This window comes from Streptomyces sennicomposti, assembly GCF_019890635.1.
Classification (GTDB): Bacteria; Actinomycetota; Actinomycetes; order Streptomycetales; family Streptomycetaceae; genus Streptomyces; species Streptomyces sennicomposti.
This window is the reverse complement of the sequence record NZ_JAIOAB010000020.1, coordinates 1-105,685: the sequence shown is the minus strand read 5'-3', so window position 1 is coordinate 105,685 and position 105,685 is coordinate 1. Positions and strand designations below refer to the sequence as shown.

Genomic DNA, 105,685 nt, shown 5'->3' with positions numbered 1-105,685 from the left:
GGGGGGGGAGGGGGGGGGGGGAGGCCGAGGGGGACCGGTGCCGGTTGCCACAGCCCCCCCCCCCCGCCCCCCCGCCGCACCGCCCTCTCACCACGGCCCCGCCCCACCGCCGCGCCGCGCCGCGGGCCCCGCCCGGTCCGCCCCGCTGCGATGCGCCGCGGCTCCCGCCGGGGTCGTGCGCCGTGACCTGGTGCCCGCCCGGCTGCCTGCCGTGACCCGCCACGGCTCCCGCCCGGCCGCCCGCCGCGCCGCGGCTCCCGTCGCGGTCGTGCGCCGTGACCTGGTGCCCGCCCGGCGGCCTGCCGCGACCCGCCACGGCTCCCGCCCGGCCGCCCGCCGCGATGCGCCGCGGCTCCCGCCGGGGTCGTGCGCCGCGATGCGCCGCGGCTCCCGCCGGGGTCGTGCGCCGTGACCTGGTGCTCGCCCGGCTGCCAGCCGTGACCCGCCACGGCTCCCGCCCGGCCGCCCGTCGCGCCGCGCCGCGGCGCGGGTCCCGTTCAGGTCCCCGCCGCGATGCGGCGCAGCACGTCCGGGCGCAGGATCACCAGTGCCCGGCGGCCGGTGACGACCACGTCCCGTTCGCGCAGTTCCTTCAGCAGCCGCTGCACCGCTTCGCGGGAGGCGCCCACTGATCCGGCCAGCTCCTGCTTGCTCAGCGGCACGGACAGCTCGACGCCCTGCGCGGTGCGCCGGCCGTGGATGCGGGCCAGGTCGAGCAGGAGGGTGGCGAACCGTTCCTTGACGGTCATGGAGGCGAACTGCAGCCGGCGCCGGTCGGCCGCGCGGGTGCGGTCGGAGGCGAGGCCGAGCAGGGCGAAGGAGACGGCCGGGGAGCGGGCCAGGAACTCGGTGAAGCGCTCGCGCTGCACGGCGACGGTGCGCACCCGCTCCAGCGCGGTGACCGTCGCCGACCGGGGCCGGCCGGTCAGCGCGGCCGACTCGCCGACGATGTCGCCGGGGCCGCGCAGCGCGAGCAGCGCCTCGTAGCCGCTGGCCGCGGCGGCCGTGACCTTGGTCCAGCCGGCCACGATGAACAGCACGTGCGAGGAGGGCTCGCTCTGGTGGATCAGCACGACACGCGGGGCGTAGGACAGCTCGCGGCCGAGCGCGAGCAGCGCGGCCCGGTCCGGCTGCTCCAGCCGGGCCAGGAAGGGCACCCCGTCGTCCAGGCCCTCGTCACCCGGCACGGCTCCCGAGCCGCCGTGCGGCCTGGTCTCGGACATCTCCCCTGGCGTCCTCTCCGGTGTGCCCGGTAAGCGGCCGGCCGTCATCTCAACTCGTCCCCCCGTCGGCGTGGCGATCGCTCAACGTACTGAAACGCGGGGCCCGGCGCGGGGGAACCGGCGGGATTCCCCGGCACCCGGCACGGATCCCCGCAGGGACGACACGCCGGGGAAACTCGAACCCGGACAAGTCCGGCGTGTCAGGGTGGGCTGCATTTGTTTTGACCGAAGACCGTGCGGTAGGTACGCTCAGACCTTGTGCCTGGGGTGTGCCCTGGCCCTCGTGCGTGCCTTCAGACCGCATCGGGAGCCGCTATCGGCCACCGCAATCTGCGCCTCTTTCTGCACTTGCGGCGGGAGTCCGCGGGATTCGACACACCCGACCGCGTGGGTCGGCGATGTTCCAGGTTAGCTGTACCCATCGGCACACAGAAACCGGAGAAGTAGTGCCTACGATCCAGCAGCTGGTCCGCAAGGGCCGGCAGGACAAGGTCGAGAAGAACAAGACGCCCGCACTCGAGGGTTCGCCCCAGCGTCGTGGCGTCTGCACGCGTGTGTTCACGACTACCCCGAAGAAGCCGAACTCGGCCCTCCGCAAGGTCGCGCGTGTGCGTCTGACCAGCGGCATCGAGGTCACCGCTTACATTCCGGGTGAGGGACACAACCTGCAGGAGCACTCGATCGTGCTCGTGCGCGGCGGCCGTGTGAAGGACCTGCCGGGTGTTCGCTACAAGATCATCCGCGGCTCGCTCGACACCCAGGGTGTCAAGAACCGCAAGCAGGCTCGCAGCCGTTACGGCGCCAAGAAGGAGAAGTAAGAATGCCTCGTAAGGGCCCCGCCCCGAAGCGCCCGGTCATCATCGACCCGGTCTACGGCTCTCCTCTGGTGACCTCCCTGATCAACAAGGTGCTGCTGAACGGCAAGCGCTCCACCGCCGAGCGCATCGTCTACGGCGCCATGGAGGGCCTGCGCGAGAAGACCGGCAACGACCCGGTCATCACGCTCAAGCGCGCTCTGGAGAACATCAAGCCGACCCTCGAGGTCAAGTCCCGCCGTGTCGGTGGCGCCACCTACCAGGTGCCGGTCGAGGTCAAGCCCGGCCGCGCCAACACCCTGGCGCTGCGCTGGCTGGTCGGTTACTCCCGCGCCCGTCGCGAGAAGACCATGACCGAGCGTCTGCTCAACGAGCTCCTCGACGCCTCCAACGGCCTCGGCGCCGCTGTGAAGAAGCGCGAGGACACGCACAAGATGGCCGAGTCCAACAAGGCCTTCGCGCACTACCGCTGGTAGTCGCTACCCACATCGAGACCGAGAGAAGACTGAAGCCTTATGGCTACCACTTCACTTGACCTGGCCAGGGTCCGCAACATCGGGATCATGGCCCACATCGACGCGGGCAAGACGACCACCACCGAGCGGATCCTGTTCTACACCGGTGTCTCGTACAAGATCGGTGAGGTCCACGACGGCGCTGCCACCATGGACTGGATGGAGCAGGAGCAGGAGCGTGGCATCACGATCACCTCTGCTGCCACCACCTGTCACTGGTCGCTGAACGACGTCGACCACACCATCAACATCATCGACACGCCGGGCCACGTCGACTTCACCGTCGAGGTGGAGCGTTCGCTGCGCGTGCTCGACGGTGCCGTGACGGTGTTCGACGGCGTCGCCGGCGTCGAGCCCCAGTCCGAGACGGTGTGGCGTCAGGCGGACCGCTACGGCGTTCCGCGCATCTGCTTCGTCAACAAGCTCGACCGTACGGGCGCCGAGTTCCACCGCTGCGTGGACATGATCTCGGACCGCCTGGGCGCGCAGCCGCTCGTCATGCAGCTGCCGATCGGCGCCGAGGCCGACTTCAAGGGCGTCGTGGACCTGGTCCGCATGAAGGCGCTCGTGTGGTCCGCCGAGGCGGCCAAGGGCGAGATGTACGACGTCATCGACATCCCCGACACGCACACCGAGGCCGCCGAGGAGTGGCACGGCAAGCTGATCGAGGCCGTCGCGGAGAACGACGAAGAGATCATGGAGCTGTACCTGGAGGGCGAGGAGCCCACCGAGGAGCAGCTGTACGCCGCGATCCGTCGCATCACCATCGCGTCCGGCAAGTCCAGCGACACCACGGTCACCCCGGTGTTCTGCGGTACCGCGTTCAAGAACAAGGGCGTCCAGCCCCTGCTCGACGCGGTCGTGCGCTACCTGCCGACCCCGCTCGACGTCGAGGCCATCGAGGGCCACGCGGTCAACAACCCCGAAGAGGTCGTTCGCCGCAAGCCGTCGGAGGAGGAGCCCCTCTCCGCCCTCGCGTTCAAGATCATGAGCGACCCGCACCTCGGCAAGCTCACCTTCGTCCGGGTCTACTCGGGCCGCCTGGAGTCCGGCACCGCCGTGCTGAACTCCGTCAAGGGCAAGAAGGAGCGCATCGGCAAGATCTACCGCATGCACGCCAACAAGCGTGAGGAGATCGAGTCGGTGGGCGCCGGCGACATCGTCGCGGTCATGGGTCTGAAGCAGACCACGACCGGCGAGACGCTGTGCGACGACAAGCAGCCGGTGATCCTGGAGTCCATGGACTTCCCGGCGCCGGTCATCCAGGTCGCCATCGAGCCCAAGTCGAAGGGCGACCAGGAGAAGCTGGGCGTCGCGATCCAGCGGCTCGCGGAGGAGGACCCCTCCTTCCAGGTGCACACCAACGAGGAGACCGGCCAGACCATCATCGGCGGCATGGGCGAGCTGCACCTCGAGGTGCTGGTCGACCGTATGCGCCGTGAGTTCAAGGTCGAGGCCAACGTCGGCAAGCCGCAGGTCGCGTACCGCGAGACCATCCGCAAGGCGGTCGAGCGGGTCGACTACACGCACAAGAAGCAGACCGGTGGCACCGGCCAGTTCGCCAAGGTGCAGATCGCGATCGAGCCGCTCGAGGGTGGCGACACCTCGTACGAGTTCGTGAACAAGGTCACCGGTGGCCGTATCCCGAAGGAGTACATCCCTTCGGTGGACGCCGGCTGCCAGGAGGCCATGCAGTTCGGCATCCTCGCGGGCTACGAGATGACGGGCGTCCGCGTCACGCTTCTCGACGGTGGCTACCACGAGGTCGACTCCTCCGAGCTCGCGTTCAAGATCGCCGGTTCGCAGGCCTTCAAGGAGGCCGCGCGCAAGGCCGGTCCCGTGCTTCTCGAGCCGATGATGGCCGTCGAGGTCACCACGCCCGAGGACTACATGGGCGATGTCATCGGCGACATCAACTCCCGCCGTGGCCAGATCCAGGCCATGGAGGAGCGGGCGGGTGCCCGCGTCGTGAAGGGCCTCGTGCCCCTCTCGGAGATGTTCGGCTACGTCGGAGACCTCCGCAGCAAGACGTCGGGTCGCGCCAGCTACTCGATGCAGTTCGACTCCTACGCCGAGGTTCCGCGGAACGTCGCCGAGGAGATCATCGCGAAGGCCAAGGGCGAGTAACTCAGCCGAGTTCCAGCCCTTAGGCTTGACTCCGGAGCCTCAAGGGGCATTCCACCGCGAACACGGCCGGAATGCCCCGGGAGCTCCGGGCCATCCAGCAAAGATCACCTGGCGCCGATGAAGTAAGGCGTACAGAACCACTCCACAGGAGGACCCCAGTGGCGAAGGCGAAGTTCGAGCGGACTAAGCCGCACGTCAACATCGGCACCATCGGTCACATCGACCACGGTAAGACGACCCTCACGGCCGCCATTACCAAGGTGCTGCACGACGCGTACCCGGAGCTGAACGAGGCCACCCCGTTCGACAACATCGACAAGGCGCCCGAGGAGCGTCAGCGCGGTATCACCATCTCCATCGCGCACGTCGAGTACCAGACCGAGGCGCGTCACTACGCCCACGTCGACTGCCCGGGTCACGCGGACTACATCAAGAACATGATCACCGGTGCCGCGCAGATGGACGGCGCGATCCTGGTGGTCGCCGCCACCGACGGCCCGATGCCGCAGACCAAGGAGCACGTGCTCCTGGCCCGCCAGGTCGGCGTTCCGTACATCGTGGTCGCCCTGAACAAGGCCGACATGGTGGACGACGAGGAGATCATGGAGCTCGTCGAGCTCGAGGTCCGTGAGCTGCTCTCCGAGTACGAGTTCCCGGGCGACGACCTGCCGGTCGTCCGTGTCTCCGCTCTCAAGGCCCTCGAGGGCGACGAGAAGTGGACCCAGTCGGTCCTGGAGCTCATGAACGCCGTCGACACCGCGATCCCGGAGCCGGAGCGCGACGTCGACAAGCCGTTCCTGATGCCGATCGAGGACGTCTTCACCATCACCGGTCGCGGTACGGTCGTCACCGGCCGCATCGAGCGTGGTGTCCTCAAGGTCAACGAGACCGTCGACATCATCGGCATCAAGCAGGAGAAGACCACCACCACGGTCACCGGCATCGAGATGTTCCGCAAGCTGCTCGACGAGGGCCAGGCCGGTGAGAACGTCGGTCTGCTGCTCCGCGGCATCAAGCGCGAGGACGTCGAGCGCGGCCAGGTCATCATCAAGCCGGGCTCGGTCACCCCGCACACCGAGTTCGAGGCGCAGGCCTACATCCTGTCCAAGGACGAGGGTGGCCGCCACACGCCGTTCTTCAACAACTACCGCCCGCAGTTCTACTTCCGCACGACGGATGTGACCGGCGTGGTGACCCTCCCCGAGGGCACCGAGATGGTCATGCCGGGTGACAACACCGAGATGAAGGTGGAGCTCATCCAGCCCGTCGCCATGGAAGAGGGCCTGAAGTTCGCCATCCGTGAGGGTGGTCGCACCGTGGGCGCCGGCCAGGTCACCAAGATCAACAAGTGATCTCGGCCCGGTAGCCGCAGCGTGAGCTGAGCACCGGGGAGGGCCCGTACGACTTCGGTCGTACGGGCCCTTTCGCATGCCCGGAACTTCGGCCGTCGGCGGCGGGCGGTGCCGCGGTGATCATCGGTGTACCGGTTCGGTCACGGTCGGTCGGTGTGTCTGTCCGGTGGCGGAGACGTCCGGAAAGCTGAGTCGGTTGTCATCTCAGCGTCTCCTGTGAAGAGAGTGGGTTCGTGGGTACCGTTCCGCCGCCTGAGCAGCCCGACGAGCGGTCCGGCGAGGAGCCGGTCATATCCGACGAGCAGTGGGAGGCGTTCCTGCGTGAGTCGGTGGAGGGCGGCGGCGCACCACCGCCCAAGGAGCCGTCCGCACGGGCCCGGATGGTGGCCCGCCGGCTCCGGGAGGAGGAGGAACGGGCCGCACAGAACGCGCGCGGCGGCCGACGGGGCCGGTGGCGTCGCCGCACCGCGGCGGCCCCGGCGCACGGCCCGCGGCCATGGACCCCGGCCGGCTGGCACACCGGCCCCGCCTGGCGGGAGCGGAACGGCCGCGCTCGGCGCAACCGCCGGCTGTGGTCCGCGCTCGGCCTCGTCCTCGCGGTCGCGGTCGCCCTCGTCGCCGTACGGCCGTCCCTGCTGACCGACCGGCTGCCCGGACACGAGGCGCCGGCCGATGCCGCGCCCTCGCCGCTGCCCGCCGAGACGGCGCTGCCGAGCAGCGCGCCCGGCGCGGCCGGGAGCGGGACGCCGACCCTCGCCCACCCCTTCCGCGGTTCGCCCGCGCTGGCCTGGGGCGACGGTGCGGACGCCATCGAACTGCCGCGCGCCGAGGCCGTCGGCGGACTCGGCGCGGACGACGTGGCGCTCGCGCTGCGCCGCACCAAGGACTTCCTGATCGCCACGAACCTGGACCCGGCCGTGCTCCAGGGCGCGCAGCCGACCGCGGCGATGGCGCTGCTGGACCCGAAGCAGCCGGGGACCCTGCCGAGGCTGCGGCGCTCGCTGAGCGACCCCGACCGCGACCACGACCCGCTGAACCTCGTCACCCGCTTCGACCCGGCCGAGGTGCGCCCCGCCGGCGACACGGTGAAGGTGCGCGGCCATATGACCTTCGCCGCCGGGCAGCCCGGCCAGGTGCGGGTGCACGCCGACTACACCTTCGTCTACCCGCTGGTGCGGGCGGGCGCGGGCGCGGACGACGACGCCCCGGTGGCCCGCACCGTCGTCCGCCGCGAACTGACCATGAACCTGGTCGATCCGGCCCGGTGGAAGGCCACGCCCGGCAAGCTGACGATCGAGCGGTACAGCTCGGACACCTACAACAACGAGTGCGACGTCCACGACGGCTACGCCCACCCCGTCTTCCCCGGCACCGGCCCGACCGGCGCCCCGGCCACCGGCGCAGCCGTCGACCCGTACGACCGCAGCCGGTCCCTGGAGGGGCGGAAGCCGGACGGGTGCGGGGTGGTCACCCGCACCTGAGCCCGGCGGCACCCGAGGCGCTGCGGCACCTGAGCCCGGTGGCCCCAGGGCTTGGTGGCCGGGGGCGGTCGGCGTGGCTGGGTGCGGGGTGAGGCGCAGGGGCGCGGGGAGGCGTACCGGAGTCGGCGCGGTCGGACGAACGCCGGGCCCGGGCGCCCCCCTCGGTGCGCCCGGGCCCGGCCCACCCCCATGGTGGTCGGCGGATCAGCGGTCCGGCCGGTGGCTCAGACTCGCTGCCACAGCGCGGGCACGTTCGGCGGCTCCCAGCCCGGCTGCGCCTGGTGGCCCTGGAGGCAGCGGTAGGAGGCGCCGCCGTAGGTGACCGTGTCGCCGGCCTGGTAGACGGTGCCGGCCGCCCAGGTGCCGCCGGGGTTCCCGGGGCCCGGGTCGCCGGGGCCGGGGTCGTCCGTGGTGGTCTTCAGGGTCAGCCCGTAGGCGGACAGGATCGGGTTGATCGGCTGGAAGAAGGTCGTCCCGCCGCTCGTGCAGTCGCCCGAGCCGCCCGAGGTGACGCCCTGCGCCTGGCTGCCCGAGATGAAGGACCCGCCCGAGTCGCCGGGCTCCGCGCACACCGAGGTGCGGGTCACCCCGGAGACGGTGCCCTCCTGGTAGGTGACGCTGGTGTTGAGCTGCTGGACGGTGCCGCAGTGCCAGCCGGTCGTCGAGCCGGAACGGCACACCGACGCGCCCACGGTCGCCACCGTGGACCCGGTCACCTGGAGGTTCTGGCCGTTCTGGCTGACGTAAGGAGTCGCGGTCCAGCTGGAGTTGGCCGCCACCCAGGCCATGTCGTTGCCCGGGAAGACGGATGCCTGGAAGGTGCCCTGGGACACCTGGTTGGCGCCGGTGGTGGGGTAGCCGGCCCGGCCGCAGTGACCGGCCGTGGCGAAGCCCTGCTGGGTGCCGCGGGTGATGGGGAAGCCGATCGAGCAGCGGGTGTTGCCGTTGATGTAGTAGGCGTCGCCGCCCCGCAGGTCGTAGAGCGGGCGGGGCCGCTCGGCGGACTTCACGACCTTGGCGAGCGAGGCGTCGACTCCGGCCGCCGCCAGCAGGGAACGCGCCGCGGCGGGCCGTACCGCCTCGAGAACCAGCGTGTTGGTGCGGACGTCGACGTACCAGACCGGGGTGTCGGCGGTGTCCCGGTGCGCGGCGGCCCGGTCCAGACGGGCCTTCGCCGCGTCCAGCGCGGCCAGGGAGTGCGGTACGACGGCCGGTTCCGCGCCCCGCGCCCGGATCGCCGCCGCGTCGGCGGGGTCCGTCGTCGCCACGGTCAGCGTGGCCGAGTCGGCGCCGTGCACCCAGGCGCCCGCGAAGTCGGCGCCCAGGGCGGCCCGCAGCCGGCCCGCGGTGGCGCCGGCCGCCGCCTCGTTCGCCAGCCGCCGCTCGGCCTGGCGCCGGTCGATGCCCAGGTCGCGCTGCATGGCCCGCAGGACGGCGGCGGAGGTGTCGGCGGTGCGCAGCGTCTCGGCGGCCGTCGGCGCCGCCGCCCGCGACTGCGCGGGGGCGGTGGCGGTGGCGGCTGCGGCGCCGGGGGCCGTACCGGCGTTCGCCGTGCCGCTCAGCCCCGTCAGGACCAGGGCGCCGGTCGCCACGGCGGCGGCCAGGGCGGCTCTGGAGTGTCGCTGGAGCATGGGGGTCTCCTCGGTCTCGGTGGGGAGGGGTGGGGCGGTGTGGGAGGTGCCGAAACCGTAGGGAGGCCCAACCGGGCGGCATAAGCCTCCGGTTGACCCCCTGGGGCGGTGTTATGGAAGGGGGCGGGGTGGGGGAGGGGGCGAGGTGCGGACGGGTCCTGGTCCGTGCTGGGGGTGTGGGTGAGGGTTGGGCGGGGTCTGGTCCGTGCCGGGGGTGCGGGTGAGGGTCGGGCAGGGTCTGGACCGTGCCGGGGCAGGGGCGAGGGTCGGGCGTTCCTAGTCCGTGCCGGTGAGCCCCGGCGTCCCGCTGCCGCCGCCCGCGAGCCAGTCGGCGTAGCTCTCGCTGCGTGCCGCCGCGTCGGTGTGGGCGGTGCGCGCCTGTGCGAGGACGGTCGCCGCGGTCTCGGCGCGCTGGGTCGCCGGGTGCCAGCCCAGCAGGTGCCGCCAGCGCAGCGGGGTGCCGGCCAGCGGCCGGGTGGCGATGCCGGGCGTGGTCGGGAAGGTGGCCCGGCACAGCCCGACCGCCCGCCCCACCTGGACCAGGTGCGCGCAGGAGACGACGTCCGTCTCGTACATCCGGCCGGGTGCGAAGCCCGCGCGGGCGCAGGCGGCGGTGAAGCAGTCGCCGAAGCAGCCGTCGCCGGGCACGCACGCCCACTCCTCGTCCGCCAGCTCGGCCAGCTCCACCTCGGGCGCGCGGGCGAGCGGATGGGCCTCGGGGAGCATGACGAAGACCGGGTCGACGGCGAACTCCTGCCAGACCAGGTGTTCGGCGTCCGGCGGCGCGGCGGTGCCGCAGACCCCGGCGACGGCGAAGTCGAGGCGCCCCTCGGTGAGCAGCGCGGCGAGTTCCCGTTCCGACCAGGAGGCGTGGGTGGTCACCTCGGCGTCGGGCGCGGCGGCGGCCAGCAGGTCCACCAGGGCGCCCAGCAGCGGCCCGTGGGTGCCGCCGAGCCGCAGCCGCCGCCCCTTCCGCCCGGCGCGGTCGCGGGCGAACCGGACGGCCTCCTGCTGGAGTTCGCTCACCGCGGGCAGCACGATACGGGCGCGTTCCAGCACCAGTTCGCCGAGCGCGGTGGCGCGCACTCCGTGCCGTCCGCGCTCGAACAGCTCGCCGCCGAGGGTGCGTTCGATGCGTCTGAGCTGAGCGCTCAGCGCGGGCTGCGCGAGCCCCAGGACCGTCGCCGCCCGGGTGAGACTCCCGGCTTCGGCGATCGTCCGGACCGTCTTGAGATGCCGCAACTCAAGCTCCATGCAGGGAGCTTGCGACGCCCGCGGCACCGGGGCAAGGGGTTGGTCCGGACCACTGGAGGCACGGCGGTGCACGCCGCACGCGGACCGCCGCCGCTCCGAAACTATTCGGCGCGTACGACCCCTGGCCCCCACGGACCACTCGCCCCACCATTTGTCATGCCGCTGACCAAATTCGAGTGGGAGGGGTGCGCCATGTCCGCGCACGTCAGTCGCAGGGCCGTCCTCGGGGCAGGGCTTGCCGCCGTACCCGTGCTGTCGTCGTCGGGGGCGGTGTGGGCGGCGGGGAACCCGGCCGGAAGCGGGACCGGTCGAGGCTCCGCCTCCGCCCCCGCCTCCGGCCCGGGCGGGCTGCGGGTCACGGACCCGGGCGCGTACGTCTCCTTCGCCCCCACCGCCCCCGCCCCCGGCGCCTTCCCGCTGATCGGCGCACCGGTCCTGACCGGCGACGGCGACCACCCCGGCGTCGTGAGGGTCGCCGCCGATCTGCGCTCCGACATCGCCCGGGTCACGGGCGTACGGCCCGGGTCCACCGTCGCCCGGCGCGCCGTGCTCGTCGGCACCATCGGCCGCAGCCCGCTGATCGACGGCTTGGTGAGGTCCGGCAAACTGGACGTCACGGGGGTGCGCGGCCGGTGGGAGACCTCGCTCCAGACGGTCGTGGACCATCCGATGCCGGGCGTCGAGCAGGCCCTCGTCATCGCGGGCAGCGACCCGCGCGGCACGATCTTCGGCGCGTACGACCTCTCGTACGGCATCGGCGTCTCGCCCTGGTACTGGTGGGACGACGTGCCGCCGGTGCGCCGCGGCCACGTGTGGGTGCTGCCGGGCCGGCACACCCAGGGCACCCCGGTCGTCCGCTACCGGGGGATCTTCATCAACGACGAGAACCCGGCCCTCGGCACCTGGGCCCCGGCCCACTTCGGCCCCGGCAAGGCGGACGGCTACCCGGGCGGCTTCACCGCCGACTTCTACGCCAAGGTCTTCGAGCTGCTGCTGCGCCTGAAGGCCAACTACCTCTGGCCGGCGGTGTGGGGCCGGGCGTTCGCCGAGGACGCCCCGGACAACCACCGGCGCGCCGCCGAGTACGGCATCGTCATGGGCACCTCCCACGAGGCCCCGATGATGCGCGGCATCGAGGAGTGGAACCGCCACGCGGTCCCCGCGGTGCGCGCCGCGGACGGCACGATCACCACCCCCGGCCACGACCCCTACGGCGGCACCGGCGAGTGGTCGTACCGGCGCAACGCCGAGGCGCTGAAGGCGTATTGGCGGGCGGGTGTGCGGCGCATGGTGGACGAGGGGTTCGAGGGCGTGGTCACCGTCGGCATGCGCGGCAACGGCGACACCAGCCTCCCCGACGGCGACGGCATCGAGCTGATGCGGGAGATCATCGCCGAGCAGCGCCGCATCATCGAGGAGGTCACGGGGAGGCCGGCCGCCGAGACCCCGCAGGTGTGGACGCTCTACAAGGAGGTCCAGCACTACTGGGACCGGGGCCTGCGTGTGCCCGACGACGTCACGGTCGTCCTCACCGACGACAACTGGGGCAACATCCGCAAGCACCCCGACCCGGCGGAGCCCGCCCGCACCGGCGGCTACGGCCTCTACTACCACTTCGACTACGTAGGCGTCGGCCGCAACTACAAGTGGGTCGACACCGCCAACCTCACCAACCTGTGGGACCAGCTCCACCAGGCCCACGCCTACGGCAACCACGGCCTGTGGGTGACCAACGTCGGCGACCTCAAGGGCAACGAACTGCCCACCGAGTTCTTCCTCAACTACGCCTGGAACCCGGAGAGCTGGCCGCAGGAACGCCTCGCCGCGTGGGAACGCCGCTACGCCCGCCAGAACTTCGGCGAGGACCAGGCCACCGCCGTCGCCGCCGTCCTCTCCGACTACGGCCGCCTCCAGGCCCGCCGCAAACCGGAGTTGCTGAACCGCCGCATCACCGTCGAGGACGGCCAGGTGGTCTACGACGACCAACAGAGCCCGTACTACTTCGCCCACGGCGAGCTGGACCGGGTGACCGAGGAGTGGCGGGCCCTGGCGAAACGGGCGGACAAGGTGGCGGGCAGGCTCCCGCGCGACCGCCAGGACGCCTGGTACGAGCTGGTCGGCTACGAGGTGCGGGCGACGGCCAACCTCTACGAGCTGCGCCGCGCCGAGTTCACCAACCTCCTCTACGCCGCCCAGGGCCGGGCCGCGGCCAACGCGCTGGCCGACCGTGCGGAAGCCGGCCTGGAACGCGACCTCGCCCTGGCCGACCGCTTCAACTCCCAGGTCGCCGACGGGAAATGGAAGGGCTTCCAGACCCAGCCGCACATCGACTACGGCGACGTGGACCGCTACGGCCCCAACGCCCCCTGGCAGCAGCCCGAGAAGGACAACGTGGCCCTCCCGGACGTCCTGTTCCCGGCGGTACGGCGGATCGAGGTGCCGACCGCCGCCGCCCTGGGTGTGTCGGTGGACGGCGCGGAGGACACGGGCAGGTGGTGGCCGGGAGACGCGGGAAGCGAGCCGCCGGAGCCGCCGCAGCTTCCGGAGTTCAGCCCGTACCAGACGCGCCCGCAGCAGTACCTGGAGATCTTCAACCGGGGCCGGACGCCGTTCGGTTACGAGGTGCGGGCCTCGGCGCCCTGGCTGAAGGCGGACCGCCCGAGGGGCCGGGTGGAGCAGCAGGTGCGGGTGGAGGTGCGCGTCGACTGGTCGAAGGTCCCGGCCGGCGGCGCGGAGGGCGCCCTCACGGTGACGGGCGCGGGCAGCACGGTGACCGTCCGCTGCACGGCCCGCAAGCCGTCCCCGCGGGGCCTGCGCGGCTTCGTCGAGGCGTGCGGCTACGTCGCGATCGACGCCGAGCACCATGACCGGGCCGTGGGGCGGTGGCGCCGCCTGGACGGCATCGGCCGCACGACCTCGGGCATGACCCCGTGGCCGGTCACCTCCGCGCCCCGCACCCCGGGCGGCGCGGACGCGGCCCGCCTGGAGTACGAGGTCACGCTGCTGAGCGCGCCGGGCGAGGTCACGGTGTGGGCGGAACTCTCCCCGCGCAACGCCGCCGTACCGGCGAGCGGCGGCGCCCTGCGCTACGCGCTCTCCTTCGACGACGACGCGCCCCGGACGGTGGACGTCATCGCGGCCACGGGATCGGACGACGGCACGATGAACACCGCGTGGGCGCGCAACACCTCCGACAACGTCAACCGCACGGCCACGACGCACACGATCACGCGCGCGGGCGTGCACCGGCTGAAGTTCTGGGCGGTGGACCCGACGGTGGTGGTGCAGCGGCTGCTGATCGACACGGGGGGTCTGCCGCGGATGTATCTGGGGCCGGCGGAGAGCCTGCGGGTGTGAGGGGTGCGGCCTCGGAGCGAGGGGGGCTCCGCCCCTGGGTGCGGGGGAGTCGACTTCTGGGCGAGGGGGGGGGTGAACGGGTCGTAACCGCGACGAAGTGCGCCGCCGGCCGGTTGAGGTGCTGAGCCGCCGGCCGGTTGAGGTGCTGAAGAGTGCCGACGCGGCACTCGGCGCGGTGAAGGACGGTGGACGGCGGCAGTCGGCTCCGGACCGAAGGACCTGGCCTCCACGCCCGCGGAGAAGCGGGCCGCGGCCCACGCGATCGCGAAGGACATCGAGCCCGGCACCCGCGGGGCGGGGCGGTGACCGGACGAGGAGACCGGGTCCGCCGTCCGGTCCCTCCGCGCGCGCGACGGCGACGGCTGGCTCACCGCGGCAGCCCTGCACAGGGCACGACGCCGGGGGTGGGGGTGGGGGGTGCCGGACGTGGTTGTGTCTGGAGCAGGTGCGGGTGTGGGCGCGGGGGTGCGGCGGAGCCGTCTGGGCCGTCCGGGCCGACGGTGCCGCGGCCCGCGTCCGCGCTGGATGGGTACTGACGGGTGCTGACGAGGCCGCACGTACCGACGCAGCGGACGCCGACAGCGGACAGCGGACAGCGGACAGTGGGCAGCAGGCAGCGGGCTTGGGAACAGGGAACAGGGGAACGAGCGACGCTGCCGACGTACCACGAGATCATGACCGCCGACCTGGCCGCGCTGACCGCGGCGGCCGACCGGTGGGACGGCATGGCGGGGGAGTTCGGGAAGCAGGAGACGCTCTACCGGGGCCGTGTGCACGGCATCGTGACGGGCGACTCGTGGCGGGGCCTGAGGCCGTCACAGCTCCCTGCCTGGTCTATTCGGGGAGCGAAGTCGTCCTCAGCCTCCGCTTCTCCTGGCGACCGGTGGCGACGGACCTCATGTATCTGCCGCAGAGCACCGGAACGGTCTCGGGCGTCACAGACCCCCGCCCCCTCACCTCCCCCTATCCCACCGCCAGGACACCGAGAAGTTCATGCGGGCCTGCTTCCCGGCCACGCTCGACACCCTGGGCTGCCGGACCACGGCCCCTACCGCCGCCGGCCCCGACCGGACTCCGTGAGGGACGGCGGGGTATGAGTACCAGCACTCATGCGCCGCTCACGGCACGCCCGTTTGAATGGGCGCCGGTGACCGATGCGTACCGGTGAGTGGACAGCTGGAGTCCACACTGTCACCGCCCATAGCTACAGTTGTCACCAAGCTTGCACCGATGAACACACGGGGGAGGGTGTCGAGTTGTCGAGCGATGCTGGAACCGACGCGCCGCTGTCACCGCTGGTGCCGGTGCTGACCGGCCTGGGTGCCCTGGGCGGGTTGCCGGGCCTGGCCGGTGGAGCCGCGGCGGATCTGTACACGGAACTGTCGTCGTTCACGGAGTTCCGCAAGAAGGTGGACGACCTGATCCGCGACCTGAAGGGTTCGCAGGCGGGCCCGGGGAAGGTGGGCCGGGACCAGCTCACCCGCCACGAGTTCGGCGGTGGCGGCGGCGCGTGGGCCGAGGCGGCCGGTCTGTACTCGGCGTACGAGACGGTGATCACCGAGCTGGAGACGCTGTCGAAGCTGCTGTCCGACTCCATGGAGGGCATGGGGATCGCCGTCCTGGCCTCGCACAAGGGCTATCAGAACATCGACGCGGACGTCCGCAACCGGATGGCGGCGATCAGCGCGGAGACGACCAAGCACTACGGCGGCAGCTACGACCCCTCGCGGCACAACGGCGCCGGCGGTCACGGTCACGGCGGCGCGACGGAGCCGGAGCAGCCCGCACAGCCGTCGACGGGCGACACGGGCGGCGCGATCTGATGGTTTTCCAGGCGACGGGGGATGAGTGATGGCCGGCGGCGGTACATCTTTCGAGAGCATGAGCCACGAGCAGATGCTGGCGTGGCTCGACCAGGCGAACTCGGGCGAGGTGCAGGCCGCCGCGAGCCGTCTGGCGACGGCTGCGACGGAGATCCAGAAGATCGGCGAGCAGCTGAAGGTCCGTCCGCAGGTGGTGGAGTGGAAGGGCGAGGGCGCGGAGGCGTTCCGCTCCTGGGCCAACGAACTGGCCAACTCCACACTGCGCCTGGCCGACTTCAGCAAGGCGGCGGGTGAGCAGCTGGGGCACGTGTCGACGGCGATCGCGACGGCTCAGGCGTCGATCCCGCGGGACACGAAGGGCGCGCAGGCGAACCTGGACGCGGCGACGGCCGCGCACAACGACCCGGACGCGGCGGCGATCCGCGCGAAGTCCGCGAGCGAACTGGCGGCGCTGAAGGCGAACCAGGAGAAGGTCCGCCAGGAAGCGGCGGACCAGATGCGCAAACTGGCCCAGTCCTACCAGGCGTCCTCCACCCACATGAACACCCTGGAACGCCCGAAGTTCCCACCACCGCCGCAGGACCTCGTGCCCGGTCGCCGTGAGACGTCCGAGGATCTGGCACGTCCGGGGAGTGGTGCGGAGGGTACGCCGAAGGGTGTGTACGGCGGTGGTGGCTCCCTTCCGGCGGCCGCCGGCGGCTCGGGGACGACGAGTCCCCAGCACCACAGTGTCGTTGCGCCCTCAGCGCACCACTCGGAGCCGTCGAAAAGCGTCCCGTCGCTGCCGGACAGCGGCTCGTCCGATCATGTGCGTCCGCCTGCACCCGCGCCTTCCCCGCACGTCGCCGTGGACTCGGTGGGTACGCTGCCGGACACCCACCAGCAGGCGTCCACAGGCCCGACGGGCGTCCCTCCCACGACCACCCGTCCTGACCCTGGACTTGTGCTGCCGACGACCACGTCGATCCCGCCGATGGCAGGGGGCACGGCGCGTCTGCCTTCGGCTTCGGGCCCGGTGGGGAGGCAGTTCGGCGGAGGGCGTGTCCCCGGGCAGGCCGGTTCAGGCCCCGTCAGTTCGGTTTCCAGCCGCGGGGTCACTGGGGCGGGTGCCGGTTCGGGACGCGCTCTGCCCTTCGCCGACGAAGCGACCGGTCGACCCGTGTCAGGGGCTCAGCAACCGGCCTCCGGCCGGGGTGTCTCCTCCGGGGCGTCCGGTTCCGGCATCACCGGGGGGCGTCCGTCGACGACCAGCGGTGCCGGAAGGCCGACGGGGCGCGTTCCCGGCGGGGCGCTCGGCGGGGAGCCGGCCGGCGGGCGAGGCTCCAGCGGCCGTGCGCCGATCGCGGGCCGGCAGGTTCAGCCGGGTCAGTCCGCCGCTCGCGGGACCGGTCCGGCCGGGGGACGTGCCATGCCGTCGGCTCGCGACGGCATCGTCGGCGGCACCCAGCAGCGGCCGGGCCGTACGCCGGCGCGCCCCGGTGCACCGCTGCCGTCGGCGCCGACCCGGGGAGGCATCTCCGGTGGCGTGCCCAGCGAGCGTGACAGCAGGGGAAGGCTCCGCAACACTGCGGGCGGCTCCACCGCGGGCGCTCGCAAGCGCCGGGACAAGCGGGACGACGAGCGCCGTGACGAACGGCCGACCACCGACTGAGACCAGGGGATACGACGATGCACATGCCCACCGGCGGAGCGTGGCGCAGAGGGCTTCGGGCCGCGGCTTCGGCGGCCGTCGGCCTGCTGCTGGTGGGCGGTACGGCCACACAGGCTCATGCCGACTCGACACGCTCGCAGCAGTGGTTCCTGGACGCCATGCACGCCGAGGAGATGTGGCGGACGAGCACGGGCGAGGGCATCACGGTCGCGGTCGTCGACCGCGGAGTCGATCCCCAGAACCCCGACCTCAAGGGACGCGTCCTCGACGGGTTGGACCTGGCGACCAGCCGCCCCGGCGACGAGCACACGGACATCGACGGTCACGGTACGGGAATGGCCGGGCTCATCGCCGGTACAGGTGCGTACGGAGGGGGAAAGGGGGCCTTCGGCCTGGCACCGGGCGCGAAAATCCTCCCCATCCGGATGCCGGGCACCGATGACGACAACCCGTTCGCAGGCCCCGCCTACCTCAGCAAGGCGATTCGGTACGCGGCCGACAAGGGCGCTCAGGTCATCAATATCTCCCTGGGGTCGACCGCGCACTCGCCGGAGCTGGATGCCGCGGTGAAGTACGCCCTCGGCCACGGCTCGCTCATCTTCGCCGCGACAGGCAACTCCGGGAACAAGGGCAACCCGGTCGAATACCCGGCCGCCACACCCGGCGTCGTGGGTGTGGGAGCCGTCGGCGAGAACCTCCGGCGGACGCCGTGGTCGACGTACGGCACCCAAGTCGACGTCTCCGCCCCCGGCGAGGACATGGTCCACGCCTGCGGCGGCAAGACGGGCCTCTGCAAGACGGAGGGCACCAGTGACGCCACCGCCCTCGCTTCCGCCAGCGCGGCCCTGATCTGGTCCCAGCATCCGACCTGGACCAACAATCAGGTCCTGCGGGTCATGCTGAACACGATCGGTGGTCCGACCGACGGTGCCAAGCGCAACGACTCCATCGGGTACGGGATCGTCCGTCCGCGTATCGCGTTGAAGACCCCGGGCGACCCGGGCCCGGCGGACGTGTACCCGCTCCCGGACCTGGCGGCCGCGGCGACACCCTCTTCGTCCCCGTCCGCGAAGAGCCCCGCGCCCAAGGGCGAGAGCGGCTCCACGCCGGACAGCGACACGGCCCCCGCTGCCGCCCCCTCCGCAGAGAAGGAGGGAGACGGTGACACCACGCTCTGGATCGCCCTGGGCGTCGGAGCGGTCGTCGTCCTCGGCGGCGGCGCGGTGGCCTTTGTGCTGGCCAGGCGCCGCCGCTCCGCGGCCAAACTGGGCAGGGAACACGCCGCAGCCGCGGCGACCCAGTATCTGAACGCGGTCGCCTACCCGGACCGCGCCGGCACCGTCACCGTCCTTCCCGCCACGGGAACGGACTACGCCTACGGCTGGACGTTCCAGTTCGACTTCGCGCAGCACGCGCAAAGCGCCGCCCCGACGAACACGTCCTCCCCCTACGTCATCGTCGTACCGCACTCCGGCGCGACCCCGCACTTCCCACCGGCCCACCTCCCCACGGCCCAGTACATGGCGATGTGCGCCGCCGGCGACGGGGCTGTGCCTCAAGTGCGTTAAAGGGAGAAGGTGATGAGCCGACGGCTGGTGGTGTGAGCTGGTGGTCCAGACGGCGGGGGATGAATGACGGTCGGCTGGCGATGACTCAGGCGTCGACCTCACAGGACATCAAGGGTGCGCAGGCGAACCTGGGCGTGGCGACGGCCGCGCACAACGACCCGGACGCGGCGGCGATCCGCGTGAAGTCTGCGAGCGAACTGGCGGCGCTGAAGGCGAACCAGAAGAAGGCCCGCTAGGAAGCGGCGCCGCACTGGCCCGATGCCGGAGTGCGTCGTCGCAGCAGGCCTCCGACCACCGACTGACGGCCTCAGGAAGGGCGAGAGGAAACCATGGCCAGCAGGTATACCCGACGTGTGCTGCGAAGCGCTTTGGCATCGGCGGTGCTCAGCCTGCTGTCGGTGGTGCTCGTCGAGTCCCCGGCACACGCGGAGTCGACTCGGGAACAGCAGTGGTTTCTCGATGCCATGCAGGCCGAGCAGATGTGGCAGACCAGCACGGGTAAGGGCATCACGGTCGCCGTGATCGACTCGGGAGTCGATCCGGGCAACCCCGACCTGAAGGGCCGAGTTCTGCCGGGCAAGGATCTCGCACCGGACGAGGCGGGTGACGAACACACCGACTACGAGGGCCACGGCACCGGTATGGCCGGCCTGATCGCCGGGACCGGTGCCTACGGCGGGGGAAAGGGCGCTCTCGGGCTCGCGCCGGGTGTGAAGATCCTCCCGGTGCGCGTTCCCAAGGCGAGTTCCGCTGCCAGTCAGGCGGAATCCAGCACGGAGTTCAACGCGGCGGTCTCTCAGGCGATTCGTTATGCGGCGGACTCCGGTGCTCAGGTGATCAACATCTCGCTCGGGGACACGCAAGGCTCGCCTCAGCTGACCTCGGCCGTCGGGTACGCCTTGGCGAAGGGGTCCTTGATCTTCGCCTCGGTCGGCAACAGCGGAAATACGACGAACCAGGTCGAGTACCCCGCGGCGACGCCCGGTGTGGTCGGCGTCGCCGCTGTGGGGAAGGACCTGCGCCGCACCGCAGAATCCGAATTCGGCCCTCAGGTCGACATGTCAGCTCCCGGCGAGCAGATGCTCCATGCCTGTGGCGGCGGATCCGGCCTCTGCCGCTCCCACGGCACCAGTGACGCCACCGCCCTCGCCTCCGCCAGCGCGGCCCTGATTTGGTCCAAGCATCCGACCTGGACCAACAATCAGGTTCTGCGGGTCATGCTGAACACGATCGGTGGTCCGACCGATGGTGCCAAGCGCAACGACTCCATCGGGTACGGGATCGTCCGTCCGCGTATCGCGTTGAAGACCCCGGGTGATCCGGGCCCGGCGGACGTCTATCCGCTCCCGGACCTGGCGGCCGCGGCGACACCCTCTTCGTCCCCGTCCGCGAAGAGCCCCGCGCCCAAGGGCGACAGCGGCTCCGAGCCGAACAGAAACACCCCCACTGCCGCCTCCTCCGCCGAGAAGGAGGGAGACGGTGACGCCATGCTCTGGATCGCCCTGGGTGCCGGAGCGGTTGTCGTCCTCGGCGGCGGCGCGGCGGCCGTCGTGCTCGCCAGGCGCCGCCGCTCCGCGCCCGAACTGAGCAGGGAACACGCCGCAGCGGCGGCCTCCCACTGCCTGAACACCGCCGTCTATCCGGAGCGGGCCGGCTCAGTGGTCGTCTTCCCGGAGTCAGGGATCCACTTCCCCTACGGCTGGACGTTCCGCTACGACTTCAGGGAACACATGCTGACGGGTGATCCCGCCCAGGCTCCATTCAGCGCGGTCGTCGTCGTCCCGCACTCAGGGGCACAGCCCCATCTCCCCCCGACCCACCTGCCAGTCGCGCAGTACATGGAGATGTGCGCCGCGGGCGACTGGCCTCCAGCGCACGTACGCTGAGAGACCGGCCGGTCTCACGCCCTCAGCGTTCCCGTTCCCAGGTCTGGAGGACGGCCAGCGCGTACGCGACCCTGACGTCCAGATGCCGGGGAGTGAAGCGGTACGTCTTGCTGATGCCCCGGCGGTCCAGAACCGTGCCCGCGCCGGGTGCGCGCCAGCGGGTTCGGCTCGGGCGCCGGAACGTGTAGTCGTCCGCGGTGCCGTCGAAGAACGAGTACGCCATCCCGCACAGCGCGAAGAGAATCCAGACGGGGGCGGTGACCGCATAGGCGAACCACGCGTACCCGGTGCCCACTCTCCCCGTGACCGTCCGGGACGGCTCGGTGAGCTGTGCCGACCACCGGACGCGCCGCGGCCAGGGCAGGAGACGCCCGGTTCGGCGGGTGATACGGGCCAGGTGGGCGCCGTCGGACGCGTGGACGTCGTAGACGTCCGGAGTGGCAGGACGGACGGAACACCATGAGCCGCCGTCCGGTCCGAACTGGATCCAGGCGGGCGAAGGCGTCCGGCGGCCGTAGGGCTCAGTGGTGCGCGGGGCGTACACATGCGCCAGCGGAGCATCCTCGGGTCGGCGCGCAGTCGACAGCCGGATCGTCGAAGCCATTTCGGCGTCGGACGGCAAGTGGTCCGGTGGTGGGTCCGGGGACGGCAGGGGGTTGTTCACGGAGACCACGAACGTATAGGCGGTGTTGTCCACGGGGTCATCCAAACGGATTGGCGTCGGACAGCCGGCCCACGAGGTGGCCCACTGTCTCGCGGGCGTGGTCCACCTGCTCGTGGATCTTCTCGGATCCGTACTGGACCGGATCGGTGGCGATGCGCACGCCCTCCTTGTACAGGTTCTTCGCACCCGAGACGGCCTCATAGCCACGCGCCGTCCAGGACCGGGGATCGATGTAGCGGCCGACGGTTTCGCCTGTGTCGTCGATGATCGGGCGGACGGAGTCCGCGAGCGCGGGGATACGGCCCAGCGGAGTGCTCTCGATCAGCCGGGGCATCACCTTTTGGAAGGCGACGTCCGTCAGACCCGCACCGGCGCGGTAGAGGTTCCGGTCCCCGAACTCCTTCGCCACGGCGACCTTGAACCGGTCCGTCAGGGTGTCCGCCGTGATGTGGATCGCGTGCGCCTTGCTGCCGAGCGCGCCCACGTTCCGCATGACCCATTCCTCGGCGTCGTCGCCCAGTCTCGCGGTACCTCCGACATGGTCGATGATGTCGTCGGCCCGCTTCCAGGAGTCGGCTGCCTTCGCTCCGAAGTCCAGCACGTTCATCGGGATCTTGGCACCCTTGAAGGCTCCCCTGGCGACCTTCCCCGTTCGCAGAAGATCTCCGAACGGGATGAACCCGACGAGATCGAGGCCGATGTCCATCGCGTTGCCCTTCTTCGCGCCGGCCGCCCAGCCGACGCCGTGGAAGGTGAGGGCACCGGCGTTGAGCGCCATGCCGATGCCCTCGAAGACGACGGCACCGATGATCGTTTCGGAGAAGACGACGGCGAGGACGTCACACGCGGCGCTGGCGTAGCCGAGCCAGTCCCCGATCTTGTAGATCGTGTCCGCGTGTTTCTGGATCCAGTGCCAAAGGTCGTCGGCCAAGTCCGCGATCTTGTCCTTCAGCCCCGTGAGGAGGTCGCCGAGTTTGTCGAGCAGAGACTGGTCGGGTGCGACCTCGGCGGCCTTGCGGATCGCCGCGGCGGCGGCGCGAGCCGCCTCGTCGTGGTGGTCCAGCAGCTCCTGCGCCTTCTTGATGATGGCGTTCAGCTCTTCGGTGGCATCGTTGACCCGCTTCGTCGCGTGGTCCAGACGCTGCTGCGCGTCGTGCAGCGCCGCTTCCGTGTCGAACGTCCGGCCCGCGAGTTTCAGATCCGGGTTGTTCTGCGCCGCCTTCAGCGCCTTGCGGGCCGCCTCGGCCCTCTCCTCGTAGCTGCGCGCCAGTGTCTGCGCGTCGCGCAGGTAGGACTCCCAGGAGCTCAGTGCGTGCGCGGCGTCGATCAGTGAACTGTGTCCGTCGGCCAGGTATTTCGGCAGGGAACCGGTCTTCTCGGCGAAGGCGGACGCCGCGTCGCCGATCCAGGAACCGTTCGTCTTGCCCAGCCGGGTCAGGGTGGCGTGAGCGTCGTGAAGCTGTTTGCTCACGCTGTCGAGCGCGGTGACCAGCGCATGCACCGAGGAGGGGGAGCCGGGTGCGGGGTCGAATCCGAGCGCGTCGTACGTCTGCGTGCTCATGCGGGTCGGTCTCCTCGACGCGGTCAGTAGGAGCTGAAGGGGGAGGCGGGGCCGGTCGCGTCGGCGGATGCCGGAGCCTCGGCCTCGCCGAACGCCACGGTGTCGGTGATGTCCGCGAGGACGGCCTGGTAGTGGTAGAGGTCCTGGACGTCGGCCGTGCTCAGGCAGAGCAGGAGCAGCCGGTCCTCATCGGGAAACGGCAGCCAGACCTCGATCCGGACGAAGAAGCGTTCTTGCTCTCCCTCTGGCAGCTCCCACACGGCGCGGGACCCGGCGATGCGAAGGACCGCGGGGCCCGCAGGCAGGGTGATCGGCTGGACCTCGTCCGTCCCACCGCCTTCGGCAGCCTTGTCCAATACCTCCGCGATGCCCGCCGCCGTGAGGTGCGGGTCGGGGTTGTCCACGTCGCGGACGCTGACGGTGAGCGTGGCGCGGCTGATGCGCTCGGGGAGCTCGGAGCCGTCCGCGCTGCCGCCGATGGGGAAGATGCCGAGCGCGTTGTAGACGGCGCCGCCCTCGACGAGTATCTCGGCGTTCGCCGCGTACATGGTCGCAGTCAGGTCGCGCAGGGGCTCGAGGTCCTCCCGTTCACCCCAGTAGTCGCGGGCGAACTGCCGGAACCGCTCGTCGACGGCGTCCTCGTCCGCCCCGATGCCCAGCGGAACGGCATGGAACTCGGGCTGGACCTGGAAGCGGACAGCCGGGGGCGGCTGCGTCGCTGTGCCGCCGTCGGGATCAGCCGTCCAAGAATCGTGGCCGGCTGTCACCGGTCATCGGCCTTCGCCGCCTCGCCGAGCTTCACGGAGCGCGTCATCGCCGCGACTTGATCCTCCAGATGCTGGAAGAGCCGGCCCGACTCCGCGACCTTCTCGGTGATGCCCTCCGCGGCCTCGGCGATCAGCTTGATGCCGTACCCCCACTTGTCCTGGAAGTCGTCGCAGGCGCTTTCCACCTCGTCGGAGCCGGATCCTTTAGGGCCGATGTCCTTCAGTTGCTTCATCGCGGACCGCATTCCGCCCGCGCATCCGCCGAGATCCCTGATGAGGGTGGAGAGTGCCTGGAACTCCGCCTTGCAGTAACTGGTCAACGCCGTCGTTCCCCCTCCAGTCCGAACGAGATCGATTTTGGCACAGGGGGCTGTCGGACAGGGCAGGGGTGGGTGGTCCGTGGGGCCGGCCGTGGGTCCGGTCGTGGGTCCGGTCACCGGCGGCGGGTCGTCAGGTGGGGGTTGATCTCAGATTCCGGACAGTCACTGCGTCCATGCTGGCCTCGGGGTTTACACAGGGGTAACACTGAAGGGCCGGTCGTTTCCCGGGTGGCGGTGCGGTGCGCCGGAGAGTGGGCCCGGGGCGACGGCCTCGTCCTGCGCGCGGCAACGGCGCCGAGCGCCCACCACCGGTCTCGTACCGGTAGCAGCCGTGCCAGAAAGGGACCCAGTGACGACCCGAGACGACACCAAGACCCGGCTCGACGCCCTGCGCGTCGAGATCGAGCGGCGCAACCCCGCCCAGCCCGAGTTCCACCAGGCCGTGCACGAAGTGCTGGACACGCTCGCGCCGGTGCTGGCGGCGCGGCCCGAGTACGCCGAGCCGGGACTCATCGAGCGGCTGTGCGAGCCCGAGCGGCAGGTCATCTTCCGGGTGCCGTGGCAGGACGACCAGGGACGCGTGCACGTCAACCGCGGGTTCCGGGTCGAGTTCAACAGCGCGCTCGGCCCGTACAAGGGCGGCCTGCGCTTCCACCCCTCCGTCAACCTCGGCATCATCAAGTTCCTCGGTTTCGAGCAGATCTTCAAGAACGCGCTGACCGGCCTCGGTATCGGCGGCGGCAAGGGCGGCAGCGACTTCGACCCGCACGGCCGCAGCGACGCGGAGATCATGCGGTTCTGCCAGTCGTTCATGACCGAGCTGTACCGCCACATCGGCGAGCACACCGACGTGCCGGCCGGTGACATCGGCGTCGGCGGGCGCGAGATCGGCTACCTGTTCGGGCAGTACCGGCGCATCACCAACCGCTGGGAGGCCGGCGTCCTCACCGGCAAGGGCGCCGGCTGGGGCGGCTCGGCGATCCGGCCCGAGGCGACCGGCTACGGCAGCGTGCTGTTCGCCGCGGCGATGCTGCGCGAGCGCGGCGAGGACCTGGAGGGGCAGACGGCGGTCGTCTCCGGCTCCGGCAACGTCGCCATCTACACCGTCGAGAAGCTGCTCGCCCTCGGCGCCAACCCGCTGACCTGCTCGGACTCCAGCGGCTACGTCGTCGACGACAAGGGCATCGACGTCGAGCTGCTCAAGCAGATCAAGGAGGTCGAGCGCGGGCGGATCAGCGAGTACGCCGAGCGGCGCGGGGCCTCGGCCCGGTTCGTGCCCGGCGGACGCGTCTGGGAGGTGCCCGCCGACGTCGCGCTGCCGTCCGCCACGCAGAACGAGCTGGACGAGAACGACGCCGCCGCTCTCGTCCGCAACGGCGTGAAGGCGGTCGCGGAGGGCGCGAACATGCCCACCACGCCCGAGGCCGTGCACCTGTTCCAGCGCGCGGGCGTCGCCTTCGGCCCCGGCAAGGCCGCCAACGCGGGCGGCGTCGCGGTGAGCGCCCTGGAGATGGCCCAGAACCACGCCCGTACGGCGTGGTCGCCGGCCAAGGTGGAGGAGGAACTCGCGCACATCATGAGCGCCATCCACACCACCTGCCACGAGACCGCCGAGCGCTACGGCGCCCCCGGCGACTACGTCACCGGCGCCAACATCGCCGGCTTCGAACGGGTCGCCGACGCGATGCTCGCCCAGGGCGTCATCTGACACACGTGTGACCGCGCGGGGGAGTGCGTCGTACACCCCCGCGCCCCGCCCCGGCGCACCCCCGGCAGACCCTCGCGCCCCGCCCGGCACACCCCCAGCACACCCCCGCGCCCCGCCCCGGCAGAACCGGGACGGGGCGCGGGCGTGGTGAGCCGAGTCGGCGCCGCCGGCTCGGTGTGAGCCGAGCCGGAGCCGTCGGCTCAGTGTGAGCCGAGTCGGCCTCGCCGGCTCAGTGCGCGGCAGCCGCCCCCGCCGGGGCGCCCCCGCGGCCGGTCGGCCGGGCGATGACCAGTACGCCGGAGGCCACCGCGGCGAGCAGCATCGCGGCCACGCCCCACCAGATGGCGTGCGTGTAGCCGTGCACGATGCCCTCGCGCAGCACCTGCGCCTTCTGCGCGGGGTTCTTCAGGTGCTGGCCGACGTACGTGCTCGTCGCCGAGGTGGCGATCGTGTTCAGCAGCGCCGTGCCGAGCGAACCGCCCACCTGCTGCGAGGTGTTGACCATCGCGGAGGTCACACCGGCGTCCTGCGGCCGCACCCCGTGGGTCGCGGTGGAGAAGACCGGCATGAAGGTCAGGCCCATGCCGAGGCCGAGCAGCAGCTCGGCGGGCAGGACGTGGGTGGCGTACGCGGAGTCCACGCCGAGCTGGGTGAGGACGGCGAGGCCCGCCGCGGCGAGCAGCATGCCGGGCACCATCAGCAGGCGCGGGGGCGTACGGGGCAGCAGCCGGGCGGAGATCTGCGTGGAGCCCAGGATGATCATCGCGGACATGGGCAGGAACGCTAGGCCGCTGCGGACCGGGGTGTAGCCGAGGATGCCCTGGAAGTAGTAGGTCATGAACAGGAACAGACCGAACATGCCGATCGTGGCCAGGCCCATGGTCAGGAAGCAGCCCGCGCGGTTGCGGTCGGCGAGGATGCGCAGCGGCAGCAGCGGGTGCTTGGCGTAGTTCTGCCAGACGACGAACGCGGCCAGCAGCACCACGCCGCCGATCAGCAGGGTGACCACCAGGCTGTCGCTCCAGCCGCGCGGCTCGGCCTCCGAGAAGCCGTAGACCACGGCGACCAGGCCGCCGCAGCCGAGGATGACGCCGGGGATGTCCAGGCGGGCCTCGCGGTGGCCGGGACGGTCGTGCAGCAGCATGAGCGCGCCGACGACCGCGATGGCGGCGATCGGGATGTTCACGTACAGGCACCAGCGCCAGTTCGCGTACGAGGTCAGGATGCCGCCGAGCAGCAGGCCGATCGCGGCGCCCGCGCCGGCGATGGCGCCGTAGATGCCGAACGCCTTCCCGCGCTCGCGCGGGTCGGTGAACGTGGTCGTCATCAAGGAGAGCGCGGAGGGCGCGAGGACGGCGCCGAACACGCCCTGCAGCGCGCGGGCGGCGAACAGCATGCCCGGGGTCTCGGAGGCGCCGCCGATCGCGGAGGCGACCGCGAAGCCGATGAGGCCGATGATGAAGGTGCGCTTGCGGCCGACCAGGTCGGCGATGCGGCCGCCGAGCAGCAGCAGACCGCCGAAGGCGAGGGTGTAGGCGGTGATGACCCACTGGCGGTTGCCGTCGGACATGCCGAGGGCCTTCTGCGCGGAGGGCAGCGCGATGTTCACGATGGTCGCGTCGAGGACCACCATCAACTGCGCCAGCGCGATGACCACCAGACCCCACCAGCGGCGGGGGTCGGGGGCGTCGGCGGTGCCGTGCGCGGTGGGGGCCGGAGCCGTGCGTATGGCCTCGGCCGGGGGAGAGTCGTTCATGACGAGAACGTCACTTCCTTGCTCGTGATGGTGGCGTGCGTGGTCCGCGGGCGTGTGTGGGGGTGCGGGGCGGTGGGGCGCCACGGCTGGCTGCGGGCGCCACGGCGGTGGGGCGCCACGGCGGTGGGGCGCCACGGCGGTGGGGCGCCCGCCCCTGAGGGCCGGTCCCGCGGAGAACGGGGACTGCGCGGACCTCGGTGGTACCGGGTGTCCCGTTCCGCGGTGACCCGAACGGACCAATGATCGGTCATGGGAGCCGATCGTCAGTATGGCTGATGGTCAGTGAAGTGTACGCTGCCCGCATGAAGGATGAGGGTCCCCCTGATGTACTTTCCCGTCGGCTGGGATATCTCCTGAAGCACGCCTATCTGGCGATGGCCGCCGAGATGGAGGCCGCGCTCGCGCCGTTCCGCCTGCTCCCGCGCGAGCTGGGCGTCATGGCGGTGATCGCCGCCTCGCCGGAACAGCCGTCCCAGCTGGAGATCGCCGCCCGGCTCGAGGTCGACCGCACGACGATGGTCGGCGTCATCGACTCGCTGGAGAGCAAGGGGTACGTGGAGCGCCACCGCAGCGACCGCGACCGGCGCCGCAACGTGGTGACGCTCACCCCGGCCGGCCGGGTGTGCCTCACGGAGGCGGACGAGGCCCGCGAACGCGTGGAGCGCGACTTCGTCGCCCCGCTGGACGAGGAGTCCGCCGCCGCGCTGTCCGAGGCGCTGCTCACCCTGCACCTGTTCCGCACCGGCGCGGCCCGAGCCCGCCTCGCGGCCACCGCCCCCTGTACGGGCCCCGCGCCCGACGCCCCCGCGCCGCGCCCGACGCCCGAACACCCGCCGCGCCCCCCGGAACACTCCACCTGACACCACACCCCCACCCGGCACCACACCCCCACCCGGCGCGCCCCGCACTCCCACCCGGTGCCGCGCCCCCGCCTGCCACCCATCCCGGCGTGCTCGGCACCCATCCCGGCGTGCTCGGCACCCACCCCGGCGTGCTCGGCACCCACCCCGGCGCGCTCGGCGCCCCGCGCCCGGCGCCCACGCCGGCGCACTGCCCCGCCCCGCCCCGTGCCCGGCGGAGCGGGGCAGGACGCACGACACCCCTCCGCCGCGCGGGCGAACTCCCGTACGATGCGTCACCGTGGCGATACAGAACCCGCCCCCGTGGGGGCCCTACGGCGGCCCGCCGCCCCCTGCCCCGAACATCCCGGCGAAGGACCTGCGCCCGCGCCGCCTCTGGTACGTGGTGGGCGCGCTGCTGGGCGTCGTCCTGGCCGTCGCCGGCGCCGTCCTCCTCGCGGTGACGGTGAAGGACACGGTGGACTCGGTCGACACGGCCCGCAGCTTCACCGGCGGCCAGGCGCGGACGTTCCGCTTCGTCGCGGGGGAGACCAAGGCGATCTACGTCTCCCAGTCGGGACCGGGCCACGTCGAGTGCCGGATCCCGGGGATGCCGTCCGGTTCGATGACCCAGCCGGACAGCACCTTCCGTATCACCTCGGGGGGCAGGAGATGGGAGCGCGTCTTCGAGGTGAAGCCCGGCGGCAGCGGCGACTACACGCTCACCTGCACTTCGGAACTGCCGGCCCGGTTCGCGCTCGGCGACAAGCCCGAAGTCGGTTCCATGGTCGGCGGCATCGCCGCGGGGATCGGCTGCTTCATCGCCGCGCTCGCCGCGACGGTCACCATCTGCGTCGTCACGGCCGTCCGCCGAGGCCGCCACCGCCGCCGCCTCGCCGCCACCTGGCCCCCGCCCCCGCAGTGGGGCGCCCCGCCGCCTCCGTACGGCCCCACCCCGGGAACACCACCTCCGTACGGCCCCGCCCCGGGCACCCCGCCCGGATACTGAGCCGAGGGACTCGACCCCGGGACGGGAGCGGCGCGTCCGTGCACCCGGCCCCCAGGGACGCACCCCGCCCGCTCCGATGTACGCCTGTGCGCCCTCCGGTTTGACCTACGTCACCCCCGGGGTAATCTCTTCGGCTCGATTGGCCAGGCTGCCGTGGCGTATGGCAGACTGTCCGAGTTGCTCGGTCGAGTGTTGATGCTGCGCGCCTCCCGCCGGGAGGACCGGAAGCGAGTCCCACAGTACTCGTCGCCCTAACTGCCGAAAGGCAGCGCTGGGGCGGACGTACGGGAATCTTCCGGGAAGCGTGGGCGCGGCACCGGCCAGGCGCCCGGTGGGTCTTCGATCCCCGGCTCGCGGTTCCGGTAGGGCCGTGTGCAATCCCGCAGGGATGTTCGAACAAGGGACATCTGTGTCAGCGGGAGCGCGACACGCCCGACCGCGTGGGTCGGAGAGCGACACGAAGGACCAAGGGAAACCGCGGAAGCACACCGGGTTCCAGAGCGTGAGAAGAGACAGGACTACGAAGTAGCCATGGCGGGACAGAAGATCCGCATCCGGCTCAAGGCCTACGACCACGAGGTCATCGACTCCTCGGCGAAGAAGATCGTCGAGACGGTGACCCGCACTGGTGCGTCGGTCGCGGGCCCGGTGCCGCTGCCCACTGAGAAGAACGTGTACTGCGTCATCAAGTCGCCGCACAAGTACAAGGACTCGCGCGAGCACTTCGAGATGCGCACGCACAAGCGCCTGATCGACATCCTCGACCCGACCCCCAAGACCGTTGACTCTCTGATGCGACTCGACCTCCCGGCCGGTGTCGACATCGAGATCAAGCTCTGAGGCTGGTGGGCTGAGAATGGCTAAGCAGATCAAGGGCATCCTGGGCGAGAAGCTCGGCATGACGCAGGTGTGGGACGAGAACAACCGTGTTGTTCCGGTCACCGTCGTCAAGGCCGGCCCCAACGTCGTCACCCAGGTCCGTACGAACGATGTCGACGGCTACGAGTCGGTCCAGATCGCCTTCGGCGAGATCGACCCGCGCAAGGTGAACAAGCCCCTCAAGGGCCACTTCGCCAAGGCCGACGTCACCCCCCGCCGTCACCTCGTCGAGATCCGCACCGCGGACGCCGCCGAGTACACCCTCGGCCAGGAGATCACCGCTGAGGTGTTCGAGGCCGGCGTGAAGGTCGACGTCACCGGCAAGAGCAAGGGCAAGGGCTTCGCCGGTGTCATGAAGCGCCACAACTTCGGTGGCCTCGGCGCCGGGCACGGCACCCAGCGCAAGCACCGCTCGCCCGGTTCCATCGGTGGCTGCGCCACCCCGGGCCGTGTGTTCAAGGGCCTCCGCATGGCGGGTCGTATGGGCAACGAGCGGGTCACCACCCAGAACCTGACCGTCCACGCCGTTGACGCGGAGAAGGGTCTGCTGCTCATCAAGGGCGCGGTTCCCGGTCCGAACGGCGGCCTCGTCCTGGTCCGCACCGCGGCCAAGGGGGCCTGAGGTAACCGATGAGCACTGTTGACATCCTTTCGCCGGCGGGCGAGAAGGCCGGTACCGTCGAGCTCCCCGCGGAGATCTTCGGCGTTGAGAAGGTCAGCGTTCCGCTGATCCACCAGGTCGTCGTCGCGCAGCTGGCCGCTGCCCGTCAGGGCACCCACAAGACCAAGACCCGTGGCGAGGTCCGCGGCGGTGGCAAGAAGCCGTACCGCCAGAAGGGCACCGGTCGCGCCCGTCAGGGTTCGACCCGCGCGCCGCAGTTCGCCGGTGGTGGCGTCGTGCACGGTCCCGTGCCGCGCGACTACTCGCAGCGGACCCCGAAGAAGATGAAGGCCGCGGCCCTGCGCCACGCCCTCACCGACCGGGCCCGCCACAACCGCATCCACGTCGTCTCCGGCGTGGTCGAGGGCGAGATCTCCACCAAGGCCGCCAAGACGCTGTTCGGCAAGATCAGCGAGCGCAAGAACCTGCTGCTCGTCGCCGACCGCTCCGACGAGGCCGCGTGGCTGTCCGCCCGCAACCTGCCCCAGGTCCACATCCTGGAGCCGGGCCAGCTGAACACGTACGACGTTCTCGTCTCGGACGACGTGGTCTTCACCAAGGCCGCTTTCGAGTCCTTCGTCGCCGGCCCGAACAAGGCCAACGACACCGAAGGGAGCGAGGCCTGATGGCTACGCGTCACCCCTCCATCGCCTCGAAGGCCGCCAAGGCCGCCAAGGCCGCGCGCGTCGCCAAGGCGCGCCGTCACGCCGCCGAGGGCAAGAACACCGTCGAGACCCCGCTGAGCAAGTCGTTCACGGACCCCCGTGACGTGCTGCTCAAGCCGGTCGTCTCGGAGAAGAGCTACGCGCTCCTCGACGAGAACAAGTACACGTTCATCGTCGACCCGAACGCCAACAAGACCCAGATCAAGCAGGCCGTCCAGGCGGTCTTCGAGGTCAAGGTCACCGGGGTCAACACGATCAACCGCCAGGGCAAGCGCAAGCGGACCCGCACCGGCTTCGGCCAGCGCGCGGCGACCAAGCGCGCGATCGTGACCCTCGCCGAGGGCGACCGTATCGACATCTTCGGCGGTCCGACCGCCTGACGGCGGTCCGGATCGTCCGATATCGGACGAGGACTGAGAAATGGGTATCCGCAAGTACAAGCCGACGACTCCGGGCCGTCGTGGCTCCAGCGTCGCCGACTTCGTCGAGGTCACGCGGTCCACGCCGGAGAAGTCGCTGGTCCGCCCGCTGCACAGCAAGGGCGGCCGTAACAACGCCGGTCGTGTGACCGTTCGCCACCAGGGTGGCGGACACAAGCGCGCCTACCGCGTGATCGACTTCCGTCGTCACGACAAGGACGGCGTGCCGGCGAAGGTCGCGCACATCGAGTACGACCCCAACCGCACCGCGCGCATCGCGCTGCTGCACTACGCCGACGGCGAGAAGCGCTACATCCTCGCCCCGCGCAACCTGCAGCAGGGCGACCGCGTGGAGAACGGTCCCGGGGCCGACATCAAGCCGGGCAACAACCTGGCCATCCGCAACATCCCGGTCGGTACCACGATCCACGCGATCGAGCTCCGTCCCGGTGGCGGCGCCAAGTTCGCCCGTTCCGCCGGCGCCTCCGTGCAGCTGCTCGCGAAGGAGGGCACGATGGCCCACCTCCGCATGCCGTCCGGTGAGATCCGCCTGGTCGACCAGCGCTGCCGCGCCACGGTCGGCGAGGTCGGCAACGCCGAGCAGAGCAACATCAACTGGGGCAAGGCCGGCCGCAAGCGCTGGCTGGGCGTCCGCCCGACCGTTCGCGGTGTGGCGATGAACCCGGTTGACCACCCCCACGGTGGTGGTGAGGGCAAGACCTCCGGCGGTCGCCACCCGGTCAGCCCCTGGGGTCAGAAGGAAGGTCGTACTCGTTCTCCCAAGAAGGCGAGCAACAAGTACATCGTCCGCCGCCGCAAGACGAACAAGAAGCGCTAAGGACGGGTTGAGATGCCTCGTAGCTTGAAGAAGGGGCCTTTCGTCGACGACCACCTCATCAAGAAGGTGGACGTCCAGAACGAAGCCGGCACCAAGAACGTCATCAAGACCTGGTCCCGCCGCTCGATGATCGTCCCGGCGATGCTGGGCCACACGATCGCGGTGCACAACGGCAAGACCCACATCCCGGTGTTTGTCACCGAGTCCATGGTCGGCCACAAGCTCGGCGAGTTCTCGCCGACGCGCACCTTCCGGGGTCACGTCAAGGAAGACCGGAAGTCGAAGCGCCGCTAGTCAGCGGGGTGTGAAAGATCATGACAAACACTGAAGGGACAACCATGGAAGCCAGGGCCCAGGCGCGGTACATCCGCGTCACGCCCATGAAGGCCCGCCGTGTGGTGGACCTCATCCGTGGCATGGACGCCGCGGAGGCTCAGGCGGTCCTGCGTTTCGCCCCGCAGGCCGCGAGCGTGCCGGTGGGCAAGGTGCTGGACAGCGCCATTGCCAACGCCGCGCACAACTACGACCACACCGATGTCGACAGCCTCTACATCTCCGAGGCCTACGTCGACGAGGGCCCGACCCTGAAGCGGTTCCGGCCGCGCGCCCAGGGCCGTGCCTACCGGATCCGCAAGCGGACCAGCCACATCACCGTGGTCGTCAGCAGCAAGGAAGGAACCCGGTAATGGGCCAGAAGGTAAACCCGCACGGGTTCCGGCTCGGTGTCACGACCGACTTCAAGTCGCGTTGGTACGCCGACAAGCTGTACAAGGACTACGTCAAGGAAGACGTCGCCATCCGTCGGATGATGACGTCCGGCATGGAGCGCGCCGGCATCTCCAAGGTGGAGATCGAGCGCACCCGTGACCGCGTCCGCGTGGACATCCACACGGCCCGTCCGGGCATCGTCATCGGCCGCCGTGGCGCCGAGGCCGACCGCATCCGCGGCGACCTCGAGAAGCTCACGGGCAAGCAGGTCCAGCTGAACATCCTCGAGGTCAAGAACCCCGAGACCGACGCTCAGCTGGTTGCCCAGGCCGTCGCCGAGCAGCTCTCCTCCCGCGTCTCCTTCCGCCGTGCCATGCGCAAGAGCATGCAGTCGGCGATGAAGGCCGGCGCCAAGGGCATCAAGATCCAGTGCGGCGGCCGCCTCGGCGGCGCCGAGATGTCCCGCTCGGAGTTCTACCGCGAGGGCCGCGTGCCCCTGCACACGCTCCGCGCGAACGTGGACTACGGCTTCTTCGAGGCCAAGACGACCTTCGGCCGCATCGGCGTGAAGGTCTGGATCTACAAGGGCGACGTGAAGAACATCGCCGAGGTCCGCGCCGAGAACGCCGCCGCCCGTGCGGGCAACCGCCCGGCCCGTGGTGGCGCCGACCGCCCGGCCCGTGGTGGCCGCGGTGGCGAGCGGCGCGGTCGCAAGCCGCAGCAGCAGTCGGCTCCGGCCGCCGAGGCCCCCAAGGCCGAGGCTCCGGCCGCTGCCGCTCCGGCTGAGAGCACCGGAACGGAGGCCTGACCGAAATGCTGATCCCCCGTAGGGTCAAGCACCGCAAGCAGCACCACCCGAAGCGCAACGGTATGTCCAAGGGTGGAACGCAGGTTGCGTTCGGCGAGTACGGCATCCAGGCGCTGACCCCGGCCTACGTGACGAACCGCCAGATCGAGGCGGCTCGTATCGCGATGACCCGCCACATCAAGCGTGGCGGCAAGGTCTGGATCAACATCTACCCGGACCGTCCGCTGACCAAGAAGCCCGCCGAGACCCGCATGGGTTCCGGTAAGGGTTCGCCGGAGTGGTGGATCGCGAACGTCAAGCCCGGTCGGGTGATGTTCGAGCTGTCCTACCCGAACGAGAAGATCGCCCGTGAGGCGCTGACCCGTGCGGCCCACAAGCTGCCGATGAAGTGCCGGATCGTCAAGCGCGAGGCAGGTGAAGCGTGATGTCGGCCGGTACCAAGGCGTCCGAGCTGCGCGAGCTGGGCAACGAGGAGCTTCTGGGCAAGCTCCGCGAGGCCAAGGAAGAGCTGTTCAACCTCCGTTTCCAGGCGGCGACGGGCCAGCTCGAGAACCACGGCCGTCTGAAGGCGGTCCGCAAGGACATCGCGCGGATCTACACCCTGATGCGCGAGCGTGAGCTGGGCATCGAGACGGTGGAGAACGCATGAGCGAGAACAACGTGACTGAGCAGAAGACTGAGCGGAACGCCCGCAAGACGCGTGAGGGTTACGTCGTCAGCGACAAGATGGACAAGACCGTCGTCGTCGCCGTCGAGGACCGCGTCAAGCACGCGCTGTACGGCAAGGTCATCCGCCGCACCAGCAAGCTCAAGGCGCACGACGAGCAGAACGCAGCCGGCATCGGCGACCGCGTCCTCCTGATGGAGACCCGGAAGCTGTCCGCCAGCAAGCACTGGCGCGTCGTCGAGATCCTCGAGAAGGCGAAGTAGCAAGCGGGGGCCTCGCCCCCGCTGACCCCCGCTGGGGGCTTCGCCCCCGGGCCTTCGGGCCGGTGGGCGCCGCCCCCGGCCTGTAATTCCTGCGGGGACCAACCGCAGGACAGTTCCGCCAGGCTCGGTGGGCTCCGTGAGTCGTTTCACGGAGCCCGCCGGGAACCGGCAGACATCCAGGAGATAGACGTGATCCAGCAGGAGTCGCGGCTGCGTGTCGCCGACAACACGGGGGCGAAGGAAATCCTTTGCATCCGTGTGCTCGGTGGCTCCGGTCGCCGCTACGCGGGCATCGGTGACGTCATCGTCGCCACCGTCAAGGACGCGATCCCCGGTGGCAACGTGAAGAAGGGTGACGTCGTCAAGGCGGTCATCGTTCGCACCGTCAAGGAGCGCCGCCGTCCGGACGGCTCGTACATCCGCTTCGACGAGAACGCCGCCGTCATTCTGAAGAACGACGGCGACCCTCGCGGCACCCGTATCTTCGGCCCCGTGGGCCGTGAGCTGCGCGAGAAGAAGTTCATGAAGATCATCTCCCTCGCGCCGGAGGTGCTGTGAGCATGAAGATCAAGAAGGGCGACCTGGTCCAGGTCATCACCGGTAAGGACAAGGGCAAGCAGGGCAAGGTCATCGCGGCCTACCCCCGCGAGGACCGCGTCCTGGTCGAGGGTGTCAACCGGGTCAAGAAGCACACCAAGGCCGGCCCGACCGCCAGCGGTTCCCAGGCCGGCGGCATCGTGACCACCGAGGCCCCGATCCACGTCTCCAACGTCCAGCTGGTCGTGGAGAAGGACGGCAACAAGGTCGTCACGCGCGTCGGTTACCGCTTCGACGAGAACGGCAACAAGATCCGCGTTGCCAAGCGGACGGGTGAGGACATCTGATGGCTACCACCACTGCCCCGCGTCTGAAGCAGAAGTACCGCGACGAGATCGCCCCCAAGCTGCGTGACGAGTTCAAGTACGAGAACGTCATGCAGATCCCGGGCCTCGTCAAGATCGTGGTCAACATGGGTGTGGGCGACGCCGCCCGCGACTCCAAGCTGATCGAGGGCGCCATCCGCGACCTCACCACGATCACCGGGCAGAAGCCGGCGGTCACCAAGGCCCGCAAGTCCATCGCGCAGTTCAAGCTGCGTGAAGGCCAGCCGATCGGTGCCCACGTCACGCTCCGTGGCGACCGCATGTGGGAGTTCCTGGACCGCACCCTGTCGCTGGCGCTCCCGCGCATCCGCGACTTCCGCGGCCTGTCCCCCAAGCAGTTCGACGGCCGTGGCAACTACACCTTCGGTCTCACGGAGCAGGTCATGTTCCACGAGATCGACCAGGACAAGATCGACCGTGTCCGGGGTATGGACATCACCGTGGTCACCACGGCGACCAACGACGAAGAGGGCCGTGCCCTTCTCCGTCACCTCGGCTTCCCGTTCAAGGAGGCGTGAGCGAGATGGCGAAGAAGGCTCTCATCGCGAAGGCTGCTCGCAAGCCCAAGTTCGGTGTGCGCGGCTACACCCGCTGCCAGCGCTGCGGCCGTCCGCACTCCGTGTACCGCAAGTTCGGCCTGTGCCGCGTGTGCCTTCGTGAGATGGCTCACCGTGGCGAGCTGCCGGGCGTGACCAAGAGCTCCTGGTAACAACCCACTTGGGTTGAATCAGGACTCTCGGTAAGCAACCGGGGTCGGCAGGCGGCCCACCCCCCATGCCTTAGGCTTGTGGGGTTGGGCGCCTGCCGCGCCCTAAACGACTTACTACGCCGTAGGTCCACCGCGCCGCACCCGTCCCGTCTCGGATCGGGGAGAGGGATGGCGCACCAGGAAACCCCGGCGAGAGAGGCCGAAGGCCAATTCATGACCATGACTGATCCGATCGCAGACATGCTCACGCGTCTGCGGAACGCGAACTCGGCATACCACGACACCGTGACCATGCCGCACTCGAAGATCAAGTCGCACATCGCGGAGATCCTCCAGCAGGAGGGCTTCATCACCGGCTGGAAGACCGAGGACGCCGAGGTCGGCAAGAACCTCGTCCTCGAGCTGAAGTACGGCCCGAACCGTGAGCGCTCCATCGCGGGCATCAAGCGGATCTCGAAGCCCGGTCTCCGGGTCTACGCGAAGTCCACCAACCTGCCGAAGGTGCTCGGCGGCCTCGGCGTGGCGATCATCTCCACGTCGCACGGGCTCCTCACCGACAAGCAGGCCGGCAAGAAGGGCGTGGGTGGGGAAGTCCTCGCCTACGTCTGGTAACGGAAGGGAACGGAGGAAACAGCTATGTCGCGTATTGGCAAGCTCCCCATCACGGTTCCCGCCGGCGTGGACGTCACCATCGACGGCCGCACGGTCAAGGTCAAGGGCCCCAAGGGCGAACTGACCCACACCGTCGCCGCGCCGATCGAGATCGTCAAGGGTGAGGACGGCGTTCTCAACGTCACCCGCCCGAACGACGAGCGTCAGAACAAGGCCCTGCACGGCCTGTCCCGCACGCTGGTGGCGAACATGATCACCGGCGTGACCCAGGGTTACGTGAAGAAGCTCGAGATCAGCGGTGTCGGTTACCGCGTGACGGCCAAGGGCTCGAACCTCGAGTTCGCGCTCGGCTACAGCCACCCGATCACCGTCGAGGCGCCCGAGGGCATCACCTTCAAGGTGGAGGCCCCCACCCGCTTCTCGGTCGAGGGCATCGACAAGCAGAAGGTCGGCGAGGTTGCGGCCAACATCCGCAAGCTGCGCAAGCCCGACCCGTACAAGGCCAAGGGCGTCAAGTACGAGGGCGAAGTCATCCGCCGCAAGGTCGGAAAGGCGGGTAAGTAAGCCATGGCATACGGGCAGAAGATCCTCAAGGGCGACGCCTACAAGCGCGCCGCGATCAAGCGCCGTCACATCCGGATCCGCAAGCGGATCTCCGGTACGGCGGAGCGCCCCCGTCTGGTCGTGACCCGCTCGAACCGCCACATCGTGGCGCAGGTGATCGACGACCTCAAGGGCCACACCCTGGCGTCGGCGTCCACCCTGGACACGTCGATCCGCGGCGGCGAGGGCGACAAGTCCTCGCAGGCCAAGCAGGTCGGCGCCCTGGTCGCCGAGCGTGCCAAGGCCGCCGGTGTCGAGGCCGTCGTGTTCGACCGTGGTGGCAACCAGTACGCCGGGCGCATCGCCGCCCTGGCGGACGCCGCCCGCGAAGCCGGACTCAAGTTCTGAGTCGGTTCCGTAGCTAGCGGAGACAGAGAGAGGTAATTCCAATGGCTGGACCCCAGCGCCGCGGTGGCGGTGCCGGTGGCGGCGAGCGGCGGGACCGGAAGGGCCGTGACGGCGGCGCAGCTGCCGCCGAGAAGACCGCGTACGTTGAGCGCGTCGTCGCGATCAACCGCGTCGCCAAGGTTGTGAAGGGTGGTCGTCGCTTCAGCTTCACCGCGCTGGTCGTGGTGGGCGACGGTGACGGCACCGTGGGTGTCGGATACGGCAAGGCCAAGGAGGTGCCGGCCGCCATCGCCAAGGGCGTTGAGGAGGCCAAGAAGCACTTCTTCAAGGTCCCCCGCATCCAGGGCACCATCCCGCACCCGATCCAGGGTGAGAAGGCTGCCGGCGTCGTGCTGCTCAAGCCCGCGTCGCCCGGTACCGGTGTGATCGCCGGTGGCCCGGTGCGCGCCGTGCTCGAGTGCGCCGGCATCCACGACGTGCTGTCGAAGTCGCTCGGCTCCGACAACGCCATCAACATCGTGCACGCCACCGTGGAGGCCCTCAAGGGCCTGCAGCGTCCCGAGGAGATCGCGGCCCGCCGCGGTCTGCCCCTCGAGGACGTCGCCCCCGCGGCTCTCCTGCGTGCGCGTGCCGGGGCGGGTGCGTAATCATGGCGCAGCTCAAGATCACGCAGACGAAGTCCTACATCGGCAGCAAGCAGAACCACCGCGACACCCTGCGTTCCCTGGGCCTCAAGCGCCTGGGTGACGTGGTCGTCAAGGAGGACCGCCCCGAGTTCCGCGGAATGGTGCACACCGTCCGCCACCTCGTGACGGTCGAGGAGGTCGACTGATCATGGCGGAGCAGAACCCGCTCAAGATCCACAACCTCCGTCCCGCCCCGGGCGCCAAGACCGCCAAGACCCGTGTGGGTCGTGGTGAGGCGTCGAAGGGTAAGACGGCCGGTCGTGGTACGAAGGGCACGAAGGCCCGTTACCAGGTTCCGGAGCGCTTCGAGGGTGGCCAGATGCCGCTCCACATGCGCCTCCCGAAGCTGAAGGGCTTCAAGAACCCGTTCAAGACCGAGTACCAGGTCGTGAACCTCGACAAGCTGACCGCGCTGTACCCCGAGGGTGGCGAAGTCACGGTCGAGGACCTGGTGGCCAAGGGCGCCGTTCGCAAGAACAGCCTGGTCAAGGTCCTGGGCCAGGGCGAGGTCTCCGTGGCGCTGCAGGTGACGGTCGACGCCGTCTCCGGCTCCGCCAAGGAGAAGATCACCGCCGCCGGCGGCACCGTCACCGAGCTCGTCTGATTCCTCAGGCGTCTCGATGACGTAGACGAACCCGACCGGGGATGCCTCACAATGAGGTATCCCCGGTTGGTCGTTCCATGGGGGGCATGGTCGCCGGTAAGGTGGCCTGCACTGTTCTTTTCCGTCGAACCTCAAGACCCGTCACCCTGACGCACTTGCGCGGGGGTCGCAGGAGGCACCGTGCTCACCGGCTTCGCCCGGGCGTTCAGGACGCCCGACCTGCGCAAGAAGCTGCTCTTCACGCTCGGCATCATCGTGGTGTACCGCGTCGGTACCCACATCCCGATCCCGGGCGTCAACTACAAGGCCGTCCAGCAGTGCGTGACCGAGGCCTCCGGCAACCAGGGTCTCTTCGGTCTCGTCAACATGTTCAGCGGCGGCGCGCTTCTGCAGATCACCGTCTTCGCGCTGGGGATCATGCCGTACATCACGGCGAGCATCATCCTGCAGCTGCTGACCGTGGTGATCCCGCGCCTGGAAGCCCTCAAGAAGGAGGGCCAGGCCGGCACCGCGAAGATCACCCAGTACACGCGGTACCTGACGGTGGCGCTCGCGATCCTGCAGGGCACCGGCCTGGTGGCCACCGCCCGCAGCGGCGCCCTGTTCAACGGCTGCTCGGTCGCCGGCAACATCGTCCCGGACCGGGCGATCTTCACGACCATCACGATGGTCATCTGCATGACCGCCGGCACGGCCGTCGTCATGTGGCTCGGCGAGCTGGTCACCGACCGCGGCATCGGCAACGGCATGTCGATCCTGATGTTCATCTCGATCGCCGCCACCTTCCCGTCCGCGCTGTGGGCGATCAAGAAGTCCGGCAAGCTGGCCGGCGGCTGGATCGAGTTCGGCACCGTCATCCTGGTCGGCCTGGTCATGGTCGGTCTGGTCGTCTTCGTGGAGCAGGCCCAGCGCCGTATCCCGGTGCAGTACGCCAAGCGCATGATCGGCCGCCGGTCCTACGGCGGTACGTCCACGTACATCCCGCTCAAGGTGAACCAGGCGGGTGTGATTCCCGTCATCTTCGCCTCGTCGCTGCTCTACATTCCGGCCCTCGTCGCGCAGTTCGCGGGGGGCAATGCCGGCTGGAAGACGTGGGTCACCCAGAATCTGACCAAGGGTGATCACCCGATTTACATCACTCTGTACTTCTTGCTCATCGTGTTCTTCGCGTTCTTCTACGTGGCGATCTCCTTCAACCCCGAGGAAGTCGCGGACAACATGAAGAAGTATGGTGGCTTCATCCCGGGCATCCGGGCTGGCCGACCGACCGCTGAGTACCTCTCGTACGTGCTCAACCGGATCACCTGGCCGGGTTCGCTGTACCTGGGTCTGATCGCTCTCGTACCGACGATGGCGTTGGTTGGCTTCGGGGCAAGCCAGAACTTCCCGTTCGGCGGGACGAGCATCCTGATCATCGTGGGTGTCGGCCTGGAGACGGTGAAGCAGATCGAGAGCCAGCTCCAGCAGCGCAATTACGAAGGGTTCCTCCGCTGATGCGAATCGTCCTCGTCGGGCCGCCGGGCGCCGGTAAGGGAACGCAGGCCGTGCGCCTTGCCGAGAAGCTGTCGATCCCCCACATCTCCACGGGCGACCTGTTCCGCGCCAACATCAGCGGGCAGACGGAGCTGGGCAAGCTGGCGAAGTCCTACATGGACGCCGGCGATCTCGTACCCGACGAGGTCACCATCGCCATGGCGAAGGACCGCATGGAGCAGCCGGACGCCGAGGGCGGCTTCCTGCTGGACGGCTTCCCGCGCAACGTCTCGCAGGCCGAGGCGCTGGACGAGCTGCTGAGCGGCGAGGGCATCACGCTGGACGCGGTGCTGGACCTGGAGGTCCCCGAGGACGAGGTCGTCAAGCGGATCGCCGGCCGGCGCATCTGCCGCAACGACTCCAGTCACGTCTTCCACGTGACGTACAGCAAGCCGAAGCAGGAGGGCGTCTGCGACGTCTGCGGCGGCGAGCTGTACCAGCGCGACGACGACCACGAGGACACGGTCCGCAAGCGGCTGGAGGTCTACCACTCGCAGACCGAGCCGATCATCGACTACTACAAGGCCCAGGGCCTGGTCGTCACGATCTCCTCGCTCGGCCCGGTGGACGAGATCACCCGGCGCGCGCTGGAGGCGCTCAAGCGCGAGGACGCCACCCAGTAACCCGTAGGACGCCGGCTGCAGCCGCGGTTCCCCCCGAGGGGCCGCGGCTGAGCTGTGGGCGGGCCGTGCTCGCCCACGGGGCGCCGGGCGTCCCCGTATCGTTGTAGTAGCCGACCCCGCTTCCGGTCCCAGAAAGGCCCCCGTCCTCATGGTGCAGATCAAGACCCCCGAGCAGATCGCCAAGATGCGTGCGGCGGGGCTGGTCGTCGCCGCGATCCACGCGGCCACCCGGGAGGCGGCCGTGCCCGGGGCGACCACCAAGGACCTGGACCAGGTGGCCCGCAAGGTGCTCGCCGAGCACAACGCCAAGCCGAACTTCCTCGGCTACGGCGGCTTCCCGGCCACCATCTGCACCTCGGTGAACGAGGTCGTCGTCCACGGCATCCCCTCCGACGAGGTCGTCCTCAAGGACGGCGACGTGATCTCCATCGACTGCGGCGCGATCGTGGACGGCTGGCACGGCGACGCGGCGTACACCGCCTTCGTCGGCTCGGGTCACTCCCCGGAGCTGATCGAGCTGTCCCGGGTGACCGAGGAGTCGATGTGGGCCGGCATCGCCGCCATGAAGCTCGGCAACCGGCTGCTGGACATCTCCCGCGCGATCGAGACGTACATCCGCCGCCAGCCCAAGCCCGGCGGCGGCCGCTACGGCATCATCGAGGACTACGGCGGCCACGGCATCGGCACCGAGATGCACATGGACCCGCATCTGCTGAACTACGTCGACCGCCGGCGCGGCAAGGGCCCCAAGCTGGTCCCCGGCTTCTGCCTGGCCATCGAGCCCATGGTCTCCCTCGGCACCCCGAAGACGCGGGTGCTGGAGGACGAGTGGACGGTCATCACCACCGACGGCACCTGGTCCTCCCACTGGGAGCACTCCGTCGCCCTCACCGAACAGGGCCCCCTGGTCCTGACCGCCCCCGACGGCGGCAGGGCCAAGCTCGCGGAGTACGGCATCAGCGCGGCACCGGACCCGCTCGCCTGACGACCGGCCCGCTCGCAGCCGCCGGTCGGAGGCCGGCGCAGCCGCTCGAAGCCTGTGAGGTGCCCCCGGCGCCGAGCCCGCGAGAGCGGCGTGGAGAGGATGGGCCGGCGGCAGGGCCAAGCTCGCGGAGTACGGCGTCGCGGCCGCTCCCGACCCGCTGGCATAACGATCTCCGGCGTGGGGCAGGCTTCCCCGATTCGTGTTTCCGGGTGCGCTGACGTAGACTGACTCGTCGGCTCTCGTGCACCCGCATGTCCGCATGCGCCCGTAAGGGAAGCAGGAGAGTCGATCAAGGTAGTCGATTCGAAGGGCGAAGCGTGGCCAAGAAGCAAGGTGCCATCGAGATCGAGGGCACTGTCGTCGAGTCTCTGCCGAACGCCATGTTCAAGGTCGAGCTCCAGAACGGCCACCAGGTCCTGGCACACATCAGCGGCAAGATGCGTATGCACTACATCCGCATCCTCCCTGACGACCGGGTCGTGGTGGAGCTGTCTCCGTACGACCTGACGCGTGGCCGGATCGTCTACCGGTACAAGTAGATCTTGCCCAGGCCCCGTGTCCTACCGCGGGGTCGCCGGCAACTGACCCGGAGAACCTCACCCAATGAAGGTCAAGCCGAGCGTCAAGAAGATCTGCGACAAGTGCAGGGTGATCCGCCGTCACGGCCGGGTCATGGTCATCTGCGAGAACCCGCGCCACAAGCAGCGCCAGGGCTGACGCACGACCGACCGCACCCTCTGCACCTCTATCGCAGAGTTTCGCGCGACGCGAGCTGAATATGTTCATACGCAGGTCCCGAGCGGCGCGAGCGTCCGCTCGACACCCCCGGTTCGGAGGCCGGGGACCCGGTTCGTACCTCGTACGGCGGCCGGGAGCCGGTCCTGTGGAAGACCTCCGAAGATCAAACTGGAGCCATTGAATGGCACGCGTTTCCGGTGTTGACATCCCGCGCGAAAAGCGCGTGGAGGTCGCCCTCACCTACGTGTTCGGCATCGGCCGGACCCTGTCCCAGCAGACGCTGGCCGCCACCGGCGTCGACCCGAACACCCGCGTCCGCGACCTGACCGAAGAGCAGCTCGTCGCGATCCGCGAGTACGTCGACAACAACATCAAGACCGAGGGTGACCTCCGTCGCGAGATCCAGGCCGACATCCGCCGCAAGGTCGAGATCGGCTGCTACCAGGGTCTGCGGCACCGCCGCGGTCTGCCCGTCCGCGGTCAGCGCACCAGCACGAACGCCCGTACCCGCAAGGGCCCGCGTCGCGCCATCGCCGGCAAGAAGAAGCCGGGCAAGAAGTAGTCCGCAGCGGACTCGCCGTCCAGCGGTCTTCGCTGTAGGACCGACCACCTCCCGTAGGAGAAGACATGCCCCCCAAGGGACGTCAGGGCGCTGCCAAGAAGGTGCGCCGCAAGGAAAAGAAGAACGTCGCTCACGGCCACGCGCACATCAAGAGCACGTTCAACAACACCATCGTTTCGATCACCGACCCGAGCGGCAACGTGATCTCCTGGGCCTCCGCCGGCCACGTCGGCTTCAAGGGCTCCCGGAAGTCCACGCCGTTCGCCGCGCAGATGGCCGCCGAGTCGGCCGCCCGCCGCGCCCAGGAGCACGGCATGCGCAAGGTCGACGTGTTCGTGAAGGGTCCGGGTTCCGGTCGTGAGACCGCGATCCGTTCGCTTCAGGCGACCGGTCTCGAGGTCGGCTCCATCCAGGACGTCACCCCGACCCCGCACAACGGCTGCCGCCCGCCGAAGCGCCGCCGCGTCTGACGCACGGCCGCTCGTCGGTTCGAGGTTTTCGGGCGGTACGGCTCCTTCGGGGCCTGCCGCCCGTACCCTTGCAGTACCCGCGCTCCCTCGGGCGCGGTTTTGTCGGACGTCAAATAGCGGGCGTCCACGAAAGAAGGATCTGATCCACAGATGCTGATCGCTCAGCGACCCTCGTTGACCGAAGAGGTCGTCGACGAGTTCCGCTCCCGGTTCGTGATCGAGCCGCTGGAGCCGGGCTTCGGCTACACCCTCGGCAACTCCCTGCGCCGTACGCTCCTCTCCTCGATCCCGGGTGCGGCGGTCACGTCCATCCGCATCGACGGTGTCCTGCACGAGTTCACCACCGTGCCGGGCGTCAAGGAGGACGTCACCGACCTGATCCTCAACATCAAGCAGCTGGTCGTCTCCTCGGAGCACGACGAGCCGGTCGTGATGTACCTGCGCAAGCAGGGCCCGGGTCTGGTCACCGCCGCCGACATCGCGCCCCCGGCCGGTGTCGAGGTGCACAACCCCGACCTCGTCCTCGCCACGCTCAACGGCAAGGGCAAGCTGGAGATGGAGCTGACCGTCGAGCGCGGTCGCGGCTACGTCTCCGCCGTGCAGAACAAGCAGGTGGGCCAGGAGATCGGCCGTATCCCGGTCGACTCCATCTACTCGCCGGTGCTCAAGGTCACGTACAAGGTCGAGGCCACGCGTGTCGAGCAGCGCACCGACTTCGACAAGCTGATCGTCGACGTCGAGACCAAGCAGGCGATGCGTCCGCGTGACGCCATGGCCTCCGCCGGCAAGACCCTGGTCGAGCTGTTCGGTCTCGCCCGCGAGCTGAACATCGACGCCGAGGGCATCGACATGGGTCCGTCCCCGACGGACGCCGCGCTCGCCGCCGACCTGGCGCTGCCGATCGAGGAGCTGGAGCTCACCGTTCGGTCGTACAACTGCCTCAAGCGCGAGGGCATCCACTCCGTGGGTGAGCTGGTCGCCCGCTCCGAGGCCGACCTGCTCGACATCCGCAACTTCGGTGCGAAGTCGATCGACGAGGTCAAGGCGAAGCTGGCCGGTATGGGCCTCGCGCTGAAGGACTCGCCTCCCGGGTTCGACCCGACCGCCGCCGCCGACGCCTTCGGCGCGGACGACGACGCGGACGCCGGGTTCGTGGAGACCGAGCAGTACTGAGAGCTCGGGCCGCACGGCCCGTGTCAGGGCGCGGGTGCGCTGTGCTTGATCGCGCAGCTCCTCGCGTCCCTTCCGGGAGCGCCCCTTCGGGGCTGCTCCCGGATCTCCGACGGGCGACCGCCCGCTCGGATACTGACCCCGGTACCTGATACGGCCGGGGCAGACACACAGGAGAAGAACCATGCCGAAGCCCACCAAGGGTGCCCGTCTGGGCGGCAGTGCCGCGCACGAGAAGCTGCTCCTCGCGAACCTCGCGAAGGCGCTCTTCGAGCACGGCCGCATCACCACCACCGAGGCGAAGGCGCGCCGTCTGCGTCCCTACGCCGAGCGTCTGATCACCAAGGCGAAGAAGGGCGACCTTCACAACCGCCGCCAGGTGCTCCAGGTCATCACGGACAAGGGCATCGTCCACACGCTCTTCACCGAGATCGGCCCGCGGTACGAGAACCGTCCCGGTGGCTACACCCGCATCACCAAGGTCGGCAACCGCCGTGGCGACAACGCGCCCATGGCCGTCATCGAGCTGGTCGAGGCGCTGACGGTGCAGCAGAACGCCGTGGGTGAGGCCGAGGCCGCCACCAAGCGCGCGGTCAAGGAGGCCGACGAGGCCAAGGCCGAGCAGGCCGAGGCCACCGAGGCCGCTGAGGCTCCCGCCGAGCCCGCCGCGGAAGCGGCTGGTGACAGCGAGAAGGACGCCTGAGGCACTCCCTCGCGTTGAGCGGGTCCGCCCTTCGGGGCGGGCCCGCTTTTCCGTTGCTGAGAGGATCTGTGTGTGAGTGACGAAGTACAGCCCGGTCATGTCCGTGTCCGTCTCGATCTGTCCTACGACGGTTCCGCCTTCCACGGCTGGGCCAAGCAGGCCGGCGGGAAGCGGACCGTGCAGGGGGAGATCGAGGACGCGCTGCGCACGGTCACGCGGTCGCCGGAGACGTACGAGCTGACCGTCGCCGGGCGGACCGACGCCGGGGTGCACGCGCGGGGGCAGGTGGCCCATGTGGACCTGCCCAAGCAGGTGTGGCGCGAGCACCACGAGAAGCTGCTCAAGCGGCTCGCCGGGCGGCTGCCGCGCGATGTGCGGGTGTGGGCGCTGCGGCCCGCCCCCAGCGGCTTCAACGCCCGGTTCTCCGCCGTCTGGCGCCGCTACGCCTACCGGGTCACCGACAACCCGGGCGGCGTGGACCCGCTGCTGCGCGGGCACGTCCTGTGGCACGACTGGCCGCTCGACGTGGACGCCATGAACGAGGCCGCCCGGCGCCTGCTCGGCGAGCACGACTTCGCCGCCTACTGCAAGAAGCGCGAGGGCGCGACCACCATCCGCACCCTCCAGGAGCTGAGCCTTCGGCGCGGCGCCGACGGGATCATCACCGCGACCGTCCGCGCGGACGCCTTCTGCCACAACATGGTGCGCTCGCTGATCGGCGCGCTGCTGTTCGTGGGCGACGGCCACCGCACCCCCGACTGGCCCGGCAAGGTGCTGGCGGCGGGCGTGCGGGACTCGGCCGTGCACGTCGTACGGCCGCACGGGCTGACCCTGGAGGAGGTCGGCTACCCGGCCGACGAGCTGCTGGCCGCGCGCAGCCGCGAGGCCCGCAACAAGCGGTCCCTGCCGGCGGCCGGCTGCTGCTGAGGGGGCCTGTTCACCCTCGGTGACGGTACGGGTGCCGTCCGGCGGGGAACTCGCCGCTGCACCTGCGCGCCGTACGGCTCGGCAGGGACGTACGGCGAGAGGGGCTGAACCATGCGGCTCACCGTCATCGGCACCGGGTACCTCGGCGCCACGCACGCCGCCTGCATGGCGGAGCTGGGACACGAGGTCGTCGGCGTGGACACCGACGCCGGCAAGGTCGCCGCGCTGCGGGCGGGGCGGGCGCCGTTCCACGAGCCGCGGCTGGCCGAGCTGGTCGCCCGGCACACGGCGAGCGGGCGGCTGCGGTTCACCGGCTCCTACGAGGAGGCCGGCGCCTTCGGGCAGGTGCACTTCGTGTGCGTGGGCACCCCGCAGCGCCGGGACGGCGAGGGCGCGGACCTCACGTATGTCGAGAGTGCCTTCGCGGCCGTCGCCCGGCACGCGCGCAAGGGGGCGCTGCTGGTCGGCAAGTCGACCGTGCCGGTTGGCACCGCGGCGCGGCTCGCCGACGCGCACCGGGTGGAGATCGCCTGGAACCCCGAGTTCCTGCGGGAGGGCTTCGCCGTCGCGGACACGCTGGCCCCGGACCGGCTGGTGTTCGGGGTGCGCACGGCCCGCGCCGAGCGGCTGCTGCGCCGGGTGTACGGGGATGTGCTGGCCGCGGGGACGCCGCTGGTCGTCACCGACTTCGCCACCGCCGAGCTGGTGAAGACGGCCGCGAACTCCTTCCTGGCCACCAAGATCTCCTTCATCAACGCGATGGCCGAGGTGTGCGAGGCGACCGGCGGTGACGTGCGGCGGCTGTCGGAGGCGCTGGGGTACGACGAGCGGATCGGGCGGGCGTTCCTGCGGGCCGGGGTGGGGTTCGGCGGCGGGTGTCTGCCCAAGGACATCCGCGCCTTCGCGCACCGGGCCGCCGAGCTGGGCGTGGACCTGGGCTTCCTGCGCGAGGTGGACGCGATCAACATGCGGCGCCGGGACCGGGTGATCGCACTGGCCCGCCAGGCGTGCGGCGGGAGCGTCCTCGGGGCGCGGGTGGCGGTGCTGGGCGCGGCCTTCAAACCGGACTCGGACGACATCCGCGACTCGCCCGCGCTGAACGTGGCCGCGCGGCTGGACCTGGACGGCGCGGACGTGACGGTCTACGACCCCGAGGCGATGGACAACGCCCGTAAGGCGTTCCCGCTGCTCGGCTACGCCCTGTCGGTGGAGGAGGCGCTGCGCGGGGCCGAGCTGGTGCTGCACCTGACCGAGTGGCCCCAGTTCCGCGACCTGGACCCACGGCAGGCGGCCGCCCTGGTCCGGCGCCCGAGGATCGTGGACGGCCGCGGCGCCCTGGATGCGGCCCGCTGGCGCGCGGCGGGCTGGTGGTTCCGGGCCCTGGGGAGTCCGGAGCCCGGGCCGCCCTGTGCGGCCGCCGGGCCGGACCCTCGGGCGGCGTCGGAGCGGCCGCCGGACGCGGGCGCGTAGGCCCGGCCGGTGCGCCGGGCGTGCGGCCGACGGCGGGGTGGCTCGCGGCGGCCGGGGCAGGCGGCGGCCGGTCGGCCCGCCGGGCAGGGGCTCGCCGGCAGCCGTGAGCCCCCCGGGCGGCCAGGGTCGGCCGCGGCAGTTACTGGTTCGCCGCCGCCGAGGCCTGGGCCTCGCCGCGGCGGCGGATCTGGCCGAAGGCGAAGGCGGCGAGGTCGTCGCCGGTGCGGAAGACCGAGGTGTCCTTGGTGGTGACGTTCTTGCCGCCGGGGAAGCCGCTGATGGTGAAGTAGGCGTAGCGGCCGTAGGAGTTGGTGGTGGAGCGGCAGACCGCGCCGTTGCAGAAGTCCTTGACGCCGTCGCCGGTCAGCGGCCGGACGATGCTCTTCTTGTCGGCCTGGCCCTTGGCCTTGGTGGCCTGCGCCTCGGTGTCGAAGACGGCGACGCCGACGGTCGCCGCGACGCCGTCCTTGGTGTAGGTGGCGCGGATCAGCCGGGTGCAGCCGTTGTCGGTGAGGACCTTGGCGAGGGTGCCCTGCGCGGCCGAGGCGCAGTTCTTGGTGTCGGCCGTGGGGCCCTTCTTGTACACGTTGCCCGTCATGGTCAGCTGCGCGCCGGGGAAGAGGGTGTCCGCGCTGAGCGGGGCGGTGTCCTTCTTGGCGCTGGCTATGAAGTCCTTCGGGTCCAGCGGGGGCGGCGCGGTGGTGGGCGCGAAGGAGGGCGCGGCCGAGCCGCTCGCCGACGCGGAGGCGGACGGCTGGGCCGGGCCGCCGCGGGCGTCGTCGTCCCCGCCGGCGGACATCACGGCCATGGCGACGGCCGCGCCGACGGCGACCGTGGCCAGCACGCCGCCGCCGACGAACAGCAGCCGGCGCCGCTTGTTCCGGCTCTCCGACGCCTCGGCCAGCGCGGCCCAGTCCGGAGTCCCGTCACCGCCCCCGCCGTTCCACGGCTGCTGGGAGTGCGGTTTCCAGGGATCCCACTGGGACTGCGAGCCCCCCTGCCCAAAACTCATGGGGCGCATCTTAGACGCCGTCCGGGTGGGCTCCCCGCCCCGCGAGGCAGGCGGGACAAGGGCTCGGGGGCGTTCAGGACGATTGCGGCGGGTATGGGGTGGGGCCTTCGTGACACGGCGCCCCGTACACTGGGTGCGGAACACGCAGGGGACCGCGCCGGCAACCCCGTTTTGACCCCCGGAGGGCCGCGCAGGTACTCTGCATGTTCGTTGTGTATTGGCTTGGCTCTTCTCACGGACCCGGCCCTTACACCGGTCCACCGGGCCGATGACCAGCGACCAGCACGCGGTTTGCGTCACCGCTGTGCGGTCAGGGCTGTCGTGATCGTCTTCGGTGACCTTGTCAGGACCATTCACTGAAGAAGCGAAGGCTACGAACCGTGCGTACGTACAGCCCCAAGCCCGGCGACATCACGCGCCAGTGGCACGTCATCGACGCCCAGGACGTCGTCCTCGGCCGCCTGGCGTCCACCGCTGCCACCCTTCTGCGGGGCAAGCACAAGCCGATCTACGCGCCGCACGTCGACGCTGGTGACTTCGTCATCATCATCAACGCCGACAAGGTGCACCTCTCCGGCAACAAGCGGACCCAGAAGATGGCGTACCGCCACTCCGGCTACCCGGGCGGTCTGCGGTCCGTCCGCTACGACGACCTGCTCGCGAACAACCCCGAGAAGGCCATCGAGAAGGCCGTCAAGGGCATGCTCCCCAAGAACACTCTGGGCCGTCAGATGCTCTCGAAGCTGAAGGTCTACAAGGGTGACCAGCACCCGCACGGCGCCCAGCAGCCGGTGCCGTTCGAGATCACCCAGGTCGCGCAGTAAGTCCGGCCACCCCCTAAGACTGAAGAGAATCTGAGGAGAATCGTGGCCGAGACCACTGCCGAGCAGCCGATCGAAGAGATCGACATCGAGAGCTACACCACCGAGTCCGAGGTCCCCGTCGAGGGCGAGTACACCTCGGAGTCCCTGGCCTCCCGCTTCGGCGAGCCGCAGCCGGCCGCCGGCCTGGGCCGCCGCAAGAACGCCATCGCCCGCGTCCGGATCGTCCCGGGCACCGGCAAGTGGAAGATCAACGGTCGCACCCTCGAGGACTACTTCCCGAACAAGGTGCACCAGCAGGAAGTCAACGAGCCCTTCAAGGTGCTGGAGCTCGAGGGCCGTTACGACGTCGTCGCCCGCATCGCCGGCGGCGGTGTCTCGGGTCAGGCCGGCGCTCTGCGCCTCGGTGTCGCCCGCGCCCTGAACGAGGCCGACGTCGACAACAACCGCGGCCCGCTCAAGAAGGCCGGCTTCCTCCGCCGCGACGACCGTGCGGTCGAGCGCAAGAAGGCCGGTCTCAAGAAGGCCCGCAAGGCTCCGCAGTACAGCAAGCGCTAATCAGCAGCTGCCTGCGGACAGGCCTACTCCGAACGCCCCGGCGGCACGCCACTGTGCCTCCGGGGCGTTCGTTTATCACAGGACTTGGGCGTATAACGGCACAAGGTGCTCACACGCTGATGTGATCGGATGCCAGGACGACGGACACACTGGCACGGCTTCTCGAACTGACGCTTTCTCAGGAGGACAAGTGGGACGACTCTTCGGCACGGACGGCGTGCGCGGTGTCGCCAACGCGGACCTGACCGCCGAGATGGCGCTCGGCCTCTCCGTCGCCGCGGCGCACGTACTGGCCGAGGCGGGCACCTTCGAGGGCCACCGTCCGACGGCGGTGGTCGGCCGGGACCCGCGCGCCTCCGGTGAGTTCCTGGAGGCCGCCGTGGTGGCGGGCCTGGCGAGCGCGGGCGTGGACGTGCTGCGCGTCGGCGTGCTGCCGACGCCCGCCGTGGCGCATCTAACCGGCGCGCTCGGCGCCGACCTCGGCGTGATGCTGTCGGCCAGCCACAACGCGATGCCCGACAACGGCATCAAGTTCTTCGCCCGCGGCGGCCACAAGCTCGCCGATGACCTGGAGGACCGGATCGAGAAGGTCTACGAGGAGCACCGCACCGGCGCTCCCTGGGACCGTCCCACCGGCTCCGGCGTCGGCCGCGTCCGCGACTACGAGGAGGGCTTCGACGCGTACGTCGCCCACCTCCTGAGCGCCCTGCCCAACCGCCTCGACGGGCTGAAGATCGTGCTGGACGAGGCGCACGGCGCCGCCGCGCGCGTCTCCCCGGCGGCGTTCGAGCAGGCCGGCGCGGAGGTCGTCACCATCGGCGCCGAGCCGGACGGCCTCAACATCAACGACGGCTGCGGCTCCACGCACCTGGACAAGCTGAAGGCCGCCGTCGTCGAGCACGGCGCCCACCTGGGCATCGCGCACGACGGCGACGCCGACCGCTGCCTGGCCGTGGACCACACCGGCGAGGAGGTCGACGGCGACCAGATCCTGTCCGTGCTCGCGCTGGCGATGCGGGAGCGTTCCGCACTGCGCTCCGACACCGTCGTCGCGACCGTGATGTCGAACCTGGGCTTCAAGCTGGCCATGGAGCGCGAGGGCATCCACCTCGTGCAGACCGCCGTCGGCGACCGGTACGTCCTGGAGGAGATGAAGAGCAAGGACTACGCCCTTGGCGGGGAGCAGTCCGGGCACGTCATCGTCCTCGACCACGCCACCACCGGCGACGGCACGCTGACCGGTCTGCTGCTGGCCGCCCGGGTCGCCGAGTCCGGCCGTACGCTGCGGGACCTGGCGGCCGTGATGGAGCGCCTGCCGCAGGTCCTCGTCAACGTCCCGGACGTGGACAAGTCGCGGGTGAAGACCTCCGCCGACCTGGCCGCCGCCGTGACCGAGGCCGAGCGGGAGCTGGGGGAGACCGGGCGGGTGCTGCTGCGTCCGTCGGGCACCGAGCCGCTGGTGCGCGTCATGGTCGAGGCCGCGGACATCGAGCAGGCCCGCTCGGTGGCGGGGCGGCTGGCCGACGCGGTGAAGTCGGCGCTGGGGTAGTCGGGCGCGGGCCGGCTGTCAGGGCCGGCCGATTCCGGGCCGGCCCGGTTCCGAGCCGGCCCGGTTCCGAGCCGGTCCGATTCCGGCCCGGCCCGGCCTGGTCCGATTCCGGCCTGGTCCGATTCCGGCCCGGCCCGGCCCGGTCCGATTCCGGTTCGGTTCGGCCCGGGCCGTGGGCTGTGGGGTTGCGAAGGCGCGGCCCGTCGGTCCGTGGTGGGCCGGGTGTCGCCGCGAGGGCGCGGGGCGGGGGCGGCCGGCGGTCCGCGGGGCGCGGGCGTCCTCGGGCGGCGGGCCGGGGCGCGCTCTCAGAGCGCTCCCCGGTGGGCTTTCGCCGGGGCGCGGTCGCGTTGCCTGGTCCAGAGGTACTTCTGGACCAGCAGGGTGAGGGTGCCGGCCAGGACGATGCCGAACAGGTTCAGCAGGAGCTGGGCGGTGGAGCCCCAGGTCTGCGCGGTGTCGCCGTAGGCCAGGGCGACGGCCGCGTTGGCGGCGGCCGGGACCGTGGTCACGGAGATGGCCACCCCGACCAGCGCGCCCGACTTGGCGGAGGTCAGCGAGAGCGTCCCGGCGGCGCCGGCCAGGACCGCCACCACGAACGAGAACGCGTCGGGCGCGTAGACGAAGTTGGTGTTGGGCCGCGGTCCCTCCAGCCGGGCCTTGCTGAACAGGCCGAGCGCGTCCATCAGGACGCTGAAGCCGACGGTCACGGCCATCGCCAGCGCGAACCCCGCCAGCAGCGCGACCAGCGACCGCAGGGCCAGCCGCGGCGCCTTGCGCACCAGGGCCGTGGCGATGCCGGCCAGCGGCCCGAACTCCGGGCCCACCGCCATCGCGCCGACGATCAGCACGGCGTTGTCGAGCACCACACCGCAGGCGGCGATCATCGTGGCCAGCGTGATGAACGCCAGATAGGTGATCGACAGCGTCGACTCCTCGTGGGTGGCCTCCGTCAGCTCCTCCCACAGCACCGCGTCCGCGGCCTCGCCCGGCGCCTCCCGCTCGGCCCGGTCGGCCCGTTTCGACAGCGACAGGTCGATGCTCTCCACGGCGATCGAACCGGCCCGGTCGATGCCCAACGCCCGCAGCTCGCCGAGGAGTTCGTCCGCCGCCTCGCGGGCGATGTCGCACATCACCACGTCCCCGGCCGGGTCGCGGGCGGCGCCCGGCAGCACCACCAGATGGGCGGTGCCGACGGTCTTGCGCACCGCGGCGACCACGTCGTCGGTCCGGTCGGCGGGGGTGATCAGTCGCAGATGCAGCATGCCCGGCAGCGTAGACGCCGGGCGTCCGGCCCGGTCACAGCTTGCGCAGGCTGAGCCGCTGCACCTTGTGGTCGGGGCCCTTGCGCACCACCAGCGTGGCGCGGCCGCGGGTGGGCGCGATGTTCTCCACCAGGTTGGGCTTGTTGATGGTCCGCCACATGGTGCGCGCGTAGTCGAGCGCCTCCTCCTCCGCCACCTGCGTGTACTTGCGGAAGTAGGAGGACGGGTCCTGGAAGGCCGTGTCGCGCAGCTTGCGGAACCGGTTCAGGTACCAGCGCTCGATGTCCTCGGTGCGCGCGTCGACGTAGACGCTGAAGTCGAAGTAGTCGGCGAGGCCGACCCGGGTGCGGCCGTCCTTGCCGGGCAGGGCGGGCTGCAGGACGTTGAGGCCCTCCACGATCAGGATGTCCGGGCGGCGCACGGTGAGCTTCTCGCCGGGGACGATGTCGTAGATGAGGTGGGAGTAGACGGGGGCGGTGACCTCCCGCTTGCCGGCCTTGATGTCGGCGACGAACCGGGTCAGCGCCCGGCGGTCGTACGACTCCGGGAAGCCCTTGCGGGACATCAGGCCGCGCTCCTCCAGCTCCCGGGTGGGCAGCAGGAACCCGTCGGTGGTGACCAGCTCGACGCGGGGGTGCTCGGGCCAGCGGGACAGCAGCGCCTGGAGCAGCCGGGCGACGGTGGACTTGCCCACGGCCACCGAGCCGGCGACCCCTATCACGAAGGGGGTGCCCGACTGGGAGCCCTGCTCGCCGAGGAAGGTGTTCAGCGCGCCGCGCAGTTCGTCGGTGGCGCCGACGTAGAGGTTGAGCAGGCGGGACAGCGGCAGATAGATGTCGCGGACCTCGTCGAGGTCGATGACGTCGCCCAGGCCGCGCAGCCGTTCCACCTCCTCGGCGGTCAGCGGGAGCGGCGTCTTGTTGCGCAGCGCGCTCCACTCGGCTCGGGTGAGGTCGACGTAGGGAGTCGCCTCCGGCTTGGACCGGTGGGCGCTCCGGGGCATCGAGGGGACCGGTGAGATCACAGTCCATTGTTAACGGAGTTTGAACGGGGCGGGAGGTGGGGTGCGTCACGCGCGCCGGGCGGGCTGTGTGCCGCCTGTGAAGATCACGTGTGTGTCACGGTCGGATACCGGGTGGTGAGCGACGTGATCATGTGGTTGTCGGTGACACGTAAAGTACGGGTAAAGCACCGCGGAGGGTCGCTCCGCAGGTTTGCGTGTTCTGAAGAGAAAGAGCCCTCCGAGTGAGTTCTCCGCTGATCCGCCGTACGTGTCTGGTCGCGTCCGCCGCCGCCCTCGCCCTGCTCGCCACCGCCTGCGGCGGGTCCTCCGACGACGACGGCAAGAAGGGCGGGGACGCCACGACCGCGCAGGCCGACAAGTCCGCGTCCGCCGCGCCGGCCGCCGCGAAGCCGCTGTCCGCCGCCGAGCTGGAGAAGGCCGCGCTGACGCAGGCCGACGTCAAGAGCGGCAAGGTCACCGCCAAGCTGCCCGCCACGGACGACATCGCGCAGGACAAGGTGAAGACGGACAAGCCGGCCTGCACGCCGCTCGCCCTGCTCCAGGTCGGCTCCTACGCCGGCAAGCCCGCGGCGAGCGTGAAGCGGTCGTGGATGGAGGACGCGAAGAAGCCGGAGGCCGGCGCGAGCGCCGAGGACGCCATGGTCGCCGGCCTCGACCGGGCGAAGGTCGTCGTCACGCTCGCCTCCTACGCGGACGGCGGCGCGGAGCAGGCGATGAAGGATCTGACGAAGTCCGCCGCGGACTGCGCCGGCGGCTTCTCCTTCACCGTGGCCGGCGACACGACCAAGGCCGTCAAGGTCGCCACCGGCAGCGCGCCGCAGGGCGCCGACGAGGCGCTGGCCGTCACCTACACGATGGAGGCCGACGGCGACCAGTTCCCGGTGAAGGGCGTCGTCGTCCGCAAGGGCGCCACCCTCGCCTACTTCCCCGCGGTCAACCTCGCCGCGGCCGCCACGGGCAAGGACTTCGCCTTCCCCACCCAGCTCGTGGACGCGCAGCTCGCCAAGCTGAAGTGACGCCGGCAGATCGCTGACATTCCCGCCGGGGCGTTCGTACCCCGGTGGGAATTTCCGATTTCGGGCACGCTGAGGCCCATTTCGCGGGCTGACGGGTCGTAGGCTGCGGTGCCATGTGCGGAATCGTGGGATACGTGGGGTCGCAGTCGGCGCTCGAAGTCGTGATGGCCGGACTGAAGCGGCTGGAGTACCGGGGCTACGACTCGGCCGGCGTCGCCGTCCTCGCCGACGGCGGGCTCGCGGCGGCCAAGCGGGCCGGCAAGCTCGTCAACCTGGAGAAGGAGCTGGTCGACCGGCCGCTGCCGACCGGTTCGACCGGCATCGGGCACACCCGCTGGGCCACCCACGGCGGACCCACGGACGCCAACGCGCATCCGCACCTGGACAACGCGGGCCGGGTCGCCGTCGTCCACAACGGCATCATCGAGAACTTCGCCGCGCTCCGCGCCGAGCTGGCCGAACGCGGCCACGAGCTGTCCTCCGAGACGGACACCGAGGTCGTCGCGCATCTGCTGGCCGAGGAGTTCTCCGCCTGCGCCGATCTGGCCGAGGCGATGCGGCTGGTGTGCCGGCGGCTGGAGGGCGCGTTCACGCTGGTCGCGGTGCACGCCGACGAGCCCGACGTGGTCGTGGGCGCCCGCCGCAACTCGCCGCTGGTGGTGGGCGTCGGCGAGGGCGAGGCCTTCCTCGCCTCGGACGTCGCCGCGTTCATCGCCCACACCCGGTCCGCGATCGAACTCGGCCAGGACCAGGTGGTGGAGCTGCGCCGGGACGGGGTGACCGTCACCGCCTTCGACGGGCGGCCCGCCGAGGTCCGCTCCTACAACGTGGACTGGGACGCGGAGGCCGCCGAGAAGGGCGGCTACGACTACTTCATGCTCAAGGAGATCGCCGAGCAGCCGAAGGCGGTCGCCGACACGCTGCTGGGCCGGATCGACGCGGCCGGCAATCTGACGCTGGACGAGGTCCGCATCTCGGCGCCCGAGCTGCGCGAGATCGACAAGGTCGTCATCATCGCCTGCGGTACGGCCTTCCACTCGGGGCTGATCGCGAAGTACGCCATCGAGCACTGGACCCGGATCCCGTGCGAGGTCGAACTCGCCAGCGAGTTCCGTTACCGGGACCCGATCCTGGACGCGCAGACGCTGGTCGTCGCCATCTCCCAGTCCGGCGAGACCATGGACACGTTGATGGCGCTGCGGCATGCGCGGGAGCAGGGGGCCAAGGTGCTGGCCATTTGCAACACCAACGGCTCCACGATCCCCCGGGAGTCGGACGCGGTGCTGTACACGCACGCCGGGCCCGAGGTGGCGGTCGCCTCCACCAAGGCGTTCCTGACGCAGCTGGTGGCCTGCTATCTGGTGGCGCTGTATCTGGGGCAGGTGCGGGGGACCAAGTGGGGGGACGAGGTCCGGGCCGTCATCCGTGATCTGTCGCAGATCAGCGGGGCGGTGGAGCGGGTGCTGGGGACCATGGAGCCGGTGCGGGCGCTGGCGCGGTCGCTGGCCGGGAAGAACACGGTGCTGTTCCTCGGGCGGCACGTAGGGTATCCGGTCGCGCTGGAGGGGGCGCTGAAGCTGAAGGAACTCGCGTACATGCACGCCGAGGGGTTCGCGGCGGGGGAGTTGAAGCACGGGCCGATCGCTCTCATCGAGGAGGATCTGCCGGTGGTGGTGGTCGTTCCGTCGCCTCGGGGGCGGTCGTTGCTGCACGACAAGATCGTGTCCAACATCCAGGAGATCCGGGCTCGGGGGGCTCGGACGATCGTCGTCGCGGAGGAGGGGGACGAGGCGGTGGAGGCGTACGCGGATCATCTGATCCGGATTCCGGTGACGCCCGTGCTGTTGCAGCCGCTGGTGGCCACTGTGCCGTTGCAGGTGTTCGCCTGCGAGCTGGCCACTGCCCGGGGGAACGAGGTGGATCAGCCTCGGAACCTGGCCAAGTCCGTGACGGTGGAGTGAGGGGGGCCGCCCGCTTCTGGGCGAGTGTCGTGCTTCCGCGGGCCGCGTCAAGGGCGCTGCGCGTCGCCTTCGGCGATGGCCCTCCGGGCCACCCTTGACCCGGCCCGCTCCAGCACGGGGAGGAAGCGAGCGGGCGGCCGGGGGAGGAGCGGGGGGCCGAGGTGGGAGGGCCCCTCCGTGACTTGCGGGGGTGCCCGGCGGTGGGGGCGCGTCGGCGGGGTGGGGGCACGCCGGGTCGGCTCAGCGGGTTGCGGGTGGGGTGTTGCGGGTGGGGTGTTGTGGGTTGTGGGTTGTGTGGCGGGTGGCGGGTCTTGGGCGGGGGCTGGGGGAGCTGAAATGGCGCATCGGGAACGAGCGTTCCAAGAAGTGGGCCGTGGGGGTCGTAAGGTGCTCGGCATGAGCATCATCGGGGTCGGGATCGATGTGGCCGAGATCGATCGGTTCGCGGCGTCGCTGGAGCGGACGCCCGGGCTGGTCGCCCGGCTGTTCGTGGAGCGTGAGCTGCTGCTGCCCAGCGGGGAGCGGCGGGGCATGGCCTCGCTGGCGGCGCGGTTCGCCGCCAAGGAGGCCGTCGCCAAGGCCCTCGGCGCTCCGGCCGGGCTGCTGTGGACCGACGCCGAGGTGTACGTCGAGGACAGCGGGCGGCCGCGGTTGCGGGTGAAGGGGTCCGTCGCGGCCCGGGCCGCCGAACTCGGTGTGCGGGCCTGGCACATCTCGCTGAGCCACGACGCCGGTGTCGCCTCCGCCGTCGTCATCGCCGAGGGGTGAGGTGGTTCGGCCACGGGAGGCGGGCTGTTCGGTCCGGTGACGGGGGCCGCGTCCTCGGTCCGTCACCCGCCCACGACGTCCCGGCCCACCAGGCGGAACGCCAGGATCGTGGCGTCGTCCTGCATGTGCGGGCCCGTCAGGCGGTCCACCAGCCGGCGGATGTAGGCGTCCAGCGCCTCGCCGCCCGGCGGGATGCCGTCACGGGCGCTGTCGTGCACGGCCCGGACCAGGCGTGAGGAGTCGCGGTCCAGGTCCGAGCCACGGCGTTCGATCAGGCCGTCCGAGTACAGCAGCACCACGTCGCCGGGGTGGAGCAGGGTCTCCGCCGCCGTGTACGCCTCCTCGGTCCACACCCCCAGCGGCATGCCCGGGCCGCTCGGCGGCGGATCGAGCAGGCGGGCCTCCCGGTCGCGGATCAGGATCGGCAGCGGATGGCCCGCGCACGTCCAGCGCAGCAGCGCGCGGTCCGGGTGGTAGCGGGCGACGATCGCCGTGGCCGTGGACTCCTCGCCGTCGTCGCAGGCCACCAGGTTCAGCCAGCCGGTCAGCCGCTCCACCGCCTCGCCCGTGAACGCCAGCCCCGCCAGCGCGTACCGCAGCTTCGCCATCAGGGTGATCGCGTCGAGGCCGTGTCCCCGGGCGTCGCCGAGCGCGATCAGCACCTGGCCGGACGGCAGGACGCGCGTCTTGTACCAGTCGCCGCCCACGCGCGCCGCGCGGCCCTCCGGACGGTAGACCGCCGCCGCCTCCACGCCGTGCCGGCCCAGTTCCGCCGGGAAGCGCGGGACGATCGCGTCGCGCAGGCGTTCGGCCACGTCCGCCACCGCGTCCGCCCGTTCCCGCTGCGCCCGCGCCTCCTGCATCGCCTGCTCGGCCAGCGTGCGGCTGCGCACGTCGGACGTCACGTCCCGGCACACCGCCCGCATGGTCCACACCGGGCCGAGCCGCGGGCGCACCGGCTCCGCGATGAAGCGGAGGATGCGCTCGTGCGGCGAGGTCATGCGCAGTTCGAGGTCCACGATCTCCCGCTCGCGCAGCAGCGCGTCGTGCACCGCCTGGTACAGCGCCCGGCGGCTGTCCGGCGCCAGCATGCGGCCCAGTGCCAGCAGGTCGGGCAGGGGGTCCGAGGGTTCCAGGCCCAGCACCCTGTCCAGGCCCGTGGCCTCCACCGTGCCGTCGCCCAGGTTCCACTCCGCCCAGCACACCCGGGCCAGGTGCTGCGCCGCCTCCGCCATCCGGACGCCGGCCTGCTCGCCGCGTTCCCAGGTGACGAGCAGCAGGTCCCCGAAGGGCGCGACGCGCACCTCGCTGCTCAGCCGTACCGCCCGGCCGTCCGGGCCCGACAGCGACCACTCCGCCGACTCCGGGCCCTGGGGCCGTCTGGTGCGGTGCGCCTCGGCGAGCATCCGGGGCACCGGCGTGTCGGCCAGATTGGGAAAGCGATCGAACAGCGGTACGGCTCCGGTGTGCGGGGGGAGCGCGCCGGGCGGGAAGTGGCTCTCGGCGTACCGCCGTGCGGCGACGTTGTGCCCCACGTAGCAGAAGTCCGCTACCGCGCCCGTCTCGTCCAGCGCCGGGAGGACCACCATCGCGGCCAGCGGCAGCGCGTCCAGCAGTTGCCACACCGGGGGTTCGGGGACAGTCATGGGTGCGGCGGGCGCGCCCGCCCTGCGGCGCCGTTCCGCCTCCGAGGGCTCCGTGGGGCATGCGGGGACGGCGTGGGCGGCCGTGTACTGGCCGATGCGGAAGCGCTGCTCCGTCAGCAGCAGGTCCAGCGCCTGCAGCCAGCGGTCGTCGCGCTCGTCGGCGGCACCGCCGGCTCCGGCGGCGTCGTCGGCGGGGCCCGCCGCCTCGGCCGGGCGCGTCTCGTCCGTCCCGACCGGTTCGTCCTTCATGTCGGTTCGGGTCCCTTCTCTCCGTACCGTCGCTGTCGCACGTCCGTCGCCCGCTCGGTTCCGGCCCGCCGTCGCGGTCGCGGTCGCTTCGGGGCCGGGTCCGCTTCGCCGTCGTGGCCGGCGGGCGGCGGCGTCCCCGGGCGCCCGCTGCCGGGTTCCCCGGTGGGGTCGGTCCGCACATGGAAGTGGAGTCGGTCGTTCCGGATGTCGTTCCCGGCCTGCCCGGTTCCCGCGCGGTATCCGGCCGATGCGGGGCACACTCGACCGCATGCGTACCGCGTACAGCGTTGAAACGGTCAGGACAGCAGAGCGCGCGCTGATGGCGAGGCTCCCCGACGGCGCCCTCATGCAGCGCGCCGCCGCCGGGCTCGCCGCCGCCTGCGCGGATCTGCTCGGAGGCGTCTACGGCCGCCGGGTGGTGCTCCTGGTGGGCAGCGGCGACAACGGCGGCGACGCCCTGTACGCCGGGGCCCGCCTCGCCCGGCGCGGCGCCGGGGTGAGTGCCGTCCTGCTCGCCGGCGACCGCACCCACCCCGGCGGCCTCGCCGCCCTGCGCCGCGCCGGGGGCATGGTCGTTCACCCGGATGCCGCAGCGGACGCCGCGGGCGCGGCGATCGACCGGGCCGACCTCGTCGTCGACGGCGTCGTCGGCATCGGCGGCAAGGGCGGGCTGCGCCCCGACGCCGCCCCCCTCGCCGAACGCGCCGCGCGCTCCCGTGCCGCCGTCGTCGCCGTGGACCTGCCCAGCGGCGTCGAGGCGGACAGCGGTGAGGTGCGCGGCGCCGCCGTACGCGCCGACCTCACCGTCACCTTCGGCGCCCACAAGCCCGGCCTGCTCATCGACCCGGCCCGCGAGCACGCCGGCACCGTCCGCCTGATCGACATCGGGCTCGGTCCCGAACTGCCCGCCGCGCCCGAGCTGGAGGCGTTGCAGCACGCCGACGTGGCCGCCCTGCTGCCGGTCCCGGCCGCCGAGAGCGACAAGTACCGCCGGGGCGTCGTCGGCATCGCCGCCGGTTCGGCCCGCTACCCCGGCGCCGCCGTGCTCGCCGTCTCGGGCGCGCTGCGCGGCGGCGCGGGGGCCGTACGCTACGTCGGCCCGGCCGGTCAGGCCGTCCTCGCCCGCTTCCCGGAGACCCTGGTGTCCGACCGGGGACCGCACGAGGCGGGGCGCGTGCAGGCCTGGGTGGTGGGGCCGGGCGCCGGGGACGACGCCGGCGCCGTCGCCGAGGTGCTGGCGACGGACGTGCCCGTGCTGCTCGACGCCGACGGCCTGCGCCTGGCCGCCCGCGACGCCGTACGCGCCCGTACCGCGCCCACCCTGATGACCCCGCACGCCGGTGAGGCCGCCGCGCTGCTCGGGGTGGCCCGCGAGGAGGTCGAGGCCGCCCGGCTCACCGCCGTACGGGAACTGGCCGCCCGCTACCGGGCCACCGTCCTGCTGAAGGGGTCGACCACCCTCGTCGCCGACCCCGACGGCGGCCCGGTGCGCGTCAACGCCACCGGCACCCCCTGGCTCGCCACCGCCGGCAGCGGCGACGTGCTGTCCGGGCTGGCCGGCTCCCTGCTCGCCGCCGGGCTCGCGCCGCGCGACGCGGGCAGCGTGGCCGCCTACCTCCACGGCCTGGCCGGCCGCCTCGCCGCCCACGGCGCCCCCATCGCCGCCCACGACGTGGCCGACTCCATCCCGTCGGCCTGGCGGGACGTCCAGGAGTGACCTCCTGGGGCGGGTGGGATCGGGTGCGCGGAGTGTGAGGGCAAGCGGCGGGGTCGGCGGGGTGCCGCGGGTCCGCGCGTGGGGTGCGCGGGGCGCGTGGGGCGAGGTTGCGGTCGGTAGTGGGGTCCCGTGCGTACGCGCGTGGGGTGTGCGGGGCGTGGTGATCGACGCCCCGGTCCGGGGGGTTCAGCGGGTCGGCGCACCGGGTGCGCGGGCGGTGGCGGTGGGCGCCGCCCACGCGTGCGGCCCCGTGCGCGTGCGCGCGGCGGGTGCGTGGGCCGTGGCGGTGGGTGCCGTCGTACGTGCGGTCCCGTGGGTGGGGGCCGGGGTGGTCGGTGCCGCCTCGCCTGCGGTCCCGTGCGTGGGGGTGGGGGCGCTCGGTGTCGCCGCAGGCGCGGCCCCGCACCCCGGGGAGTGCCGTGTCCACCGGCCCTCGGCAGGCCCGGCGTCGCGTGGACGCGGCCCTGCCCGGCGACCCCCGCGCGTGCGGCGGGTCGCCCTTCCGGGCGGGGGCGGCAGACGCCTGCACAGCCCCCACGCGTACGGCGGGCGGGGCTCCGCGACGGGTGCGAGCGGCGGCCCGCAACGCGCCCGCGCGCACCGCGACCGCGCCTCGCGGGCGCGGGTGAGCGGCGGTCCCCGTGCCCGCCGCCGCGGGGCCGGCGCGGCCCTCTGAGACACTGGGGGCGCGATGAACGAGACAGCACACCCGCGGACGGCCCCGCTGCGCGCCCGCGCCGAGATCGATCTGGCCGCTCTGCGGGCCAACGTGCGGGCCCTGCGCGAACGGTCGCCGGGCGCGGCCCTGATGGCCGTGGTCAAGTCCGACGCGTACGGACACGGCGCCGTCCGGTGCGCCCGCGCGGCCGTCGCCGCCGGGGCCACCTGGCTCGGCACCGCCACGCCCGAGGAGGCGCTGGCGCTGCGCGCCGCCGGGATCGCGCCCGAGCAGGCGCGCGTCCTGTGCTGGCTGTGGACGCCGGGCGGCCCGTGGCGGGAGGCCATTGAGGCCGACGTGGACGTGTCCGTCAGCGGCCTGTGGGCGCTGGCCGAGGTGCGCGCGGCCGCGCGCGCGGCCGGACGGCCCGCGCGGGTGCAGCTGAAGGCCGACACCGGCCTCGGCCGCAACGGCTGCCAGCCCGCCGACTGGCCCGAACTCGTCGCCGAGGCACTGCGCGCCGAGGCCGAGGGGCTGATCCGGATCACCGGACTGTGGTCGCACTTCGCCTGCGCCGACGAGCCCGGCCACCCCTCCATCGCCGCGCAGCTCGACCGGTTCCGCGAGATGACCGCCCACGCCGAGACGCGGGGCGTGCGCCCCGAGGTGCGGCACATCGCCAACTCGCCGGCCGCGCTCACGATCCCCGAGAGCCACTTCGACCTGGTGCGCACCGGGATCGCCCTCTACGGCATCTCGCCCGCCCCCGAGCTGGGCGTCCCGGCCGACTTCGGGCTGCGGCCCGTGATGACGCTGTCCGCCTCGCTCGCCCTGGTCAAGCACGTCCCCGGCGGCCACGGCATCAGCTACGGCCACCACTACGTCACCCCGGGCGAGACCACCCTCGGCCTGGTCCCGGTCGGGTACGCCGACGGCATCCCGCGCCACGCCTCCGGCACCGGCCCGGTCCTGGTCGGCGGTAAGTGGCGTACGGTCGCGGGCCGGATCGCGATGGACCAGTTCGTGGTCGACCTCGGCGGCGACGAGCCGGAGGTCGGGTCGCGGGCCGTGCTGTTCGGGCCCGGCGACGGGGGCGAGCCCACCGCCGAGGACTGGGCGCAGGCGGCGGGCACCATCGCGTACGAGATCGTCACCCGCATCGGAACCCGCGTCCCCCGCGTCTATCTCGACGACGAGAACGACGAGAACGACGAGAACTCGGGGAACGAGGGGAAGGGCGGGCAGGAGGACCGGGGGCGCTCCGCATCGCGGTGATCCGCTCGGGGCGGCCGGGGGGTGCGTGACCCGGCCGTCGCCGTGACCCCGAACACCAGTACGTCACACCGACGGCACCAGAGGAGCGGTACGTGAGCGAGAGCAGTGCGGCGGCGGCCGTGGCCTCCGCCGCAGGGGCGGGCGGCTGGCGCCGGGCGACCGGTATCGCGGGGGCCGCGATCGGCGTGGTGGCCGCGGGCGCGGCGGCCACCGTGGCCATCGAACGGATGACCGTCGGCCGGAACATACGCAGAAAGGCCCGGCTCGCCCTCGACTCGGCGGGCCCGTACGGCACCCTGCGCGGCACCCCCGGCACCGCGTACGCCGACGACGGCACCGAGCTGTACTACGAGGTCGACGACATCGACCCGGAGGCCGCCGCCGACCTCGGCCCGCGCCGCCGCAGGCTCTTCGGCCGCAAGGACCCCGCCCCCGTCACCGTCGTCTTCAGCCACGGCTACTGCCTCAGCCAGGATTCCTGGCACTTCCAGCGCGCGGCCCTGCGCGGCGTCGTGCGCACCGTCCACTGGGACCAGCGCAGCCACGGCCGCTCCGGGCGCGGCGTGGACCAGCTCAAGGACGACGTGCCGCTCACCATCGACCAGCTCGGCCGCGATCTGAAGGCGGTCCTCGACGCCGCCGTGCCCGAGGGGCCGATCGTGCTGGTCGGGCACTCCATGGGCGGCATGACCGTGATGGCGCTGGCCGCCCAGTATCCCGAGCTGATCCGCGAGCGGGTCGTCGCCACCGCCTTCGTCGGCACCTCCTCCGGGCGGCTCGGCGAGGTCAACTTCGGGCTGCCGGTGGCCGGCGTCAACGCGGTGCGCCGGGTGCTCCCTGGCGTGCTGAAGGCGCTCGGGCAGCGCGCCGAACTGGTCGAGAAGGGGCGGCGGGCCACCGCCGACCTGTTCGCCGGGATCATCAAGCGGTACTCGTTCGCCGGCCGCGACGTCGACCCGGCCGTCGCCCGGTTCGCCGAGCGGATGATCGAGAGCACGCCGATCGACGTGGTCGCCGAGTTCTACCCGGCCTTCACCGACCACGACAAGACCGAGGCGCTCGCCCTCTTCGCCGGCATGCCGGTGCTGGTCCTGGCCGGGCTCCAGGACCTGGTCACCCCGAGCGAGCACAGCGAGGCCATCGCCGGCCTGCTGCCCGAGGCGGAACTCGTCCTGGTCCCGGACGCCGGGCACCTGGTGATGCTGGAACACCCGGAGGTCGTCACCGACCGGCTCGCCGACCTGCTGACCCGGGCCGGAGCGGTCCCGGCAGGCACTACCGTGGGCACTTATGGAAGCACCAGCAGCACCGCACAGCCCGGCTGACCGCCCCTCCGTCGAGATCACCGTCAACGCTCCCGGCCAGATGCTGGAGCTGGGCCGCCGCCTCGCCAAGCTGCTGCGCGCCGGCGACCTCGTGATGCTCAGCGGGGAGCTGGGCGCGGGCAAGACCACGCTGACCCGCGGGCTCGGCGAAGGGCTCGGGGTGCGCGGCGCCGTCACCTCGCCGACCTTCGTGATCGCCCGGGTGCACCCCTCGCTCGGCGACGGCCCGCCGCTCGTCCACGTCGACGCCTACCGCCTGGGCGGCGGTCTGGACGAGATGGAGGACCTGGACCTCGACGTCTCGCTGCCGGACTCGGTGGTCGTCGTGGAGTGGGGCGAGGGCAAGGTCGAGGAGCTGACCGACGAACGGCTCCAGGTCCGGATCCACCGGGCCGTCGGCGACACCACCGACGAGGTGCGGCAGGTGACGGTCACGGGCATCGGCGGCCGGTGGGCGGCCGTGGACCTGGGCGTGCTGGCCGCCTGAGCGGACGGCCGGTCCTTGCGCGGGGCCTCCCGGGCGTGGTCACATGGTGTCCCGCTCGTGGTTAGGCTTACCTAACCGCACCCGCCCCCGTCCTCCAGGAGGCGTCCATGTCGGCTGCCGAGAACCCGTCCCGGCCGTACCCGGCCACCGGTGTGTGCATGAGCGACCTGCTGGCCTCCTGCGCCGCCGCCGCGGCCGTCTCCCTCCCGCCCCGGGCCCCGGAACCGGTGGACGCCGCCCCGGACCCCCGCACCGGCGCCCGGACGCCCCGTACCGACCCGCGCGCGGAAAGCACGGGAGTCCGCAGGGACGCCCCCACCGCCCCCACCGCCCGCGCCGCCCGTACGGTGGAAACGCACCGGGAAGCGGCGTAGCCCTATCGGATGACGACGGCGGCCGACGGCGAACAGACAGCGGACGAAGGCGGCCCCGGTCGCACGGTCGTCCGGTCGTTCGGCAGGCCCTCCCGGTCGGCAGGCCCTCCCGGTCGGCAGGCCCTCCCGGTCGGTCGGCCCCCGCGGTCGGTCGGCCCCCGCGGTCGTAGGCCCGGCCTCTACCGGATGACGACGACCTTCTGGCCGATCGTCGCGAACATCCACATCGCCTCGCCGTCCGCCCGCGACTCGCGGATGCCGCCCGTCTTCACGCTCGTGTCCGCGCCCGTGTCGCCGTCCTGCGGCGGGGACTGGTCGACGGCCGCGCTGAACCCGACGACCACGCCCTGCACATCGGCGAACCGCACCACGTGCTCCACCGGGACGCCGTCGGTCCCGGTGACCGCCTTGGAGCGCGAGGTGACCGTGTAGGTGCCGGGGGCCGGGTCCACGCTGCCGGGGGTGACCTGGAAGGTGTTCTCCACCGTGCCGCCCGCGCTCACCAGCCACACCCGGTCGTCGTCCACCGAGTAGACCACCCGCTCGCCGGTGCCGGAGTTCGCGGGCAGCGCGGTCGGGTGCCGGCTGTCGCGGGGCGCCTTGGCGGCGCTCGCCGCGGGGGTCGCGCTCGGGCCGGGCCGGCCGATCAGGTCCTCCGGGACGGTCGACTGGGCGCGGTACGCGAGGAAGCCGACCGTGACGAGCGCCGCCGCGGTCAGCCCGGCCACCCAACCCGCGCTGCTCCTTGCCACGGTTCGTCCACCTCTGGATAAGTTTGCTGGTCAGTGCCTGACTTTCGACCGTAGCAGCCGGAATGCACCCGGCCCGTGCGGCCGTGCCGGGCTCGCGGGAGCCGTAGGCTGTTTGCGTGCTCTTGCTCGCTCTGGATACCGCCACCCCCGCCGTCACCGTCGCCCTGCACGACGGGACGGCCGTCATCGCCTCAGCCGGTCAGGTGGACGCGCGCCGGCACGGAGAGCTGCTGCTGCCGGCCGTCGACCGGGTCCTCGCCGAGGCCGGACTGGCGCTGGACGCCGTCACCGGCATCGTGGCCGGCATCGGCCCCGGCCCCTACACCGGACTGCGCGTCGGCCTGATGACCGCCGACACCTTCGGCCTCGCCCTCGGCGTCCCGGTGTACGGCCTCTGCACGCTCGACGGCCTCGCCTACGCCGCCGACGTGCCCGGCCCCTTCGTGGTGGCGACCGACGCCCGCCGCAAGGAGGTCTACTGGGCGCGCTACGCCGACTCGCGCACCCGCGTCACCGGCCCGGCCGTGGACCGGCCCGCCGACATCGCCGAAGAGGTCCGGGGCCTGCCCGCGGTCGGCGCCGGCGCGCTGCTGTACCCGGACGCCTTCCCGCAGGCGCACGAGCCCGAGCACGTGTCCGCCGCCGCCCTGGCCTCGCTCGCCGCGGAGAAGCTGGCCGCCGGTCAGGAGCTGCCCGCGCCCCGGCCGCTGTATCTGCGCCGCCCGGACGCGCAGGTGCCCAAGAACTACAAGGTGGTCACCCCCAAGTGACCGGCGAGACGACCACCGGCACCCCGGCGCCCGCCCTGCGCGAGATGCGCTGGTGGGACATCGACCCCGTGCTGGAGCTGGAGAAGGACCTCTTCCCCGAGGACGCCTGGTCGCGCGGCATGTTCTGGTCCGAGCTGGCGCACTCCCGCGGTCCCGAGGCCACCCGCCGCTACGTCGTGGCCGAACAGGACGGCCGGATCGTCGGCTACGCCGGGCTCGTCGCCTCCGGCGACCAGGGCGACGTCCAGACCATCGCCGTGGCCCGGGAGCTGTGGGGCAGCGGCCTCGGCGCGCTGCTGCTGACCGAGCTGCTGCGGGCCGCGACCGCCTTCGAGTGCGCCGAGGTGATGCTCGAGTGCCGCGTGGACAACGTCCGCGCCCAGCGGCTCTACGAGCGCTTCGGCTTCGCCCCCGTCGGGGTGCGGCGCGGCTACTACCAGCCGGGCAACGTGGACGCCCTGGTGATGCGCCTGACCGACCCCTCCGCCTCCGTACAAGGAACCGAGATCCATGGCTGACCCACGCGACGAGCCGCTCGTCCTCGGCATCGAGACCTCCTGCGACGAGACCGGCGTCGGCATCGTGCGCGGCACCACCCTGCTGGCCGACGCGGTCGCCTCCAGCGTCGACGAGCACGCCCGCTTCGGCGGCGTCGTCCCCGAGGTCGCCTCGCGCGCCCACCTGGAGGCCATGGTGCCGACCATCGAGCGCGCGCTGAAGGAGGCGGGGGTGAGCGCGAAGGACCTGGACGGCATCGCGGTCACCGCCGGACCCGGTCTGGCCGGCGCCCTGCTGGTCGGCGTGTCGGCGGCCAAGGCGTACGCGTACGCGCTCGGCAAGCCGCTGTACGGCGTCAACCACCTCGCCTCGCACATCTGCGTGGACCAGCTGGAGCACGGCCCGCTCCCGGAGCCGACCATGGCGCTGCTGGTCTCCGGCGGCCACTCCTCGCTGCTGCTGTCCACCGACATCACCGCCGACGTACGGCCCATGGGCGCCACCATCGACGACGCGGCCGGCGAGGCCTTCGACAAGATCGCCCGGGTGCTGAACCTCGGTTTCCCCGGCGGCCCCGTCATCGACCGCTACGCCCGCGAGGGCGACCCGGCGGCGATCGCCTTCCCGCGCGGTCTGACCGGCCCCCGCGATCCCGCCTACGACTTCTCCTTCTCCGGTCTGAAGACGGCGGTGGCCCGCTGGATCGAGGCCAGGCGGGCGGCCGGCGAGGAGGTGCCGGTGCGCGACGTGGCGGCCTCCTTCCAGGAGGCGGTGGTGGACGTGCTCACCCGCAAGGCGGTGCGGGCCTGCAAGGACGCCGGCGTGGACCATCTGATGATCGGCGGCGGCGTGGCCGCCAACTCGCGGCTGCGGGCGCTGGCCCAGGAGCGCTGCGAGGCGGCCGGCGTCCGGCTGCGCGTCCCGCGCCCCAAGCTGTGCACGGACAACGGCGCGATGGTGGCCGCGCTCGGCGCCGAGATGGTCAAGCGCAACCGCGCCGCCTCCGACTGGGACCTGTCGGCGGACTCCTCGCTGCCGGTCACCGACCCGCACGTCCCGGGCACCGCGCAGACCCGCCCGCACGCGCACGGCCACAGCCACGACCATGTGCACGAGGTCGGCGAGGAGAACCTGTACTCGTGAGCGTGGCGTTGATGTGGGAGGCCCGCGCGGTGGCGGGCCGGGGCGAGGAGTTGCTGTCCTGGGTGCGCGAACAGCGGCTCGCCGGGCGGCCGTTGCGCCGTGAGGTGTTCCGCGCGCCGCAGGACCGCGTCCTCGTCATCACCTGGTGGGACGCGCCCTACGACGCGGAGCTGCCGGAACTGCCCGAGCCGGACGCCGACTTGGTCACCCGGGCGGTGCACCGCTGGCGGTTCGAGGCGGTGCCGGAGGACGCGGATCGCTGAGTGGCGCACGGCCTCCGAGATGCGCTATGATCATCACACAGCAAGCGGGCGGGGAAACAACGAAGCCCGATTGCCAGTGCGTTGGTGGTCCAAGGAAAGACGTCCCGCTTCCTGCGGGGAGATGCAGGTGCAAGGCCTGCCCGGCGCTCCAGCAGAAGCCCCCCTCCGGTTCACCGGAGGGGGGCTTCTTCGTCGTACGGGCCGATTCCCGCGAACTCTCCTGCCGCGAGCGGTGCTTCGGTCCGGGTCCCGGCGGGCGGGCGGCCGGCCTCTGGGGCAGGACCGGCGCCCGCCGGGACCCGGAGCGCGGGCGGCGGTTCAGCCGGCCGCCGACACCGCCGTCTCGCAGCGCAGCCGCCGGTCCTGCCCCACCTCCCGCGGCGGACCGGTCAGGGTCAGCCGGGCGGTGTGGCGGACGTCCGCGGCGGAGGCGGCCAGGCGCAGTTCCAGGTCGCCCGGCTCGACCACCCGGCGGCCCGTGCGGTCGGTGAACGCCGACAGGTCCGGGTGGAAGCGGAACGTCACCCGCGCCGCCTCGCCGGGCGCCAGCTCCACCCGCTGGTAGCCGATCAGCCGCATGTCGGGGCGGGTCACCGCGGCCACCGGGTCGTGCAGATACAGCTGGACCACCTCCGCGCCCGCCCGGTCACCGGTGTTGCGGACGGTGACGGAGAGGTCGTGGGAGTCGTCCGTGCCGATCTCGGTGACATCGTCGCCCTCGACGGGCTCCCAGGCGAACGCGGTGTACGAGCGGCCGTGCCCGAACGGGTACAGCGGTGTCGGGTCCAGGCTGCTGACCTCGCCGGCCAGCCCCAGCGGCGGCTGGAGATACGTCCACGGCTGGCCCCCGGCGCCGCGCGGCACGCTCACCGGCAGCCGCCCGGAGGGGTTCACCCGGCCCGAGAGCACCCCGGCCACCGCCGGACCGCCCTCCTCGCCGGGGAAGAACGCCTGCACCGCCGCGGCCAGCCGGCCCTCCCAGCGGCCGAGCGCGTAGGGGCGGCCGGTGAGCAGCACCAGCACCACCGGCACGCCGGTCTCCACCAGCGCCTCCAGCAGCTCGCCCTGCACACCCGGCAGGGTCAGGTCCGCCGCGTCGCAGCCCTCGCCCGAGGTGCCCCGGCCGAACAGGCCCGAGCGGTCGCCGAGCACCGCCACCACCACGTCGGCCTCCGAGGCGCGCGCCACCGCCTCCGCGAACCCCGAGGCGTCCGGCTCCGTCACCCCGCAGCCCTCGGCGAACGTCACCTTGGCGTCGGGGAGTTCGGCGCGCAGCGCCTCCAGCACGGTGGGGATCTCGATGCCCAGGGGGGTGCCGGGGTGCTGGGTGCCGACGTGGGAGGGGAAGGAGTAGCAGCCGAGCATGGCCAGGGCGTCGGCGGCGCGCGGGCCGACGACCGCGACACGGGTGTCGGGGGCCAGCGGCAGCACGCCGTCCGGGTTGGCCAGCAGGACGACCGACTCCTCGGCCAGGCGGCGGGCCACGGCGCGGTTCTCCGGCGAGTCGAGGTCGATGTCCCGGGCGGGCGGTTCGGGCGCCCAGTCGGCGTCGAGCAGGCCCAGTTCGCACTTCTGGAGCAGCACCCGGCGGGCCGCGCGGTCCACCAGGGACTCCGGGACCGTCCCGGCGCGCACGGCGGCCACCAGGCCGTCGCCGTAGCACTTCACGGTCGGCAGCTCCACGTCGACGCCGGCCGTGAGGGCCAGCCGGCCGGAGTCGGCGGGGCCGGCGGCGACGCGGTGCAGGGTCTGCAGGAAGTCGATGCCGAAGTAGTCGGCGACCACCGTGCCGGTGAACCCCCAGCGCTCGCGCAGGATCTCGGTGAGCAGATGCGGGTCGGCGGAGGCGGGGACGCCGTCGATCTCGTTGTAGGCGGCCATCACCGAGCGCGCCCCGCCCTCGCGCAGCGCCATCTCGAACGGCATCAGCGTGACGTCGGCGAACTCGCGCGCGCCCGCGCGCACCGGGGCGAGGTTGCGGGCGCCCGTGGAGGCGGCGTACCCGGCGAAGTGCTTGAGGGTGGCGACGATCCCGGCCGACTGAAGGCCCCGCACGTAGGCGGTGGCGACGGTGGCGACCAGGTAGGGGTCCTCGCCGATGGTCTCCTCGACCCGGCCCCAGCGCGGATCGCGGACCACGTCCAGCACGGGCGCGAGGCCCTGGTGGACGCCCACCGAGCGCATGTCCCGGCCGATGCGGGCGGCCATCGCCTCCACCAGCGCCGGGTCGAAGCTCGCGCCCCAGGCCAGCGGCACCGGGTAGGCGGTCGCGCCCCAGGCGGTGAAGCCGGCCAGGCACTCCTCGTGGGCGACGGCCGGGATGCCGAACCGGCCGGCCGCGGCGATCCGGCGCTGGGCGCGGGCCAGGGCCTGCGCGCCGAGGGCGGGGTCCACGGGGGCGGTGCCGAAGGAGCGGGTGAGCTGGCCGAGGCCGCGGGTGATCAGCTCGTCCCAGTCGTAGTCGGTGTTCATGTGCTGCTGGTGCGGGGCGACCCCGTCGCCGTCCGTGGACGCGCCCACCCACACCCCGTACAGCTGGGCGGTCTTCTCCTCCAGGGTCATCCGGGCCAGCAGGGCGTCGACGCGGGCGGCGGCGGGCAGGGCGGGGTCCTGCCAGGGGGCGGTGGTCATGGAACTCCTGTCACAGGCGTCGGTGCGGGGTGGGTTCACTTGCCGCCCACCCCCATCAGGCCGCCGACGAGGGCGCGCCGTGCCACCAGGTAGACGGCGAAGATCGGGATGCCGGAGAGGACGACCGAGGCGAGCAGCGCGGGGATGTTCACCCCGAACTGGCTGACGTAGTTGAACAGGCCGAGGGTCAGCACCCGGGGGCCGTCGGACTGGGTGAAGATCAGCGGGAAGAGGAAGCCGTTCCAGGCCTGGAGGGCCGCGTAGACGACGACCGTGCTGATGCCGCCCTTGGCCATCGGAATGACCAGCTGGAACAGCATCCGGGTGGGCGAGGCGCCGTCCAGGGCCATCGCCTCGTACATCTCCTCGGAGATGTCGCGCAGGGTGCCGGTGAGGATCAGCACCGACACCGGCATCGCGAAGGCGGCGGTGGGCAGGACGACGGCGAGCAGGCTGTCGTAGAGGTTCAGCTTGGCGATCATCAGGTAGAGCGGGATCACCACCGCCTGCGCGGGGATCGCCACGCCGAGCAGGAACAGCCGGAAGGCCGCGCCCGACCAGAAGCCGCGGGTGCGGACGGCGACGTAGGACAGCGGGACGCACAGGACGAGGACGATCGCCACGACGGCCGCGGCGGCGAGCGCCGTGTTGAGCAGGAAGTGGCCGAAGCCGTTGTCGAGGACGGTGCCGTAGTTCTCCAGCGTGGGGTCGGCGGGCGGTGTGAGGGCGTTCTTGCCGAGGGCCTCGTCCTGGCGGGTGAGCGAGGTGGTGATCATCGCGTAGATCGGGACGATCACCACGGCGAGCCAGAGCACCGAGCCGAGTCCGGCCAGCCGGTTGGGGCGCCGGGTCCAGTGCCGCCGGCGGCGCGCGGCGGCGGCCGGGGCGGGGCCGGCGCTCCTCACGGGACACGGACGGCGCAACGTATCGTGTGACACTGCGTCACATTCCTTCCCTGGTGCTGCGCATGGCGCCGAAGCCGGTCAGCCGGACCAGCAGGAGCGAGAGCGCGGTGGCGGCCACGACGAGGAACGACGCGACGGCGCTCGCGTAGCCGAAGTCGTAGTTCTTGAAGCCCGCCTCGTACATCAGGTACGGCAGGATCGCGGTGTCGGTGCCCGGGCCGCCCTGGGTGAGGATCAGGACCGTCTCGAAGTACGTCAGCGAGCCGACGATCATCAGCACGCCGGACGTGGTCGCCGTGTTGCGCAGCTGGGGCAGGGTGATGGAGAGGAACTGGCGGCAGCGGCCGGCGCCGTCCATCGCGGCGGCCTGGTAGAGCACCTCGGGGATCTGCCGGGCGCCGCCCTGGTAGATCAGGGTGTGGAAGGGGATGAACTGCCAGCCGCCGACGAAGACGATCGCCAGGAAGGCGCCCGAGGTGCTGCCGAGCGTGTCGCCGCGCACGAGGCCGAAGTTCGGGTCGAGCAGGGCGTAGAAGAGCAGCGAGATCGCCGTCGAGGAGAGCAGGAACGGCACGAAGAAGACCGCGGACAGGATCGCCCGGTTGCGCTGGCGGCCGGCCGCCCAGACGCCGAGCAGCAGCGAGACGACGGTCTGGAAGACCCAGCTGACCACGGTCAGCAGCACGGTCACCGTCAGGGACTGGGTCAGCCGGGGATCGTCCAGCAGCTTGCGCCAGTTGGCGAGGCCGGCGGGCTGCGGATCGCCGAGGCCGTTCCACTTCGTGAAAGACAGGTAGAAGGCCAGCGCCATCGGGACGACGGCGAAGAAGCCGAAGAACAGGACGGCGGGCAGCGCCCAGGCGGCGTTCGGTCGCCCGGCCCGCACCCCCGCCCCGGCCCGCACCCCCGCCCCGGCGCCGCCCTTGGTCCGGGTGGTGACCGACGGGCTCACTTCAGCCCCTTGAGCGCCGCGACGAACCGGCTCGGCGACGACTTGCCCACGAACAGCTTGTTGATCTCGGTCAGCATCGGCGTCTGCACGTCCGGGTCCACCGCCTGGTCCCAGCTCAGCGTGAACGCCGGGGCCTGCTGCACCATCTGGTACTGGAACTTCGCGAACTCCGGGTTCGGCGAGGCGTCCAGCAGGCCGGCCGCGTTGGCGGTGGCCGGGACGTCGCCGTTGGCGATCAGGTCCTTGGTGTACGCCTCGGAGGCGCAGTCGCGCAGGAAGGCGATCGCCGCGTCCTTGTTGGACGTACGGGCGTTCACCGACCAGTAGTTGGTGGGGTTGCCGACGACGTTGCGGATGTCGCCGGCGCCGCCGTCGTACTTCGGGAAGGCGCACCAGCCCAGGTCCTTCTTGGCGAAGTCCGGGAACTTGCCGAGCTGCGTGGAGTACTCCCACGAGCCCATCAGGTGCATCGCCGCCTTGCCCTTGGCGAACATGGCGGGCGCGCCGCCGTTGGTGTACGCCACCGAGCTGTAGCCCTTGCCGAAGGCGCCGTCGTCGATGAGCTGCCGGACCGTCTCGGCCGCCTTCAGCACGGCCGGGTCGTCCCAGCCGGAGGAGTCGCCGTTCTTGATCCTGTCGAAGACCTCGGGGCCGCCGATGCGGTCGACCAGGTACTCCAGCCACATCAGTTCGGGCCAGATGTCGGAGCCGCCGAGCGCGAACGGCGTGATCCCGGCCTTCTTCAGCTTGGCGTTGTTGTCGAGCAGCTGGTCCCAGCTGGTGGGCGGCTGGAGCTTCTGCTCGGCGAAGAGGGTCTTGTTGTAGAAGAGGATCACCGGCTGCATGCCGCGCATCGGGATGCCGTAGTTCTTCCCGCCGAGCGCGCCCGCCGTGAGCACCGAGGGCAGGAAGCCGTTCTTGAGGACCGGGTCGGACTCGATGGTGCCGGTGAGGTCCACCAGCTGGTTCGCGTCCCGGTACGCCTTGATCGAGCCGCCGCCCCAGTTGAAGAACACGTCCGGCGCGTTGGGGGAGCCCATCGCCGTGCGCAGCTTGGCCGGGTACTCCGAGCCGGGGATCTTCTGCAGCTTCACCTTGCCCTTGGTGCGCTTGGCGTCGGCCGAGGCGTTGAACCGGTCCACCGACTTGACCTGGATCTTCACCGCGTCGTCGCCGTACACCATCGCCGTGATGGCGCCGCCGCCCGAGCCGCCGGAACCGCTGCCGGACCCGCAGGCGGTGAGCCCGGCGGCCGAGACGAGGGTGGCGCCGGCGCCGAGGAACCAGCGCCTGCTGTAGGACTCCATGTGACGGCACCTCTCACGAGAGTTGGGCTCGGGCGGGACACGTCGTCCAGGACCCGAATGTTTCGGATACGACTTCGAATGTTCCGGGAACGTAAGACGTGCGAGGGGCTTCGTCAAGGGGTCGCGCAGAGATACGATCGCGACCATGAAACCGACGAAGCCCGCAGGAACGCGCACCGCCACCCTCGCTGAGATCGCCCGCGAGGCCGGGGTGTCAGCTCCGACTGTTTCGAAGGTGCTCAACGGACGTGCCGATGTCGCACCGGGGACCCGCAGCCGGGTCGAGGACCTGCTGCGCGCCCACGGCTACCGGCGCCGCCGCGCCGAGGCGACCCGCTCGCCGCTGATCGACGTCGTCTTCCACGAGCTGGAGAGCGCCTGGGCGATGGAGGTCATCCGGGGCGTGGAGAACGTGGCGCGGGACGCGGGCCTGAGCGTGGTGCTCTCCGAGAGCGCGGGCCGGCTCGTGCCCGGCCGCAGCTGGGCCGACCAGGTCGCCGCCCGCCGCCCGCACGGCGTCGTCCTGGTGCTGTCCGGCCTGGACGAGTCCCAGCGGGCGCTGCTGACCAGCCGGTCCATCCCGTTCGTGGTGATGGACCCGGCCGGCGACCCGGGCGCCGACGTGCCCTCGATCGGCGCGACCAACTGGCAGGGCGGCCTCGCCGCCACCCGGCACCTGGTCGAACTGGGCCACACCCGGATCGGCGCGATCAGCGGGCCGTCGCGGATGATGTGCAGCCGCGCCCGCGTGGACGGCTACCGCGCGGCGCTGGAGACGGCCGGGCTGCCGGTGGACCCGTCGCTGATCGTGGCCGGCGACTTCCACCACGAGGCCGGCTACCGGCTCGGGCTGAAGCTGCTGCGCCGCGCGGACCGCCCGACCGCCGTCTTCGCCGGCAACGACCTCCAGGCCCTCGGCCTCTACGAGGCGGCACGCGAACTGGGGCTGCGCGTCCCGGAGGACCTGAGCGTGGTCGGCTTCGACGACCTGCCGGTGGCCCGCTGGGTGGGGCCGCCGCTGACGACCGTGCGCCAGCCGCTGACCGAGATGGCCGAGGCGGCGACGAAGCTGGTCCTGGACCTGGGGCGCGAGGAAGAGGCGCCGGTGGCGACCCGGGTGGAGCTGGCGACCAGCCTGGTGGTGCGCAGCAGCACGGCGCCGCCGGGGGAGTGAGGCGGGAGGCCGGCAGCCCGGCGCCAGGACCGCCTTCGAAAGTTTCGAAGACGGGGTGGAGACGGGGTCGGATCAGACCGGGGCGGGCTGCGCGGTGCCGCAGTAACGGCACTTGGCGGCGGCCTCGGGCAGGTCCTCCGACAGACAGGCCGGGCAGGTCTTGACGGGCCCGTCCTCCTCGAAGACCGTCACGCCCCGGCGCGACTGGACGTGCTTGTACGGCACGACGATCAGGAAGTACACGACCGCCATGAACACGAGGAAGTAGATCAGCGCCGAGATGAACGCCCCGATGTCCAGATAGGTCGCGGTGTTGCCCGGCTTGCCGAGCTGCCAGCCGAGACCGGGCGACGAGTCGCCCTGCGCGCGGGCGATGATCGGGTTGATCACGTTGTCGGTGAACGCCTTGATCAGCGTGCTGAACGCCAGGGCGACGATCAGGCCGACGGCCACGACGATGACATCGCCGCGCATCAGGAAGTTCTTGAAGCCCCGCAGCATGACTCTCCTCGCCTCCACTCGACACGGCCAGTCTCGGGGCGGCGGGCCGGGAGTGCATGCGGGGCGCGTCCGACTGGGGGAACCTCCGGGCGAGGGTCTTCGGGCGGGGGCGCGGGTGCGCGCTCTCAGGGGAGCACCGGGGGCCTCACCCGGCCGGGTGGCCGAGGAGCATGGCCGGGGCGCCGGCGACCCGGGTGAGGAAGACGGTCACCGCGGCGCGCCCGTACGGCTTGGGCAGCACCTTGCGGCGCAGTTCCTCCGGCTCGACCGCCGAGCCCCGCTTCTTCACCGTCAGCACGCCCACCTCGCGCTCGCGCAGCAGCGCCTTGAGCTTCTTGACGTTGAACGGGAGCCGGTCGGTGATCTCGTAGGCGGTGGCGTACGGGGTGGGGCGCAGGGCGTCGGCGGTGACGTAGGCGATGGTCGCGTCGATCAGGCCGCCGTCGAGCGCGTCGGCGACCTCGGCGACCAGATGGGCGCGGACGACCGCGCCGTCCGGCTCGTACAAGTAGCGTCCCACGGGCCGCACTTCGGGGTCGGGCAGACCGCGTCCGCGCAGGCTGTGCGGGCCGGGCAGCAGTGTCGCCCGGACCAGGCCCGGCTCGGCGCCGAACCAGAGCACGGCCTCCTTCACGTCGCCGCCGTCGGAGATCCACTCCGCCTCGGCCTGCGGCGGCACGGCCTCGTGCGGGATGCCGGGGGCGACCTTCAGCGCGGCGCGCGGCGCGCGGAGAGCGGCCTCGACGGCCCAGGACAGCGGCGGCGAGTAGGCCTCCGGGTCGAAGATCCGGCCGCGGCCGCCCCGGCGCGCCGGGTCCACGAAGACCGCGTCGTACGGCGCGGTGTCCACCTCCGTGACGTCCGCCTCCCGCACCTCGATCAGGTCCGCGAGGCCCAGCGCCCCGGCGTTCGCGCGGGCCACGGCGGCGGTGAGCGGGTCCCGGTCCACGGCGAGGACGCGGACCCCGGCGCGGGCCAGCGCGATCGCGTCGCCGCCGATCCCGCAGCACAGGTCGGCGAGCGAGGTCACGCCCGCCTGAGTCAGCCGCGCCGCCCGGTACGCGGCCACGCTCGCCCGGGTGGACTGCTCGACGCCGTGGGGCGTGAAGAACATCCGGCGCGCGTCCGCCGCCCCGAACTTCGCCGCGGCCCGCTGCCGCAGCCGGGCCTGGCCGAGCGCCGCCGACACCAGTGCGGCGGGGTGCTCGCGGCGCAGCCGGGTGGCGACGGCGAGTTCGTCGGCGGGGTCGGTGCCGTGCACCTCGTCCAGGAGGGCCCGGCCCTCGTCGGTGAGCAGCGCGGCGAAGGCGTGGAGCGGGGCGGCGGCCTGTGGGTCGTTCACCGGGTCATTGTCGGGCAGCGGGGGAGGGGCCGGGGCGGTGGGGCGGGTGTGGGTGATGGTCGGTCGCGGTCCCCCGGACCGGCCGGGGCGGTCGCTCGTTGGGCCGGTCGGGGGAAGGTGGGGCGACGGTCGCGGTGTCGGCGTGGGTTCCGGGGGGTGTGCTGGGAGGATCCGGCGCCATGAGACTAGTAGTACAAACTGATAAAAAGACCGCGTATCGACGGGTCGGTCACCGGATCGGCCACCAGGACGGTCACCGAGTCGGCGGACGGACCGGTGGACGGACCGGCCGATGGGTCGGCCGATGGACCGGCCGCCGCCTCGCCACCCGCGCCGCACTCGCCGTCCTCGCCGTCTCTGCCCTCGCGGCGGGCTGCTCACGGCCGGACACCCCCGTACCGCCCGCCCAGGGCCAGCAGCGCCTCCAGGCGCCCCCCGCCCGCGCCCTCGACTCGTACGCCACCCGGCTGCGCGCCGCCACCGCCGCCCGCGCCGCCGCGGCCAAGCGCTGGGGCCTGCGGCAGGTCCCGCTCACCCCGCCCGCACCGCCCGCCGTCAAACCGAGGATCACCGCGCGCCCCGGCTTCGAGGTGGACCACCAGGAGGACTGGGACCTGCCCCCGGTCTTCACCACCGTCCCCACCGAGGACAAGGTCGTCTTCCTCACCATCGACGACGGCGCCGACAAGGACCCCGAGTTCCTGCGGATGATGAGCGAGCTGAAGATCCCGTACACGGCCTTCCTCAGCGACTACCTGATCAAGGACGACTACGGCTACTTCCGCACGATGCGCGACGCCGGGGTCACCCTCAACAACCACACCCTGCACCACCCGTACCTGCCGGGCCTGTCCTACGAGGACCAGCGGCACGAGATCTGCGACATGCAGGACATCATGCAGAGGCAGTTCGGCAGGCGCCCCACCGTCGTGCGCTTCCCCTACGGCAACTACAACCAGGACTCCCTGGTTGCCGCCAAGTCCTGCGGCATCAAGTACGCGCCGATCTGGAACGAGGAGGTCTACGTCGACCACTGGGAGTTCCGCGAGGACGACCAGAAGATGCGCCGCGGCGACATCGTCCTCACCCACTTCCGGGGCCGGAACGAGTGGAACGGCACGATGGTCGACGACATGCGCCGGTTCCTGAACTACGTGACCGCCCAGGGATTCGCGGTGGCCCGGCTGGAGGACTACCTGTGAGACCGCGGCGGCGGCGGCGCGGCCGGCCGGGCACGGAGCCGGGAGCCGCGCGGGACGCGGGACCGGGAGTCGGGCGGGGTACGGGGCCGGGAGCCGGGCGGGCCACGGCACCGGGAGCCGGGCCGGAGGCGGCGCCGCGCCCCGGCGCCACGACCGGAGCGGCGTCCGCCGGCCGGCCGGCGGCGCGGCGAGCCCCCGCGGTCCCGCTCCTCGCGGTCCTGCTCCTCGCCGTGCTGCCGCTGCTCGCGGCCGGCTGCGCGTCCCCGGCCGACCCGGCCGACCCGGCCGACCCGGTCGATCCGGTCGCCCCGGTCGATCCGGTCGGGCGGCTGGGGCGTGAGGCGGCGCGGCGGGTACCGTCCGAGCCGCCCGAGCCGCCCGAGCGCCCGCCCGCCCCGCAGTCGTACCGCCGCTGGGGTCTCGACGCCCCGCTGCCCGCGCCGCCGCGCCCGCCGGCCCGCCCCCTGGACCTCGCCACCCGGCCGCCCGCACTGCCCGCGGTCGTGGACCACGTCGCCACCGCCGACCGGGTCGTCTTCCTCACCTACGACGACGAGGCCGAGCGGGACCCGCAGTTCGTCGACATGGTCCGCGAACTGCGGCTTCCGGTCAGCATGTTCCTCACCGACAGCGTCGTGGGGCCCGGCTACGGGCACTTCGCGCGCCTGCTGTCGGTCGGCGCGGACCTGCAGAACCACACCCTGGACCATCCCGCGCTGCGCGGTCTGCCCTACGCCGGGCAGCGCGCCGAGATCTGCGGCCAGCGCGACAAGCTGCACGCCCGCTTCGGCGTCCGCCCCCGCCTCCTGAGACCGCCCTACGGCGCGTACGACACCACGACGCTGCGCGCCGCCGCCGACTGCGGCGTCTCGGCCGTCATCCTGTGGCGCGCCGCGCTGACCGGGACCGGCCTGCGCTTCACCCACGGCGGGGCCGCGCTACGCCCCGGCGACATCGTCCTGGTCACCTCGGACGACGACGACCGGGGCGGCCCCGGCCTGCGCGAGCGCACGACCCGGCTGCTGCGCCGGATCGAGGGCGAGGGCCTGACGGTGGGGCGGTTGCAGGACTACCTGTGAGGCGTCGACCAGCCGGTCGGAGGGGGACGTGGCGGGGAAGCGGTCGCGGTCGTGCGTGTCGCGCCACGCGCCGAGCGCGGCGCCCGCGACGACCACGGCGAGCACGAGCTGCGTCGCGCCGGTGAACCGGGCCCCGCCGCGCACCAGCAGCACCCCGGCCGCCCCGGCCGCCAGCGCGAAGCCGCCGTACAGCAGCGCCGGGACCAGATCGCCCGGCGGCGCCCCGGCGGGCCCGCCGCCCGGCGCCTCCACCCGGCCGAGCCCGCGCACGGCGAGCACGATGACGAGCAGCAGCCCGCCCGTCGCGTCCGCCACCAGCACGAGCAGGAACACAAGCCCGCCGGTGACCGCGCCCGAAGGAGTGGAACGTGACCGCATGACCCTACGGTCGTACAAACCCGGACGCCGGGGAAGGGGGCGGGACGGGAAGAGCCGGGGGCACTTGCGCCTCCCCCGGTCGGTACACCCAGCCCGTCCGGCGCTTGAGGACGAGGCCGTTCAGGCCGACAGCGGGGGTCTGGGGGCGCAGTCCCCAGGGACGTCCACCCCCAGGACACGGCAACTTCGCACACACGTACGACAAAACGCGCCCCCACCCCCGACGCGCCGCAGGCAATTGGCACTCCGCTTGACCGAGTGCTAACGACGGTCATAGTCTCAGGTCTGGCACTCCCCCCTGGAGAGTGCCAACAAAGCGACGGGCAGGTCCGGCACCCGCGACGACGGATCGACCTGGTCGCCACCTCAGACAGTTAACCCCGTGAGATCTCCGAAGGGGGAGGTCGGATCGTGACGACCGCCAGCTCCAAGGTTGCCATCAAGCCGCTCGAGGACCGCATCGTGGTCCAGCCGCTCGACGCCGAGCAGACCACGGCTTCGGGCCTGGTCATTCCGGACACCGCCAAGGAGAAGCCCCAGGAGGGCGTCGTCCTGGCCGTGGGCCCGGGCCGCTTCGAGGACGGCAACCGTCTTCCGCTCGACGTCAAGGTCGGCGACGTCGTGCTCTACAGCAAGTACGGCGGCACCGAGGTGAAGTACAACAACGAGGAGTACCTCGTTCTCTCGGCCCGCGACGTGCTCGCGATCATCGAGAAGTAAGTCACCTCAGCGTTCATGCTGTGAGCTGCGCCCCTGGCCCCCGCGACCGTTAAGAAGCCGGGCGTCCGGGGCGCGGCGCTTTTCACCCTAGATTTCCGAGAGGGCTCCCGCTGCCATGGCGAAGATCCTGAAGTTCGACGAGGACGCCCGTCGCGCCCTCGAGCGCGGCGTCAACAAGCTTGCCGACACGGTGAAGGTGACGATCGGCCCCAAGGGCCGCAACGTCGTCATCGACAAGAAGTTCGGCGCCCCGACCATCACCAACGACGGCGTCACCATCGCCCGCGAGGTGGAGATCGAGGACCCGTACGAGAACCTCGGCGCGCAGCTGGTGAAGGAGGTGGCGACCAAGACCAACGACATCGCGGGCGACGGCACCACCACCGCCACCGTGCTCGCCCAGGCGCTGGTGCGCGAGGGCCTCAAGAACGTCGCCGCCGGCGCCTCCCCGGCGCTGCTGAAGAAGGGCATCGACGCCGCGGTCAAGGCCGTCTCCGACGACCTGCTCGCCTCGGCCCGCCCGATCGACGAGAAGTCCGACATCGCCGCCGTGGCCGCGCTGTCCGCCCAGGACCAGCAGGTCGGCGAGCTGATCGCCGAGGCGATGGACAAGGTCGGCAAGGACGGTGTCATCACCGTCGAGGAGTCCAACACCTTCGGTCTGGAGCTGGACTTCACCGAGGGCATGGCCTTCGACAAGGGCTACCTGTCCCCGTACTTCGTCACCGACCAGGAGCGTATGGAGGCCGTCCTCGACGACCCGTACATCCTGATCCACCAGGGCAAGATCTCCTCCATCGCGGACCTGCTGCCGCTGCTGGAGAAGATCATCCAGGCGAACGCCTCGAAGCCGCTGCTGATCATCGCCGAGGACGTCGAGGGCGAGGCCCTGTCGACCCTGGTCGTCAACAAGATCCGCGGCACCTTCAACGCCACCGCCGTCAAGGCCCCCGGCTTCGGCGACCGCCGCAAGGCGATGCTCCAGGACATGGCGGTCCTGACCGGCGCCACGGTCATCTCCGAGGAGGTCGGCCTCAAGCTCGACCAGGTCGGCCTGGACGTGCTCGGCTCCGCCCGCCGCGTCACCGTCACCAAGGACGACACCACGATCGTCGACGGCGCCGGTGAGAAGGCGGACGTCGAGGGTCGCGTCGCCCAGATCAAGGCCGAGATCGAGAACACCGACTCCGACTGGGACCGCGAGAAGCTCCAGGAGCGCCTCGCGAAGCTGGCCGGCGGCGTGTGCGTGATCAAGGTCGGCGCCGCCACCGAGGTGGAGCTGAAGGAGAAGAAGCACCGTCTGGAGGACGCCATCTCCGCGACCCGCGCCGCGGTCGAGGAGGGCATCGTCTCCGGTGGCGGCTCCGCGCTGGTCCACGCCGTCAAGGTCCTCGAGGGCAACCTCGACAAGACCGGCGACGAGGCCACCGGTGTCTCGGTCGTCCGCAAGGCCGCCGTCGAGCCGCTGCGCTGGATCGCCGAGAACGCCGGCCTGGAGGGCTACGTCATCGTCTCCAAGGTGGCCGAGCTGGAGAAGGGCAGCGGCTACAACGCCGCCACCGGCGAGTACGGCGACCTGGTCAAGGCCGGCGTCATCGACCCGGTCAAGGTCACCCGCTCCGCCCTGGAGAACGCCGCCTCCATCGCCTCCCTCCTGCTGACGACCGAGACCCTGGTCGTCGAGAAGAAGGAAGAGGAAGAGCCGGCCGCCGCGGGCCACAGCCACGGCCACGCCCACTGACGCGACACCCTGACCCGAGCGCCTGACCGACCAGCCGCTCGAGTGGAACAACCGGCGCCCGGCACCCCTTCGGGGGCGCCGGGCGCCGTGCGTCGGGCGCTCTGCTGCCGAGCGAGGGTGTCGGGCCTGTCGAGCCTCGGGCCTGTCGGGCCCTGGCAGAAGCCCGATGCCGCCCGTCGGGTGCCGCTCGCCCGCTGTCAGGCCGTGCCGCGCAGGCGGTGCATGATGATGCCTCGGACGTCGGTGAGCCACTGGCGCAGTGAGACGCCCGCGGGCGGGGGCTCGCTGAGGCCGAGTGCCGCCGCCGCCTCGTGGAGCTCGTCCTCCGACGGGTTCAGGGCCAGGAACTCCGTGATGTCGGACGCGGCTCGCCTCATGTCCTCGACCGGTTCACCGGAAAGGTAGTCGTCCACGGCCTGGGCATGGGACTGGTACTCGAGTTCCAGGCTGTCCTGGTAGAAGTACGCTCCGAGCAGATGGGCCAACGCCGGGAACCGCTCCCGCCACTCCCACGCGATCGAAGGACGCGCCGAGGGACGGGGAGCCGCAGGGGACGCGAGGAAGCGCTCCAGATGGTGCAGGACGACGCGCAGGCAGTCCTCCACGCCGGCGCCCGGAGGCGGCGCGATGTGCGGGAGCAGATCGACATCGTCGGCGATCTCCTCGTCGAAGAGTCCGAGGGCCAGAAGGTCCCTGATCTCTCGCGCCGCTTCGGCCGCCCGCTCCGGCGCGTGGGCAGCCACCCGGAGATACGCGCTCAGGGCCGTACCGGCCGCTTCCCACGTGTCGTCGAAGGCGTGACCGGGCTGTTCGTACGCCTGCAGAAGCTGACGCAGTTCGTGAAAGCGGTCGTCCACCGGTGTCATCGTCGCTGTAGGCCTGTCTGGTTCTAGGGGACGGGATAGGAGGTGAGGACGCGGTAGCCCATCTCGGCCGACGGATCGCGCTTGAGAATCACTCTGGCACCCTTCACCCATTCCGGCGGAGCTCCCTGGACGAAGTTCGCACGGGACAGGCTCAGGCCGGTGTGGTCGTCGAAGTGGGCTTCCAGTTCGAGCTTGCGGCTCCTGTTCCTGGCGAGCCACGCCTCGATCTCCTTCTGCCGCATGAGCACCACGCCGTCGGTCGCCTTCTGCGCGGACGCTTCGTCCACGTAGCGCGAGTGTCCCTCTCCGGCTCCGCTCGCAGCCGCGCCGCAGCCCGTCGACGTCGGCCGCGGGCCACCACATGCCCGTCAGGAGCGGGAAGGCGCGACGCGCTACGACTCGGTGGACGCAACCGTCGCGGACGGTGTCCGCCCGAAGCCGTGAGGACGGGGCCGTGAGGGCGGAGTGCTACTCCTCCAACTCGTCCAGTGCGCCCAGTTGTTGCAGCAGGCCGAGTTGGTCGTGTTGCCACCAGGTCTCGGTCAGCTTGCCGTGCGGGCCGAAGCGGAAGAGGGTCATCCCGGTCATGGTGACCCGTTCGCCGGTGGGGGCGATGCCGAGGAACTCGCCCTTGTGGACGCCGGTCCAGGTCCAGCGGGCGCACACGCGGTCGTCCTGGGCGATCAGATCCTCGACCGTGAAGGCGAAGTCGAAGGCGTCCCGCCACATGCGGAACTCGCGCCGGATCGCGTCCAGACCGATCGTCGGCCCCGCCTCGATCGGGTCGTGGCTGTGGCAGTCCTCGTCGAACAGGTCGTTCAGCGGCGGCAGTTCACCCGCCGTGGCGAGCGTGTCGAACAACTGCCGTACCGCAGGGCCGTAGAGCCGCTCGTCGCGGACGACCTCCAGGTCGGTGAAGACGGGCAGCTCGTCGCAGAGCGCGACCATGCCGCGGAAGACCTCGTCGGTCTCCGGGAAATTCGAGTTCCGCATCGCCTCCTCGTAGGAGGGGAACTCCACCATCTCCACGAGGTGCGAGCCGTCCGACCGGTCCTTGCCGACCAGCGCGTGCGTCGCGCCGCGCCGGCCGCCGGTCCGCTCGACCCAGGTGTCGATCAGCCGGTTCATCTCGTCGACCCGGCTCGTCCTGCACTCGATGAGCTGTACGAAGGTCATGACCGCCGCCTCCACCCCTTCGTCCCGGTTCGTCCCTGTCATTTTCGCACCGGAAGGGCGTCCGGGGTCGTACGGCGAATGGGCCGGTTCCCGTATGGCGGGCCGGGGCGAGTGTGCCCTAACCTGGACAAGAGGTGACTCTTCGTAGCTCTTCGAGTGCGCCGGGCGAATGTTCGCCCAAGGATTCCGGGTACTCGCCTGCGGTGGTGGACGAAGGCCCACTACCATCGGAGGGCACCATTCGGGCAGCTCGGGGGATCGGGGGGACCGCGGTGGTTCATGAGGGGCGACCCTTATGGCGTAGAAGCAGCGCTTGCGGCAACGAGATGGAGTGCCTGGAGGTCGCCGTGCGAGCGGACCACGTGCTCACGCGCGACTCGAAGAAGTCCGCCGCGTCCGCGCTGCACTTCACCGCCCCGGCCTGGACGGGTTTCCTCCGTGCCGTGTCACGAGGAGAGCTGGAGCGATCATGACGTTCTTGCAGGCCGTCGGCAGGAGGTGTGTGGCCGCGATGGAGTTCGAACGGTCAGCAGCACGGCGTCCGCGTCGCGGGGACCGGCCCCGATCCGCCGGCATGGGCGGCGCCGCGCTCTTCCTGCTCGCCGCGGGAACGGCGGCCACGGCCACGGCGACCGCCGCCTCCCTGCTGGTGGAGAGCCTGCTCGCCAAGCGGGTGCTGTGGGCGGTCGTCCTGCTCGCCGTCTCGGTGAGCATCGGCCTGTGGCGCGGCGGTCACTCCGTCACAGCGTCTCCACCGAGTTCTGACCGTCTTCCGTACGCCCCACGGGCGGGCTCCCCCCGGTAGGGGCGGTTCTGCGGCGCTGCCGCGCGCCGACCGCCCACCACACGGCCGAGATCACGGCGACGCTCAGCACCAGCCCCGCCGTGAGGGTGGTGAACAGCCCTCCCCAGGGCAGCTTCAGACGCCCGGATATCGCCTCGCCGACGATGATCGCGAGGCTCACCACGACGACGGCCGCGAGGCACGCGATCAGACCGACGGCCGCCGGGCGGTCGGGGCCGGGCCGCGCGGGCGACCCCTGCGCCGTGTCCGCACGAGTGCGCGTCAGCTCGCGCCGTCGCCGCCACGCTGACCTGGCCACGTCGTCGTCCTCCCCCTGGTTCCGGCACCGGCGGTTGCTGTCGCGGGGCCTAGCCCACGCCGAGGTCCTGCTTGATGCGGCCGATCAGGTCGAGCGACTGCGACGCGCCGAGCGCACGGTCCGAGATGTCGTCGTAGCACCGCTGGTAGCGCTCCAGGAGTTCCAGATCCTCGCCGCCGACCATGCTGCCGGTGGCGTGTTCCAGGTAGAGCAGGTCCCGGTCGTCGGCGAAGCCGAGCAGGACGAAGCTGCCCATGGTGCTGTAGTGGGCGCCGGCCGAGAAGGGCAGCACCCGGATCGTCACCTCGGGCCGCGCGCTGAGGTCCAGCAGCCGCTGGAGCTGCTCCGCCAGCACGGCCTTCCCGCCGATCTCCCGCCGGACGGCGGCCTCGTCGAGGACGCACACGCTGCTGAGCCGCGCGCCGTCCTCGAACAGCCGCCGCTGGCGCTCCATCCGCAGCTCGATCACCCGGTCGAGCCGGTCGGCGGGGACGTCGCGCGGGGCGAGCAGCGCCTCGGCGTAGGCGCGGGTCTGCAGATGGCCGGGGATCACGATCGGGTGGTACGTGCGCAGGCTGGTCGCCGCGGTCTCGTACCCGAGGTACTGGGCGTACGGGGGAGGGACGACGTCGTGGAAGCGGGACCACCAGCTCGGCCCCCTGCTGCCGCGCGCGGCCTCCTCCAACTCCTCGACCAGGTCCTGATCGGTGATGCCGTAGACGTTCACCAGCGCGCGCAGATCGCTGACGGAGACGCTGACGGCGCCGGTCTCCACCCGGATCAGCTTGGACTGGGACCACTCCACGCGCTCGGCCGCCTCTCGCTGGGTGAGGTCGGCGTCCTCGCGGGCCTTGCGCAGGACGAGGCGTAGTTTGCGCCGGTTGAGACTGGGGTCCACAGGGGGTGCCATCGGTCGCTCCCTTCCGGGTCGTGCGCCTACCCCGGACTTCATCCGACATGCACGGACAGCCGAAAGCCGACGGGACATTCCATTATGCCCATGGCTTTCTGCTACTAGCCGACGGCTATGGGCGGAAAGTGCGGAGGCGGGGTGCGGTGGCCCTCCCGGCGCGGCCTCGCGCCGGTCCCGGCGTCTCCCGTCGCCTCCGCCGGTACGGCGGCGCGCTTCCCGGTACGCAGGAGGCCCCCACGGACCATGGGGGCCTCACCTGGTGCGGCCGCCGGGGCGGCCGGATGCCGGGGGTCTCAGTCCACCCGCCTCTCGGGGTACCGCCACGCCTCCCACCGGATGGTGCCCACCGAGGCGAGCAGGCGCAGATAGTGGCGCACGGGCACACGGCCGCGCTCACGCCGCAGCGCGTTGCGTTCGTCCATCATCTCCTCACGGCGCCACTCCTCTCCCTCGGGGAGGAGGCCGCCGATGGCGCGCAGCCACAGGCCCACCCGGGCGTCCCTGCGTGCGGCCCGCGTGGTCCCCCCGCGCCGGGCCGACAGGCGGATGACCAGGGTGCCCACGAGGCTGAAGAAGGCGTTCACGGGCCGGGGCAGCAGTCCGGTCAGCGTGTGGGCCGCTTCCGACGCCGTCCTTCCGCGGCGCGACAGCGCCAGGAGCGACAGCAGGAGCAGCGCGGACACGACCAGTCCCGCGGTGGCCAGGCCGGCGGCGATCGAAAGAGCGGTGTCCATGAGGATGTGACGTCCGATCAGAAGTCCGTGACGGGCCTGGGATTCACGACGGGACCGTTCGCCCCGGACGCCTTCGCGCGCTTGCTCTGATGGGCGCCGGCCAGGGCCAGCCGGGCCTGTTCGGCGCCGTCGGTCGTGAACTTGTAGTAGCGGCGCCGGGGGCGGGGAGGATCGGCCGCCGCGTGCTCATCGGGGTCCTCCCAGTAGCTCTCCAGTATTCCCGCACGCTGCAGGCGGGCCAGGATGGGATGGATGGTTCCGCTCTGCAGTCCCACCGCCTGGCCGACCGTCAGCCCGTATTGGGCCTCCGTCGGGCGCTGGAGCAACTCCTTGAGGACCAGCTGGGTCTGCATGGTCATACGAAGTCCACTCATACACCTAACTCTACCTAGCTTGTCCAGCACCTAACTCGTTCTCCACTTATTGGCCGAATCAGGTCCCGTCTCGCGCCGAAGGGGCCGAGGAGCGCCGGATACCCGCGCCAACTCCGGGTAGGCGTAGGCCCGGAGCTATCTCTACCTAGGTTGTTCTCAAGTTAGGTAGTCTGTAGGCTCCGAGCGCCGAGCGTGACGAGAGGACCGGGACATGGCCGTGCAGGAGCAGAACGGGAACGGGAACGGGAACGGCGTCGACGGAACCGGCGGCGAGCCCCCCAAGTGGGACTTCCGCCTCGACCGCTGGGGCCTGGAGATCAGGGCGGGCAGGCACCTTCAACTCCATGTCTCGCTGGCCATGCTGCTGTGGCTGATCGGGGTCACGGCCGGCTGGAGCGTCTTCCAGTGGGGCTCCACCCCGCCGCTGCCGTAACGCCGCCGGCGGCCGAAGGCCCGGTACGGAGAAGGCCCCCGCCTTGCGAGGCGGGGGCCTTCCGTGTGCCGCGGTGGGAGCCGGCTCGGTCACTGCGGGCCGTACTTGCGGCCCGTGCGCGAGGTGACCCCGCCCAGCAGGCCCCGCGGAGCCAGCTTCACCACGCCCATCAGCGCCTTGTAGCGCGGGTCGGGGATCGACACCGTACGGCCGCGGGCCAGATCCGCCAGGGCCGCCGCGACCAGCTTGTCCGCGTCCAGCCACATCCAGTTCGGGATGTTGTCCGTGCCCATCCCGGCCCGCTCGTGGAACTCGGTGCGCACGAAGCCCGGGCACAGCGCCATCAGCCGCACCCCGCTGCCGGCCAGGTCGCGCGCCACGCCCTGGGTGAACTGCACGACCCACGCCTTCGACGCGCCGTAGGTGCCGCGCGGCACGAACGCCGCCACCGAGGCGACGTTCACCACGCCGCCCCGGCCGCGCTCGCGCATCGCCTCGGTCGCCGCGGCCGTCAGCCGCAGCACCGCCTCGATGTGCACCTTGAGCATCCGCAGCTCGTCGGCCATCGGCACGTCCAGGAAACGGCCCTTGTTGCCGAAGCCCGCGTTGTTGACCAGCAGGTCCACCGGGTTCCTGCGGTCGCCGAGCCGGGCCGCGACCGCCTCGACGCCCTCGTCCGTCGCCAGGTCGGCCGTCAGCACCTCCGCCTCGATGCCGTGCTTGTCGTGCAGCTCGGTCGCCTGCTCCGTCAGCCGTTCGGTGTCGCGCGCCACCAGGACGAGGTCATGGCCGTCCGCCGCCAGCCGCCGCGCGAACGCGGCGCCGATGCCCGCGGTCGATCCCGTAATCAGAGCCGTTGTCATGGCGAAAGATTAGTGGCCGGGGCCGTCCCCCCTCCGATCTGCGCACAGGCTCTCCCGATCGGTGGAGGAGGGGTGTGGAGGGCGGCGCGCGAAAAGCGCGCGCCGTCGCGCACGTCCCGTCAGCCCGCGTACGCCTCGGCGTACTTGCGCGCCGTCGCCAGCGCCTCCGGATGCAGCGCCGGGCCCGCCGCGAGCAGCCGCGGCAGCAGCGACCGCTCGGTCGTGGTGGCCCGGAACTGCAGGGCCACCGTCACATCGTGGTCCGGCCGGTGCACGATCTCCACCGGGTCGCCCGCGCGGATCTCACCCGGCTCCAGCACCCGCAGGTACGCGCCCGGCGCGCCGTTCAGCGTGAACCTCTTCACCCAGCCCTTCTCACCCAGATGGCCCTGGAAGGTACGGCACGGGATGCGCCCGCTGGTGACCTCCAGCAGCACCGAAGGACCGGCCGGCGAGCCGATCCGCCACCGCTCGCCGATCCGCGCCCCGGATATGTCCAGGCCCACCGTGGTGAGGTTCTCGCCGAACGAGCCGTTCGGCAGCGTCCGGCCCAGCTCGCGCTCCCAGAAGTCCAGGTCCTCGCGCGCCATCGCGTACACGGCCTGGTCGTCGCCGCCGTGGTGCCGCATGTCGCACACCGTGTCCCCGGCCAGCCCGCTCGCGCCGACCCCCTTCGGCCCCGGCGCCGCCACCCGCACCGGCCCGTCCACCGGCCGCTTGTCGATCCCGGTCACACCCTGCGGATGGTCGGTGTACGGCACGGCCTCGGCCCGGCCGACGTTGACGGAGAGAAGCTGCATCATGCCCGCACGGTAGGCGACCGGGGGCCAAAGTGTCGACGCGATATCGCGAGGATCACCCAAGCCAGGCTTATGCTCGAAGGGTGATCGAGGCCCGACATCTCCGTGTCCTGCGCGCCGTGGCCACCAGCGGATCCTTCTCCGCGGCGGCGCGCGATCTCGGCTGCACGCAGCCCGCCGTCAGCCAGCAGATGAAGGCCCTGGAGACCTCCGTCGGCACCCCGCTGCTCGTCCGCACCGGCCGCGAGATGCGGCTCACCCAGGCCGGCGAGGCGCTCGTCCGGCACGCCAACGGCATCCTCGCCGGACTCACCGCCGCCGAGGAGGAGGTCGCCGCCATCGCGGGACTGCGCGCCGGCCGGGTCCGCCTCGTCTCCTTCCCCAGCGGCAGCTCCACCCTCGTGCCCACCGCGCTCGCCGCGCTGCGCGCCGCGCACCCCGGCACCCGGGTCTCCCTGGAGGAGGCCGAACCGCCCCGCTCCGTCGAACTGCTGCGCGAGGGCGACTGCGACGTGGCCCTCGCCTTCCGCTACGAGGACGCCGCGGACCGCGACGCCGCCGGCGCGGAGGAGTGGGCGGACCTGGTGGTCCGCCCGCTGCTGACCGACCGGCTCGTCGCGCTCGTGCCCGAACGGCACCGGCTGGCCCGCGCCGGCTCCGGCCCGGTCGCCATCGCCGAACTCGCCGACGAACCGTGGATCGCGGGCTGCCCGCGCTGCCGGGGCCAGCTGGTGGAGGTGTGCACGGGCGCGGGCTTCACGCCCCGTATCGACTTCGCCACCGACGACTACCCGGCGGTGGCCGGGCTGGTGGGCGCCGGCCTCGGCGTCGCCGTCCTGCCCGAACTCGCGATCGAGTCCGTACGGCCCCGGGGCGTCCACACCGTGCCCCTGGCGCCCGCGGTGCGCCGCGAGATCGTCGCCCTCACCCTCCCCGACCTGTCCCAGGTCCCGGCGGTGGCGGCGACGCTGGACGAACTGGTGCGGGCCGGGGCGCGGTGAGACGGCGCCCGGCGCGCCGGACGCGGTGGGCGGGCGCGGGGCGCGGCGGGGCAGGGTGCGGTGGGGCGCGGTGCGGCGGGGCCGCGAAAGACGGTGCGGCGGGGGCCGCAAAAGGTAGGGCACGCCTGCGCGTGCCCTTGGTGATCGTCAGAAGAAACGTTCCTTCAGTTGTTCGAAGCGGTGTCCCCGCTCGGCGACGAGGCCGTGACCAGACGGTTCCTCGCCCGCCCCATCAGCTCCTCGCGCTCGTCCTCGGTGAGACCGCCCCACACTCCGTACGGTTCGCGCACCGCCAGGGCGTGTGCCGCGCACTCCGCACGGACCGGGCACCTCATGCAGACCTCCTTGGCCGAGTTCTCGCGGGCGCTGCGGGCGGCCCCGCGCTCACCCTCCGGGTGGAAGAAGAGCGAGCTGTCCACCCCGCGGCAGGCAGCCAGCAGCTGCCAGTCCCACAGGTCCGCATTCGGTCCTGGAAGGCGGGAGAAATCTGCCATTGCGTGACCCCTTGTAGCCGTTCGGTGGCGGATACGGTGCCGACGACCGTACATCTCCGATCTAAGGAGATGAAAATATGACTCATTGCGAATCTAGCCCTAGACACCTGGAAACGGGAAGAAAAGGGGCTGAATGGGGCATAGCTTGTGATGAAAAGTTGAGGGGATGACGTTGTGTCTGCCCTGTGTCCGCTCCCTCACGTAGAGTGCCGAAAACGGCGTACGGCCCCGTAACTCTTTCGAGTGACCGTCGTTGAGAGTGCGGAGGCGGTTGAAAACACAAGTGCTCGGGCAGGCGTCCGAGACGGTCGACCGCACAGGTGACGATTTCGTACCAGCCTGGAGGCTCAAGGTGACGCGCATCAGCTGCGGAGGGCGGCCATGACATCCGTCCTCGTCTGCGACGACTCCCCGCTTGCCCGAGAGGCGCTCCGCCGCGCGGTCGCGACCGTGCCCGGCGTCGAGCGCGTGACGACGGCGGCCAACGGCGAGGAAGTCCTCCGCCGCTGGGGCGCCGACCGCTCGGACCTCATCCTGATGGACGTGCGCATGCCCGGACTGGGCGGCGTCGAGACGGTCCGGCGGCTTCTCTCCGCCGACCCGGGGGCGCGCATCATCATGCTCACGGTGGCCGAGGACCTCGACGGCGTGGCGCTCGCCGTCGCCGCCGGCGCCCGCGGCTATCTGCACAAGGACGCCTCCCGCGCGGAGCTGCGCGCCACGGTGACCCAGGCCCTCGCCGACCCCACCTGGCGGCTCGCGCCGCGCCGGCTGCGGTCCGCCGAGATGGGCGCCGCGCCGACGCTCACCGCGCGCGAGATCCAGGTGCTGGAGGGCATGAGCCACGGCCGCTCCAACGCGGAGATCGGCCGTGAGCTGTTCCTCTCCGAGGACACCGTCAAGACGCACGCCCGCCGGCTGTTCAAGAAGCTCGGCGCCTCCGACCGCGCGCACGCGGTGGCGCTCGGCTTCCGCTGGGGCCTGGTCCGCTAGGACGGTCCCGCCAGGACCGGACCGCCAGGTACCGGACCGGACCGTCAGGTCCCGGATCCCCGGTCCGTCAGGCCCCGGACCGGGTCCCGGGCGGGCCCGGGTCCGGCGCACCGGGCCGCCTCCCGGCGGCGGGGACAGGCCGGCCCGGCCGGCCGGTGCGCGTCCGGGGACCCGGACGTACGGCGGAACGCGACGACGATGCGACGACGCGCCGCGGGGGGCGCGTGACGTGGCGACGGCGGCGGGCGTGGCGGTGCGGTGGTTCGGCGCGGTGCGGTGATCCGTGGCGCGTGCCGTCCCGCACGGGCCGTTCGCGGGTTCCCGTTCTGCTGCGGGCCGCCCCCGAGCCGCGTGCGCGAGCGGGCCCCAAGACGTGCGCGAGCGGGTCCGAGTCGTGTGCGAGCGGGTCCCGAGTATCGCCGGCGGGTTCCGGGTGCGGGTCGGCCTCGGACGGCTGACCGCCGTACGGGTGGCCCTGCGGGGCGTTCCGCCGGGGCGGGGAGACGCCCGCCGGGCGAGTGCCCGCCGTCATGTCGCCGACCGTCGGGGAGGAACCGGGTGGTCCGGGGAACACAGGCCGCAGGGTGCGGGTCCGCGCGAGGCCGGGGCGAGGCGGCGGCCGGCGCCGCGTACCGCACCCCGGTCACCTGCGGCGACGTCGCCCGCCGACAGGCCGATGCTCGTTTCGGCGCTGATGCCGCATCCTTGAGGTGTGGAGTTCCTCGGGGACGAGTCGGTCGAGCGGAATGGGAGGGCGCAGGGGATGGGTTCCGGCGCACCCGCTCATAACGCTTCGGTGCACAACCATGACGGTGGTGCGACGGAGCGTTCGGCGCCAAGGCACCATGGACCGATGCGCGACGACGAGGCAGCAGTTGCCCAAGGGGCGATCGGCGCACTCGTGCACCGTGCCGTCGACGGCGACGAGCGGGCCACGCACGATCTGCTCGCCCGCGTCCATCCGCTCGCGCTGCGCTACTGCCGCACCCGGCTGTCCCGGCTGCCGGGCGACGCGCGCCACTTCGTGGAGGACCTGGCGCAGGAGGTCTGCGTCGCCGTTCTCCTCGCCCTGCCCCGCTACCGCGACACCGGCCGCCCCTTCGAGGCGTTCGTGTTCGCCATCGCCTCCCACAAGGTGGCCGACCTCCAGCGCGCGGCGATGCGCCACCCCGGCTCCACCGCCGTACCCTCCGACGAGATGCCCGAACGCCCGGACGACTCCCTCGGCCCCGAGGAGCGGGCGCTGCTCAGCAGCGACGCCGAGTGGGCCAAGAAGCTGCTGGCCAACCTCCCCGAGAACCAGCGCGAGCTGCTGCTGCTGCGCATCGCGGTGGGCTTGACCGCGGAGGAGACCGGGCAGATGTTGGGAATGTCACCGGGAGCGGTCCGGGTCGCCCAGCACCGCGCGCTGAGCCGCCTGCGGGCCCTCGCCGAGCAGTAGCCGTACGCCGGTCGAGCCTGGCTGTACGCCAGTTGGACCGGCGGCGCCCCGGTTCCGTACGAAGATACGAAGCCCCGGGCAGTGGTCCGTCGTGGAATCGTGGAATGAGACGCCTTCGCTTCCCGTTAGCATGGACATCCGCACCGATCAAGGCCATTTGGGGAAGGTGTCATGACTGCAAACGTCGACGGAGTGCCCGAGAAGTTCGCGACACTCGGGCTGACCTACGACGACGTGCTGCTGCTGCCGGGCGCATCCGAGGTGCTCCCCAACGCGGTCGACACCTCGTCCCGCATCTCCCGCAACGTCCGGGTCAACATCCCGCTGCTGTCGGCGGCGATGGACAAGGTGACCGAGTCCCGCATGGCGATCGCGATGGCCCGCCTCGGCGGCGTCGGCGTCCTGCACCGCAACCTGTCCATCGAGGACCAGGCCAACCAGGTCGACCTGGTCAAGCGCTCCGAGTCCGGCATGGTGGCCAACCCCATCACCATCCACCCGGAGGCCACGCTCGCCGAGGCCGACGCGCTGTGCGCGAAGTTCCGCATCAGCGGCACCCCGGTCACCGACCCGGCCGGCAAGCTGCTCGGCATCGTCACCAACCGCGACATGGCCTTCGAGACCGACCGCTCGCGCCGCGTCAGCGAGGTCATGACGCCGATGCCGCTGGTCACCGGCAAGGTCGGCATCTCCCGCGCGGACGCCATGGAGCTGCTGCGCCGCCACAAGATCGAGAAGCTGCCGCTGGTCGACGACGCGGGCATCCTGCGCGGTCTGATCACCGTCAAGGACTTCGTCAAGGCCGAGCAGTACCCGAACGCCGCGAAGGACGCCGAGGGCCGTCTGCTCGTCGGCGCCGCCGTGGGCGCGAGCCCGGAGGCGCTGGAGCGCGCCCAGGCCCTCGCCGAGGCCGGTGCGGACTTCCTGGTCGTGGACACCTCGCACGGCCACAACAGCAACGCGCTGAGCTGGATGGCGAAGATCAAGTCCAGCGTGTCCATCGACGTGATCGGCGGCAACGTCGCCACCCGCGACGGCGCGCAGGCCCTGATCGACGCCGGTGTCGACGGCATCAAGGTGGGCGTCGGCCCGGGCTCGATCTGCACCACCCGCGTGGTCGCCGGCATCGGCGTCCCGCAGGTCACCGCCATCTACGAGGCGGCCCTCGCGGCCCGTCCGGCCGGCATCCCGGTGATCGGCGACGGCGGTCTGCAGTACTCCGGCGACATCGGCAAGGCGCTTGCCGCCGGCGCCGACACGGTGATGCTCGGCTCGCTGCTGGCCGGCTGCGAGGAGTCCCCGGGCGAGCTGCTGTTCATCAACGGCAAGCAGTTCAAGTCGTACCGCGGCATGGGCTCGCTGGGCGCCATGCAGTCCCGCGGCCAGGCGAAGTCGTACTCCAAGGACCGCTACTTCCAGGCCGAGGTCGCCTCCGACGACAAGCTCGTGCCCGAGGGCGTCGAGGGCCAGGTGCCCTACCGCGGCCCGCTGGCCAACGTGCTGCACCAGCTCGTCGGCGGTCTGCGCCAGACCATGGGCTACGTCGGCGCGGCCACCATCGAGGAGATGGAGTCCAAGGGCCGCTTCGTCCGCATCACCTCGGCGGGCCTCAAGGAGAGCCACCCGCACGACATCCAGATGACGGTCGAGGCGCCGAACTACAGCAGCAAGTAGGCGGCCGGCCGCGGCAGCAGGTCTCACAGGGCGGCCCCGGATCCTCCGGGGCCGCCCTCGCCATGGGCGTCGGCGATACTGGAAGACGCTGAAACGCATCAGGGAAAGGCCACAGACGTGACTGAGATCGAGATCGGGCGCGGCAAGCGCGGCCGCCGGGCGTACGCCTTCGACGACATCGCCGTCGTCCCCAGCCGCCGTACGCGGGACCCGAAGGAGGTCTCGATCGCCTGGCAGATCGACGCCTACCGCTTCGAGCTGCCCTTCCTGGCCGCCCCCATGGACTCGGTCGTCTCCCCGGCCACCGCCATCCGCATCGGCGAGCTGGGCGGCCTCGGCGTGCTCAACCTCGAAGGCCTGTGGACGCGGTACGAGGACCCGCAGCCGCTGCTGGACGAGATCACCGAGCTGCCCGCCGAGGCCGCCACCCGCCGCCTCCAGGAGATCTACGCCGCTCCGATCAAGGAGGAGCTGATCGGGGCGCGGATCAAGGAGGTGCGCGACTCCGGCGTGGTCACGGCCGCCGCGCTGTCCCCGCAGCGCACCGCGCAGTTCTCCAAGGCCGTCGTGGACGCGGGCGTGGACATCTTCGTCATCCGCGGCACGACCGTGTCGGCCGAGCACGTCTCGGGCGCGGCGGAGCCGCTGAACCTGAAGCAGTTCATCTACGAGCTGGACGTCCCGGTGATCGTCGGCGGCTGCGCCACGTACACGGCGGCGCTGCACCTGATGCGCACCGGCGCGGCCGGCGTCCTGGTCGGCTTCGGCGGCGGCGCCGCGCACACCACGCGCAACGTGCTCGGCATCCAGGTCCCGATGGCGACGGCCGTCGCCGACGTGGCCGCCGCGCGCCGCGACTACATGGACGAGTCCGGCGGCCGGTACGTGCACGTGATCGCGGACGGCGGCGTCGGCTGGTCCGGCGACCTGCCCAAGGCGATCGCCTGCGGCGCGGACGCGGTGATGATGGGCTCCCCGCTCGCCCGTGCCACGGACGCGCCCGGCAAGGGCCACCACTGGGGCATGGAGGCGGTCAACGAGGAGCTGCCGCGCGGCAAGAAGGTCGACCTCGGCACGGTGGGCACCCTCGAGGAGGTCCTCACCGGCCCCTCGCACACCCCCGACGGCTCCATGAACCTCTTCGGCGCCCTGCGCCGCGCCATGGCCACCACGGGCTACAGCGAGCTGAAGGAGTTCCAGCGCGTCGAGGTGACGGTCGCCGACTCCCAGCACAAGCGGTAACCACCCACTCCGACCACACCAAGAGGCCCGTCCCCCGCATCAGCGCGGGGGCCGGGCCTCTTGGCGTCTGCGCTGGGGGGCGCGCCCGTCGTCGGGCGGAGCAGCGCCGGCTTCGGCTGGTGAAGTTCCGGAGGAGGATGATCTTGTGGATCTACGGCCGCTGAGCGGCCACCCCACAAGAACTAGGGGTGGACGCTCGGCCTGGTGACAGAGAAACCGTCGCAGTGGCCGCTGCGGTGGCCTCCGGCGCTCACCCTATCGGCGAGACCGCTGCTCCTCCACCGTCGGCGGTGGTCCGCCGCACCCGTGCGCCCCCCTTCACAACCGGTGCGCCGCCCCCGTGGGCGCGGCGCCCCGGGTGTCCAGGAGGAGCTGGGCCTTGACCGAGAGGCCCTGTAGGTCGTACGTGCGGTGGTGCTGGAGGAGGATCGTGAGGTCCGCGTCGGCGACCGCCTCGTACAGGGCGTCCGCGCGGGGCACCGGGCGGCCCTCGACCTCCCAGGCGGGCACGTGCGGGTCGTGGTAGCTGACCGAGGCGCCGAGGCCGGTGAGGCGGACGGCGATCTCCTCGGCGGGCGTGCCCTCCAGATCGGCGAGGTCGGGCTTGTAGGTGACGCCGAGGAGCAGCACCCGCGCGCCCCGGGCCGACTTGCCGTGCTCGTTGAGCAGGGTCGCGGCGCGCTGGACGACGTAGCGGGGCATGCGGCTGTTGACCCGCTGGGCGAGTTCCACCATGCGCAGGCCGCGCCCCGCGGTGCCGGTGAGGTCCTGGGGGTGGCCGTGGCCGCCGACGCCGGGGCCGGGCCGGAAGGCCTGGAAGCCGTACGGCTTGGTCTCCGCGCAGCGCAGCACGTCCCACAGATCGACGCCGAGGTCGTGACAGAGCACCGCCATCTCGTTGACGAGGGCGATGTTGACGTGCCGGTAGTTGGTCTCCAGCAGCTGCACGGTCTCGGCCTCGCGCAGTCCGCGCGCGCGGACCACCTTGTCGGTGAGCCGGCCGTAGAAGGCAGCGGCCGACTCGGTGCAGGCGGGGGTGAGACCGCCGATCACCTTGGGCGTGTTGGCCGGGGTGACGTCGCGATTGCCGGGATCGACGCGGCTGGGCGAGTAGGCGAGGTGAAAGTCGCGGCCCGCGCGCAGCCCCGAGCCCTTCTCCAGCAGCGGGCACAGGAACTCCTCCGTGGTCCCGGGCAGCACCGGCGACTCCAGGATCACGGTGGTGTGCGGGCGCAGTTGCCCGGCCAGAGCGCGGGCGGCGGCCTCCACCTGGGTCAGGTCGAGCCCGCCGTCCGCGCCGCGCGGCGTCGGCGCGCAGATCACCGCCGTGCGCACCCGGCCGAGTTCGGCCGGGTCGGTGGCCGGCCGGAAGCCCCCCGAGAGCATCCGGCGCAGCTCGGCCGCGCTGAGCGGGCCCGACTCGTCCCCGGTCCGGTAGCCGAGCGTGGTGATGCCGGCGGCGACGGCGGCCTGGGCCAGGGGCAGGCCGAGAGGACCGAGTCCGATGACGGCGAGATCTGCGGGCATGGCGTGGGCCGTCCTTCCCAATAACCGACGTGGCGCGAACCCGCAAGCCCGGTGGACAGGACGAGCGAGTGCAATGTCAGACTAGGAGTAAATATGACCGTTTTGCGGGATTGACCAGCGTGTTTCTCGGAGTGCCGGGCCGAGTTGTCCACAGGCGGGCGGCGACTGGTGGCTGAAGTCGGGCAAGGCGGTCAGAATTCTGGGCAGGGAGACTCGTGGGGGAGATGGGACGGGCTTCGCCCGACGGGTGCGGCCGGCGCGACGGACACCGGGAGGCAGCAGTGAGGACAGCGACACTGGGGCCGGCGCAGCGCGCCGAGTCACTGGCGGGAATGGCCGAGCGTGAGCTGGACATCCTGGTCGTGGGCGGCGGCGTGGTCGGAGCGGGCACGGCCCTGGACGCGGTCACACGCGGCCTGAACACCGGCATCGTGGAGGCGCGCGACTGGGCGTCGGGCACCTCGAGCCGCTCCAGCAAACTGATACACGGCGGGCTGCGCTATCTGGAGATGCTCGACTTCGCCCTGGTCCGCGAGGCCCTGAAGGAACGCGGCCTGCTGCTGGAGCGCATCGCCCCGCACCTGGTGCGCCCGGTGCCGTTCCTGTACCCGCTCCAGCACAAGGGCTGGGAGCGCTGGTACGCCGGCTCGGGCGTCGCGCTCTACGACGCCATGTCGATGGCCCGCGGCCACGGCCGGGGCCTGCCCCTGCACCGCCATCTGAGCCGCCGTCATGCCCTGCGCGTCGCCCCCTGCCTGAAGAAGGACGCCCTGGTGGGCGCGTTGCAGTACTACGACGCCCAGGTGGACGACGCCCGCTTCGTCGCCACCCTGGTGCGCACCGCCGTCTCCTACGGCGCGAAGGCCGCCAACCGCGCCCGGGTCACCGGCTTCCTGCGCGAGGGCGAGCGGGTGGTCGGCGCGCGCGTGCAGGACGTGGAGGGCGGCGGCGAGTACGAGATCCGCGCCAAGCAGGTCGTCAACGCCACCGGCGTGTGGACCGACGACACCCAGGCGATGGTGGGCGAGCGCGGCCAGTTCCACGTCCGCGCCTCCAAGGGCATCCACCTCGTCGTGCCCAAGGACCGCATCAACTCCACCACCGGCCTGATCCTGCGCACCGAGAAGTCCGTCCTGTTCGTCATCCCCTGGGGCCGGCACTGGATCGTCGGCACCACCGACACCGACTGGGACCTCGACAAGGCCCACCCGGCCGCCTCCAGCGCCGACATCGACTACCTGCTGGAACACGTGAACTCGGTGCTGGCGGTGCCGCTCGGCCGCGACGACGTCGAGGGCGTGTACGCGGGCCTGCGGCCCCTGCTGGCCGGCGAGTCCGACGCCACCAGCAAGCTCTCCCGCGAGCACACCGTCGCCCACCCCGCGCCCGGGCTCGTGGTGGTCGCCGGCGGCAAGTACACGACGTACCGGGTGATGGCCGAGGACGCCGTCGACGAGGCCGTGCACGGCCTGGACATGCGGGTCGCCGACTGCGTCACCGAGGACATCCCGCTCTACGGCGCGGAGGGCTACCGCGCGCTGTGGAACGCGCGGGCGCGCATCGCCGCCGACACCGGCATCCACGTGGTGCGCGTCGAGCACCTGCTCAACCGGTACGGCTCGGCCGCGCTGGAGGTCCTCGCCCTCATCGCCGAGGACCCGGCCCTCGGCGCACCCTTGCAGTTCGCCGACGACTACCTGCGCGCCGAGGTCGTCTACGCCGCCTCGCACGAGGGCGCCCGGCACCTGGACGACGTGCTGACCCGGCGTACGCGCATATCCATCGAGACCTTCGACCGGGGCACGCGCAGCGCCCGCGAGGCGGCGGAGCTGATGGCGCCGGTGCTCGGCTGGGACGCGGACCAGATCGAGCGCGAGGTCGAGCACTACGAGAAGCGGGTGGAGGCCGAACGCGAGTCGCAGCGCCAGCCCGACGACCTGACGGCGGACGCGGCCCGCCTGGGCGCACCGGACATCGTGCCGCTGTAACCGTCCGGCCGCTGGCACCGACCACCGAAGCCGACCGCCGACGGGCTGCCGGGCCGCGGCCCCCGGCCCCCTAGCCGCCCGGCCGCCGGGTCGCCGGGCTGCGGTCGGCCAGCCACCGAAGGGCCGCCGCACGGCCCGCCGCCGGACGCGGCGCGGCGGCCGACCGCGGAACAGCCGCGGCGGCCGACCCGCCGGTGCGGTGGGGCGTGGGGAGGCCGGGCGGCCGGGGGAGCGCTGTGGCCGGCCGTCCTGCCCGATGCTGCGCCGCTTGTTCGGATCGGCCGCAGACGGCGGGACCGCGGTCCCGGCGGACCGCCGGCCGGGGCCGTGCCGCCACCTGGCCGGCTGCTCGCCGGGGGGCGTGCTTCCGATCGGCCGGCTGCCCTCGCCGGGGCGCCACTGGCGGCCCGCCGTGGTCGTGCCGCCCCCGGCCGACTGCCGACCGTGCCGCCACCCGGTCGGCCGCTCGCCGGGGGCGGGTCCCTGGCCGACCGTTCGCCGTGTGGCCGTGCCGCCACCGCCTGCTGCCGGCCGCCCGCCGGCGCCGATCGCCGAAAGGCTGCCACGCCCCGGCTGCCCGGCCGCCGAGCCGCCGCCCCGGCGGACCGCCTGCCGTGGCCGTGCCGCCGCCCCGGTCGACGGTCCGTTGTGGCCGCGGGCGTCGTCCGGCAGGCCGCTCGCCGAGGGCGTGCTGCCCCGGCCGGCCGGCGGCGAGATCGTGCCGCTTCGGGCCGGCGCGCGGTCGGTGGGACGGGGCGGAGAAGTGTTCGGCGCGCGTCGGATTCCGGTCGTCGGGACGGAGGTGGGACCCTTACGGGCGGAAGTGTCCGGCGGCGTCGGCACCCCGCGCTGACCTGTTGTCACGGCCCGTCATCCCGCCGTGCCGGACGCGCCGTTCGGCGGCGGGACCGGGCGTCGCGAGGGGCACCCTGGGCGTGGAGCACTTGTCGGGTGAGGGACAATGGAGCCTCTGTCAGGGCGGGTTGCATGAGGGGACGCATGTCGGAGGCGGAGCGGGCGGGGGCATCCCGTCAGGACACTCGTCAGGACAACAGCGAGCGTCTTCTCGCCGGGCGTTACCGGTTGGGGGACGTGCTCGGCCGGGGCGGCATGGGCACGGTGTGGCGGGCCGAGGACGAGACCCTGGGCCGGACGGTCGCGGTCAAGGAACTGCGGTTCCCGTCCAACATCGACGAGGACGAGAAGCGGCGCCTGATCACGCGCACGCTGCGCGAGGCCAAGGCCATCGCGCGCATCCGCAACACCAGCGCGGTGACCGTCTTCGACGTGGTCGACGAGGACGACCGGCCGTGGATCGTGATGGAACTGGTCGAGGGCAAGTCCCTGGCCGAGGTCATCCGCGAGGACGGCCTGCTGGAACCGAGGCGCGCCGCCGAGGTCGGGCTCGCCGTCCTGGACGTGCTGCGCTCGGCGCACCGCCAGGGCATCCTGCACCGGGACGTGAAGCCGTCCAACGTGCTCATCGCCGAGGACGGCCGGGTCGTGCTCACCGACTTCGGCATCGCGCAGGTCGAGGGCGACCCGTCCATCACCTCGACCGGCATGCTGGTCGGCGCCCCCTCCTACATCTCCCCGGAGCGCGCCCGCGGCCACAAGCCCGGCCCCGCGGCCGACCTGTGGTCGCTCGGCGGCCTGATCTACGCCGCCGTCGAGGGCACGCCGCCCTACGACAAGGGCTCGGCGATCGCCACGCTGACCGCGGTGATGACCGAACCGCTGGAGGAGCCGAAGAACGCCGGCCCGCTGCGGGACGTCATCTACGGCCTGCTCAACAAGGACCCGGCCAAGCGTCTGGACGACGCTGCCGCCCGGGCGATGCTCAAGGCCGTCATCGACGGGCCCGACGCGAGGACGGCTCCCGAGCCGCCCGCGGACGCGACGAAGGTCGTCCCGCTGCCCGCGCAGCCGGACCGCCGCTCGGGCAAGGGCGGTGCGAAGGACCGGAGTTCCGGTGCCGCGGCCGGCGCCGCGGCCGCCGAGGGCAAGCGGGGCGAGGAGGTGTCCGACCGGCTGCGCGGCGCGCTGCGCTCGGTGCGCAAGGCGGCCGGCGGGTCGGGGGCGGCCGGTTCCGCGGCGGCGAGCCGTGCCGAGCAGGCGTCCGGCAAGCCGGCGTCCGGCGCGGCGGCCTCGGCGAGCGCGTCCGGCCCCGCCCCGGCGACGCCCGCCACGGGCGCATCGGCCGGCGGCGCGAACGCCAAGGGCGGCGGCGCGCAGGGCGGCCGCAGCGGCTCCGGGTGGCCCGTGATGCCGCCGCCGGACCTGGACCTGCCGCCCCGGCAGGCCCCGCGGGCGCCGCTCACCGACGTGGTGCCCCGGCGCACGCTGGTGATCATCGCGGTGCTGGTGGCGCTCGCCGTGATCGGCGTCGTGCTCGGCATCGCCCTCAGCGGCGGCGGGGACTCCGACGACGACAAGAGCGGCGCGGCCGGCCGGTCGGCCGCCGCGACCGCGAGCGCCGCCACGGGCGCCGGCGGCGGCGCCAAGGGCACGGACGGCAAGCAGTCCGGCTCCGCGAAGGGCACGGACGGGTCGGCCGGTTCGGCCGGTACGGGCGGCGCGGCCGAGGCGACCGACGCGAGCGCCGACGGCGGCAAGAGCGACGACGCCTCCGCCTCCGGCTCCGGTGCGGACTCCGATCCGTCCGGTGACGACGACGGCGTGGTGACGACGTACAAGAGCCCGCACGGGTACTCCATCGGACTGCCCGAGGGATGGAAGTACGCCTACGCCGCCGACGCCGGGGACCGGTTCACCGGCCCCGACGGGCAGAAGCTGCTGGTCGCCTGGACGTCCACGCCCAAGAGCGACCCGGTGGCCGACTGGAAGAACCAGGAACGCTCCATGGTCCGGCCGCACTACAAGGTCATCCGGATCGAGAAGGTCGGCTACCGCGGCTGGAACGCGGCCGACTGGGAGTTCACCTACACCGACGGCGGCACCACGTACCGCAGTGTGGACCGCGGGTTCGTCACCGACTCCACGCACGGCTACGCCCTGATGTACACGGCCAAGGCCGACGACTGGGGTGACGACCTGCGCCGGGACACCTGGCAGACGCTCACGAAGTCCTTCGAACCCGCCAAGTGAGGCACCGGGGTCCGGTTTCCGCCGGGCCCCGTCCGCGCTTTCGCGGCCACGAGATCCGGCATCCTCTCTTTGCGGGTTGCCTCCGGCACGTATCGTGAGTGGTTGCGGTCCGTGAGCAAGGGGAACTTGGCGGACAGCGAACGGATTTGACCGACGGTGCGGCCGGGGGAGGCAACGTGGACGACTACGCGGGCCGGGTTCTCGCCGACCGCTACCGCCTGCCGCTGCCCCCGTCCGACGAGTACGAACTCACCGAGACCCGCGCCTTCGACACCTACAGCGGCCAGGAAGTCCTGCTGCGGCAGGTGCCGTTGCCCGAGGTGGTCGAGGCGGAGGTGCTCGACGCGGACGGCCTGCCCGACGGCTTCACGCCCCGGGACGGCGGCGCCCTGCGGCCCTCGCGCACCGGGTACCCGGCGCGTGCGGCGGGAGGCGCGGCGTCCGCGCGCGGGGCCGGTCCGGCCACCCGGCGGCCCGCCGACCCGGCGGTGCGGCGGGCGGTGGAGGCGGCGCAGGCCGCGGCCCGCATCCCCGACCACCCCCGGCTCGACCAGGTCTTCGACGTGTTCGCCGAGGGCGGTTCGCTGTGGATCGCCAGCGAGCTGGTGGCCGCGCGGCCGCTGGCGGCCCTGCTGGCGGAGCAGCCGCTGACGCCGTACAGGGCGGCCGAGGTCGCCTCCGACATACTCATGGCGCTGCGCGTCCTGCACGGTCACGGCTGGGTGCACCGCAACATCACCGCCCGCACGGTCCTCGTCTGCGACGACGGCCGCGTGATGCTGACCGGCCTCGCCGTCGGCGCGGCGGAGGAGGCCCTGTGCGGCTACGACCCGGTCCCGCCGCAGGACGACGAGGACACGGGAGTCGAGGACCACGGCGGCGCGGGCGCTGCCGCGGGCGGTGCGGGCGGTGCGGGCGCGAGCCAGGGCGGCGCGCCGGGCGCGTACGGGCCCGGCAGCGGCGGCCCGGCCGGGCGGTCTGCGGGTGCCGGGGGCTACGGCGGCCCCGGGCCGG

At 71.9% G+C, this 105,685-nt stretch carries 106 protein-coding genes and 1 pseudogene; 77 read left to right on the top strand and 30 right to left on the bottom strand.

Features of this window, described 5'->3' with window-relative positions:
• Positions 1–497: 497 nt before the first annotated feature.
• Positions 498–1,223 (bottom strand): Crp/Fnr family transcriptional regulator, encoded by a 726-nt coding sequence (locus tag K7787_RS14480; RefSeq protein ID WP_164387428.1) that lies wholly within the window; start codon positions 1,221–1,223, stop codon positions 498–500.
• Positions 1,224–1,669: 446 nt separating this feature from the next.
• Here K7787_RS14480 and rpsL point away from each other — a divergent pair, with 446 nt between their 5' ends.
• The 5 genes from rpsL to K7787_RS14455 all read left to right on the top strand — a co-directional run bounded on the left by rpsL (position 1,670) and on the right by K7787_RS14455 (position 7,513).
• Positions 1,670–2,041 (top strand): 30S ribosomal protein S12, encoded by a 372-nt coding sequence (gene rpsL, locus K7787_RS14475; RefSeq protein WP_003948652.1) that lies wholly within the window; start codon positions 1,670–1,672, stop codon positions 2,039–2,041.
• 2 nt (positions 2,042–2,043) lie between these two features.
• On the top strand, positions 2,044–2,514 hold the full coding sequence (gene rpsG / locus K7787_RS14470; protein WP_003998848.1) for a 30S ribosomal protein S7: 471 nt from the start codon (positions 2,044–2,046) through the stop codon (positions 2,512–2,514).
• A gap of 39 nt (positions 2,515–2,553) precedes the next feature.
• On the top strand, positions 2,554–4,680 hold the full coding sequence (fusA, locus tag K7787_RS14465) for an elongation factor G (RefSeq protein ID WP_009190113.1): 2,127 nt from the start codon (positions 2,554–2,556) through the stop codon (positions 4,678–4,680).
• 158 nt (positions 4,681–4,838) lie between these two features.
• Positions 4,839–6,032, top strand: coding sequence for an elongation factor Tu (tuf, locus tag K7787_RS14460; RefSeq protein WP_223001621.1), 1,194 nt, complete (start codon positions 4,839–4,841; stop codon positions 6,030–6,032).
• A gap of 233 nt (positions 6,033–6,265) precedes the next feature.
• The gene (locus tag K7787_RS14455) at positions 6,266–7,513 is read left to right on the top strand and encodes a hypothetical protein (RefSeq protein ID WP_223001620.1); all 1,248 of its coding nucleotides are present in this window, start codon (positions 6,266–6,268) and stop codon (positions 7,511–7,513) included.
• A 224-nt stretch (positions 7,514–7,737) separates the two neighbouring features.
• Here K7787_RS14455 and K7787_RS14450 read toward each other — a convergent pair whose 3' ends face one another.
• Together K7787_RS14450 and K7787_RS14445 are read right to left on the bottom strand one after the other, a co-directional pair.
• Entirely contained in the window at positions 7,738–9,144 is a 1,407-nt protein-coding gene (locus K7787_RS14450) for an alpha-lytic protease prodomain-containing protein (protein ID WP_223001619.1), read from the bottom strand.
• Between the two features lie 276 nt (positions 9,145–9,420).
• On the bottom strand, positions 9,421–10,398 hold the full coding sequence (locus K7787_RS14445; RefSeq protein WP_164387839.1) for a LysR family transcriptional regulator: 978 nt from the start codon (positions 10,396–10,398) through the stop codon (positions 9,421–9,423).
• Positions 10,399–10,590: 192 nt separating this feature from the next.
• Here K7787_RS14445 and K7787_RS14440 point away from each other — a divergent pair, with 192 nt between their 5' ends.
• From K7787_RS14440 to mycP (K7787_RS14415), 6 genes are all read left to right on the top strand, one after another.
• The gene (locus K7787_RS14440) at positions 10,591–13,755 is read left to right on the top strand and encodes a glycosyl hydrolase 115 family protein (RefSeq protein WP_223001626.1); all 3,165 of its coding nucleotides are present in this window, start codon (positions 10,591–10,593) and stop codon (positions 13,753–13,755) included.
• Positions 13,756–15,011: 1,256 nt separating this feature from the next.
• Entirely contained in the window at positions 15,012–15,578 is a 567-nt protein-coding gene (locus K7787_RS14435) for a DUF2563 family protein (RefSeq protein WP_233359788.1), read from the top strand.
• Positions 15,579–15,636: 58 nt separating this feature from the next.
• Positions 15,637–17,229 carry a translation initiation factor IF-2 gene (locus tag K7787_RS14430; RefSeq protein WP_247720872.1) on the top strand — a complete coding sequence of 531 codons (1,593 nt, stop codon included), beginning with the start codon at positions 15,637–15,639 and terminating at the stop codon, positions 17,227–17,229.
• Between the two features lie 23 nt (positions 17,230–17,252).
• Positions 17,253–18,797: a type VII secretion-associated serine protease mycosin gene (gene mycP / locus K7787_RS14425; RefSeq protein ID WP_308036352.1), complete on the top strand. Its 1,545-nt coding sequence runs from the start codon at positions 17,253–17,255 to the stop codon at positions 18,795–18,797.
• A gap of 80 nt (positions 18,798–18,877) precedes the next feature.
• Entirely contained in the window at positions 18,878–19,033 is a 156-nt protein-coding gene (locus tag K7787_RS14420) for a hypothetical protein (RefSeq protein ID WP_223001628.1), read from the top strand.
• A gap of 117 nt (positions 19,034–19,150) precedes the next feature.
• A complete protein-coding gene (gene mycP, locus K7787_RS14415; RefSeq protein WP_308036351.1) occupies positions 19,151–20,683 on the top strand; it encodes a type VII secretion-associated serine protease mycosin in 1,533 nt (510 codons plus the stop codon).
• 22 nt (positions 20,684–20,705) lie between these two features.
• Here mycP (K7787_RS14415) and K7787_RS14410 read toward each other — a convergent pair whose 3' ends face one another.
• Genes K7787_RS14410 through K7787_RS14395 form a run of 4 tightly spaced genes read right to left on the bottom strand, consistent with a single transcriptional unit; the run spans position 20,706 to position 23,995 of the window.
• Entirely contained in the window at positions 20,706–21,380 is a 675-nt protein-coding gene (locus tag K7787_RS14410; RefSeq protein WP_164387848.1) for a hypothetical protein, read from the bottom strand.
• A 4-nt stretch (positions 21,381–21,384) separates the two neighbouring features.
• Positions 21,385–22,908, bottom strand: a complete 1,524-nt coding sequence (locus K7787_RS14405) for a putative T7SS-secreted protein (protein WP_223001615.1) — start codon at positions 22,906–22,908, stop codon at positions 21,385–21,387.
• A gap of 23 nt (positions 22,909–22,931) precedes the next feature.
• Positions 22,932–23,675, bottom strand: a complete 744-nt coding sequence (locus tag K7787_RS14400; RefSeq protein ID WP_308036350.1) for a hypothetical protein — start codon at positions 23,673–23,675, stop codon at positions 22,932–22,934.
• Complete coding sequence (locus tag K7787_RS14395; protein WP_223001614.1) at positions 23,672–23,995, bottom strand: DUF6317 family protein; 324 nt, start codon at positions 23,993–23,995, stop codon at positions 23,672–23,674. Before K7787_RS14395 ends, K7787_RS14400 begins: the two co-directional genes overlap by 4 nt.
• Before the next feature lie 349 nt (positions 23,996–24,344).
• Here K7787_RS14395 and gdhA point away from each other — a divergent pair, with 349 nt between their 5' ends.
• Entirely contained in the window at positions 24,345–25,703 is a 1,359-nt protein-coding gene (gene gdhA / locus K7787_RS14390; protein ID WP_164387845.1) for an NADP-specific glutamate dehydrogenase, read from the top strand.
• Between the two features lie 229 nt (positions 25,704–25,932).
• Here gdhA and K7787_RS14385 read toward each other — a convergent pair whose 3' ends face one another.
• Entirely contained in the window at positions 25,933–27,459 is a 1,527-nt protein-coding gene (locus K7787_RS14385) for an MFS transporter (RefSeq protein WP_009190125.1), read from the bottom strand.
• Between the two features lie 302 nt (positions 27,460–27,761).
• Between K7787_RS14385 and K7787_RS14380 the strand changes: the two genes are divergently transcribed.
• From K7787_RS14380 to K7787_RS14215, 34 genes are all read left to right on the top strand, one after another.
• Entirely contained in the window at positions 27,762–28,319 is a 558-nt protein-coding gene (locus K7787_RS14380; RefSeq protein ID WP_247720871.1) for a MarR family winged helix-turn-helix transcriptional regulator, read from the top strand.
• Between the two features lie 280 nt (positions 28,320–28,599).
• The gene (locus K7787_RS14375) at positions 28,600–29,307 is read left to right on the top strand and encodes a serine/arginine repetitive matrix protein 2 (RefSeq protein WP_223001612.1); all 708 of its coding nucleotides are present in this window, start codon (positions 28,600–28,602) and stop codon (positions 29,305–29,307) included.
• Positions 29,308–29,838: 531 nt separating this feature from the next.
• Positions 29,839–30,147: a 30S ribosomal protein S10 gene (gene rpsJ / locus K7787_RS14370; protein WP_003948644.1), complete on the top strand. Its 309-nt coding sequence runs from the start codon at positions 29,839–29,841 to the stop codon at positions 30,145–30,147.
• Positions 30,148–30,163: 16 nt separating this feature from the next.
• The gene (rplC, locus tag K7787_RS14365; RefSeq protein ID WP_009190129.1) at positions 30,164–30,808 is read left to right on the top strand and encodes a 50S ribosomal protein L3; all 645 of its coding nucleotides are present in this window, start codon (positions 30,164–30,166) and stop codon (positions 30,806–30,808) included.
• A gap of 8 nt (positions 30,809–30,816) precedes the next feature.
• Entirely contained in the window at positions 30,817–31,473 is a 657-nt protein-coding gene (gene rplD / locus K7787_RS14360; RefSeq protein ID WP_009190130.1) for a 50S ribosomal protein L4, read from the top strand.
• Positions 31,473–31,892, top strand: a complete 420-nt coding sequence (gene rplW / locus K7787_RS14355) for a 50S ribosomal protein L23 (protein ID WP_009190131.1) — start codon at positions 31,473–31,475, stop codon at positions 31,890–31,892. Before rplD ends, rplW begins: the two co-directional genes overlap by 1 nt.
• 40 nt (positions 31,893–31,932) lie before the next feature.
• Entirely contained in the window at positions 31,933–32,769 is an 837-nt protein-coding gene (gene rplB, locus K7787_RS14350) for a 50S ribosomal protein L2 (protein WP_009190132.1), read from the top strand.
• A 12-nt stretch (positions 32,770–32,781) separates the two neighbouring features.
• Complete coding sequence (gene rpsS / locus K7787_RS14345) at positions 32,782–33,063, top strand: 30S ribosomal protein S19 (protein ID WP_009190133.1); 282 nt, start codon at positions 32,782–32,784, stop codon at positions 33,061–33,063.
• Between the two features lie 44 nt (positions 33,064–33,107).
• Positions 33,108–33,455, top strand: a complete 348-nt coding sequence (rplV, locus tag K7787_RS14340) for a 50S ribosomal protein L22 (protein WP_027757868.1) — start codon at positions 33,108–33,110, stop codon at positions 33,453–33,455.
• Complete coding sequence (gene rpsC, locus K7787_RS14335; RefSeq protein ID WP_009190135.1) at positions 33,455–34,285, top strand: 30S ribosomal protein S3; 831 nt, start codon at positions 33,455–33,457, stop codon at positions 34,283–34,285. The genes rplV and rpsC overlap by 1 nt, the downstream gene beginning before the upstream one ends.
• 5 nt (positions 34,286–34,290) lie before the next feature.
• Positions 34,291–34,710: a 50S ribosomal protein L16 gene (gene rplP, locus K7787_RS14330; RefSeq protein WP_009190136.1), complete on the top strand. Its 420-nt coding sequence runs from the start codon at positions 34,291–34,293 to the stop codon at positions 34,708–34,710.
• Positions 34,710–34,934, top strand: coding sequence for a 50S ribosomal protein L29 (gene rpmC, locus K7787_RS14325; protein WP_018564811.1), 225 nt, complete (start codon positions 34,710–34,712; stop codon positions 34,932–34,934). The genes rplP and rpmC overlap by 1 nt, the downstream gene beginning before the upstream one ends.
• Complete coding sequence (gene rpsQ / locus K7787_RS14320; protein WP_009190138.1) at positions 34,931–35,215, top strand: 30S ribosomal protein S17; 285 nt, start codon at positions 34,931–34,933, stop codon at positions 35,213–35,215. Before rpmC ends, rpsQ begins: the two co-directional genes overlap by 4 nt.
• A gap of 189 nt (positions 35,216–35,404) precedes the next feature.
• On the top strand, positions 35,405–35,773 hold the full coding sequence (gene rplN / locus K7787_RS14315) for a 50S ribosomal protein L14 (RefSeq protein ID WP_003998823.1): 369 nt from the start codon (positions 35,405–35,407) through the stop codon (positions 35,771–35,773).
• 2 nt (positions 35,774–35,775) lie between these two features.
• Positions 35,776–36,099: a 50S ribosomal protein L24 gene (rplX, locus tag K7787_RS14310; RefSeq protein ID WP_009190139.1), complete on the top strand. Its 324-nt coding sequence runs from the start codon at positions 35,776–35,778 to the stop codon at positions 36,097–36,099.
• A complete protein-coding gene (gene rplE, locus K7787_RS14305; protein ID WP_009190140.1) occupies positions 36,099–36,656 on the top strand; it encodes a 50S ribosomal protein L5 in 558 nt (185 codons plus the stop codon). The genes rplX and rplE overlap by 1 nt, the downstream gene beginning before the upstream one ends.
• A 5-nt stretch (positions 36,657–36,661) precedes the next feature.
• The gene (locus tag K7787_RS14300) at positions 36,662–36,847 is read left to right on the top strand and encodes a type Z 30S ribosomal protein S14 (protein WP_003948630.1); all 186 of its coding nucleotides are present in this window, start codon (positions 36,662–36,664) and stop codon (positions 36,845–36,847) included.
• Between the two features lie 213 nt (positions 36,848–37,060).
• Positions 37,061–37,459, top strand: a complete 399-nt coding sequence (gene rpsH / locus K7787_RS14295) for a 30S ribosomal protein S8 (RefSeq protein ID WP_009190141.1) — start codon at positions 37,061–37,063, stop codon at positions 37,457–37,459.
• A gap of 24 nt (positions 37,460–37,483) precedes the next feature.
• On the top strand, positions 37,484–38,023 hold the full coding sequence (gene rplF / locus K7787_RS14290; RefSeq protein WP_009190142.1) for a 50S ribosomal protein L6: 540 nt from the start codon (positions 37,484–37,486) through the stop codon (positions 38,021–38,023).
• 3 nt (positions 38,024–38,026) lie between these two features.
• Entirely contained in the window at positions 38,027–38,410 is a 384-nt protein-coding gene (gene rplR, locus K7787_RS14285; RefSeq protein ID WP_009190143.1) for a 50S ribosomal protein L18, read from the top strand.
• A 41-nt stretch (positions 38,411–38,451) separates the two neighbouring features.
• A complete protein-coding gene (gene rpsE / locus K7787_RS14280; protein WP_009190144.1) occupies positions 38,452–39,057 on the top strand; it encodes a 30S ribosomal protein S5 in 606 nt (201 codons plus the stop codon).
• Between the two features lie 2 nt (positions 39,058–39,059).
• Positions 39,060–39,242 (top strand): 50S ribosomal protein L30, encoded by a 183-nt coding sequence (gene rpmD, locus K7787_RS14275; protein ID WP_009190145.1) that lies wholly within the window; start codon positions 39,060–39,062, stop codon positions 39,240–39,242.
• Between the two features lie 2 nt (positions 39,243–39,244).
• Entirely contained in the window at positions 39,245–39,700 is a 456-nt protein-coding gene (rplO, locus tag K7787_RS14270) for a 50S ribosomal protein L15 (protein WP_009190146.1), read from the top strand.
• Positions 39,701–39,880: 180 nt separating this feature from the next.
• Positions 39,881–41,194, top strand: a complete 1,314-nt coding sequence (secY, locus tag K7787_RS14265; protein ID WP_009190147.1) for a preprotein translocase subunit SecY — start codon at positions 39,881–39,883, stop codon at positions 41,192–41,194.
• A complete protein-coding gene (locus K7787_RS14260; RefSeq protein WP_009190148.1) occupies positions 41,194–41,856 on the top strand; it encodes an adenylate kinase in 663 nt (220 codons plus the stop codon). Before secY ends, K7787_RS14260 begins: the two co-directional genes overlap by 1 nt.
• Before the next feature lie 148 nt (positions 41,857–42,004).
• Entirely contained in the window at positions 42,005–42,841 is an 837-nt protein-coding gene (gene map / locus K7787_RS14255) for a type I methionyl aminopeptidase (RefSeq protein ID WP_169437542.1), read from the top strand.
• A 317-nt stretch (positions 42,842–43,158) separates the two neighbouring features.
• The gene (infA, locus tag K7787_RS14250; RefSeq protein WP_003948620.1) at positions 43,159–43,380 is read left to right on the top strand and encodes a translation initiation factor IF-1; all 222 of its coding nucleotides are present in this window, start codon (positions 43,159–43,161) and stop codon (positions 43,378–43,380) included.
• A gap of 64 nt (positions 43,381–43,444) precedes the next feature.
• Positions 43,445–43,558, top strand: a complete 114-nt coding sequence (gene rpmJ, locus K7787_RS14245) for a 50S ribosomal protein L36 (protein ID WP_003998809.1) — start codon at positions 43,445–43,447, stop codon at positions 43,556–43,558.
• Between the two features lie 202 nt (positions 43,559–43,760).
• Positions 43,761–44,141, top strand: coding sequence for a 30S ribosomal protein S13 (gene rpsM, locus K7787_RS14240; RefSeq protein ID WP_009190150.1), 381 nt, complete (start codon positions 43,761–43,763; stop codon positions 44,139–44,141).
• Positions 44,142–44,206: 65 nt separating this feature from the next.
• Entirely contained in the window at positions 44,207–44,611 is a 405-nt protein-coding gene (gene rpsK, locus K7787_RS14235; RefSeq protein ID WP_003956432.1) for a 30S ribosomal protein S11, read from the top strand.
• Between the two features lie 150 nt (positions 44,612–44,761).
• Positions 44,762–45,784, top strand: coding sequence for a DNA-directed RNA polymerase subunit alpha (locus tag K7787_RS14230; protein ID WP_003966937.1), 1,023 nt, complete (start codon positions 44,762–44,764; stop codon positions 45,782–45,784).
• A 181-nt stretch (positions 45,785–45,965) separates the two neighbouring features.
• Positions 45,966–46,484: a 50S ribosomal protein L17 gene (rplQ, locus tag K7787_RS14225; RefSeq protein WP_223001611.1), complete on the top strand. Its 519-nt coding sequence runs from the start codon at positions 45,966–45,968 to the stop codon at positions 46,482–46,484.
• 72 nt (positions 46,485–46,556) lie between these two features.
• Positions 46,557–47,411 carry a tRNA pseudouridine(38-40) synthase TruA gene (gene truA, locus K7787_RS14220; RefSeq protein ID WP_223001610.1) on the top strand — a complete coding sequence of 285 codons (855 nt, stop codon included), beginning with the start codon at positions 46,557–46,559 and terminating at the stop codon, positions 47,409–47,411.
• 111 nt (positions 47,412–47,522) lie between these two features.
• On the top strand, positions 47,523–48,881 hold the full coding sequence (locus tag K7787_RS14215; RefSeq protein ID WP_169437547.1) for a UDP-glucose dehydrogenase family protein: 1,359 nt from the start codon (positions 47,523–47,525) through the stop codon (positions 48,879–48,881).
• A gap of 139 nt (positions 48,882–49,020) precedes the next feature.
• Here the strand turns inward: K7787_RS14215 and K7787_RS14210 are convergent, their stop codons facing one another.
• Positions 49,021–49,893 carry a hypothetical protein gene (locus K7787_RS14210; RefSeq protein WP_223001609.1) on the bottom strand — a complete coding sequence of 291 codons (873 nt, stop codon included), beginning with the start codon at positions 49,891–49,893 and terminating at the stop codon, positions 49,021–49,023.
• Between the two features lie 380 nt (positions 49,894–50,273).
• Here K7787_RS14210 and rplM point away from each other — a divergent pair, with 380 nt between their 5' ends.
• From rplM to glmM, 3 genes are all read left to right on the top strand, one after another.
• A complete protein-coding gene (gene rplM, locus K7787_RS14205) occupies positions 50,274–50,717 on the top strand; it encodes a 50S ribosomal protein L13 (protein ID WP_009190155.1) in 444 nt (147 codons plus the stop codon).
• 42 nt (positions 50,718–50,759) lie between these two features.
• Complete coding sequence (gene rpsI, locus K7787_RS14200) at positions 50,760–51,272, top strand: 30S ribosomal protein S9 (RefSeq protein ID WP_019980862.1); 513 nt, start codon at positions 50,760–50,762, stop codon at positions 51,270–51,272.
• A gap of 190 nt (positions 51,273–51,462) precedes the next feature.
• On the top strand, positions 51,463–52,821 hold the full coding sequence (glmM, locus tag K7787_RS14195) for a phosphoglucosamine mutase (RefSeq protein WP_009190157.1): 1,359 nt from the start codon (positions 51,463–51,465) through the stop codon (positions 52,819–52,821).
• Between the two features lie 305 nt (positions 52,822–53,126).
• Here glmM and K7787_RS14190 read toward each other — a convergent pair whose 3' ends face one another.
• Positions 53,127–54,083 (bottom strand): DUF389 domain-containing protein, encoded by a 957-nt coding sequence (locus K7787_RS14190; protein WP_009190158.1) that lies wholly within the window; start codon positions 54,081–54,083, stop codon positions 53,127–53,129.
• A 34-nt stretch (positions 54,084–54,117) separates the two neighbouring features.
• Positions 54,118–55,086, bottom strand: coding sequence for a type I pantothenate kinase (gene coaA, locus K7787_RS14185; protein ID WP_019980859.1), 969 nt, complete (start codon positions 55,084–55,086; stop codon positions 54,118–54,120).
• Positions 55,087–55,328: 242 nt separating this feature from the next.
• Between coaA and K7787_RS14180 the strand changes: the two genes are divergently transcribed.
• From K7787_RS14180 to K7787_RS14170, 3 genes are all read left to right on the top strand, one after another.
• Positions 55,329–56,123, top strand: coding sequence for a hypothetical protein (locus K7787_RS14180; protein ID WP_009190160.1), 795 nt, complete (start codon positions 55,329–55,331; stop codon positions 56,121–56,123).
• Between the two features lie 113 nt (positions 56,124–56,236).
• Entirely contained in the window at positions 56,237–58,084 is a 1,848-nt protein-coding gene (gene glmS, locus K7787_RS14175; RefSeq protein WP_009190161.1) for a glutamine--fructose-6-phosphate transaminase (isomerizing), read from the top strand.
• A 396-nt stretch (positions 58,085–58,480) separates the two neighbouring features.
• Positions 58,481–58,852 (top strand): holo-ACP synthase, encoded by a 372-nt coding sequence (locus K7787_RS14170; protein ID WP_009190162.1) that lies wholly within the window; start codon positions 58,481–58,483, stop codon positions 58,850–58,852.
• Positions 58,853–58,914: 62 nt separating this feature from the next.
• Here K7787_RS14170 and K7787_RS14165 read toward each other — a convergent pair whose 3' ends face one another.
• Positions 58,915–60,747: a PP2C family protein-serine/threonine phosphatase gene (locus K7787_RS14165; RefSeq protein ID WP_223001608.1), complete on the bottom strand. Its 1,833-nt coding sequence runs from the start codon at positions 60,745–60,747 to the stop codon at positions 58,915–58,917.
• A 268-nt stretch (positions 60,748–61,015) separates the two neighbouring features.
• On the opposite strand from K7787_RS14165, the gene K7787_RS14160 reads away from it, so the two are divergent.
• The 5 genes from K7787_RS14160 (at position 61,016) to K7787_RS14140 (ending at position 66,583) form a co-directional block, all read left to right on the top strand.
• Positions 61,016–62,464: an NAD(P)H-hydrate dehydratase gene (locus K7787_RS14160; protein ID WP_223001607.1), complete on the top strand. Its 1,449-nt coding sequence runs from the start codon at positions 61,016–61,018 to the stop codon at positions 62,462–62,464.
• 691 nt (positions 62,465–63,155) lie between these two features.
• On the top strand, positions 63,156–64,397 hold the full coding sequence (alr, locus tag K7787_RS14155; RefSeq protein WP_223001606.1) for an alanine racemase: 1,242 nt from the start codon (positions 63,156–63,158) through the stop codon (positions 64,395–64,397).
• 92 nt (positions 64,398–64,489) lie between these two features.
• Positions 64,490–65,722 carry an alpha/beta fold hydrolase gene (locus K7787_RS14150; protein WP_009190166.1) on the top strand — a complete coding sequence of 411 codons (1,233 nt, stop codon included), beginning with the start codon at positions 64,490–64,492 and terminating at the stop codon, positions 65,720–65,722.
• Positions 65,688–66,209 carry a tRNA (adenosine(37)-N6)-threonylcarbamoyltransferase complex ATPase subunit type 1 TsaE gene (gene tsaE / locus K7787_RS14145; RefSeq protein WP_223001605.1) on the top strand — a complete coding sequence of 174 codons (522 nt, stop codon included), beginning with the start codon at positions 65,688–65,690 and terminating at the stop codon, positions 66,207–66,209. The genes K7787_RS14150 and tsaE overlap by 35 nt, the downstream gene beginning before the upstream one ends.
• 107 nt (positions 66,210–66,316) lie before the next feature.
• On the top strand, positions 66,317–66,583 hold the full coding sequence (locus K7787_RS14140) for a hypothetical protein (RefSeq protein ID WP_223001627.1): 267 nt from the start codon (positions 66,317–66,319) through the stop codon (positions 66,581–66,583).
• Positions 66,584–66,762: 179 nt separating this feature from the next.
• On the opposite strand, the gene K7787_RS14135 is transcribed toward K7787_RS14140, so the two are convergent.
• Positions 66,763–67,335 (bottom strand): hypothetical protein, encoded by a 573-nt coding sequence (locus K7787_RS14135; RefSeq protein ID WP_223001604.1) that lies wholly within the window; start codon positions 67,333–67,335, stop codon positions 66,763–66,765.
• Positions 67,336–67,451: 116 nt separating this feature from the next.
• On the opposite strand from K7787_RS14135, the gene tsaB reads away from it, so the two are divergent.
• From tsaB to K7787_RS14115, 4 genes are read left to right on the top strand one after another with little or no spacing between them, the layout of a single operon-like run.
• The gene (gene tsaB, locus K7787_RS14130; RefSeq protein ID WP_223001603.1) at positions 67,452–68,105 is read left to right on the top strand and encodes a tRNA (adenosine(37)-N6)-threonylcarbamoyltransferase complex dimerization subunit type 1 TsaB; all 654 of its coding nucleotides are present in this window, start codon (positions 67,452–67,454) and stop codon (positions 68,103–68,105) included.
• A 44-nt stretch (positions 68,106–68,149) separates the two neighbouring features.
• Complete coding sequence (gene rimI / locus K7787_RS14125) at positions 68,150–68,623, top strand: ribosomal protein S18-alanine N-acetyltransferase (RefSeq protein ID WP_037724850.1); 474 nt, start codon at positions 68,150–68,152, stop codon at positions 68,621–68,623.
• Positions 68,616–69,746, top strand: a complete 1,131-nt coding sequence (gene tsaD, locus K7787_RS14120; protein ID WP_009190170.1) for a tRNA (adenosine(37)-N6)-threonylcarbamoyltransferase complex transferase subunit TsaD — start codon at positions 68,616–68,618, stop codon at positions 69,744–69,746. The genes rimI and tsaD overlap by 8 nt, the downstream gene beginning before the upstream one ends.
• Positions 69,743–70,009 (top strand): hypothetical protein, encoded by a 267-nt coding sequence (locus K7787_RS14115; protein WP_223001602.1) that lies wholly within the window; start codon positions 69,743–69,745, stop codon positions 70,007–70,009. Before tsaD ends, K7787_RS14115 begins: the two co-directional genes overlap by 4 nt.
• A gap of 318 nt (positions 70,010–70,327) precedes the next feature.
• On the opposite strand, the gene K7787_RS14110 is transcribed toward K7787_RS14115, so the two are convergent.
• The 4 genes from K7787_RS14110 to K7787_RS14095 are packed head-to-tail and all read right to left on the bottom strand — an operon-like array spanning position 70,328 to position 75,804.
• Entirely contained in the window at positions 70,328–72,640 is a 2,313-nt protein-coding gene (locus K7787_RS14110) for a beta-xylosidase/alpha-l-arabinosidase (protein WP_223001601.1), read from the bottom strand.
• Between the two features lie 35 nt (positions 72,641–72,675).
• Complete coding sequence (locus K7787_RS14105) at positions 72,676–73,545, bottom strand: carbohydrate ABC transporter permease (protein WP_009190173.1); 870 nt, start codon at positions 73,543–73,545, stop codon at positions 72,676–72,678.
• Positions 73,546–73,582: 37 nt separating this feature from the next.
• On the bottom strand, positions 73,583–74,497 hold the full coding sequence (locus K7787_RS14100) for a carbohydrate ABC transporter permease (protein WP_223001600.1): 915 nt from the start codon (positions 74,495–74,497) through the stop codon (positions 73,583–73,585).
• Entirely contained in the window at positions 74,494–75,804 is a 1,311-nt protein-coding gene (locus K7787_RS14095) for an ABC transporter substrate-binding protein (protein WP_223001599.1), read from the bottom strand. Before K7787_RS14095 ends, K7787_RS14100 begins: the two co-directional genes overlap by 4 nt.
• 145 nt (positions 75,805–75,949) lie before the next feature.
• Here K7787_RS14095 and K7787_RS14090 point away from each other — a divergent pair, with 145 nt between their 5' ends.
• Positions 75,950–76,978, top strand: coding sequence for a LacI family DNA-binding transcriptional regulator (locus K7787_RS14090; protein ID WP_169437571.1), 1,029 nt, complete (start codon positions 75,950–75,952; stop codon positions 76,976–76,978).
• A gap of 72 nt (positions 76,979–77,050) precedes the next feature.
• On the opposite strand, the gene K7787_RS14085 is transcribed toward K7787_RS14090, so the two are convergent.
• Positions 77,051–77,479, bottom strand: coding sequence for a large conductance mechanosensitive channel protein MscL (locus K7787_RS14085; RefSeq protein ID WP_169437572.1), 429 nt, complete (start codon positions 77,477–77,479; stop codon positions 77,051–77,053).
• 145 nt (positions 77,480–77,624) lie between these two features.
• A complete protein-coding gene (locus K7787_RS14080; RefSeq protein WP_019981702.1) occupies positions 77,625–78,821 on the bottom strand; it encodes a class I SAM-dependent methyltransferase in 1,197 nt (398 codons plus the stop codon).
• Positions 78,822–79,000: 179 nt separating this feature from the next.
• Here K7787_RS14080 and K7787_RS14075 point away from each other — a divergent pair, with 179 nt between their 5' ends.
• The 4 genes from K7787_RS14075 to groL all read left to right on the top strand — a co-directional run bounded on the left by K7787_RS14075 (position 79,001) and on the right by groL (position 83,941).
• Positions 79,001–80,023, top strand: coding sequence for a polysaccharide deacetylase family protein (locus tag K7787_RS14075; RefSeq protein WP_247720870.1), 1,023 nt, complete (start codon positions 79,001–79,003; stop codon positions 80,021–80,023).
• A gap of 230 nt (positions 80,024–80,253) precedes the next feature.
• The gene (locus tag K7787_RS14070; protein ID WP_308036349.1) at positions 80,254–81,102 is read left to right on the top strand and encodes a polysaccharide deacetylase family protein; all 849 of its coding nucleotides are present in this window, start codon (positions 80,254–80,256) and stop codon (positions 81,100–81,102) included.
• Between the two features lie 789 nt (positions 81,103–81,891).
• Complete coding sequence (groES, locus tag K7787_RS14065) at positions 81,892–82,200, top strand: co-chaperone GroES (protein WP_009190181.1); 309 nt, start codon at positions 81,892–81,894, stop codon at positions 82,198–82,200.
• Positions 82,201–82,315: 115 nt separating this feature from the next.
• Positions 82,316–83,941, top strand: coding sequence for a chaperonin GroEL (groL, locus tag K7787_RS14060; protein ID WP_009190182.1), 1,626 nt, complete (start codon positions 82,316–82,318; stop codon positions 83,939–83,941).
• Between the two features lie 197 nt (positions 83,942–84,138).
• On the opposite strand, the gene K7787_RS14055 is transcribed toward groL, so the two are convergent.
• The 3 genes and pseudogenes from K7787_RS14055 to K7787_RS14045 all read right to left on the bottom strand — a co-directional run bounded on the left by K7787_RS14055 (position 84,139) and on the right by K7787_RS14045 (position 85,983).
• Complete coding sequence (locus K7787_RS14055; protein WP_223001598.1) at positions 84,139–84,807, bottom strand: contact-dependent growth inhibition system immunity protein; 669 nt, start codon at positions 84,805–84,807, stop codon at positions 84,139–84,141.
• 23 nt (positions 84,808–84,830) lie between these two features.
• A pseudogene (locus K7787_RS14050) lies at positions 84,831–85,097 on the bottom strand (RNase A-like domain-containing protein); the annotation flags it as partial.
• Positions 85,098–85,275: 178 nt separating this feature from the next.
• Positions 85,276–85,983 (bottom strand): ester cyclase, encoded by a 708-nt coding sequence (locus K7787_RS14045; protein WP_223001622.1) that lies wholly within the window; start codon positions 85,981–85,983, stop codon positions 85,276–85,278.
• A 134-nt stretch (positions 85,984–86,117) separates the two neighbouring features.
• On the opposite strand from K7787_RS14045, the gene K7787_RS32265 reads away from it, so the two are divergent.
• Entirely contained in the window at positions 86,118–86,456 is a 339-nt protein-coding gene (locus K7787_RS32265) for a DUF397 domain-containing protein (RefSeq protein ID WP_308036348.1), read from the top strand.
• Positions 86,453–86,788: a hypothetical protein gene (locus tag K7787_RS14035; protein ID WP_156301899.1), complete on the top strand. Its 336-nt coding sequence runs from the start codon at positions 86,453–86,455 to the stop codon at positions 86,786–86,788. The genes K7787_RS32265 and K7787_RS14035 overlap by 4 nt, the downstream gene beginning before the upstream one ends.
• On the opposite strand, the gene K7787_RS14030 is transcribed toward K7787_RS14035, so the two are convergent.
• The 4 genes from K7787_RS14030 to K7787_RS14015 all read right to left on the bottom strand — a co-directional run bounded on the left by K7787_RS14030 (position 86,724) and on the right by K7787_RS14015 (position 89,107).
• Entirely contained in the window at positions 86,724–87,086 is a 363-nt protein-coding gene (locus tag K7787_RS14030) for a hypothetical protein (RefSeq protein WP_223001596.1), read from the bottom strand. The genes K7787_RS14035 and K7787_RS14030 overlap by 65 nt on opposite strands.
• A gap of 49 nt (positions 87,087–87,135) precedes the next feature.
• The gene (locus K7787_RS14025) at positions 87,136–87,996 is read right to left on the bottom strand and encodes a helix-turn-helix domain-containing protein (protein WP_223001595.1); all 861 of its coding nucleotides are present in this window, start codon (positions 87,994–87,996) and stop codon (positions 87,136–87,138) included.
• 296 nt (positions 87,997–88,292) lie between these two features.
• A complete protein-coding gene (locus K7787_RS14020; RefSeq protein ID WP_019981694.1) occupies positions 88,293–88,733 on the bottom strand; it encodes a hypothetical protein in 441 nt (146 codons plus the stop codon).
• 17 nt (positions 88,734–88,750) lie between these two features.
• On the bottom strand, positions 88,751–89,107 hold the full coding sequence (locus tag K7787_RS14015; protein WP_231573818.1) for a PadR family transcriptional regulator: 357 nt from the start codon (positions 89,105–89,107) through the stop codon (positions 88,751–88,753).
• A gap of 211 nt (positions 89,108–89,318) precedes the next feature.
• Here K7787_RS14015 and K7787_RS14010 point away from each other — a divergent pair, with 211 nt between their 5' ends.
• Positions 89,319–89,540, top strand: a complete 222-nt coding sequence (locus K7787_RS14010; protein WP_019981692.1) for a hypothetical protein — start codon at positions 89,319–89,321, stop codon at positions 89,538–89,540.
• A gap of 89 nt (positions 89,541–89,629) precedes the next feature.
• On the opposite strand, the gene K7787_RS14005 is transcribed toward K7787_RS14010, so the two are convergent.
• Both K7787_RS14005 and K7787_RS14000 read right to left on the bottom strand, forming a co-directional pair.
• A complete protein-coding gene (locus tag K7787_RS14005; protein ID WP_019981691.1) occupies positions 89,630–90,403 on the bottom strand; it encodes an SDR family NAD(P)-dependent oxidoreductase in 774 nt (257 codons plus the stop codon).
• A gap of 119 nt (positions 90,404–90,522) precedes the next feature.
• Positions 90,523–91,203 carry an MOSC domain-containing protein gene (locus K7787_RS14000; protein ID WP_027758017.1) on the bottom strand — a complete coding sequence of 227 codons (681 nt, stop codon included), beginning with the start codon at positions 91,201–91,203 and terminating at the stop codon, positions 90,523–90,525.
• Between the two features lie 83 nt (positions 91,204–91,286).
• Here K7787_RS14000 and K7787_RS13995 point away from each other — a divergent pair, with 83 nt between their 5' ends.
• Positions 91,287–92,204 carry a LysR family transcriptional regulator gene (locus tag K7787_RS13995; protein ID WP_223001594.1) on the top strand — a complete coding sequence of 306 codons (918 nt, stop codon included), beginning with the start codon at positions 91,287–91,289 and terminating at the stop codon, positions 92,202–92,204.
• A 164-nt stretch (positions 92,205–92,368) separates the two neighbouring features.
• On the opposite strand, the gene K7787_RS13990 is transcribed toward K7787_RS13995, so the two are convergent.
• The gene (locus K7787_RS13990; RefSeq protein ID WP_009190196.1) at positions 92,369–92,698 is read right to left on the bottom strand and encodes a WhiB family transcriptional regulator; all 330 of its coding nucleotides are present in this window, start codon (positions 92,696–92,698) and stop codon (positions 92,369–92,371) included.
• A 381-nt stretch (positions 92,699–93,079) separates the two neighbouring features.
• Between K7787_RS13990 and K7787_RS13985 the strand changes: the two genes are divergently transcribed.
• From K7787_RS13985 to K7787_RS13970, 4 genes are all read left to right on the top strand, one after another.
• Positions 93,080–93,691: a response regulator transcription factor gene (locus K7787_RS13985; protein WP_003948568.1), complete on the top strand. Its 612-nt coding sequence runs from the start codon at positions 93,080–93,082 to the stop codon at positions 93,689–93,691.
• A gap of 853 nt (positions 93,692–94,544) precedes the next feature.
• The gene (locus K7787_RS13980; RefSeq protein ID WP_009190198.1) at positions 94,545–95,132 is read left to right on the top strand and encodes a sigma-70 family RNA polymerase sigma factor; all 588 of its coding nucleotides are present in this window, start codon (positions 94,545–94,547) and stop codon (positions 95,130–95,132) included.
• A 171-nt stretch (positions 95,133–95,303) separates the two neighbouring features.
• On the top strand, positions 95,304–96,806 hold the full coding sequence (guaB, locus tag K7787_RS13975) for an IMP dehydrogenase (protein ID WP_009190199.1): 1,503 nt from the start codon (positions 95,304–95,306) through the stop codon (positions 96,804–96,806).
• Positions 96,807–96,923: 117 nt separating this feature from the next.
• Positions 96,924–98,048: a GuaB3 family IMP dehydrogenase-related protein gene (locus K7787_RS13970; RefSeq protein ID WP_019981685.1), complete on the top strand. Its 1,125-nt coding sequence runs from the start codon at positions 96,924–96,926 to the stop codon at positions 98,046–98,048.
• 318 nt (positions 98,049–98,366) lie between these two features.
• Here the strand turns inward: K7787_RS13970 and K7787_RS13965 are convergent, their stop codons facing one another.
• Positions 98,367–99,575: a nucleotide sugar dehydrogenase gene (locus K7787_RS13965; protein ID WP_009190201.1), complete on the bottom strand. Its 1,209-nt coding sequence runs from the start codon at positions 99,573–99,575 to the stop codon at positions 98,367–98,369.
• 281 nt (positions 99,576–99,856) lie between these two features.
• On the opposite strand from K7787_RS13965, the gene K7787_RS13960 reads away from it, so the two are divergent.
• From K7787_RS13960 to K7787_RS13950, 3 genes are all read left to right on the top strand, one after another.
• A complete protein-coding gene (locus tag K7787_RS13960; protein WP_009190202.1) occupies positions 99,857–101,563 on the top strand; it encodes a glycerol-3-phosphate dehydrogenase/oxidase in 1,707 nt (568 codons plus the stop codon).
• Between the two features lie 999 nt (positions 101,564–102,562).
• Positions 102,563–104,671 carry a serine/threonine-protein kinase gene (locus K7787_RS13955; protein ID WP_223001593.1) on the top strand — a complete coding sequence of 703 codons (2,109 nt, stop codon included), beginning with the start codon at positions 102,563–102,565 and terminating at the stop codon, positions 104,669–104,671.
• A 176-nt stretch (positions 104,672–104,847) separates the two neighbouring features.
• Positions 104,848–105,685: protein kinase (locus K7787_RS13950; RefSeq protein ID WP_372456643.1), on the top strand; the 838-nt coding region annotated here is incomplete at its 3' end.

Bases quoted from the DNA above. Each gene is read 5' to 3' on its own strand.
- K7787_RS14480 (WP_164387428.1), bottom strand. From the start codon at position 1,223: ATGTCCGAGACCAGGCCGCACGGCGGCTCGGGAGCCGTGCCGGGTGAC.
- rpsG (WP_003998848.1), top strand. From the start codon at position 2,044: ATGCCTCGTAAGGGCCCCGCCCCGAAGCGCCCGGTCATCATCGACCCG.
- fusA (WP_009190113.1), top strand. From the start codon at position 2,554: ATGGCTACCACTTCACTTGACCTGGCCAGGGTCCGCAACATCGGGATC.
- K7787_RS14450 (WP_223001619.1), bottom strand. From the start codon at position 9,144: ATGCTCCAGCGACACTCCAGAGCCGCCCTGGCCGCCGCCGTGGCGACC.
- K7787_RS14445 (WP_164387839.1), bottom strand. From the start codon at position 10,398: ATGGAGCTTGAGTTGCGGCATCTCAAGACGGTCCGGACGATCGCCGAA.
- K7787_RS14440 (WP_223001626.1), top strand. From the start codon at position 10,591: ATGTCCGCGCACGTCAGTCGCAGGGCCGTCCTCGGGGCAGGGCTTGCC.
- K7787_RS14430 (WP_247720872.1), top strand. From the start codon at position 15,637: ATGAGCCACGAGCAGATGCTGGCGTGGCTCGACCAGGCGAACTCGGGC.
- mycP (WP_308036352.1), top strand. From the start codon at position 17,253: ATGCCCACCGGCGGAGCGTGGCGCAGAGGGCTTCGGGCCGCGGCTTCG.
- K7787_RS14420 (WP_223001628.1), top strand. From the start codon at position 18,878: ATGACTCAGGCGTCGACCTCACAGGACATCAAGGGTGCGCAGGCGAAC.
- K7787_RS14405 (WP_223001615.1), bottom strand. From the start codon at position 22,908: ATGAGCACGCAGACGTACGACGCGCTCGGATTCGACCCCGCACCCGGC.
- K7787_RS14385 (WP_009190125.1), bottom strand. From the start codon at position 27,459: ATGAACGACTCTCCCCCGGCCGAGGCCATACGCACGGCTCCGGCCCCC.
- K7787_RS14380 (WP_247720871.1), top strand. From the start codon at position 27,762: ATGAAGGATGAGGGTCCCCCTGATGTACTTTCCCGTCGGCTGGGATAT.
- rpsJ (WP_003948644.1), top strand. From the start codon at position 29,839: ATGGCGGGACAGAAGATCCGCATCCGGCTCAAGGCCTACGACCACGAG.
- rplC (WP_009190129.1), top strand. From the start codon at position 30,164: ATGGCTAAGCAGATCAAGGGCATCCTGGGCGAGAAGCTCGGCATGACG.
- rplD (WP_009190130.1), top strand. From the start codon at position 30,817: ATGAGCACTGTTGACATCCTTTCGCCGGCGGGCGAGAAGGCCGGTACC.
- rplW (WP_009190131.1), top strand. From the start codon at position 31,473: ATGGCTACGCGTCACCCCTCCATCGCCTCGAAGGCCGCCAAGGCCGCC.
- rplB (WP_009190132.1), top strand. From the start codon at position 31,933: ATGGGTATCCGCAAGTACAAGCCGACGACTCCGGGCCGTCGTGGCTCC.
- rpsS (WP_009190133.1), top strand. From the start codon at position 32,782: ATGCCTCGTAGCTTGAAGAAGGGGCCTTTCGTCGACGACCACCTCATC.
- rplV (WP_027757868.1), top strand. From the start codon at position 33,108: ATGGAAGCCAGGGCCCAGGCGCGGTACATCCGCGTCACGCCCATGAAG.
- rpsC (WP_009190135.1), top strand. From the start codon at position 33,455: ATGGGCCAGAAGGTAAACCCGCACGGGTTCCGGCTCGGTGTCACGACC.
- rplP (WP_009190136.1), top strand. From the start codon at position 34,291: ATGCTGATCCCCCGTAGGGTCAAGCACCGCAAGCAGCACCACCCGAAG.
- rpmC (WP_018564811.1), top strand. From the start codon at position 34,710: ATGTCGGCCGGTACCAAGGCGTCCGAGCTGCGCGAGCTGGGCAACGAG.
- rpsQ (WP_009190138.1), top strand. From the start codon at position 34,931: ATGAGCGAGAACAACGTGACTGAGCAGAAGACTGAGCGGAACGCCCGC.
- rplX (WP_009190139.1), top strand. From the start codon at position 35,776: ATGAAGATCAAGAAGGGCGACCTGGTCCAGGTCATCACCGGTAAGGAC.
- rplE (WP_009190140.1), top strand. From the start codon at position 36,099: ATGGCTACCACCACTGCCCCGCGTCTGAAGCAGAAGTACCGCGACGAG.
- K7787_RS14300 (WP_003948630.1), top strand. From the start codon at position 36,662: ATGGCGAAGAAGGCTCTCATCGCGAAGGCTGCTCGCAAGCCCAAGTTC.
- rpsH (WP_009190141.1), top strand. From the start codon at position 37,061: ATGACCATGACTGATCCGATCGCAGACATGCTCACGCGTCTGCGGAAC.
- rplF (WP_009190142.1), top strand. From the start codon at position 37,484: ATGTCGCGTATTGGCAAGCTCCCCATCACGGTTCCCGCCGGCGTGGAC.
- rplR (WP_009190143.1), top strand. From the start codon at position 38,027: ATGGCATACGGGCAGAAGATCCTCAAGGGCGACGCCTACAAGCGCGCC.
- rpsE (WP_009190144.1), top strand. From the start codon at position 38,452: ATGGCTGGACCCCAGCGCCGCGGTGGCGGTGCCGGTGGCGGCGAGCGG.
- rpmD (WP_009190145.1), top strand. From the start codon at position 39,060: ATGGCGCAGCTCAAGATCACGCAGACGAAGTCCTACATCGGCAGCAAG.
- rplO (WP_009190146.1), top strand. From the start codon at position 39,245: ATGGCGGAGCAGAACCCGCTCAAGATCCACAACCTCCGTCCCGCCCCG.
- K7787_RS14260 (WP_009190148.1), top strand. From the start codon at position 41,194: ATGCGAATCGTCCTCGTCGGGCCGCCGGGCGCCGGTAAGGGAACGCAG.
- map (WP_169437542.1), top strand. From the start codon at position 42,005: ATGGTGCAGATCAAGACCCCCGAGCAGATCGCCAAGATGCGTGCGGCG.
- rpmJ (WP_003998809.1), top strand. From the start codon at position 43,445: ATGAAGGTCAAGCCGAGCGTCAAGAAGATCTGCGACAAGTGCAGGGTG.
- rpsM (WP_009190150.1), top strand. From the start codon at position 43,761: ATGGCACGCGTTTCCGGTGTTGACATCCCGCGCGAAAAGCGCGTGGAG.
- rpsK (WP_003956432.1), top strand. From the start codon at position 44,207: ATGCCCCCCAAGGGACGTCAGGGCGCTGCCAAGAAGGTGCGCCGCAAG.
- K7787_RS14230 (WP_003966937.1), top strand. From the start codon at position 44,762: ATGCTGATCGCTCAGCGACCCTCGTTGACCGAAGAGGTCGTCGACGAG.
- rplQ (WP_223001611.1), top strand. From the start codon at position 45,966: ATGCCGAAGCCCACCAAGGGTGCCCGTCTGGGCGGCAGTGCCGCGCAC.
- K7787_RS14215 (WP_169437547.1), top strand. From the start codon at position 47,523: ATGCGGCTCACCGTCATCGGCACCGGGTACCTCGGCGCCACGCACGCC.
- K7787_RS14210 (WP_223001609.1), bottom strand. From the start codon at position 49,893: ATGAGTTTTGGGCAGGGGGGCTCGCAGTCCCAGTGGGATCCCTGGAAA.
- K7787_RS14190 (WP_009190158.1), bottom strand. From the start codon at position 54,083: ATGCTGCATCTGCGACTGATCACCCCCGCCGACCGGACCGACGACGTG.
- coaA (WP_019980859.1), bottom strand. From the start codon at position 55,086: ATGCCCCGGAGCGCCCACCGGTCCAAGCCGGAGGCGACTCCCTACGTC.
- glmS (WP_009190161.1), top strand. From the start codon at position 56,237: ATGTGCGGAATCGTGGGATACGTGGGGTCGCAGTCGGCGCTCGAAGTC.
- K7787_RS14170 (WP_009190162.1), top strand. From the start codon at position 58,481: ATGAGCATCATCGGGGTCGGGATCGATGTGGCCGAGATCGATCGGTTC.
- K7787_RS14165 (WP_223001608.1), bottom strand. From the start codon at position 60,747: ATGAAGGACGAACCGGTCGGGACGGACGAGACGCGCCCGGCCGAGGCG.
- K7787_RS14160 (WP_223001607.1), top strand. From the start codon at position 61,016: ATGCGTACCGCGTACAGCGTTGAAACGGTCAGGACAGCAGAGCGCGCG.
- alr (WP_223001606.1), top strand. From the start codon at position 63,156: ATGAACGAGACAGCACACCCGCGGACGGCCCCGCTGCGCGCCCGCGCC.
- tsaE (WP_223001605.1), top strand. From the start codon at position 65,688: ATGGAAGCACCAGCAGCACCGCACAGCCCGGCTGACCGCCCCTCCGTC.
- K7787_RS14140 (WP_223001627.1), top strand. From the start codon at position 66,317: ATGTCGGCTGCCGAGAACCCGTCCCGGCCGTACCCGGCCACCGGTGTG.
- rimI (WP_037724850.1), top strand. From the start codon at position 68,150: ATGCGCTGGTGGGACATCGACCCCGTGCTGGAGCTGGAGAAGGACCTC.
- tsaD (WP_009190170.1), top strand. From the start codon at position 68,616: ATGGCTGACCCACGCGACGAGCCGCTCGTCCTCGGCATCGAGACCTCC.
- K7787_RS14110 (WP_223001601.1), bottom strand. From the start codon at position 72,640: ATGACCACCGCCCCCTGGCAGGACCCCGCCCTGCCCGCCGCCGCCCGC.
- K7787_RS14095 (WP_223001599.1), bottom strand. From the start codon at position 75,804: ATGGAGTCCTACAGCAGGCGCTGGTTCCTCGGCGCCGGCGCCACCCTC.
- K7787_RS14090 (WP_169437571.1), top strand. From the start codon at position 75,950: ATGAAACCGACGAAGCCCGCAGGAACGCGCACCGCCACCCTCGCTGAG.
- K7787_RS14085 (WP_169437572.1), bottom strand. From the start codon at position 77,479: ATGCTGCGGGGCTTCAAGAACTTCCTGATGCGCGGCGATGTCATCGTC.
- K7787_RS14075 (WP_247720870.1), top strand. From the start codon at position 79,001: ATGAGACTAGTAGTACAAACTGATAAAAAGACCGCGTATCGACGGGTC.
- groL (WP_009190182.1), top strand. From the start codon at position 82,316: ATGGCGAAGATCCTGAAGTTCGACGAGGACGCCCGTCGCGCCCTCGAG.
- K7787_RS14055 (WP_223001598.1), bottom strand. From the start codon at position 84,807: ATGACACCGGTGGACGACCGCTTTCACGAACTGCGTCAGCTTCTGCAG.
- K7787_RS14045 (WP_223001622.1), bottom strand. From the start codon at position 85,983: ATGACCTTCGTACAGCTCATCGAGTGCAGGACGAGCCGGGTCGACGAG.
- K7787_RS14035 (WP_156301899.1), top strand. From the start codon at position 86,453: ATGACGTTCTTGCAGGCCGTCGGCAGGAGGTGTGTGGCCGCGATGGAG.
- K7787_RS14025 (WP_223001595.1), bottom strand. From the start codon at position 87,996: ATGGCACCCCCTGTGGACCCCAGTCTCAACCGGCGCAAACTACGCCTC.
- K7787_RS14020 (WP_019981694.1), bottom strand. From the start codon at position 88,733: ATGGACACCGCTCTTTCGATCGCCGCCGGCCTGGCCACCGCGGGACTG.
- K7787_RS14015 (WP_231573818.1), bottom strand. From the start codon at position 89,107: ATGAGTGGACTTCGTATGACCATGCAGACCCAGCTGGTCCTCAAGGAG.
- K7787_RS14010 (WP_019981692.1), top strand. From the start codon at position 89,319: ATGGCCGTGCAGGAGCAGAACGGGAACGGGAACGGGAACGGCGTCGAC.
- K7787_RS14005 (WP_019981691.1), bottom strand. From the start codon at position 90,403: ATGACAACGGCTCTGATTACGGGATCGACCGCGGGCATCGGCGCCGCG.
- K7787_RS14000 (WP_027758017.1), bottom strand. From the start codon at position 91,203: ATGCAGCTTCTCTCCGTCAACGTCGGCCGGGCCGAGGCCGTGCCGTAC.
- K7787_RS13990 (WP_009190196.1), bottom strand. From the start codon at position 92,698: ATGGCAGATTTCTCCCGCCTTCCAGGACCGAATGCGGACCTGTGGGAC.
- K7787_RS13985 (WP_003948568.1), top strand. From the start codon at position 93,080: ATGACATCCGTCCTCGTCTGCGACGACTCCCCGCTTGCCCGAGAGGCG.
- K7787_RS13980 (WP_009190198.1), top strand. From the start codon at position 94,545: ATGCGCGACGACGAGGCAGCAGTTGCCCAAGGGGCGATCGGCGCACTC.
- guaB (WP_009190199.1), top strand. From the start codon at position 95,304: ATGACTGCAAACGTCGACGGAGTGCCCGAGAAGTTCGCGACACTCGGG.
- K7787_RS13965 (WP_009190201.1), bottom strand. From the start codon at position 99,575: ATGCCCGCAGATCTCGCCGTCATCGGACTCGGTCCTCTCGGCCTGCCC.
- K7787_RS13955 (WP_223001593.1), top strand. From the start codon at position 102,563: ATGTCGGAGGCGGAGCGGGCGGGGGCATCCCGTCAGGACACTCGTCAG.